Source organism: Sphingomonas sp. LY54 (genome assembly GCF_035594035.1).
Taxonomy (GTDB): domain Bacteria; phylum Pseudomonadota; class Alphaproteobacteria; order Sphingomonadales; family Sphingomonadaceae; genus Allosphingosinicella.
Window position 1 is genome coordinate 1,229,194 of sequence record NZ_CP141588.1, and the last position, 111,683, is coordinate 1,340,876.

General features: G+C 66.5%; 109 protein-coding genes and 1 tRNA gene (2 of these 110 only partly in view). 68 read left to right on the plus strand and 42 right to left on the minus strand.

Features of this window, described 5'->3' with window-relative positions:
* Window positions 1–61 carry the 5' portion of an ATP-binding protein gene (locus tag SH591_RS06225; protein ID WP_324750984.1) on the minus strand. The gene continues 1,457 nt to the left of window position 1, outside the view, so 61 of the gene's 1,518 nt are visible here — the first part of the coding sequence; it begins with the start codon at window positions 59–61; its stop codon lies off the left edge, out of view.
* A 102-nt stretch (window positions 62–163) separates the two neighbouring features.
* A complete protein-coding gene (locus SH591_RS06230; protein ID WP_324750985.1) occupies window positions 164–1,129 on the minus strand; it encodes a helix-turn-helix transcriptional regulator in 966 nt (321 codons plus the stop codon).
* A gap of 501 nt (window positions 1,130–1,630) precedes the next feature.
* On the opposite strand from SH591_RS06230, the gene SH591_RS06235 reads away from it, so the two are divergent.
* The 4 genes from SH591_RS06235 to SH591_RS06250 all read left to right on the plus strand — a co-directional run bounded on the left by SH591_RS06235 (window position 1,631) and on the right by SH591_RS06250 (window position 5,350).
* Window positions 1,631–3,007 (plus strand): site-specific DNA-methyltransferase, encoded by a 1,377-nt coding sequence (locus SH591_RS06235; protein ID WP_324750986.1) that lies wholly within the window; start codon window positions 1,631–1,633, stop codon window positions 3,005–3,007.
* Entirely contained in the window at window positions 3,007–3,492 is a 486-nt protein-coding gene (locus tag SH591_RS06240) for a DUF5681 domain-containing protein (protein ID WP_324750987.1), read from the plus strand. Before SH591_RS06235 ends, SH591_RS06240 begins: the two co-directional genes overlap by 1 nt.
* A 150-nt stretch (window positions 3,493–3,642) precedes the next feature.
* A complete protein-coding gene (gene dcm, locus SH591_RS06245) occupies window positions 3,643–4,878 on the plus strand; it encodes a DNA (cytosine-5-)-methyltransferase (protein WP_324750988.1) in 1,236 nt (411 codons plus the stop codon).
* 67 nt (window positions 4,879–4,945) lie between these two features.
* A complete protein-coding gene (locus tag SH591_RS06250) occupies window positions 4,946–5,350 on the plus strand; it encodes a very short patch repair endonuclease (RefSeq protein ID WP_324751336.1) in 405 nt (134 codons plus the stop codon).
* Here the strand turns inward: SH591_RS06250 and SH591_RS06255 are convergent.
* Complete coding sequence (locus SH591_RS06255; RefSeq protein WP_324750989.1) at window positions 5,320–6,663, minus strand: MvaI/BcnI family restriction endonuclease; 1,344 nt, start codon at window positions 6,661–6,663, stop codon at window positions 5,320–5,322. The two genes, SH591_RS06250 and SH591_RS06255, sit on opposite strands and share 31 nt — an antisense overlap.
* Before the next feature lie 128 nt (window positions 6,664–6,791).
* Between SH591_RS06255 and SH591_RS06260 the strand changes: the two genes are divergently transcribed.
* The 8 genes from SH591_RS06260 (at window position 6,792) to SH591_RS06295 (ending at window position 17,314) form a co-directional block, all read left to right on the plus strand.
* Window positions 6,792–7,112, plus strand: a complete 321-nt coding sequence (locus SH591_RS06260) for a hypothetical protein (protein ID WP_324750990.1) — start codon at window positions 6,792–6,794, stop codon at window positions 7,110–7,112.
* Window positions 7,113–7,700: 588 nt separating this feature from the next.
* Entirely contained in the window at window positions 7,701–7,937 is a 237-nt protein-coding gene (locus SH591_RS06265) for a hypothetical protein (protein ID WP_324750991.1), read from the plus strand.
* 385 nt (window positions 7,938–8,322) lie between these two features.
* On the plus strand, window positions 8,323–11,550 hold the full coding sequence (locus SH591_RS06270) for an ATP-binding protein (protein WP_324750992.1): 3,228 nt from the start codon (window positions 8,323–8,325) through the stop codon (window positions 11,548–11,550).
* A 1,092-nt stretch (window positions 11,551–12,642) separates the two neighbouring features.
* Window positions 12,643–13,440, plus strand: coding sequence for an RNA polymerase sigma factor (locus tag SH591_RS06275; RefSeq protein WP_324750993.1), 798 nt, complete (start codon window positions 12,643–12,645; stop codon window positions 13,438–13,440).
* A 48-nt stretch (window positions 13,441–13,488) separates the two neighbouring features.
* The gene (locus tag SH591_RS06280) at window positions 13,489–14,763 is read left to right on the plus strand and encodes a hypothetical protein (protein ID WP_324750994.1); all 1,275 of its coding nucleotides are present in this window, start codon (window positions 13,489–13,491) and stop codon (window positions 14,761–14,763) included.
* On the plus strand, window positions 14,760–16,514 hold the full coding sequence (locus SH591_RS06285) for a DEAD/DEAH box helicase (protein ID WP_324750995.1): 1,755 nt from the start codon (window positions 14,760–14,762) through the stop codon (window positions 16,512–16,514). Before SH591_RS06280 ends, SH591_RS06285 begins: the two co-directional genes overlap by 4 nt.
* A 63-nt stretch (window positions 16,515–16,577) precedes the next feature.
* The gene (locus tag SH591_RS06290; protein ID WP_324750996.1) at window positions 16,578–16,943 is read left to right on the plus strand and encodes a type II toxin-antitoxin system RelE/ParE family toxin; all 366 of its coding nucleotides are present in this window, start codon (window positions 16,578–16,580) and stop codon (window positions 16,941–16,943) included.
* 26 nt (window positions 16,944–16,969) lie between these two features.
* Window positions 16,970–17,314 carry a helix-turn-helix domain-containing protein gene (locus SH591_RS06295; protein WP_324750997.1) on the plus strand — a complete coding sequence of 115 codons (345 nt, stop codon included), beginning with the start codon at window positions 16,970–16,972 and terminating at the stop codon, window positions 17,312–17,314.
* Between the two features lie 94 nt (window positions 17,315–17,408).
* Here SH591_RS06295 and SH591_RS06300 read toward each other — a convergent pair whose 3' ends face one another.
* From SH591_RS06300 to SH591_RS06310, 3 genes are all read right to left on the minus strand, one after another.
* Window positions 17,409–18,818 carry a DNA cytosine methyltransferase gene (locus tag SH591_RS06300; protein WP_324750998.1) on the minus strand — a complete coding sequence of 470 codons (1,410 nt, stop codon included), beginning with the start codon at window positions 18,816–18,818 and terminating at the stop codon, window positions 17,409–17,411.
* Window positions 18,815–19,012 (minus strand): hypothetical protein, encoded by a 198-nt coding sequence (locus SH591_RS06305; RefSeq protein WP_324750999.1) that lies wholly within the window; start codon window positions 19,010–19,012, stop codon window positions 18,815–18,817. Before SH591_RS06305 ends, SH591_RS06300 begins: the two co-directional genes overlap by 4 nt.
* Window positions 19,013–19,254: 242 nt before the next feature.
* Window positions 19,255–20,202, minus strand: coding sequence for a hypothetical protein (locus SH591_RS06310; protein WP_324751000.1), 948 nt, complete (start codon window positions 20,200–20,202; stop codon window positions 19,255–19,257).
* A 425-nt stretch (window positions 20,203–20,627) separates the two neighbouring features.
* Between SH591_RS06310 and SH591_RS06315 the strand changes: the two genes are divergently transcribed.
* Genes SH591_RS06315 through SH591_RS06325 form a run of 3 tightly spaced genes read left to right on the plus strand, consistent with a single transcriptional unit; the run spans window position 20,628 to window position 22,914 of the window.
* Window positions 20,628–20,939 carry a DUF3489 domain-containing protein gene (locus tag SH591_RS06315; RefSeq protein ID WP_324751001.1) on the plus strand — a complete coding sequence of 104 codons (312 nt, stop codon included), beginning with the start codon at window positions 20,628–20,630 and terminating at the stop codon, window positions 20,937–20,939.
* The gene (locus tag SH591_RS06320; protein ID WP_324751002.1) at window positions 20,936–21,328 is read left to right on the plus strand and encodes a DUF2924 domain-containing protein; all 393 of its coding nucleotides are present in this window, start codon (window positions 20,936–20,938) and stop codon (window positions 21,326–21,328) included. The genes SH591_RS06315 and SH591_RS06320 overlap by 4 nt, the downstream gene beginning before the upstream one ends.
* On the plus strand, window positions 21,325–22,914 hold the full coding sequence (locus tag SH591_RS06325; RefSeq protein WP_324751003.1) for a recombinase family protein: 1,590 nt from the start codon (window positions 21,325–21,327) through the stop codon (window positions 22,912–22,914). Before SH591_RS06320 ends, SH591_RS06325 begins: the two co-directional genes overlap by 4 nt.
* A gap of 384 nt (window positions 22,915–23,298) precedes the next feature.
* Here SH591_RS06325 and SH591_RS06330 read toward each other — a convergent pair.
* Window positions 23,299–23,388: transfer RNA gene (locus tag SH591_RS06330), tRNA-Ser, on the minus strand.
* 127 nt (window positions 23,389–23,515) lie between these two features.
* Between SH591_RS06330 and hspQ the strand changes: the two genes are divergently transcribed.
* The 4 genes from hspQ to SH591_RS06350 all read left to right on the plus strand — a co-directional run bounded on the left by hspQ (window position 23,516) and on the right by SH591_RS06350 (window position 25,596).
* Entirely contained in the window at window positions 23,516–23,896 is a 381-nt protein-coding gene (hspQ, locus tag SH591_RS06335; RefSeq protein WP_322832054.1) for a heat shock protein HspQ, read from the plus strand.
* 132 nt (window positions 23,897–24,028) lie between these two features.
* Window positions 24,029–24,499, plus strand: coding sequence for a 50S ribosomal protein L21 (gene rplU / locus SH591_RS06340; RefSeq protein WP_322832055.1), 471 nt, complete (start codon window positions 24,029–24,031; stop codon window positions 24,497–24,499).
* Between the two features lie 49 nt (window positions 24,500–24,548).
* Window positions 24,549–24,821 carry a 50S ribosomal protein L27 gene (rpmA, locus tag SH591_RS06345; RefSeq protein ID WP_322832056.1) on the plus strand — a complete coding sequence of 91 codons (273 nt, stop codon included), beginning with the start codon at window positions 24,549–24,551 and terminating at the stop codon, window positions 24,819–24,821.
* A 178-nt stretch (window positions 24,822–24,999) separates the two neighbouring features.
* Window positions 25,000–25,596 carry a GNAT family N-acetyltransferase gene (locus tag SH591_RS06350; RefSeq protein ID WP_322832057.1) on the plus strand — a complete coding sequence of 199 codons (597 nt, stop codon included), beginning with the start codon at window positions 25,000–25,002 and terminating at the stop codon, window positions 25,594–25,596.
* 39 nt (window positions 25,597–25,635) lie between these two features.
* On the opposite strand, the gene SH591_RS06355 is transcribed toward SH591_RS06350, so the two are convergent.
* A complete protein-coding gene (locus SH591_RS06355; protein WP_324751004.1) occupies window positions 25,636–26,484 on the minus strand; it encodes a metal-dependent hydrolase in 849 nt (282 codons plus the stop codon).
* A 44-nt stretch (window positions 26,485–26,528) separates the two neighbouring features.
* On the opposite strand from SH591_RS06355, the gene SH591_RS06360 reads away from it, so the two are divergent.
* From SH591_RS06360 to SH591_RS06370, 3 genes are all read left to right on the plus strand, one after another.
* Window positions 26,529–27,113 (plus strand): TetR/AcrR family transcriptional regulator, encoded by a 585-nt coding sequence (locus tag SH591_RS06360; protein WP_324751005.1) that lies wholly within the window; start codon window positions 26,529–26,531, stop codon window positions 27,111–27,113.
* 213 nt (window positions 27,114–27,326) lie between these two features.
* Entirely contained in the window at window positions 27,327–28,358 is a 1,032-nt protein-coding gene (obgE, locus tag SH591_RS06365) for a GTPase ObgE (protein ID WP_324751006.1), read from the plus strand.
* Entirely contained in the window at window positions 28,355–29,284 is a 930-nt protein-coding gene (locus SH591_RS06370; protein ID WP_324751007.1) for an NAD-dependent epimerase/dehydratase family protein, read from the plus strand. Before obgE ends, SH591_RS06370 begins: the two co-directional genes overlap by 4 nt.
* Here SH591_RS06370 and SH591_RS06375 read toward each other — a convergent pair.
* Window positions 29,281–29,811: a Pycsar system effector family protein gene (locus SH591_RS06375; protein ID WP_324751008.1), complete on the minus strand. Its 531-nt coding sequence runs from the start codon at window positions 29,809–29,811 to the stop codon at window positions 29,281–29,283. The two genes, SH591_RS06370 and SH591_RS06375, sit on opposite strands and share 4 nt — an antisense overlap.
* A gap of 117 nt (window positions 29,812–29,928) precedes the next feature.
* Between SH591_RS06375 and SH591_RS06380 the strand changes: the two genes are divergently transcribed.
* The 3 genes from SH591_RS06380 to SH591_RS06390 all read left to right on the plus strand — a co-directional run bounded on the left by SH591_RS06380 (window position 29,929) and on the right by SH591_RS06390 (window position 33,610).
* On the plus strand, window positions 29,929–30,177 hold the full coding sequence (locus tag SH591_RS06380) for an acyl carrier protein (RefSeq protein ID WP_322832063.1): 249 nt from the start codon (window positions 29,929–29,931) through the stop codon (window positions 30,175–30,177).
* 20 nt (window positions 30,178–30,197) lie between these two features.
* Window positions 30,198–31,439 carry a serine palmitoyltransferase gene (gene spt, locus SH591_RS06385; RefSeq protein WP_324751337.1) on the plus strand — a complete coding sequence of 414 codons (1,242 nt, stop codon included), beginning with the start codon at window positions 30,198–30,200 and terminating at the stop codon, window positions 31,437–31,439.
* 179 nt (window positions 31,440–31,618) lie between these two features.
* Complete coding sequence (locus SH591_RS06390; protein WP_324751009.1) at window positions 31,619–33,610, plus strand: ATP-binding protein; 1,992 nt, start codon at window positions 31,619–31,621, stop codon at window positions 33,608–33,610.
* Here the strand turns inward: SH591_RS06390 and SH591_RS06395 are convergent.
* From SH591_RS06395 to SH591_RS06405, 3 genes are read right to left on the minus strand one after another with little or no spacing between them, the layout of a single operon-like run.
* Window positions 33,567–34,463 (minus strand): hypothetical protein, encoded by an 897-nt coding sequence (locus SH591_RS06395; RefSeq protein ID WP_324751010.1) that lies wholly within the window; start codon window positions 34,461–34,463, stop codon window positions 33,567–33,569. The two genes, SH591_RS06390 and SH591_RS06395, sit on opposite strands and share 44 nt — an antisense overlap.
* Window positions 34,464–34,502: 39 nt before the next feature.
* Complete coding sequence (locus SH591_RS06400; RefSeq protein WP_324751011.1) at window positions 34,503–35,477, minus strand: diacylglycerol/lipid kinase family protein; 975 nt, start codon at window positions 35,475–35,477, stop codon at window positions 34,503–34,505.
* A gap of 7 nt (window positions 35,478–35,484) precedes the next feature.
* A complete protein-coding gene (locus tag SH591_RS06405; RefSeq protein ID WP_324751012.1) occupies window positions 35,485–35,976 on the minus strand; it encodes a DUF2141 domain-containing protein in 492 nt (163 codons plus the stop codon).
* 142 nt (window positions 35,977–36,118) lie between these two features.
* Between SH591_RS06405 and lptF the strand changes: the two genes are divergently transcribed.
* From lptF to SH591_RS06420, 3 genes are read left to right on the plus strand one after another with little or no spacing between them, the layout of a single operon-like run.
* Window positions 36,119–37,327 carry an LPS export ABC transporter permease LptF gene (lptF, locus tag SH591_RS06410; protein WP_322832321.1) on the plus strand — a complete coding sequence of 403 codons (1,209 nt, stop codon included), beginning with the start codon at window positions 36,119–36,121 and terminating at the stop codon, window positions 37,325–37,327.
* Window positions 37,324–38,421 carry an LPS export ABC transporter permease LptG gene (gene lptG, locus SH591_RS06415; protein WP_324751013.1) on the plus strand — a complete coding sequence of 366 codons (1,098 nt, stop codon included), beginning with the start codon at window positions 37,324–37,326 and terminating at the stop codon, window positions 38,419–38,421. The genes lptF and lptG overlap by 4 nt, the downstream gene beginning before the upstream one ends.
* Window positions 38,422–38,449: 28 nt before the next feature.
* Window positions 38,450–39,958: a lipopolysaccharide biosynthesis protein gene (locus SH591_RS06420; RefSeq protein ID WP_324751014.1), complete on the plus strand. Its 1,509-nt coding sequence runs from the start codon at window positions 38,450–38,452 to the stop codon at window positions 39,956–39,958.
* Between the two features lie 98 nt (window positions 39,959–40,056).
* Here the strand turns inward: SH591_RS06420 and SH591_RS06425 are convergent, their stop codons facing one another.
* The gene (locus SH591_RS06425; protein WP_324751015.1) at window positions 40,057–41,163 is read right to left on the minus strand and encodes an alpha/beta hydrolase; all 1,107 of its coding nucleotides are present in this window, start codon (window positions 41,161–41,163) and stop codon (window positions 40,057–40,059) included.
* Between the two features lie 130 nt (window positions 41,164–41,293).
* The gene (gene yczE / locus SH591_RS06430) at window positions 41,294–42,166 is read right to left on the minus strand and encodes a membrane protein YczE (protein WP_324751016.1); all 873 of its coding nucleotides are present in this window, start codon (window positions 42,164–42,166) and stop codon (window positions 41,294–41,296) included.
* Between the two features lie 80 nt (window positions 42,167–42,246).
* On the opposite strand from yczE, the gene SH591_RS06435 reads away from it, so the two are divergent.
* From SH591_RS06435 to SH591_RS06455, 5 genes are all read left to right on the plus strand, one after another.
* Window positions 42,247–42,456, plus strand: coding sequence for a hypothetical protein (locus tag SH591_RS06435; protein ID WP_322832072.1), 210 nt, complete (start codon window positions 42,247–42,249; stop codon window positions 42,454–42,456).
* 5 nt (window positions 42,457–42,461) lie between these two features.
* On the plus strand, window positions 42,462–43,850 hold the full coding sequence (locus SH591_RS06440) for a class I SAM-dependent methyltransferase (RefSeq protein WP_324751017.1): 1,389 nt from the start codon (window positions 42,462–42,464) through the stop codon (window positions 43,848–43,850).
* Window positions 43,851–43,854: 4 nt separating this feature from the next.
* The gene (locus tag SH591_RS06445) at window positions 43,855–45,408 is read left to right on the plus strand and encodes a sulfatase-like hydrolase/transferase (RefSeq protein ID WP_324751018.1); all 1,554 of its coding nucleotides are present in this window, start codon (window positions 43,855–43,857) and stop codon (window positions 45,406–45,408) included.
* 108 nt (window positions 45,409–45,516) lie between these two features.
* Window positions 45,517–45,834, plus strand: coding sequence for a hypothetical protein (locus SH591_RS06450; protein WP_324751019.1), 318 nt, complete (start codon window positions 45,517–45,519; stop codon window positions 45,832–45,834).
* Between the two features lie 186 nt (window positions 45,835–46,020).
* A complete protein-coding gene (locus SH591_RS06455; RefSeq protein ID WP_324751338.1) occupies window positions 46,021–46,734 on the plus strand; it encodes a sterol desaturase family protein in 714 nt (237 codons plus the stop codon).
* A gap of 75 nt (window positions 46,735–46,809) precedes the next feature.
* On the opposite strand, the gene SH591_RS06460 is transcribed toward SH591_RS06455, so the two are convergent.
* Window positions 46,810–47,115 (minus strand): UrcA family protein, encoded by a 306-nt coding sequence (locus tag SH591_RS06460; protein WP_324751020.1) that lies wholly within the window; start codon window positions 47,113–47,115, stop codon window positions 46,810–46,812.
* Between the two features lie 121 nt (window positions 47,116–47,236).
* Between SH591_RS06460 and SH591_RS06465 the strand changes: the two genes are divergently transcribed.
* Complete coding sequence (locus SH591_RS06465) at window positions 47,237–48,130, plus strand: LysR family transcriptional regulator (protein ID WP_324751021.1); 894 nt, start codon at window positions 47,237–47,239, stop codon at window positions 48,128–48,130.
* Here the strand turns inward: SH591_RS06465 and SH591_RS06470 are convergent.
* Complete coding sequence (locus tag SH591_RS06470; protein ID WP_324751022.1) at window positions 48,119–48,997, minus strand: LysR family transcriptional regulator; 879 nt, start codon at window positions 48,995–48,997, stop codon at window positions 48,119–48,121. The genes SH591_RS06465 and SH591_RS06470 overlap by 12 nt on opposite strands.
* Window positions 48,998–49,124: 127 nt before the next feature.
* Here SH591_RS06470 and bla point away from each other — a divergent pair, with 127 nt between their 5' ends.
* From bla to SH591_RS06505, 7 genes are all read left to right on the plus strand, one after another.
* The gene (bla, locus tag SH591_RS06475; protein WP_324751023.1) at window positions 49,125–49,976 is read left to right on the plus strand and encodes a subclass B3 metallo-beta-lactamase; all 852 of its coding nucleotides are present in this window, start codon (window positions 49,125–49,127) and stop codon (window positions 49,974–49,976) included.
* Between the two features lie 33 nt (window positions 49,977–50,009).
* Window positions 50,010–51,152 carry an N-acetyltransferase gene (locus SH591_RS06480; protein WP_324751024.1) on the plus strand — a complete coding sequence of 381 codons (1,143 nt, stop codon included), beginning with the start codon at window positions 50,010–50,012 and terminating at the stop codon, window positions 51,150–51,152.
* 110 nt (window positions 51,153–51,262) lie between these two features.
* Entirely contained in the window at window positions 51,263–51,454 is a 192-nt protein-coding gene (locus SH591_RS06485) for a hypothetical protein (protein WP_324751026.1), read from the plus strand.
* Between the two features lie 58 nt (window positions 51,455–51,512).
* The gene (locus SH591_RS06490) at window positions 51,513–51,932 is read left to right on the plus strand and encodes a secondary thiamine-phosphate synthase enzyme YjbQ (RefSeq protein ID WP_324751027.1); all 420 of its coding nucleotides are present in this window, start codon (window positions 51,513–51,515) and stop codon (window positions 51,930–51,932) included.
* 1 nt (window position 51,933) lies between these two features.
* Window positions 51,934–52,401: a YbaK/EbsC family protein gene (locus tag SH591_RS06495; protein WP_324751028.1), complete on the plus strand. Its 468-nt coding sequence runs from the start codon at window positions 51,934–51,936 to the stop codon at window positions 52,399–52,401.
* A 56-nt stretch (window positions 52,402–52,457) separates the two neighbouring features.
* Window positions 52,458–52,733, plus strand: coding sequence for a hypothetical protein (locus tag SH591_RS06500; protein WP_324751029.1), 276 nt, complete (start codon window positions 52,458–52,460; stop codon window positions 52,731–52,733).
* A gap of 119 nt (window positions 52,734–52,852) precedes the next feature.
* Window positions 52,853–53,047 (plus strand): hypothetical protein, encoded by a 195-nt coding sequence (locus SH591_RS06505; RefSeq protein ID WP_322832087.1) that lies wholly within the window; start codon window positions 52,853–52,855, stop codon window positions 53,045–53,047.
* Here SH591_RS06505 and xth read toward each other — a convergent pair.
* Window positions 53,031–53,810, minus strand: coding sequence for an exodeoxyribonuclease III (xth, locus tag SH591_RS06510; RefSeq protein ID WP_324751030.1), 780 nt, complete (start codon window positions 53,808–53,810; stop codon window positions 53,031–53,033). The two genes, SH591_RS06505 and xth, sit on opposite strands and share 17 nt — an antisense overlap.
* Before the next feature lie 23 nt (window positions 53,811–53,833).
* Entirely contained in the window at window positions 53,834–54,169 is a 336-nt protein-coding gene (erpA, locus tag SH591_RS06515; RefSeq protein WP_324751031.1) for an iron-sulfur cluster insertion protein ErpA, read from the minus strand.
* Between the two features lie 123 nt (window positions 54,170–54,292).
* On the opposite strand from erpA, the gene purS reads away from it, so the two are divergent.
* From purS to clpS, 5 genes are all read left to right on the plus strand, one after another.
* Window positions 54,293–54,529 carry a phosphoribosylformylglycinamidine synthase subunit PurS gene (gene purS, locus SH591_RS06520; protein ID WP_322832090.1) on the plus strand — a complete coding sequence of 79 codons (237 nt, stop codon included), beginning with the start codon at window positions 54,293–54,295 and terminating at the stop codon, window positions 54,527–54,529.
* Window positions 54,530–54,548: 19 nt separating this feature from the next.
* A complete protein-coding gene (purQ, locus tag SH591_RS06525) occupies window positions 54,549–55,214 on the plus strand; it encodes a phosphoribosylformylglycinamidine synthase subunit PurQ (protein ID WP_322832091.1) in 666 nt (221 codons plus the stop codon).
* A gap of 155 nt (window positions 55,215–55,369) precedes the next feature.
* A complete protein-coding gene (locus SH591_RS06530) occupies window positions 55,370–56,191 on the plus strand; it encodes a TrmH family RNA methyltransferase (protein ID WP_324751032.1) in 822 nt (273 codons plus the stop codon).
* Window positions 56,192–56,287: 96 nt separating this feature from the next.
* The gene (locus SH591_RS06535; RefSeq protein ID WP_324751033.1) at window positions 56,288–56,902 is read left to right on the plus strand and encodes a phasin family protein; all 615 of its coding nucleotides are present in this window, start codon (window positions 56,288–56,290) and stop codon (window positions 56,900–56,902) included.
* A 169-nt stretch (window positions 56,903–57,071) separates the two neighbouring features.
* Window positions 57,072–57,425 carry an ATP-dependent Clp protease adapter ClpS gene (gene clpS / locus SH591_RS06540; protein WP_324751034.1) on the plus strand — a complete coding sequence of 118 codons (354 nt, stop codon included), beginning with the start codon at window positions 57,072–57,074 and terminating at the stop codon, window positions 57,423–57,425.
* 4 nt (window positions 57,426–57,429) lie between these two features.
* Here clpS and SH591_RS06545 read toward each other — a convergent pair whose 3' ends face one another.
* The gene (locus tag SH591_RS06545) at window positions 57,430–58,149 is read right to left on the minus strand and encodes a Crp/Fnr family transcriptional regulator (protein ID WP_324751035.1); all 720 of its coding nucleotides are present in this window, start codon (window positions 58,147–58,149) and stop codon (window positions 57,430–57,432) included.
* A gap of 175 nt (window positions 58,150–58,324) precedes the next feature.
* On the opposite strand from SH591_RS06545, the gene murA reads away from it, so the two are divergent.
* A complete protein-coding gene (murA, locus tag SH591_RS06550; RefSeq protein ID WP_324751036.1) occupies window positions 58,325–59,608 on the plus strand; it encodes a UDP-N-acetylglucosamine 1-carboxyvinyltransferase in 1,284 nt (427 codons plus the stop codon).
* Here murA and SH591_RS06555 read toward each other — a convergent pair.
* From SH591_RS06555 to SH591_RS06570, 4 genes are all read right to left on the minus strand, one after another.
* On the minus strand, window positions 59,605–60,111 hold the full coding sequence (locus SH591_RS06555) for a GNAT family N-acetyltransferase (protein WP_324751339.1): 507 nt from the start codon (window positions 60,109–60,111) through the stop codon (window positions 59,605–59,607). The two genes, murA and SH591_RS06555, sit on opposite strands and share 4 nt — an antisense overlap.
* Window positions 60,111–61,376 carry a DUF445 domain-containing protein gene (locus tag SH591_RS06560; protein WP_324751037.1) on the minus strand — a complete coding sequence of 422 codons (1,266 nt, stop codon included), beginning with the start codon at window positions 61,374–61,376 and terminating at the stop codon, window positions 60,111–60,113. The genes SH591_RS06555 and SH591_RS06560 overlap by 1 nt, the downstream gene beginning before the upstream one ends.
* A gap of 32 nt (window positions 61,377–61,408) precedes the next feature.
* Window positions 61,409–64,495 carry an efflux RND transporter permease subunit gene (locus SH591_RS06565; protein WP_324751038.1) on the minus strand — a complete coding sequence of 1,029 codons (3,087 nt, stop codon included), beginning with the start codon at window positions 64,493–64,495 and terminating at the stop codon, window positions 61,409–61,411.
* Window positions 64,496–64,566: 71 nt separating this feature from the next.
* Window positions 64,567–65,760, minus strand: coding sequence for an efflux RND transporter periplasmic adaptor subunit (locus SH591_RS06570; RefSeq protein ID WP_324751039.1), 1,194 nt, complete (start codon window positions 65,758–65,760; stop codon window positions 64,567–64,569).
* Between the two features lie 252 nt (window positions 65,761–66,012).
* Between SH591_RS06570 and SH591_RS06575 the strand changes: the two genes are divergently transcribed.
* Complete coding sequence (locus SH591_RS06575) at window positions 66,013–66,726, plus strand: SIMPL domain-containing protein (protein WP_324751040.1); 714 nt, start codon at window positions 66,013–66,015, stop codon at window positions 66,724–66,726.
* A gap of 55 nt (window positions 66,727–66,781) precedes the next feature.
* Here the strand turns inward: SH591_RS06575 and SH591_RS06580 are convergent, their stop codons facing one another.
* The 5 genes from SH591_RS06580 to SH591_RS06600 all read right to left on the minus strand — a co-directional run bounded on the left by SH591_RS06580 (window position 66,782) and on the right by SH591_RS06600 (window position 74,530).
* Entirely contained in the window at window positions 66,782–68,857 is a 2,076-nt protein-coding gene (locus tag SH591_RS06580) for a TonB-dependent receptor (RefSeq protein WP_324751041.1), read from the minus strand.
* A gap of 186 nt (window positions 68,858–69,043) precedes the next feature.
* Window positions 69,044–72,481 carry a chromosome segregation protein SMC gene (gene smc, locus SH591_RS06585; RefSeq protein WP_324751042.1) on the minus strand — a complete coding sequence of 1,146 codons (3,438 nt, stop codon included), beginning with the start codon at window positions 72,479–72,481 and terminating at the stop codon, window positions 69,044–69,046.
* 21 nt (window positions 72,482–72,502) lie between these two features.
* Entirely contained in the window at window positions 72,503–73,213 is a 711-nt protein-coding gene (locus SH591_RS06590) for a thioredoxin domain-containing protein (protein WP_324751043.1), read from the minus strand.
* On the minus strand, window positions 73,213–73,962 hold the full coding sequence (locus SH591_RS06595; protein WP_324751044.1) for a DsbA family protein: 750 nt from the start codon (window positions 73,960–73,962) through the stop codon (window positions 73,213–73,215). Before SH591_RS06595 ends, SH591_RS06590 begins: the two co-directional genes overlap by 1 nt.
* Before the next feature lies 1 nt (window position 73,963).
* Window positions 73,964–74,530 carry a DUF721 domain-containing protein gene (locus SH591_RS06600; protein WP_322832105.1) on the minus strand — a complete coding sequence of 189 codons (567 nt, stop codon included), beginning with the start codon at window positions 74,528–74,530 and terminating at the stop codon, window positions 73,964–73,966.
* 26 nt (window positions 74,531–74,556) lie between these two features.
* Here SH591_RS06600 and mutY point away from each other — a divergent pair, with 26 nt between their 5' ends.
* The 3 genes from mutY (at window position 74,557) to SH591_RS06615 (ending at window position 77,265) form a co-directional block, all read left to right on the plus strand.
* Window positions 74,557–75,591, plus strand: coding sequence for an A/G-specific adenine glycosylase (gene mutY / locus SH591_RS06605; RefSeq protein WP_324751045.1), 1,035 nt, complete (start codon window positions 74,557–74,559; stop codon window positions 75,589–75,591).
* Window positions 75,588–76,460, plus strand: coding sequence for an NAD(+) diphosphatase (nudC, locus tag SH591_RS06610; protein ID WP_324751046.1), 873 nt, complete (start codon window positions 75,588–75,590; stop codon window positions 76,458–76,460). The genes mutY and nudC overlap by 4 nt, the downstream gene beginning before the upstream one ends.
* A 103-nt stretch (window positions 76,461–76,563) precedes the next feature.
* A complete protein-coding gene (locus SH591_RS06615; protein ID WP_324751047.1) occupies window positions 76,564–77,265 on the plus strand; it encodes a c-type cytochrome in 702 nt (233 codons plus the stop codon).
* 57 nt (window positions 77,266–77,322) lie between these two features.
* Here SH591_RS06615 and SH591_RS06620 read toward each other — a convergent pair whose 3' ends face one another.
* Window positions 77,323–78,204: an LOG family protein gene (locus SH591_RS06620; RefSeq protein ID WP_322832109.1), complete on the minus strand. Its 882-nt coding sequence runs from the start codon at window positions 78,202–78,204 to the stop codon at window positions 77,323–77,325.
* 24 nt (window positions 78,205–78,228) lie between these two features.
* On the minus strand, window positions 78,229–78,873 hold the full coding sequence (locus SH591_RS06625) for an extensin family protein (RefSeq protein ID WP_324751048.1): 645 nt from the start codon (window positions 78,871–78,873) through the stop codon (window positions 78,229–78,231).
* 211 nt (window positions 78,874–79,084) lie between these two features.
* On the opposite strand from SH591_RS06625, the gene SH591_RS06630 reads away from it, so the two are divergent.
* The 4 genes from SH591_RS06630 (at window position 79,085) to SH591_RS06645 (ending at window position 84,106) form a co-directional block, all read left to right on the plus strand.
* Window positions 79,085–80,239 carry a phosphoserine transaminase gene (locus SH591_RS06630; RefSeq protein ID WP_324751049.1) on the plus strand — a complete coding sequence of 385 codons (1,155 nt, stop codon included), beginning with the start codon at window positions 79,085–79,087 and terminating at the stop codon, window positions 80,237–80,239.
* A 114-nt stretch (window positions 80,240–80,353) separates the two neighbouring features.
* Window positions 80,354–81,931 (plus strand): phosphoglycerate dehydrogenase, encoded by a 1,578-nt coding sequence (gene serA, locus SH591_RS06635; RefSeq protein ID WP_324751050.1) that lies wholly within the window; start codon window positions 80,354–80,356, stop codon window positions 81,929–81,931.
* 111 nt (window positions 81,932–82,042) lie between these two features.
* Complete coding sequence (locus SH591_RS06640) at window positions 82,043–83,332, plus strand: adenylosuccinate synthase (RefSeq protein WP_322832113.1); 1,290 nt, start codon at window positions 82,043–82,045, stop codon at window positions 83,330–83,332.
* Window positions 83,333–83,359: 27 nt separating this feature from the next.
* Window positions 83,360–84,106 (plus strand): class I SAM-dependent methyltransferase, encoded by a 747-nt coding sequence (locus tag SH591_RS06645; RefSeq protein ID WP_324751051.1) that lies wholly within the window; start codon window positions 83,360–83,362, stop codon window positions 84,104–84,106.
* Here the strand turns inward: SH591_RS06645 and SH591_RS06650 are convergent.
* The 6 genes from SH591_RS06650 to SH591_RS06675 all read right to left on the minus strand — a co-directional run bounded on the left by SH591_RS06650 (window position 84,103) and on the right by SH591_RS06675 (window position 90,120).
* Window positions 84,103–84,378: an acylphosphatase gene (locus SH591_RS06650; RefSeq protein WP_324751052.1), complete on the minus strand. Its 276-nt coding sequence runs from the start codon at window positions 84,376–84,378 to the stop codon at window positions 84,103–84,105. The genes SH591_RS06645 and SH591_RS06650 overlap by 4 nt on opposite strands.
* Window positions 84,379–84,415: 37 nt before the next feature.
* Entirely contained in the window at window positions 84,416–84,775 is a 360-nt protein-coding gene (locus SH591_RS06655; protein ID WP_324751053.1) for a 5-carboxymethyl-2-hydroxymuconate Delta-isomerase, read from the minus strand.
* A gap of 3 nt (window positions 84,776–84,778) precedes the next feature.
* Complete coding sequence (fabI, locus tag SH591_RS06660; RefSeq protein ID WP_324751054.1) at window positions 84,779–85,582, minus strand: enoyl-ACP reductase FabI; 804 nt, start codon at window positions 85,580–85,582, stop codon at window positions 84,779–84,781.
* A complete protein-coding gene (locus SH591_RS06665; protein ID WP_322832118.1) occupies window positions 85,579–86,538 on the minus strand; it encodes a YihY/virulence factor BrkB family protein in 960 nt (319 codons plus the stop codon). The genes fabI and SH591_RS06665 overlap by 4 nt, the downstream gene beginning before the upstream one ends.
* Before the next feature lie 6 nt (window positions 86,539–86,544).
* Window positions 86,545–87,492 (minus strand): DnaJ C-terminal domain-containing protein, encoded by a 948-nt coding sequence (locus SH591_RS06670; RefSeq protein WP_322832119.1) that lies wholly within the window; start codon window positions 87,490–87,492, stop codon window positions 86,545–86,547.
* A gap of 69 nt (window positions 87,493–87,561) precedes the next feature.
* On the minus strand, window positions 87,562–90,120 hold the full coding sequence (locus SH591_RS06675; protein WP_324751055.1) for a DUF3857 domain-containing transglutaminase family protein: 2,559 nt from the start codon (window positions 90,118–90,120) through the stop codon (window positions 87,562–87,564).
* 102 nt (window positions 90,121–90,222) lie between these two features.
* On the opposite strand from SH591_RS06675, the gene pdxH reads away from it, so the two are divergent.
* From pdxH to SH591_RS06690, 3 genes are read left to right on the plus strand one after another with little or no spacing between them, the layout of a single operon-like run.
* On the plus strand, window positions 90,223–90,801 hold the full coding sequence (gene pdxH, locus SH591_RS06680; protein ID WP_324751340.1) for a pyridoxamine 5'-phosphate oxidase: 579 nt from the start codon (window positions 90,223–90,225) through the stop codon (window positions 90,799–90,801).
* Window positions 90,798–91,742 (plus strand): cation diffusion facilitator family transporter, encoded by a 945-nt coding sequence (locus SH591_RS06685; protein ID WP_416385214.1) that lies wholly within the window; start codon window positions 90,798–90,800, stop codon window positions 91,740–91,742. The genes pdxH and SH591_RS06685 overlap by 4 nt, the downstream gene beginning before the upstream one ends.
* The gene (locus SH591_RS06690) at window positions 91,739–92,524 is read left to right on the plus strand and encodes a PhzF family phenazine biosynthesis protein (RefSeq protein WP_324751056.1); all 786 of its coding nucleotides are present in this window, start codon (window positions 91,739–91,741) and stop codon (window positions 92,522–92,524) included. The genes SH591_RS06685 and SH591_RS06690 overlap by 4 nt, the downstream gene beginning before the upstream one ends.
* Here the strand turns inward: SH591_RS06690 and ypfJ are convergent.
* A complete protein-coding gene (gene ypfJ / locus SH591_RS06695) occupies window positions 92,521–93,417 on the minus strand; it encodes a KPN_02809 family neutral zinc metallopeptidase (RefSeq protein WP_324751057.1) in 897 nt (298 codons plus the stop codon). The genes SH591_RS06690 and ypfJ overlap by 4 nt on opposite strands.
* A gap of 110 nt (window positions 93,418–93,527) precedes the next feature.
* On the opposite strand from ypfJ, the gene SH591_RS06700 reads away from it, so the two are divergent.
* The 5 genes from SH591_RS06700 (at window position 93,528) to SH591_RS06720 (ending at window position 99,055) form a co-directional block, all read left to right on the plus strand.
* Window positions 93,528–94,307 (plus strand): 3-hydroxybutyrate dehydrogenase, encoded by a 780-nt coding sequence (locus SH591_RS06700; protein WP_324751058.1) that lies wholly within the window; start codon window positions 93,528–93,530, stop codon window positions 94,305–94,307.
* Between the two features lie 50 nt (window positions 94,308–94,357).
* A complete protein-coding gene (locus SH591_RS06705) occupies window positions 94,358–95,002 on the plus strand; it encodes a DUF4893 domain-containing protein (RefSeq protein WP_324751059.1) in 645 nt (214 codons plus the stop codon).
* A gap of 11 nt (window positions 95,003–95,013) precedes the next feature.
* Window positions 95,014–96,330: an amidohydrolase gene (locus SH591_RS06710; protein WP_324751060.1), complete on the plus strand. Its 1,317-nt coding sequence runs from the start codon at window positions 95,014–95,016 to the stop codon at window positions 96,328–96,330.
* A 12-nt stretch (window positions 96,331–96,342) separates the two neighbouring features.
* On the plus strand, window positions 96,343–97,323 hold the full coding sequence (locus SH591_RS06715) for an alpha/beta hydrolase (protein ID WP_324751061.1): 981 nt from the start codon (window positions 96,343–96,345) through the stop codon (window positions 97,321–97,323).
* A 157-nt stretch (window positions 97,324–97,480) separates the two neighbouring features.
* On the plus strand, window positions 97,481–99,055 hold the full coding sequence (locus tag SH591_RS06720; protein WP_324751062.1) for an MFS transporter: 1,575 nt from the start codon (window positions 97,481–97,483) through the stop codon (window positions 99,053–99,055).
* On the opposite strand, the gene msrA is transcribed toward SH591_RS06720, so the two are convergent.
* Together msrA and SH591_RS06730 are read right to left on the minus strand one after the other, a co-directional pair.
* Window positions 99,056–99,676, minus strand: a complete 621-nt coding sequence (gene msrA, locus SH591_RS06725; RefSeq protein ID WP_324751063.1) for a peptide-methionine (S)-S-oxide reductase MsrA — start codon at window positions 99,674–99,676, stop codon at window positions 99,056–99,058. It abuts the gene before it with no gap.
* On the minus strand, window positions 99,677–100,618 hold the full coding sequence (locus SH591_RS06730; protein ID WP_324751064.1) for an aldo/keto reductase: 942 nt from the start codon (window positions 100,616–100,618) through the stop codon (window positions 99,677–99,679). It lies immediately after the preceding gene.
* 158 nt (window positions 100,619–100,776) lie between these two features.
* On the opposite strand from SH591_RS06730, the gene SH591_RS06735 reads away from it, so the two are divergent.
* From SH591_RS06735 to SH591_RS06750, 4 genes are read left to right on the plus strand one after another with little or no spacing between them, the layout of a single operon-like run.
* Entirely contained in the window at window positions 100,777–102,165 is a 1,389-nt protein-coding gene (locus SH591_RS06735; protein WP_324751065.1) for a TIGR03013 family XrtA/PEP-CTERM system glycosyltransferase, read from the plus strand.
* The gene (gene prsK, locus SH591_RS06740; protein ID WP_324751066.1) at window positions 102,165–104,243 is read left to right on the plus strand and encodes an XrtA/PEP-CTERM system histidine kinase PrsK; all 2,079 of its coding nucleotides are present in this window, start codon (window positions 102,165–102,167) and stop codon (window positions 104,241–104,243) included. Before SH591_RS06735 ends, prsK begins: the two co-directional genes overlap by 1 nt.
* The gene (prsR, locus tag SH591_RS06745; protein WP_324751067.1) at window positions 104,240–105,601 is read left to right on the plus strand and encodes a PEP-CTERM-box response regulator transcription factor; all 1,362 of its coding nucleotides are present in this window, start codon (window positions 104,240–104,242) and stop codon (window positions 105,599–105,601) included. The genes prsK and prsR overlap by 4 nt, the downstream gene beginning before the upstream one ends.
* Entirely contained in the window at window positions 105,598–107,505 is a 1,908-nt protein-coding gene (locus SH591_RS06750) for a tetratricopeptide repeat protein (protein ID WP_324751068.1), read from the plus strand. Before prsR ends, SH591_RS06750 begins: the two co-directional genes overlap by 4 nt.
* Window positions 107,506–107,526: 21 nt before the next feature.
* Here the strand turns inward: SH591_RS06750 and SH591_RS06755 are convergent, their stop codons facing one another.
* From SH591_RS06755 to hflK, 3 genes are all read right to left on the minus strand, one after another.
* Window positions 107,527–109,077 carry a Do family serine endopeptidase gene (locus SH591_RS06755; RefSeq protein WP_324751069.1) on the minus strand — a complete coding sequence of 517 codons (1,551 nt, stop codon included), beginning with the start codon at window positions 109,075–109,077 and terminating at the stop codon, window positions 107,527–107,529.
* A gap of 119 nt (window positions 109,078–109,196) precedes the next feature.
* The gene (gene hflC, locus SH591_RS06760; protein ID WP_324751070.1) at window positions 109,197–110,060 is read right to left on the minus strand and encodes a protease modulator HflC; all 864 of its coding nucleotides are present in this window, start codon (window positions 110,058–110,060) and stop codon (window positions 109,197–109,199) included.
* Window positions 110,057–111,169, minus strand: coding sequence for an FtsH protease activity modulator HflK (gene hflK / locus SH591_RS06765; RefSeq protein WP_324751071.1), 1,113 nt, complete (start codon window positions 111,167–111,169; stop codon window positions 110,057–110,059). Before hflK ends, hflC begins: the two co-directional genes overlap by 4 nt.
* A 293-nt stretch (window positions 111,170–111,462) precedes the next feature.
* Between hflK and SH591_RS06770 the strand changes: the two genes are divergently transcribed.
* A protein-coding gene (locus SH591_RS06770) for an Mrp/NBP35 family ATP-binding protein (RefSeq protein WP_324751342.1) crosses the window boundary here: on the plus strand, window positions 111,463–111,683 show its beginning. It continues 544 nt past the right edge of the window; the window shows 221 of its 765 coding nt (coding positions 1–221); the start codon lies at window positions 111,463–111,465; its stop codon lies off the right edge, out of view.

Genomic DNA, 111,683 nt, shown 5'->3' on the forward strand with positions numbered 1-111,683 from the left:
GCGTCGCATCGGCGGTTCTCGTCCTGATTGTCGTCTCCCGCGATTGTACGTCAGCCTTCAATGTACGAGACCTTCTTCATGTGTTGCACCGGAACCCCGGTTGCGGCGATTCGGTGGACAAGCTCAGCTTCAGCTGCAGCAACGACAATTCCGGTCGCGTTCATCAGACCGACCCCAGCGCCAGCAAGACGCGTTCACGCATGACGGCGCGCAGCTCTTCGGGCGCTTCGATGCGGATGTCGCCGCCCCAGATGAAGAGGTGCTCCGATATCTCCCGCAATCCGCCGGCGCGAAAGCGGACCAGAAGTTCATCCCGATCTTCCTCGATTGTCTGGCCGGGGTGGAACCGCCACTGTCGTGCCCGGGCAGCGGCGCTCGGGCTCACACGCAGAACAACGTCATGGTGCTCCTCGCGCCAGATCCCGAAGCTCCTGCCGAGCCATGCATCAAGGTCCCAGTCGGTCGGTGCGCTGCCGGTCCGATCTGAAATGTGGACCCTGCTCATACGGTCGAGCCGGAAAAATACCGGTTCCTGATCTCGCTCGGGTATCTTGCCGATCAGATAGGTCGTCGGCCCGTGGATGAGACCGTAGGGTATAACGCGTCGCCATTTCGGCTCAGCGACACTGTCGGCGACGTATTCGAACTCGACGCAGTTCCCACCAAGGATAGCGCCCTGAATTTCTCCGAGCGCCTCGGGCGAAGCGTCGAGCAACGGCCCTGCCACGATCCGGCTCCGCTGCAGACGCACCAACGCCTCAAGATCCGGTGCAAGTCGGCGCTTCTCGCGATCATCAAGGGCCGATTTCACCTTCCATAGGAGCTTTTCGAGATGCCCTGTGTGAGTTGCACCCTCCGCGCGCCGCGCGGCCACCTCAACTTCAAGCGCAGCAACCTCTTCCGCGGTGGGTCGCGTATAGGCGCGTCCGAGCCGGTCCCGAATGAAAAAGCGCTTCGTGCGCTCGTCAACACGCTCCTCGATATCGAACTCCGCACGGAGGGCATCCCGCAGCCTTTCGGCCGTCCTGCGGTTAACCCCGAGCGCCTCCGCCATTTCATCGAGCGTGAGGCCCTCACTGGACTCCGCCAGCAAATGCACCAGCGTCAAAGCACGGCGCAGCTTCCCCATTCTCGAAGTCGTGTTTATTTCCGCCATCATCCCCCCGGCATGACCGAATTTGTCGTGGATCGTACGGTAAAATCAACCGCTAAATTCTATTGTCGATATCTCAGGGAGGGGCTCGAAGGACTGAATCGAACGATATTCATATTTGATCTACGAGATCACGATAATCTGGTGCGTCAGAATGGCTGATCGTACTTAAGGAAGCAGCCGCAAGCCTATCTATGGCAGCCTGAGGATGAATAGCGCGTACCCTGCATCCTGCTGCGTGGATCAGAAGCCAAGAAGCGGTTCCAAACATGGTCTTGACCACGTTTTCTCCGGCGCCTGTTGAGATGTTTAATTTGAGAAAGTAAGGGTTGCACGTCCGAAAAATCTGTGCATTTACGAAGGAAGCGCCCGGATTCCGGGCGCACTGCGTCCTCTGAACTTCGCTTTTCAATGGCGAAGTGTCTCCCGAGAAGATGGGTCGTCCATCTTCAGGAGAAAATGAAGAGGACCTAAGAAATGCGCGACATTGCGAACGACAACCCCCGCTGCAGCGAATGGTCGCTGCATGTGGTCGAGCAGCCACCGGGTGCTCTGAAGCCGGCGAAGCGAAATGCCCGCACCCACAGCGAAAAGCAGATCGAGCAGCTCAAGAGCTCCATCGCCCAGTTCGGGTTTACCAATCCCGTTCTGGTGGATGCCAGGAACAGGATCGTGGCAGGTCACGGCCGGGTAGAGGCTGCGAAGCGGCTGGGTCTTGCGGCAGTACCGACCGTCTCTCTCTCCCACCTCTCGGAGGAAGAGGTCCGCGCCTACGCGCTTGCTGACAACAAGCTCGCCCTCAACGCCGGGTGGGACGAGGAGCTGCTGCGCCTGGAGCTTGGTGAGCTCTCCGCCCTCGACCTCACCTTCGATCTGGAGATCACTGGTTTCTCCACCCCTGAGATGGACGTTATCATCGATGCGAGGGGCGACACGGATGTCGCCGACAATGGCGCGGGTCGCGAGCCGGTGCGATGGCCCGTGACGAAGGAAGGCGATCTCTGGCAGTTGGGCTCGCACAGGCTTTTCTGTGGGGATTCGCGAGAGCCCCTGAGTTTTGCGGCATTGATGGGTGAGGAAAAGGCACGGATGGTGCTTTCAGACCCGCCCTTCAACGTACCCGTGGACGGACATGTCTGCGGTGCGGGCGGCGTCCACCACCGGGAATTCGCCATGGCTTCGGGCGAGATGAGCCGCGCGGAATTCACCGAATTTCTGCGGCAGGTCTTCTCCAACGAGGTCGCGTACAGCGTCGAAGGCGCCCTCCACTTCCAGTTCATGGACTGGCGGCACCAGGGCGAGATGATCGAGGCCGGTGAGGCGGTTTACACCGAACTCAAGAACCTCTGCGTCTGGGTCAAGGACAACGGAGGGATGGGATCCCTCTATCGTTCGCAGCACGAACTCGTGTTCGTCTGGAAGGCGGGTTCTGAGCCGCATATCAACAACGTCGAACTCGGCAGAAACGGCCGTTACCGCACCAACGTCTGGACTTACCGCGGAGCAACCAGGACGGGCGCGGATGCAGAGCTCGCGCTCCATCCCACGGTGAAGCCGGTGGCAATGCTTATGGATGCGATCAAGGACGTCACGAAGCGGGGTGATATCATCCTGGACGCGTTCGGAGGCAGCGGCTCGACGCTGCTTGCCGCCGAGAAGACCCGGCGTAAGGCGCGGGTCATCGAATACGAGCCGGGCTATTGCGACGTGACCGTTGAGCGCTGGCAGAAGCTCACCGGCAAGGCGGCTGTCCTTGCAGAGACCGGCGAGACCTTCGAGCAGGTGAAGACGAGGCGTGCGGCCGAGATGGAGCGCCTCTGCGACATTGCGCTCGGCGCTAGCGAGGCCGCGTGATGAGCAGGCCGAAGCGCAACCCGGACGGCACCTTTCCCAAAGGGGTCAGTGGCAACCCGGACGGACGTCCGAAGAAGGAAAAGCCGAGGCACCGGATGCCGGCGCACAACCGCGCTGTCGTCTTCGAAGTCGCAGAATCGCCGGTTCAGGCGAAGATCGGAGATGAGAGCGTCGAAGTCAGCGCTTACCGTGGGGTGATGATGGCATTGGCCAAGAAGGCGATGTCGGGTCACACCCCGTCAGCCCGTCTCTTTCTCCAGGAGCTCCGCACCGCCGCGGCCGTCAACGGCGAGCAGAATTCTCTCACTGCATGGCTGTTCGAGGAGCAGGAACGGATGCAGGCGGAGCTCGATCGCCTCCACGCCATATTGCCGAAATTCAATGGCGGGGTCATGCACCAGTATCCGGACGGGCGCCTCCAGCCCGCTGCCTGGGAGACGGAGACGAAGACCTTGCCGACGCCCGCCGACAGCGTGGAGAAATAGTGTCAATGGTGCGGCGGCTCAGGCTGCCGCACCGTTTTCCACAGATTTCAGTGAAACATTTGTAGAACAGACTTGCCGGCTGGGAGTCTGGCCGCCATTGTGTCGGAAATTGACCCAGCGGCAATTGCTGGCAATGACGAAGGGCGGCAGATGAAGGTTATCGACGGTGGTTTCGCAGCCGACTTCCGCAGGTCGGGTCTCACCGTCGCAGAAGCAGAAAACGAGCTCGGCCTCTCCGAACGCCAGATCGGCCGTTACCTGTCAGGCGAATGTGAGGCGCCGAAACTTGTGACGGAGCGGGTACGGCAGATCGCAGCCCAGCGCCTTGCTGATCGGCCGGAACCGGCATTCCGCTTTATTGATCTCTTCGCCGGGATCGGAGGCCTGAGGCTTGGCTTTGAGGCAATCGGTGGACGCTGCGTTTTCACAAGCGAGTGGGACCGCTGGTCGCAGAAGACCTATGAGCGAAACTTCATAGATGGTGAGGACCACCTTATGGTCGGAGATATCCGGCCCTATGGAAAGCAACCCGGTCTGATCCCGGAGTTTGATGTCCTGCTTGCAGGTTTCCCGTGCCAGCCCTTTTCGCTGGCTGGCGTGTCAAAGAAGAATTCGCTCGGCCGCAAGCACGGGTTCGAGGACGAGCATCAGGGCAACCTTTTCTTCGACATCGAGCGCATCCTCCGGCACCACCGGCCTCCTGCCTTCCTTCTCGAGAATGTGAAGCACCTGAAGCGGCATGATCGCGGCCGCACTTTCGAGGTGATACGCAGAACCCTTCAGGAAGATCTCGGCTACAGGATCGACTGCCGCGTAATCAGCTCCGAACCCTGGGTGCCACAGAAGCGGGAGCGCATTTTCATCGCGGGCTTCCGTGAGGATGTCGGTTTCAGTTTTGATGCCTTCGACAGTGTCATCCCGCCGGAGACCGAGTGGCCAAAGCTTGGGTCGATCCTTCAGTCGCACAATGAGATTGATTCAAAATACACGCTGACGCCCAAGCTCTGGAAATATCTCCAGGATTATCGCGCGAAACATGAGAAGGCGGGGAACGGCTTCGGGTTCAGCCTTTTCGGTCCCGATGACGTGGCCCGCACTCTGTCGGCACGCTATCACAAGGATGGCTCCGAGATTCTGATCAGGCAGAAAGGCACCCGTCCGCGGCGCCTCACACCGATCGAGTGCGCCCGTCTGATGGGGTTTGAGCGCGGCGAGCGCAGCTGGGAAATCCCGGTTTCTGATACGCAGGGCTACAGGCAGTTTGGCAATGCCGTTGCTGTGCCGGTCGTGGAAGCAATTGCGCACTTCATGGAGCCGTCGCTGAAGCGGATGCTCGCACGTGACAGAAAGGTCCTCAAGCCGGCGAGGCAGCGAAAGGTTGCCTGAGCCGGAAGTCTCAGAGGCCCGCCGCCGCAATATGGCAGCGATACGTGGGAAGAACACTCGCCCCGAGATGCTTTTGAGGAAGGGCCTGACGGCTCTTGGTTGGCGTTATCGGCTGCAGCGCGCTGATATACCCGGAAAGCCGGACATGGTCTTCGGTCCCCGCCGCGCGCTCATTTTCGCGAACGGCTGCTTCTGGCATGGGCATGACTGTCATCTGTTCCGGTGGCCAAAGACCCGCGAGGACTTCTGGCGCACGAAGATCGCGTCAAACATCGCCCGCGATAGACGCGTCCGCGATCAGCTGCTGCAGGACGGATGGCGCATTGCCGAAGTCTGGGAATGCACGCTGAAAGGTCGCGACCGGCTGCCGCTGGAAGATGTCCTTGCCGCCTGCGACGCGTTCCTGCGCAGTGATATGCAGACATGCTGCCTTGGCGGCAATCACAGGGTCACCATTTCGGAACCCGCGTAGAGAACGCTCATCGCTGCGGGCAGGTCACGGGCGTTAATGCGCCATTGCGACCTGACCTTCGCCTGGCCAATCGCATAGATGGTATCTGCAGGATCATAGAAGATGAGGCCGCTGTCGATAGCGCGGAGCAGCCGCCACACGTCCGTGCCGCGTCCGATCAGCGCCGTAGGTCCGTAACGATACTCATCGGTGCCGTTCTCGCCGGCTTGCTTCACGAAGCCGATATAGAGCGCGCTCGCATGCTTGAGGTTCCAGCAGTTAGCCAGCTTGTCCAGCGACCAAGATGCGGCGATCTCTCCGGTGTCATTGTGCACCAGCTCAACTGCCACATCCGCCACATCGCCGAACTGATCCGATGCGCGATCGTACCCCGCTACGCGCATGCAGAGCCGCGTCTTCTCGTTCACAGATCCGCACTTGTGAAGACCCGTGAATCTGCGCGAGCCATCGCCTTTCTGGCCGGCATAGCCCCAGCGCTCCATGAATTCCCGGAAGCTGTGCTGACCCTGGTACCCGCCGTCAGGCGTGGGCGTCATGAGGCTGATGCGACTCCCACTGAAGCCTTTGATCTCAAATCCATGCCGATCGGGCGCCTTATTCCCATTGGCAGCGACGCCCAAAAGCGCCTCAAGCGTGTATCCGCCCCCCTGTGAACCCGTGAACGGCGCGATGATGCCCCCGCGGTTGATCCTTGAGCTGTGCCAGCCGCCGCGGATGATCGCGGAGATCTCGTCGCGCAGCTGATCCTCCGGAGAGCGGCTTACGTCGCCATCGATCGTGAGGACACGGAGCACTCCGCCGGCCTGCGCAAACGGCAGATCGGGGAAGTCCAGGGTCAGTGGATCTTCGAGTTCAGTGAGAACGATTCCCAGGACTTTCCCATCGGAAGCTGTCCCCATCACGAGGATACGCTTGCCGAACCTGCCCTGGTCGTCACGCACCAGCGATCGGGGGCCATCCGGAACGCCTTTGAGGAACCCGGACAGGCGCACTTCGGGATACTGGAAATAGTCGATGATACGCGTGTTCGGAGCATCCTGCCGGTGGCCATTCGCGCTGACCCACGCGAAGTCGAGACGCCCCTCCAGCTTCGGCTGACCCACCGCTGATTTGCGCTTTGCGCTGCTCTCGCTCGCGGAGCGGGAGCTCATTTGGGCAGGAAAGAGGTTGGTTACGCCGTCGAGCCCCGTTCCAAGATAAATCTGGTTTTTGCTGTTGTCCTGCTTCGCAGAGAGGTGTTTCACATAGGCTGTGCGAACGCCCTGCCCACGCAAGGTGGTTCTCAGCTGGTCGAGAGTAGATATGCCCGTCATATGGGCGCCCTTAATGACGAGGCTCTACATTGAATAGCCCTGCGATCAGCCTCCCCATTCATATTCGGTGTATTGCCAACGGGTTCCTGCTCTACAATGATTGTAGGCGGGACGGGGTAGAACAAGATATGGGTATTCTGAAATACGGCGTAGCCGCCGCCTTGGTGTTCACTGCGTCGCTAGCATTTGCCGACAAATTCTTTGCCATCACACCTTCCGGCAGCACGGAGATGCTGTTTCCGGACAGGCCGGAGGCAACAATCGGCAAACTGTCGAGCAAGTGCATTGATGCCCAGTGGCGGATGATCACTTCGTCACCTCGAGAGCTGGCATGCGAGGCGCCTCTGAACTTCGGGCAGGCTGTTCTGGGTCAGATGCTGATGACAACAGCTACTCCACCCCTCCCCGCCGCTTCTTCCAATGTCGCCGAGGTAAGGCGCTCGGCCTGAAGGTCGATCGCGCGAAGATCCCGGGGCGTTACGCGCAGACTTGGTTCGAGGAGGCGACCAAGCAGGACGAGGCTGAAATCCATCAGTTGTTCGCCCGCCTGCGCGCGCGGCAGCCGGCGACGAGGATGCCGCCGACCGAAGGCAACTGGAGGTGCTGAATGTCGATCGAAACCTCCTGGCGCTTGGCGTACTGGAGCGGCGGTTCGATGTCGTCGCCGAGAAGGGGGATTCATTGGTAAGGACGAGTGGACGGCCTCGGCCGACCTGACCCCAACCGAGCGCGGCATGTCGCTGTATCGGTCTGCAGGCCCGCCGCCGCCGAGGAAGCCCCGCGCCGAGTCGCCCATATAGATAAACCCTGCACCCCGCGCTCTCGTATGCGCGCGAGAATAGTACGCTGATTATCCGGCGCATCGCGTGTGGCGAACGATCGCGAAGGGCGCCCACCCCGGCGAATGCTTGCAACGTGCGAAGACGCCGGCGCTTCCCCAATTCGCGGAATCGAGAACTGTAAATGCGATGCGCCGGAGAGAAAGGCAGCGACCCGCGCTGTCGGTTCTCCTCGGTTTTCGAAGTAGGAGTACGAAAATGAATGACCTTGAAAAGATGATCGATCGTTGTTTCGGCGCAAAAGATCGGCCGTTCGCCGAGCACCCCTCCGATCTTAATGATGCCTTCGAAATGCTGATCGAGCTACGCGAGCGAAGGATCGTGTGGTTCGAGTTCGAACCCATCTTGCGGCGGCGGCTCGCGCGCATGCCCAAGCTCGACATTGATCAGCAGGTGCGCCGCGCGCGGGCTTTCATCGAGCCATGGCTCTACTGATCGAGAAACGAAAAGCCTGAAGCGCTCAATGGGTATGGCCGCGGCGGGAACCCGCCGCGGCTATGTCTTGGGTTTGCCGTCGAGATGCTATCGGTCGCACCGCCGACAGCGGCGACCGCTTTCGGGATGCACTGTCGTCAAGTTGAATGCCCGATTGTGGCGCGATGCCGACCAACCGCTGTTCGACTCGAACTGGCCGGCTTCACACTGACGGCATTCGTCCGCGGCAGCTTAAGCGGACACGAACGAATTTGAGGCCAAACTCCTTCAACTGGGCCCGCGTGCGGCTGGTGGAGGCCCGAGGTCCGTTCCATGCATCTGGACCGTTCACGTGTGCCCGACTAGCGATAGGCTGGAGCGGCGAAAAGTTCTTGGGGGAGTGTGCGTGTCGAAGGGTGTACAAGCGGAAGGCGCCGGGGAACCTGAGCATCAGGATCTGATCGACGGGATCGAGCGCGCGATCGCGGGCGGCGATGTCGCAGCTGCGCGTCGGGCCCTCCGCGTCTACCTCTTCGCGACCTTAGGGAGGGGTTGCGAGGGTTCCGTAGCGGATGCGCTTGCCGCGCTTTCCGCGCACCCGGTCGGTCACGAGTGGGCCGCGGCCGTCGTGCTTCGGGCGTCCTGGGTGCCCGAGCTCCTGCAGACGAACGCAGCAAATCGATTGGTCGCCAGCGCGGTCGCGCTTGTCGAAGGCGCTATCAGGGGCGTTCATGCGCAAGCCGGTTTCGCCCCCAAGGATCAGAACTACATCAAGTACGAGCGGCTCTCGGGGCTGAAGGGCGCGCTCCTCGATCGCCTCGAGCCGCTCCACAGGTCCTACACCACAATCGACTCGCTGCATGGGGCGAGGGCCGACGTGATGGGGGCTCTCCGGCATCCCTTGGTCAAGCTGTGCTGTCGGCCCTACAGACTCAGCGAGGTGACGGACGCGGTACAGGCGATCCTGGCCAAGATCGACCGCGTCCAGCGGATGGAGACGACGCTGGACGATGACGTGGTTGCATGCGGGCGAGAGATCGACAGGGTTCGCGAGATGGTCCGCGAACGGCCGTCGATCCTGACCCAAATGGCCCTCGAGCCCTTCCTTGACCACGTGACCAGCGCGCTGTCGGCTACCATGGCGGGTGTCCGTGGCCGCTTCCGCTGCGTGCTGGCGCGTTCCGGAGGCGGCGAGCTGACCAAGCGCTATCCGCTTCACGAGGAGGAAAGGCGGCTGCGGATCGTCATCCCGATGCGCAATCCCGGCCCGGGCACCGCCCAGTCCGTGGTCGCAAGGATCTCCAGCGCGAGCGAACATGTCATGCTTGAGCAGACCGAAGTGGGGCTAGGCCGCGTCGGACCGGGCCCGTTCACGATCCCGTTTGAGATCACAGTCGTCGATGCGTGCGATGCCTTCTCTGCGGACGTCCACCTGACGTGGAATGAGCTTGGAAGCGGAACGGTCTCCGAGGACCTTTTCGAAGTGCGAGTCTTGGCGCAGCGTGCGGACATCGACTGGACTAAGTACAAGTACCGGAATCCGTACGCCGAGTCCCCGGCGAGCGGCTCGCGCTTCATCGGTCGCCGCGAGCAGGTCCAGACCTTGGTCTCGCGCCTGCTCCAGTCCCCGATGGAGTCCACCTACATCGACGGCCAGAAGCGTGTCGGCAAGACGTCGCTGGCGCAAGCGGCCGCCGACGAGGCGGTGAGCCTCTCCATGGAGGAGGGAGACGGTCGTCTGCAGAAGCTCTACATCCTGTGGGGCGACATCGCTGCGGAAGACTCCCGCACAACGCTGCGGAACCTGGGGGAGAAGCTCGATGACTTCGTGCGGGGAGCGCTGCCGCCGGGCGCGCATTACCCGACCGGAGACTACTCGGGCACGCTCGCCCCGCTCGTGAGCCTATGCCAGCGAATGTCCGAGATGGAACCGGAACGTCGCTTTGTGGTCATCCTCGACGAATTCGATGAGATCGCCCAGGATCTCTACCTGCAGGGCCCACTCGCCGAGGTGTTCTTCTCGAACCTGCGGGCACTGACCGGGCTTCCGAACTTCTGCCTACTGCTCGTCGGCGGCGAGAACATGCCGTACGTGATGGATCGGCAGGGGCACAAGCTCAACCGCTTCTCCCGAATTAACCTGACCTACTTCTCGCGCTCGGACGAGTGGGAGGACTTCGAGCAGCTGATCCGCAGGCCGGCCCAGGATGTGCTTGAGTGGCATCTCGACGCGATCTCGGAGGTATTCGCCTTCAGCAGCGGAAATCCCTACTTCGCGAAGGCCATCTGCAAGGAGGTGATGAAGCGGGCCGTCGCCGAGCGCGATGCCGACGTCAGCGCCGAGGAGGTGCGCCTGGCGGTTCAGGCGCGGGTTCCCGATTTCGAGAGCAACCAGTTCGTCCATCTGTGGCAGGATGGCATCTACAGTCCGGTCGAGGAGCGTGAGACCGTGGCGCTCAAGCGCCGCCGTACGCTCGCCGCAATCGCCCGCTGCATCAGGGAGGATCGAGAGCCCACCCTGGACAACATCCGGGCCGAGAGGGCCGTCTCCCAGCTCTCGCCGCAGGAGCTTGGTTCGATTCTGTCGAACTTCGTCGCCCGGCAGGTATTGGAGGAGAATGGCGGCGTCTACGATCTTCGCCTGCCCCTATTCCGCATGTGGCTGAGCGGTGTCGGTCTGGCGCGTCTCTCGAACGACCGACTGGCGGAGGAACTCGCCGCAATCGACGAGGAGATCGAGGCCGCGGCTCGGGTGCAGCCGGACGAAATCGTTTCGCTGACGGCGGACTGGCCGCCGTATCGCGGGACGGGCATCGGGCCGGAGGCGGTGCGCGCCTGGCTCGATCAGCGGCCGGGCGCCCGCGACCAGCGGCTCCTGTTCACCCTGCTAAAGGCGACGCGGGTGGTCAGCCATGAGGAGAACCAGCACCGGCTACGCCAGGCGGCCAGCTCCATCCGAGACACGCTGGGGGTTCCGACTAGGAAGAAGCTCGCGGACCGTCGCTCGGACGTGGCGGTGACGTATGTAGACGGGGAGGGGAAGAGCGGCCAGCGCTACGCGTCGGACTTCGCGGAGGTGAACCTAATTCACCGCACCCGCATCCTCGCTCCCTCAAGCTTCGGCGAGAAATTTCGCAAGGCGAACGCGACTGCCGAGGTCAAGGCCATAGTAATCATCGACGATGTTGTCTCGACCGGGAACTCTCTGTCACGCAATCTCATCAGGTTCGTGAATGATCACGCCGATCTGCTGAACGAGTTCAAGCCGGTCATATTCGCACATGCGCTCTTCGCGACCGAGCAAGGGACGGATAGGGTGCGGACGGCGATCTCGGCTCTCGACTACGACCTGATCGACTTCCGCGCCGGAGAGGTGCTCACTGAGGATGACTTCGCCTTCGCCGGCGAGACTGGGGTATTCGGATCGGTCAATGAGAAGGAACGCGCCAAGGCGTTAGCCGAGGACATCGGAGTGACGATCTATCCCGACAACCCGCTCGGCTTCGGCGGACAGGGTCTGCTGCTGGTGCTGCCGACCACCGTCCCGAACAACACGCTGCCGATCCTACACTCGCGATCCCGACCCGGCAGCCCCGATTGGCGCCCGCTCTTCGAGCGAGTAACCAACGGCTGACGCCGGCAATCGTTGGTGCCGCCGGCAGCATCGATGACTCACACGGTTTCTCCCATTGTAAGCCCGGGGTTGATCTCCGGCCGGCCGCGTGGCACCTCTCGCCACCGGCTCGGGAGCCTGCCATGGCCGCTCCTTTTCCTGCTATCGTGGCCGGCGGAGCTCCTTGAACCGCGGTTTCGTTTCTAATCAGGCATAACTGATCAACAGCCAGATAGCGCGGCAGATAACTTCGGTCGCAGTGTTCTCCCATGGAGGCCGGCTGCAAACACGCCAACTCCGGTCATTCATATAGGGCGGGACCGGCCGAAAACGGCGCATGTCGGCCAAGCCTCTGCCGTTTGCATACGTCTGCTTCTGGGTTGGTCGCCTAAACGTGGCGCACTCCCGCCTGCCGCTTTTCGGCTGGAGGTGACCGAAAGCGGAACGGCCCGAATTGGCCGAAAGCGGTCCGCCGACATTCAGGGGGCAATCGCGAGGAGCGGCCATCGGCTTCCGACCCTGCGGGACGGCGCTCCATCGACAACATAGGATTGGCTATTTCCTGCATACTAGGAACGCGGCTATGTCCTGTCCTGTTGATGCGGCGTTGTCATGTACCGCTGGCCATGATGCCTTGTCCGCTGATCGTGAGTTTTGACCAATTGCACGCGCTCTAAGCGCCTGGTCGTGGGTGGGTTTCACCCTGATCATCGGACCTCGCGTCAGCCAGTCTCCTGCCCTTGCCAACCTCGTGAGCGCGTTGCCGCCGTCGCGCAGACGAACAACATCGGCCTCGGATAGGTGTTGCCGACCTTGGTCATGCCGCCGAGCCGTCCCCATACCCGGATGCACGAGCCCGAGCCATGATGAGAGGATTCGCCCAGACTTGAGGGCGGGGATGGTCACCAGCGCGCTCGACACCAGTGGCTCGACACCGGAGATCTCCTGCAACCGCCGGCCGAGCTCACTTGTACGGCTATTGGCGCGGCGCGCCCGATCGGTCTCGCGAAGATGCGCGAGAATCCGTCGGTGCTGTTCGACGGGCATGGCGAGACATGGTGTAACGCATGTCATCAAGGTGCGCGGACACATGATTCCGGGAGCAGGCGGCAGTTGACCAAGGACGACGACGAGGAAGCGCAGCTGCCGGTCATCGATGCCGATGCCGATGCCGGTGGCGTGTCGTCGGCGTTCCGCGAGATCTGGTCCGATGCCCCGGAGAGCGAGATCTACAAGTTCCTCTCGGTTCGGGTCGCGCCGCGGATCAGCACTCATCTCGCTGCCGTTCTCGAGCTTCAGGAGGCCGACCGGGACGACTGTGTGTCCCAAGCGTTCGAGCGGTTTCGGCCTGCGATCGAGAACCGCGCTAGCGTTAGCAATCCGTATGCCTACGTCTTCACCATTGCGGTCAACGAGGCGCGTCAACTCCTGCGGGCGCGACGCGCCGAGGCAATCGACGACGACTTCGACGTCGATCGTGTTGCGGATTTAGATGTCGACGCATTCCAGCTCGTTGATGCTGGCGAGGCCGGCGAGCCCGATGGGCCGCTTGCGCTTGATCTGATCGAAGACGCGGTGCCCGAGCTGGAGGTCGAGGGGTTCTGGGCGGTCGAGGTCGTGCGCGACGCGGTCGCTGGTCTGCCAATCGGATCGCGTCGGATTCTTGAGCTGCTGATGTTCAAGGATCTGGCGTTCGACCCGGAAAAGCCGGCGGATTTCGCCTACGCCTCCACTGACGCGCCCGTCGATCTCGGAATGAAGGAGGGGGCGTTCCGCACTGCGAAGCATCGCGCCTACGCGAGGCTGCGCGAGGCGATCCCAAGGACAATCGTCGCAATGGGCTTGCAGCCGCCCGAACGCGCCGAAGCCGCCATCTTCCCCAACGGCCGATGGCGCGAGGCCGAGGAGTGATCACGGCTGTAACGCCCTGCATCAAGGAAACGAATGATGGAGAATCCTATGTCCACTCCCGCAAACCTGAACCCTTGGCCGCCGATCCTAGACAGGTATGTGCGCGAGGTCGCCGCGGACGATCGCGACCAGCACCCGCGACGTGTCGTGCGCAAATATCACGGCAACGAGGTGTCGATGTGGCACGGGAAGGTCCATGTCGACGATGTCGATGGCTGGGTCGAGAACGTACGATTGAAACACTATCTGCGCAGCTGGCAATCACGGCGCGGCGACTTCATGGCACGGCCGACGACCGAGGACATCTACGACATCATGATCGATGCGGATCGGCTCGAGACGAAGGACTCATTGAGGCCATTCCAGATCGACCGTCTCGCTCGATCCATCGCTGCCAACGGCATGCAGGAGCCAGTGGTTCTCTTCGTCGGCGACGGCGGCGCGGGCAAGCTGTGGGACGGCAACCGCCGGTTCTACGCGACCAAGCACATCATGCGCGTCGACGGTCTCGCCGACGCCCGCACGGTGGCGAAGTGGATGCCAGCGTTCGTCTATCAGCCTTCGGGCGATCCCGAGCGAGACGCCCGCATTCATAAGGCGATCCTCACGGAGCTGAATTTCAAGGAGAAAGATCACATCCCCTGGCCGTCCTACGTGAAGGCCGGCGAAATCCATGACGTCTACCAACAGCTCGTCCATGAGGATCCGTCTGATCCAAGTTTGCGGCGGCTGGCGCGCCAGCAGATCGCTACGGAATACGGCCTAAAGGGGTGGAGGCAGGCCGATCGCTGGATCAAGATGTACGGCCTCGCAATGGACTTTAAGGAGTATTACGAGACCGAGCACGGCATCGAGGAGACGGAGGTAGAGCTAAAGATTCAAGAGAAGTTTGAGTACTTCGACGAACTCACCAAGCCGGCGGTCTGGGGGAGCCTCAGTCACGATCCAGACGCGCGCGACGAGGTGTTCCGCTGGCTGTGGGACGGCAAGTTCAAGTCGTTCGCCGACGTGCGCTCGGTCCCCAAGATACTGAACGACCCCGTCGCGCGAATACAGGCGAACCAAGACGATGGCGAGGCGGTGAAACGCGCGATCGAGACGGTCATCGTCAACGATCCCGTGCGGGCCAAGGACAAGACCGCCGCGGACGCCAAGATGCGCCAGTTCGCCGAGTGGCTCGCCAGCTTCCGGCCGGACGAGTTCAAGACCCTCGAGGCTGGAACGCTGGAGCAGCTCCAGTCCATGCTCGAGACCGTCACGGCCATGCTGGAAGGACTGCAGGCCCGACGTGCGGCTGCATCAGCGGCGCCCGCCGCCGAGTGAGGGAAGAACTCGTCTCGATCACGCAGGGCCGCGACGGCCGGCTGGCGTTGCGACCGGCCGGCGCCTTGACTATGCGTCGGCTCTCGGCGGCGCTTCGGAACGCCGGCGTCACCTACGAAGCCGAGCCGGGTTCGCCATTCGCCATCGTGAGGGCGGATGCGATCGACGCGGTGCTCCATGGGCTGAAGGGCTGGTCAGTCAAGCTCGCACCCGGCGTCAAGGACTTGGTCGGCGCGGCCGCCGATCGCGAGCAGCGTCACATACGCGCCCTAGCCGTCTGCCGAAGGCTGGCGGAGGATCCCGCCGCCGCACGCGCCGAGCTGGAGGGCTACGCCGGCCTCGACGTGCTGGATCCGCACCAGGTCATAGCGGTCGCGGCGGCCTCTCATCCTGCGGTGGACGGCATCTGCATCTTCGACGAGCAGGGGTTGGGAAAGACTGTCGAGGCGCTGTTCGCGTTCGACCGCCTGCATGAAACCGGGATCGCCGAGAAGGCGGTGATCTTTGCGCCGAAGAACATGGTGCTCGAGTGGATCAGCGACCTCGAAAGATTCTTTCCGGGTCGGTATCGTGCGAGCGCCATCGTTGGCACCGACGCGGAAAAGCGGACGGCGCTCGATGGCCGCGCCGACATCTACGTGACCAACTTCGAGACCGCGAACCGACTCGGTCCCCGTCTGGTCGATGTTCTGGGGTCCGCGGGTCTCCTGATTGTCGACGAGAGTTTCTTCGTGAAGAACGCGAACTCCTTGCGGACTACGTCCGTGAAGCGGATCCGCAGCCAGGCGGCCAGATGCATAGTGTTATGCGGCACGCCGGCACCGAACAGCGCGGCCGATCTCGTCGAGCAGTTCAACATCGCCGACGGCGGTGCGGCTTTCATGGGCATCGAACTCCCAACCGATCCGGCCGAGCTCCGCGAAGTCGTGGGGGAGATCGTCGCCAAGCGCGGGGTGTACCTACGGCGGCTGAAGGCTCAGGTTTTCGAACTCCCCAGCCGCAGCTTCAATCGCATCGAGGTGCCGCTGGAGCCGCGACAGCGTTCGCTGTACGATTCATACAGCGACCACCTGGCGTCCGAGGTCCGAGAAGTATCGAACGAGGAGTTCGCGCGGCGGCGCGCGACCTTCGCGGCGCGCCGCATGGCCCTGCTGCAGATCTGCTCTAACCCCGCCGCCGTCGATCCCGCATACGACGCAGTGCCGGGCAAGCTAGAGGCGCTGGACGAGCTCCTGTTAGAGCTTATCGACCGACGAGGTGAGAAGGTGCTGGTCTGGTCTTTTTTCACCCGGTCGCTAGACGCGATCGTCGCGCGCTATGGCCGCTATCGGCCGGTTCGCATTGATGGCACGGTCACCCGGGCCGAGGATCGGCGCGAAGCGGTGCGCCGGTTCCAGCAGGAGGACGACACGATGCTATTCATCGGCAACCCGGCGGCCGCCGGCGCCGGTCTCACATTGCATAGCGCGCGGCATGCGATCTACGAGTCTATGTCGAACCAAGCGGCCCACTACCTGCAGAGCCTCGATCGCATCCACCGCCGAGGCCAGCAGCGCGAGGTCGAGTATCATGTGCTCCTCGCGTCGCGGACGATCGAGGAAAGCGAGTACGGCAGACTGCTCGCGAAGGAGCTCGCCGCGCAGGATCTCCTGCGTGACGAGGTCGTCGCGCCGGTGACTCGCGAAGGGTTCCTCAGCGATCTGCTCGCCGCGACGAGTATGTCGAAAGCACCGCAGGCCAATCCTGTGTAACGGCCTGCATCAAGGGAACGGACAGAGCGATCCTTGACAGAAATAGCTTAGGGGCTATATTTCATGCGTTGGCCGGTAATCTTCGCCGACGAGTTCGAGGCCGATTTCGCGGCACTGGAAATCGTCGTGCAGGACGAGCTTCTAGCTCGCGCCAAGCTCCTGCAGGAGTTCGGCCCGACCCTAGGACGGCCGTTCGCGGACACCTTGGAGGGTTCCAAGTTCGCGAACATGAAGGAGTTGCGCTTTGATGCTGCGGGTCGCGTATGGCGAGCAGCTTTCGCATTCGACCCGCAGCGCAAGGCGGTGCTACTCGTTGCCGGTGACAAGTCCGGCATCGCGCAGCGGCTGTTCTATCGCTCGCTGGTGAGGAGGGCGGACAAGCGGTTCCAGACCCATCTGAAGCGGTGGGAGGCTGGCAAGGGCGAGTAGGGACGATGGCGCGTGATCTAGACGATGTGATCGGATCGTTGCCGGCCAAGAGACAGGCGGCGATCGCTTCGCGTTATGCCGAACTCCGCGACGAAGCGGGGCTCGCCGCGATCCGCAAAGCGGTCGGAATGGGCCAAGCGGAAGTCGCCGACGCGCTGGGCATCAAGCAGCCGTCCGTTTCGAAGATTGAGCGGCAAGCGGACATGAACCTTTCGACACTGCGGGAATACATAGCGGCGATCGGTGGCGAGCTGGATCTGGTGGTGCGCCTGCCATCGGGCAAGACGGTGACGTTGCAGATGTCGGACGCCTCCAACCGCACCGAGGACGATGAACTCGTCACATCGACCGCGCGCGAAAGACCCGCGTAGCGACTTCGCGGGAGGGGCGCGTGGGCCTTGCGAGGCGGTGGGCCGGCGAGCGCCGTGCGGATAGGCGTCCGGGAGCCAACGACGACCTGATCGTTCACTCCGCTGCGGCGAGCAGCTCCGCCTCTTCGGGCGTAGCGGCGTCCAAGGGCGCGTCGTTCCCGGACGTGGTGTCAGCTTGAGACCGGCCTAAGGCCGCTTGGAAGAGGTCGCGCAGCTCGAGCGGCACGTATTCGAGCGCGTCGCGACGCATGCGTCCTCCCTTCTTGTACCAGTCGGTGATCGTCTCCCGCTCGGTATCTTGCCGCATCCGGGGCGGGTTCACGATGGTGCGGGGGCGGCGCGTGAGTTTGCCCAGCAGGTCGAGGTTCCAACATTCGACTGCGCCCAGCCTGCCGCCCGTCGAAGGCTCGGCAATCGCCTTCATCAACGCGCGGCCGGCAGCACTGCCTAGACTGAGCGGTACGGCATTGCCGACCTGCTCGTATTTCTTGCGAATCATGCCGGCGACCTCCCAGTCGTCGGGGAATTCCTGGACGCGCGCATATTCGCGCACGCTCAGCGGCCGAAGTTCCGTCGGATGGCAGAGGCTGGTTGCCTTGCTGTCCGGGCGTGTTGTCAGCGCCGGCGACGGCTTGCTCCAAGACAGGCGGCGGAAGAATCCCGACCGGCCGCCCCACGAGTGGAAGGCCCTTCCCATGGCCAGCGCCTGTACGTCGCTCGGCAGGTCGCGCCAGTTTCCTCCTTCGGGAACCTGGACGAGATACTTCTCCTTAGCGGGGCAGAAACGATAGAATTCCGGATCCGCTTCGTTCAGGTCGCCGATGGCGTCGCGCAGCGTCCGCCACTTCGCGCGCCCATGGCGCCCGTCGCGGTCGTGGGTGGGCTCGGGAATCCTGATGCCTTCGGCGTCGCGGCTACCGAGCATCAGGAGCCGCTGCCGCGCCTGCGGGGTGCCGTAGTCGGCCGCGTTCAGGACATCGAATACAGTGTAGTAGTTCAGCTCTCGCAGCTGGTCCGAGATGACCCGGAAGGCCGAGCCAAGCTCCTCGTCGTCACCGAGAGGCGGATTGCCCGGTCCTCGTCGATTGAGCGGACGGTGCTTCGCAGCAGCGGAGATGAGGCCGCGCACGTTCTCCATCACGAAGAAGCGCGGCTGGGATTCTCGGACGACCCGCGCGAATTGTTCGAACAGCGTGCCGCGAGGATCGTCGAACGACTGGCGAGTTCCGGCCGTGCTGAACACTTGGCACGATGGCCCACCCGCAACGACAATCGGCTCGCCTCGCTTCAAACCGGCCGCCGCAAGTATCTCGTCGGTGGTCACACTCTCGATCGGCTTGTCAATCAGTGGCAGGCTCGGTCGGTTCTGCCGGATCGTCTTGATGGCGTAAGGGTTACACTCGAGCGCAACCGCGATCCTGAACCCGGCCCGTTCCAAGCCCAGATCCAGACCCATTGCGCCCGAGAACAGCGAGATCACGGGGAGGTCGCGCTTATCTGTCATCTTTTTCTTCGATTTGAATTGAAACCAAGCTCCAGCTGACCTTGCTGCAGCTCTTCGAACAGCCGGGTAAGGGCTAGTTCCACGACATATCGCTTTGTCAGCCGGGGTTTCCGGCGCGTCGTGGAGTCCAGAAGACTTTCGTAGATCTCACGATCCAGTGTGATCGTCAGGCGTGGCTCTTCGTCCGCCATCATGTCCTCCTCCGCGTGTTTCTACACCAAAGCGCACCAAAGGCCACCAAATTTTGGGCTGAGGTGGATGTCTAGCGATGCCTAAAATGAGACTTGGATTGTCGTAAGAGGCGGCGGAGATCGCGCCCGGGGAGCTGCCTTGGCAGGTACGGAATGTCGGCTACCGGGGCGTCGATCGACTCGGAATAGCTTCTATGGGCGCTTGGCGGCCGTTTTAGCTGTAGTCGTCGTCCTCTGAGCTCGCCTCACAGGAAGGGGCTGGAGGCCGCGCATGTGCTCTGCTTCAGCGCGGTGCGGAGCTGGAAAACCAGCCGATCAAGAAGCTTCTTCATTTCTGGGTCGGGCTCGTAGGGGCTGCTGAAGCGCCAGCGCCGGTGCTGAAGGAACAGCGTTACCCAGAGCTCAATTGTGCCCCCACCCCAGGTACCGGTCTCAAGCGCGGCTTCGAGTTGCTGCCCCTCAAATTCCATTGGGTCACCGAAGCCGGCTTGCTTCGCGAGTCCGTAGCCGTCGACCAGCATCGCCAATGGCAATGAAGTTTCCCAAGTCAGACTATCCGGCACCGCGCTGAAATTGCCGCACCCTACTTCGCGCACCCAGCAAGGCTGTTCGCTACCGGGTTCAATGGAAATGTTCTGGAGAAGCAGGTTCCGCTCCGGTCCGAACAACAGCTCAACCAGATCAGTTATACTGCCCACGGGCCTAAAACGCGGCGACGTGACAACCCTATGCTGCGGCCGCTCCGCCTTTAGTCCCTTCGCATTCGCCCGGCTGTGCTTCGCAACACGATCCCCAAGCGCTGGAAGTCTTCGTCCAGGGACGGAGCCGAACCACTTGAACGACACCAAGGAAAAATCAGTCGGATTATAGATCATCCAGATTAGGCATCCCGAGGGCTTTGCAGCAAGGCGCGTATTGACCGTCACATCAAATCGCCTGCCTCCCATTTTCATTGCTTTGAGTTGCATGTGCCGCAGGATGCCTGAGGCCTCGACTACCACGTCATAGCCATCGCGATCACAGTCGCTGCGCAGGATCTCGAAGGCTTCGTCACGTCGCAGCAGCTCGCTGCCGAGCTCTGCTAGGAACCTATATTCCAGCACCTTTTCAACGAGCGAGGAACTGTGCGTCTCAATAGATGGGGAAGGTCCTTGGCCCTCGCCCGGCGCGTGTGAGTTTTGTGGCCTGTCCATCGGTCGCTCATCCAGTGGAGCACCGCTCTGGCCTCGGCCTCATTCGTCGCTCCTATGTCCTCTCGGGGCGACGGCCGAAGCCGGATGTTGGAAACCTGCACACAGTCAGGCGCATGCGCCTTTACCGTTGTCGGCTGGACATACGCGCATGCCACCCGGCCGATGATCGTCGACCGAGCCTGTGTGAAGGGGTTTCCACGCCCCGCTCCTGGTTCTCTCAGGAGCAGGAGCACTTTGCTCGACATGGCCCAAAGGGCAAGTCGAAAGAGTTCCGGCCCCTGCTTCGAAAGGACTGGACTTCAGCTGCGAACGGAGCGTCAGTGGGACTGCCGGCGCACCCTCGGCGAGTGCGCCCATGCCCCGCCGATGGCTGATCCGCGGGGCTTCCGTCAGTGCGGCAAATCCTGCCGCTGACGGAGAATGACATGACTGAAGCAATCCAGATCAGCGAACCGCCGAAGCCGAAGCGGACAAGGAAGTCGGCAGCCGGGAGTGCACCAGTAACGGCGTGTTCAAAGGGCCCCAACAAATCCACCAAGGCTGACACCGTAGTGGCGCTGCTCTCCAGGGCGAAGGGCGCGACGCTCGACGACATCATGACGGCTACCGGTTGGCAGAGCCACTCGGTACGCGGTTTCATCTCCGGCACGCTGAAAAAGAAGCTGGGACGGACCATCACCTCGGAGAAGACGGCCAGAGGTCGGATTTACCGCCTTCTCGCAGGAGGCGCAGGATGATGGACGAGCGGTTGCTCGCGCAGCTTGCCCAGGCGGATCTGGAGAAGCTGCGTAAGGAATGGGAGCGGCGCTACGGCGCCGCCCCCCGCCTTCGCTCCCCAGCGCTCCTGCGGCGGATCCTTATCTGGCGCATACAGGCGGCGACGGAAGGCGGGCTGGATTGGGTCACGCGGCGGCTTCTCGTGAGCGATGCCAGCCCCGAAAACCTGATGGCGGAAGGAAGCGTCATCACCCGCGAGTGGAAAGGCATGCAGCACCAGGTTGAGGTCGCGGATGGCGGCTATTTCTACAACGGCAGGCGCTGGAAGAGCCTATCCGAAGTTGCCCGGAAAATCACCGGGACGAGATGGAATGGTCCCCGCTTCTTTGGGCTCCGGGACGCGGAATGACGAAGAAACGGTGTGCCATCTACACCCGCAAGAGCTCCGAGGAAGGGCTTAATCAGGACTTCAACAGCCTCGATGCACAGCGGGAGGCATGCGAAGCCTACATCACTTCGCAGAAGAGCGAGGGATGGTCTCCCGTCGGGGCCCACTATGACGATGGGGGCTGGTCCGGCGGCAATATAGATCGGCCGGCTCTGAAGGCGCTGCTGGCTGACATAGACGCCGGGCGGGTTGATGTCGTGGTAGTCTACAAGGTGGATCGGCTCACCAGAAGCCTGGCTGACTTCGCGCGCATCGTGGATCTGTTCGACCGGCACGGCGTCTCATTCGTGTCGGTGACGCAGGCGTTCAATACGACATCATCCATGGGCCGGCTGACGCTCAACGTGCTCCTGTCATTCGCGCAGTTCGAGCGTGAGGTCACAGGCGAGCGCATCCGCGACAAGATCGCTGCCTCGAAAGCAAAGGGCATGTGGATGGGCGGCTATCCGCCCCTCGGATATGACCAGGAAGGTCGCACTCTCAAAATCAATGAGGTGGAGGCGGAGGCAGTCCGCCACATCTTCCGACGATATGTAAAACTGGGATCAGTGTACGCTCTCTGCAATGAGCTGGAGGCTGATGGCATCCGGACGAAAATGTCCACTTCACAGGCGGGCATTACCCGGGGCGGCGTTCGGTTCAGTCGCGGCAGTCTCTACAATCTTCTCGGGAATCCGATCTACGTCGGTGAAATCAGACATAAAGATAAGACATACCCGGGGCAGCATCCGCCGATCGTCGAGCGGGAGCTGTTCGGTGCGGCCCAGGAGCAGCGGCGACGGCGGGGGATCGTCAAGCGCGAGCGGGCAGCGAGCCGCGCTCCACTGTCCGGTATTCTTCATGATGCGCTGGGTCACAGGATGTCTGCAACGCACGCTCGTGGGAGATCAGGGCAGCGCTATCCCTACTACATCTCGCGCATACCGGCTTCGCATCCCGGGGCTGCACGTGTGCTCCGGCGCGTGCCCGGTGCGAGCGTCGAGGATGTGCTCATCTCGTCGCTGAGGCGCTGGAGCGGCCGGCAGACCTCGAGCTGGATCGACCTGCTGCCGTTCCTGAAGCGGGTGGAGCTTCATCGTGACTGCATTGTCGTCGAGCTAGCGCCGCCAATGCATGAGAATTGGACCGGCGCTATGGACGCAGCGGAGGAGTGGGCGATTACGTCAGCTGGCCGGCTTCAGATCATTCATCCGGTGAGGATCGTCACCCGCGGCGCATGTACATCACGAGTAGAAGCGGCTTCTCCCAAGGGCCGGGCTCGTCCGGATAAGTCGCTCATCGCCGGCCTCAGGCGCTCACACGCCGAGTTGAACTCACGCGGCATCGACATGACTGATCTGAGGTCGCAGCAGGAACATGCCAGAGGGATGGGCGATCCCTATCTCCGCAAGCTGTCAAAGCTTGCCCTCCTCGCACCGGATATTCAGCGTTCGATCCTTGAGGGCCTTCAGCCTTCCGGCCTCACCTTGGGCAGACTGTTAGACGTTGATCTTCCACTTCGTTGGGACGAGCAGCGGCAGCTCCTGGGCTTTCCTGCAGGTGCCTGATCATTCCGTGGACGAAACCTGAACGGGCCCTGCTCGTGCCCTGAAACAACCCTGTTCCCCGCCTGATAAATTCCACGCCCTTCGGCAGAACTTTCACATCTGCGCATAATGAAGCGGCAGATATCTGCCGTTTCTAGGCGCGGGCGGTTCAATTCAGCACGTTGTGAATGTCGATTAAAATTCAAGTTGCAGGGAAATCAGGCTCTCCGCCGAAAGGGTGTATGGCCGGAGCCTGTCAGAGACGGTGCCCCAGAGTGCCGCCACCTGGCGGCCGGAGGAGTAAATTGATCGTCGCGGCGACACCCTTTCACCCGCTGAAAGCGCGGACTTTTGCGCCCTCACCCGAGCGGCTTACGCCGTAGAGAGAAAGACTGGTCAGGAAGGTGGCGGAGAGGGTGGGATTCGAACCCACGGTACCCTTACGGGCACAACGGTTTTCGAGACCGTCCCAATCGACCACTCTGGCACCTCTCCGCGGAGACGAGGGACACCCCGCTCAAGTCAGGGCCGGTCGATAGCGGGGGCGCTCTAGCCGATGGATTCGCGCTTGCCAAGCGCCCTTCCTTGCCGGTCGCGCGTTATTGCCTACATTGGAGGTGACATGCCTACGCACGACGCTTTCTTCCACGACCATGACGCCGCGATGCTGGCGCCGCCGGTCGCCCATGCCCGCTTCGCGATCGGCGACATCGTGCGCCACAAAGTGTTCGAGTTCCGCGGCGTGATCTTCGACGTCGACCCGGTCTTTGCCAATAGCGAGGAATGGTATCAGGCGATTCCCGCGGACCTGCGCCCGGCCAAGGACCAGCCCTTCTACCACCTGCTCGCCGAAAATGCGGATTCGAGCTACGTCGCCTATGTCAGCCAGCAGAACCTGATCGCCGACGACAGCGACGAGCCGATCGACCATCCCGCCATTGCCGGGATCTTCGATGCTTATGCGGGCGGACGCTATCGCCTGCGGCGCGAACATCGCCATTAGAAAAAAGGCCGAGCGCGCCGCCGCGTTCGGTTGACATTGCCTGCCCTCGCTTGTAGCAGACCGCTTCCCGCGGGGCCTATGGCCACGGCCGTTAAGCCTGCGAAAAAGCTTTGAAGGTAATTGGAAACAGCCATGTTCGCAGTCGTGCGCACGGGCGGCAAGCAGTATCGCGTTGCCGCAGGAGACAAGATCGTCGTCGAGAAACTCGCCGGCGAAGCGGGTGAAACCATCACGCTGGACGACGTCCTGCTGGCAGGCGAAGGCTCGGACCTGAAGTCGACCGACGGCCTCACCGTCTCGGCCGAGATCATCGCGCAGGCGAAGGGCGAGAAGGTCATCGTCTTCAAGAAGCGCCGCCGCCACAATTACCGCCGCAAGAACGGCCACCGCCAGCAGCATACGATCCTGCGCATCACCGCGATCGGCGATGCCAAGGCCGAGAAGCCGAAGAAGGCCGCCGCCAAGAAGGACGCCGCTCCGGCTCCCGAGGCTGGCGCTCCGGCCGTCGAGACCGCTTCGGAAGCGACCGCCAAGGCACCGGCCAAGACCGCCGGCACCAAGAAGGCCGCGACCAAGAAGCCGGTTGCCGACAAGAACGCATAATCATATATCGCCTGGAAAGGCGCGATAGAGACACGAAGGCAGATTCGACATGGCACATAAAAAAGCAGGCGGTTCGTCGCGCAACGGTCGTGATTCGGCCGGCCGTCGTCTTGGCGTGAAGAAGTTCGGTGGCGAGGCCGTCGTCGGCGGCAACATCATCGTGCGTCAGCGCGGCACCAAATATTATCCGGGCACCAACGTCGGCATGGGCAAAGACCACACCCTCTTTGCGCTTACCGACGGCCGCGTCGCGTTCCGCGACGGCAAGCTCGGCCGCAAATTCGTCTGCGTAGAGATGATTAGCGCGCAAGCGGCGGAATAAAGGACGATCGATAACGGGTCGTCCTTCCAGGGGCGGCCCAAGGTTCTCAAGCGAGAACCGTTTCGAGGGAGAGGGGCAGCCCCTTCTCCCTTTTTTCGTGTCTCCCTCGAAAGCAGTGTCGCCGGACCGTAACCCTGATGGGGCAAGGGCCGGCGAACAGGACCAGAGAGGAAGAGACATGTTCGCGAGAACCGAGAGATTATTGTTGCGGCCCGGCTGGGCGGAGGACGCCCCGGCCCTGTTCGAGGCCATCGCCGAAGAAGCGATCGTCCGTAACCTCGCCAGCGCGCCCTGGCCCTACACGCTTGCCGATGCCGAGGCCTTCCTCGCCACCGAGCGCCGGCCGGACGAAGCGAGCTTCCTCGTCTTCCGCCGCACCGGCGGGGCGCCGCGCCTGGTCGGCTGCGCCGGCTTCGGCCGCCGGCCCGACGGCGAGACCGAGCTCGGCTACTGGATCTCGCGCGAGCATTGGGGCCTGGGCTACGCGACCGAAGCGGCGGAGGCGGTCGTGGGGATCGCCCGCGACGCGCTTCGCCTGCCCAAGCTCCACGCCGGCCATTTCCTCGACAATCCGGCCTCCGGGCGGGTCCTCGTCAAGCTCGGCTTCCGACCGACCGGCCTGATCGCGCCGCACTACAGCGCCGGCCGCGGCGAGGCGGCCGCCTGCCGGTCGTACGAGCTCGATTTGCGCAAGAAATCCGGGACCTCGCGCGAGGCGCTGCAGGCGCACGAGGCGCTGGAGTCCGCGCGCCCGAGGACGGCGATGGCCGCGTGACCGACCCCCTCTCCCGCTCCGGCGGGAGGGGGCTTTGCGTCAGGCGTAAGCCGGCGCCTCGACTGCCAGCTTCTTCTCTTCGCGCGCGATCAGCGCGCGGTCGTCGTGGTTCCACGGATGGAAGCCTGGCAGGAAGAAGCTCGCCCAGGCCCCCAGCACCTTGCGCATCATGCCCGGCCGCACGAGCGCGAACCAGAAGAAGCGCGCCCACGCCGTGGGCCCGGTAATCCCGTCCTGGCGGAGCAGCTCGAGCGTTCCCACCGTGCGGTCGACGACGAAGTTGCGCGTGACGAGCAGCATCACCTTGGCCTTCACCCGCCAGCGCTTGAAGCGCGGCCAATCGCGCGTGGCGTGCAGCCAGGTGTCGTAGGCGACGCCCTTATGCTCGATCTCCTCGATCGCATGCCAGCGCCACAAAGCCGCCGTTTCGGCGTCGGCTGCGGCCAGGTGGCGCGGGTCGCGGAGCAGTTCGTGGGCAAGGATCGCGGTGAAATGCTCGAGCGCCATGGTCGCGGCAAGCGACGCGATCGGCGCGCGGGCACGGACCATGTCGAGCCGCCAGTCGACGCGCTTTTCGAGACTGGAGAGGTCGTAGCCGGCCTCGTGCGCGCGCTTGTTGAACGCGACATGCTCGCGGCTGTGCATCACTTCCTGGCTGACGAACGCACGGATCTCCTCGGCCAGCTTGGGCGGCGTGCCGTCGCGGAACTTGCGGACGCTCTCGACGAAAAAGGCCTCGCCCTTCGGGAAGGTCGCCGACAGGGCATTGTAGAGCGCGGTGGCGACCGGATCGCCGCCCATCCACCAGCGGTCGGTGCGCATGCCGCGCCCGAATCGGCGGTCGCGCGGCGTGATCGTCAAATCGGAGGGTGTCGTTTCGCGCACCATCAGCTATCTCCCTTGACGATGCCGAATGTCTTATACTTACACTTATGTCAATAGCGCGCGCACGCCTTTCCTCCGCCGAGAGCCGCCTCGCCGCGCTCGAAGCGGCGCGTGAACTGCTCACCGAGGAAGGGCCGCAGTCGGTGACGCTGAAGGCGGTCGCGGCGCGGATCGGCAAGACCCACGCCAACCTGCTCCACCATTTCGGCTCGGCGGCCGGGCTGCAGTCGGAGCTGGCGCGTCACATCGGCGACCGCGTGACCGCGGGGATCGCCGAGGCGGTCGCGCGCACCCGCCAGGGCGAAGCCGATCCGATCGAGATCGTCGACCGCACCTTCGACGCGTTCGACCGCGAGGGCGCGGGCGCGCTCGCCGCCTGGATGATCCTGTCGGGCAATCGCGACGCGCTCGATCCGATCCTCGAATCGATCCATACTTTGGTCGACCAGCTCGGTCAGGGCCACGAGAACAAGCCGGTCCACGAGATCACCTTGTCGCTGGTCCTCGCGGCGCTGGGCGATTCGCTGCTCGGCGAGGCGATGGCGAAGGCGCTCGGCCTGCCGCGCGGCAAGGCGCGCGAACTGGCCCGTCGGCAGTTGCTGGGCCAGGCCGGATTGTCCGAGCCCGGCTAATCTCCATCGCCGGGCGCGCCTCGGGGAGTGTTGAACGAAGGCCGCGAGATCACCCAGGCCCTGACGCTTTCGACTTCGGCCACTTGCACCAAAGATGCAGGGCCCGCGCACCGGCCGATCCCATGCGGCCCGCGGTGCGGCCATCCGGGCAGAATTCCGCGCAAAGGCGATCTGCCTGTTCTCGTTCCGCTCCTTATATCCTATGTCCCCCCCATGCATTTCCTCGACCAAGCAAAGATCTTCATCCGTTCCGGCACCGGCGGCCCCGGCGCCGTCTCCTTCCGCCGCGAAAAGTATATCGAATATGGCGGCCCCGACGGCGGCAATGGCGGCAAGGGCGGCGACATCGTCTTCGAGGCCGTCGAGGGGCTGAACACGCTGATCGACTTCCGCTACACCCAGCATTTCAAGGCGCCGCGCGGCAAGGGCGGCGCCGGGCAGAACATGACCGGCGCCGGCGGCAACGACCTCGTCATCAAGGTTCCGGTCGGCACGCAATTGCTGTCGGAGGACAAGGAGCATGTCCTCGCCGATTTCACCAAGGCCGGCGAGCAGGTCGTGTTCCTGCGCGGCGGTGACGGCGGCCGCGGCAATGCCAGCTACAAGACCTCCACAAACCGCGCGCCGCGCCAGCACGGCACCGGCTGGCCGGGCGAGGAAATGTGGGTCTGGCTGCGGCTGAAGCTGCTCGCCGACGCCGGCCTCGTCGGCCTGCCCAATGCCGGCAAATCGACCTTCATCAACCAGGTGACCAACACCAAGGCCAAGGTCGGCGCCTATCCGTTCACCACGCTTCATCCGCAGCTCGGCGTCGTCCAGCATCGCGGGCGCGAGTTTGTGATGGCCGACATTCCGGGGTTGATCGAGGGCGCCGCGGACGGCGCCGGGATCGGCGACCGCTTCCTCGGCCATGTCGAACGCTGCCGCGTCCTGCTCCATCTCGTCGACGTCAACAATGACGACGTCGCCGAAGCCTACCGGATCGTCCGCGACGAGCTCGACGCTTATGGCGCGGGCCTCGAGGAAAAGGCCGAGATCGTCGCGCTCAACAAGTCCGACACGGTCGACGACGAGCTGCTCGACGCGTTATCGGACGAGCTCGAAGCCGAATGCGGCCAGAAGCCGCTGCGCCTGTCCGGCGCGACCGGCGCCGGCAAGGAAGCCGTGCTCGACGCGATTCTCGCCCAGCTCAAGGCGAAGGCGGAAGCCGAGCAGCAAATCGGGGGCGACTGGTCTCCGCTATGAGCCGTCGCGCCGCGAGGATCCGCACCCTCGCCGTCACCGGCGGCACGGGGTTCGTGGGACACCATCTGCTCCGCATGGCGCTCGCCGAGGGCTATGACGTGCGTGCCCTGACGCGCGGCTGGAAACCGCCCGAGGACGAGATCGTCTGGGTCGACGGCGCGCTCGACCGGCCCGAGAGCCTCGCCAAGCTCGTGCAAGGCGCGGACGCGGTCATCCACATCGCCGGCCTGATCACCGGCGACGCCGCGGCATTCGAAGCGGTCAACGTCACCGGCACCGCGGCGATGATCGACGCCGCCCGCTCGGCCGGGGTCCGCCGCTTCATCCATATCTCCTCGCTGGCGGCGCGCGAGCCGTCGCTCTCCGCCTACGGCCGCTCGAAGGAGCGGTCCGAACGGCTGGTCGCGGCGTCGGGCCTCGAATGGACGACCATCCGTCCGCCGGCCGTCTATGGGCCGGGCGACCGCGAGACGCTGGAATTGTTCAAGATGGCGCAGCGCGGGCTGGTCGCGCTGCCGCCGGGCGGGCGCTTCTCGCTGATCCATGTCGAGGATCTGTGCCGCCTGATCCTGCGCGTGATCGACGAGCCGGACACATTGCTCGAGACCTACGAACCCGACGACGACCGACCGGACGGCTGGGACCATCGCGAATTCGCCGCCACCTTGTGCCAGGTATTCGATCGCAAGCCGCGCACCGTGTCGGTGCCGAGGCTGGTGCTGAGCGCCGCCGCGCAGATCGACCGGCTGGTGCGGCGCAAGAAGGCGAAGCTGACCCCGGACCGGGTCGGCTATTTCTGCCATCCCGACTGGGTCGTGCATGCCGAGCGCCGTCCGCCGGCGAGCCTGTGGCGGCCGCAGGTCGAGACGATCGGCGGGCTTGGGGACACCGCCGGCTGGTACCGCGCCCAGGGCTGGCTGCGCTAGGCGGTCAGCCAGGCGACATATTGGATGACGAAGGCGATGAAGCTGGCGGTCAGACCCGCCAGGAAGATGCGGTAGGCATAGCCGAGCAGCCGGTATTTCTTGGTCTGGAGTACGGTGCCGTTCTGGTAGATGTCGCGCGCCATGGTGAGATAGATGCCGTCGTCGGTCCGCAGCCGCTCGCGAATCCTGTCGAGGAACTCTTCCTCCTCGAGCTGGGTGAAGGAACCGAAGAAGAGCAGGTTGAGGGCGCCTTTATGCTTGTAGCGAGTCGCCGGAAGGATCGCGAGCACCGCGAACACCGCCGAGAAGAAGGCGGAAGCGCCGAGGATCAGCAGCGGCAGCGGCGACTCCACGCGTTGCGCCTGGCCGATCGTGATCGTGAAGATGACGAAGGTGGCGCCCATCAATATGCTCGCTTTATGGTCCGCCATCGCGGAAAGCTGCATATGGATCTGCTGGGTGGTGCGGACCATGTGGATGGCGTTGGCCGGATAGACCGGCACCTCAGGCGCTTGATTTTTCTCCATTCATTCCCTCCGCCGGGCGATTGGGGAGCTTGGCACGCCACCGCCGCCCTGCCAAGCTTCGCCCCGTTCTCGCCCTAATCGCTTGGCACAGGCGCGGCTGAGACATAAAGGGCGACCATGACAGACAGAGACGAAACCCTCGCCAAGGTGAGCGAGCTGATCGAGCCGTTCAACAAGAAGGGCGCCAAGCTCACCGAAGCGACCACCTTCGCCGGCGACCTGGAGTGGGACAGCCTGATCGTCATGGACTTCGTCGCCTCGGTCGAGGACGAGTTCGACATCCTCATCACGATGAACCAGCAGGCCGAGATCGAAACGGTCGGCCAGCTCGTCGACGCCGTCGAAGAGCTCAGGAACGACGGATGACCGAAGCCCTGAGCAACCCGATGGACCCGGCCGACGAGATCCCGCCCGCGCCGACCACCGGCACCGACCTCTTCTCCAAGTTCGACCCGCTCATCGCCGAGCGCCAGGCGCTGCTCGACACCGGCGTGCGCGATCCGTTCGCGATCGTGATGGACAAGGTCCTCTCCCCCACCCTGGCCGTCATCCAGGGCAAGGAGACGATCCTGCTCGGCACCTACAACTATATGGGCATGACCTTCGACCCGGACGTGATCGCCGCGGGCAAGAAGGCGCTCGACGAATTCGGCTCGGGCACGACCGGCAGCCGCGTCCTCAACGGCACCTATCAGGGCCACAAGGAATGCGAGGACGCGCTCAAGGAGTTTTACGGCACCGAGCATGCGATGGTCTTCTCGACCGGCTACCAGGCCAATCTCGGCCTGATGTCGACCATCGCCGGCAAGGACGATTACATCATCCTCGATGCCGACAGCCACGCTTCGATCTATGACGGCTGTGCGCTCGGCAACGCCCAGATCGTGCGCTTTCGCCACAACAGCGTCGAGGATCTCGACAAGCGCCTCGGCCGCCTGCCCGCCACCGGCGGCCGCCTTGTCGTCCTCGAAGGCGTCTATTCGATGCTCGGCGACATCGCGCCATTGAAGGAAATGGTCCAGGTCGCCAAGAAGCATGGCGCCATGGTCGTCGTCGACGAGGCGCACGGCATGGGCTTCTTCGGCGCCAACGGCCGCGGCGTCTTCGAGGAAGCCGGCGTTGAGGCGGATGTCGACTTCGTCGTCGGCACCTTCTCCAAGTCGGTCGGCACGGTCGGCGGCTTCATCGTTTCGAACCATCCCAAGTTCGACGTGCTCCGCCTGGTCTGCCGCCCCTATGTCTTCACCGCCTCGCTGCCGCCTTCGGTGGTCGCGACCGCCGCGACCTCGATCCGCAAGCTCATGCATGCCGGCGACAAGCGCGCCCATCTCTGGGAAAACAGCAAGCGCCTGCACAAGGGGCTGCGCGATCTGGGCTTCGACATCGCTACGAAGGAAGCGGAGAGCGCGATCATCGCCGTATTGCTTCCCGACCAGGAGCGCGCCGTCGCGATGTGGCAGGCGCTGATCGAGCAGGGCGTCTACGTGAACATGGCCCGCCCGCCGGCGACGCCGGCCGGCATGTACCTGCTGCGCTGCTCGCTCTGCGCCGAGCACAGTGCCGAGCAGGTCGGCCAGATCCTCGAAAAGTTCGCCGCCGCCGGCCGCGCCACCGGCGCGATCAGCTAAGCCTCTCCTCCCCCGTCATTGCGAGGAGCGAAGCGACGCGGCAATCCATAGGAGGGCGCAGCGCCCGACGGGATTGCTTCGCTGCGCTCGCAATGACGAATAGCGTGCCGCCTCAGGGTAAATACGGCTGTAACCAACGCCTTCCAAGCCGGGCCGGCTTCCATTAGGGTGAACCGGCTATGGCGAGTGAAGAGACAGACGCCGCGCCGGGTGGGGGCTCGTGGCGGCGGGGTTGGGCCAGCGCCGGCGCCATCGTCGCGACCATCCTCCTCATCGGCCTGATCGTGATGGTCACGCTGACCAACCGCGCGCGCGACGACGCGCTCGCCTGGGAACGCCACACCCAGCAGGTCGTGCTGCTCGCCCGCACCGTCGACGCCACCATTGCCCGATCGGAATCGACGCTCGGCCGTTACGTGCTCGACGAGGACCCGAAGACCGGAAACCTCTATTACAGCGAATGGCGCCGCGCGGGCCGCCAGATCGGCGAGCTGCAGAAGCTGCTCCGCTTCGACCCCGACCAACGCCAGCGCATCGAGATGCTGAAGCAGCTCTACCAGACGCGCGGCATGGAGCTGGCTGCCGCCGCCCGCGGCGCCGCGATCAAGAAGGCCAGCGGCGGCGTCCCGCTTTTCTATCAGGCCGGTCTCTCGCCGACCGGGCCGGCGCTGCGCAGCACGCTCGATTCGATCGCCGCCAGCGAGCGCGAGCACCTCCAGCAGCGGATGGAGCGCACCCGCATGTTCGACGAGGAGGCCGACAAGCTGACCGAGGCGCTCGGCTGGTTCGGCATCCTGATCGGGCTCGCCGCGATCGGGCTCGGCCTCGCCGCCTACCATGCCATTTCCGAGCGCCTGCTCGCCCGCCAGGAGGCGGAGAGCGAATCCTACCGCGCAATGTCGCTGGAGCGCGCGGTCCAGGAACGCACCCGCGAGCTGCGCGACGCCAACGACCGGCTCCGCGCCGAGGCGACCGAGCGCGAGGCGGCCGAAGCCCGCCTCCGCCAGGTCCAGAAGATGGAGGCGGTGGGCCAGCTCACCGGCGGCCTCGCCCACGATTTCAACAATATGCTGGCGGTGATCGTCGGCGGCCTCGACCTCGCCAAGCGCAAGCTGCTGGGCCCGCGCCGCGAGGTCGAGCTTCATCTCGACAATGCGATGGAGGGGGCGATCCGCGCCGCCGCCCTCACCCGCCGCCTGCTCGCTTTCTCGCGCTCCGATCCGCTGACGCCCAAGGGGATCGCGCCGGCTGAGCTGGTGGAATCGATGCTCGACCTGGTCGACCGGTCGATCGGCGAGCGGATCGCGGTGACGACCCGCTTCGCGCCCGATCCGTGGCGGGTCTGGGCCGACACCAACCAGCTCGAGAACGCGATCCTCAACCTGTGCGTCAACGCGCGCGACGCCATGCACGGCGAAGGGCGGCTGGGAATCTCGGTCGAGAATGTCTCGATCGATGCCGGCGAGATCGGCTCGTTGGCGGCGGGCGATTACGTCCGGATCAGCGTGTCGGACACGGGCGGCGGCATCGCGCCCGAAAATCTGGAGCGCGTCTTCGAGCCGTTCTTCACGACCAAGCCGGTCGGCAAGGGCACCGGCCTTGGGCTCAGCCAGATTTTCGGTTTCGCGCGCCAGTCCGGCGGCGACGTCGCCATCGACTCCGAGCTCGGCCGCGGCACCACCGTCTCGATCTATCTGCCGCGGTCGATGCGGGCGGCCGAGGCAGAGGCCGAAGCCGTGACCGCCGTGCGCACCGAACCGGCCCCCGCCGGCACCCCGATCCTCGTCGTCGAGGACGACCCGCGCGTCAGTCGTTCGACGGTCAGCGCGCTGGAGGAACTGGGCTACCATCCCACCGCCTGCGGCGGCGGCGCCGAGGCGCTTGAAATCCTGGCGAGGGACGCGACGATCGCCCTCGTCATCACCGACGTGATGATGCCCGAAATGACCGGGCCCGAGCTCGTGCGGATTGTCACCGAACGCTACCCGCACATCGCCGTCCTGTTCGTCACCGGCTATGTCGGCGAGGCGGGCGAAGCCGAGGAGCTGGCCGACGCCGACATCCTGCGCAAGCCGTTCACCGTCTCGGCCTTGTCCGACGCGGTCGCCGCCGCGCTCGACCGGCGGCCTAGCGAATCGCCTTCTGGCGCAACAAGCGCGGCAGCAGAGTAAGCGCCCCGACCAAAGGCCAGCGCCGCTGCCACGGCTTGATCGCGATGTCGGTGCCGGCGTGGCGGTTAATCTTCCAGGCGATGTAATCGATTCCGCCGGCGAAGGTGCCGCTCGCTTTGGCGAGGCGGATCACCGACAGCGCCTTGCCTGCCCGCCGCCGTCGGCTCCACAGCCGTTCGGCGTGCCGCTTCGCGCGCGGATCGACCGGAGAGGACAGGTCCAGGCCCGCGGCGGCAAGCGCCGGATCGGTGAAGCGAAGATAGCGGTCGGGATCGGCGTCGACCACCGAGGAAGCCCGGGTCTTGCGCTCGGCGCGGAGCTCGGCCGCATAGGTCAGCGCAAAGGCCTGCCGCCACAGATCGAGCGGATCGCCGCCGGCGACAAGGGGCCGCGCCGCCGCCAGCAAAGTGGGCGCGGCGCCTGCGATCGCGGCTGCCGAAGCGTCCGCCGCCGCCTCGTCCCTGCTCCAGACCAGCCGCGCCGGCTGGGCGAAGCGCGCCCAGACTGAGACCGACAACGTGTCGCTCGTGTTGAGGCGCAGAAAATCCGCCTCGCTCAGCACGGCATATTTGGCGGCGAGGCCGTCATGTTCGAACGGGAACACATTGGGCGGGATGAGCTTGTTGGCGCGCACCATCCAGCTCCGGCCATAGGCCTCCTCATAGCTCGACACGATCACGTAGAAATCGAGCATCTGCCCGTCGAGGTCGGAGGTGCGCAGGCAGGAGCCGTAGAAAAGCACGGTGCGCGCCGCCTGCGGATAGCGCCCGGCGAGCGCGGCCGCCATCGCGCTGACGCGGGCGTCAACCGGTTCGGCCAGCTCGGCCCGGACGAGTTCGACGAGATTGGTCATCACCCACTCATATCCTTCCCGCGGCGCGCCGGGAAAGGATCAGGCGACCAGCTTCAGGAACGGGACCGGCGCGGTCGGGCGGAGCACGATCGGCCGGTCGAGATTGGCCTCGAACAATTCGCCGTCGAGGATCACGCTCGAGCGGTCGCCCTCGATCCTGATCTCGTCGCCCCGTTCCAGATGGACTCCGGAAACGCAGGTGCGGCCGAGTCGGCCACCGATCGCTGCGATCAGCACGTGAAACAGGGTCGAGCGTCGGCCGTCGATCGCCATCAGCTGCATCGAGCCTACGGGCCCCGATCCGCTGGACAAGGTGTTCTTGAGCAGCAGCCGCTGCAGCGTCGTCACCATCAGCAGGGCAAAATGGCCGTGCAGCTCGCCGTGCTTCAGCACCGACACCTTCACCGGCGAGGGCCGCGGCGGCAGGAACCGTCCACTCAAGCCGAACAGGATCGATACCGCCACGGCCAGGAAGGTCAGGAAGTGGCTGATGCCGTTGGGCAGGCCGAGCGGGTAAATCTTGTGGCGGCAGTAGAGCATGATGTCGGCGAGGCCAGCGCCGCCGAGGAACATGCCGAGCACCGGTCGTGCGCCCGCCGTGCCGTCGCTCAGCTGGATCAGCTCGCGCTGGACGATGTGCGGCGCCATATCGGTCTGCGCCAGCTCCAGCACGCGCTCGAGCGCGACAATCGGGTCGCCCGCGGCGCCGAGGTCGAGCGCGATCAGGTTGGTCTTGCCGTTGGGCAGGACCGCGACCGGCGGCGGCGCGTCGCCGAAATGGCCGCCATGGTAGAGCTCGGTGAGCGCGGCCTGCACGGTGCCGTCGCCGCCGTTGATGACCAGCACCTTGGGATCGACCCGCGCGATCTGGCGCAAAGCGAGGCCGATCTGCTCCACATGCTCCACCTCGTAGTGGAAGATGTCCTTATGCTCTGCGCAAAAGCTCCTCACCCGCGGAAGCAGCGACCTGTTTCCGGTGGAACGCGGATTGGAGAGGAGCGCGACGCGGGCCATCCGTGCCTTACGCGACCGGCTTGACGGTGAGACCTTGCTTGTAGTTCAGCACGACGTCGATCGCCTTGACGCCGTTGCCGACGGGGATCGCGACGTTCTGGTACTTCGGCTTGAGGTTCAGCAGCGACAGCTTCGGATTGCGCGAGAAGCCGCCGCCGTCGCCCCAGTCGGAGCCGTCGCCGCGGACATCGTGGCGCACCGCGATCGCATATTCGCCCGCCTTGGGCACGGCGACGCAGACCCGCATCGGGCCGGTGCCGGTAACCGGCAGGTCGATCCGGCGCAGCTTCTTGCCCTTGGCGAGGAAGTCTGCCGGATTGCTGCCATAAAGCTGAACGCGGACTCGGCCCGCGCGCTGCTTGAATCCCGTGACGTTGACCAGCACCGCGGGCTCGCCCGCGCCGGTCCGGCACGATGCCGCATCGGGGCCGAGCGCAGCTTCGGCCGCCGTGGCGGGCGCCACGAAGGTCAGCGCGGCAGCGACTGCGATGGAAGACATCAGTTTCAACATGACCGTAGCGCTCCTGGAAGCTATAGCCGGCGCTCAGATGAGCCCGGCTGTTTGTATTAACCCCCGGTATCTCGCTAGATCGTATGTGCATGCGGCCAAATTATGGTCATGGAGCGTCTAAAAGTTGGGCATCGTCACGCTGACTGATCGCTATATCGCGCGACTGGTAGCGGTGCCGCTGGTCGCGACGCTGGTGCTGTCCGCCATGCTGCTCATCCTCGAGAAGATGCTGCGGCTGTTCGATTTCGTGGTGAGCGAGGGCGGCCCGGTCGGGGTCGTCTGGAAGATGCTCGCCAACCTGATTCCCGAATATCTCTCGCTCGGCATTCCGATCGGGCTGATGCTCGGCATCCTGCTCGCCTTCCGCCGCCTCGCCTTGTCGTCGGAGCTCGACACGTTGCGCGGCGTCGGCCTCGGCTACGGCCGGCTGCTGCGCGTGCCCTATATGTTCGCGATCGCCTTGATGGCGCTGAACCTCGCCATCGTCGGCTTTCTGCAGCCCTACGCGCGCTACAAATATGAGGAATTGCGCTTCGAGCTGCGCTCGGGCGCGCTCGGCGCCTCGATCAAGGTGGGCGAGTTCAACAATCTCGGCAAGCGCATGACGCTCCGCGTCGAGCGCAGCGACGACGAGGGCCGGCACCTGCACGGCGTGTTCGTCCGCGCCGAGACCAGCGACGGCAAGACCCTGGCGGTCACCGCCGACCGCGGCGCCTTCCTCGCCACCGACGACCCCGACAAGATCATCCTGCGCCTCAGCAACGGCCGCCTGTCGCACGACGCGCCCAGCTATGTCGCGCCGCGCGTGCTGAGCTTCGAGAGCCACGATCTGCCGATCGACCTCCCCGCCATCGAGAATTTCCGGCGGCGCGGCGACGGCACCAACGAATTCACCATTCCGGAACTGGCCCGGCTGGGCCGCGACGCGAATATCCCCGAGCAGCTGCGCGACAGCACGCGCGCCAATTTCCACTTCCGCATGGTCGAGGTGGTGATGATGCTGATGCTGCCGCTGCTCGCCGTGTCGCTGGCCGTGCCGCCCAAGCGCAGCACCTCCGGCCTCGGCATCTTCATCTCGATCGTGATCGTCGTGACCTATCACAAGATCAACCAATATGCCGAGCAGATGGGCGCCCAGGGCCGGGTCGACCCGATCATCGCTTTGTGGACGCCGTTCGCCATCTTTGCCGGATTGATCTTCTGGATGTACTGGACGCTCGCGCACAAGCCGGGCGGGCAGCCGATCGGCGCGCTCGAGCGTGTCGCGGCCAAGGTCGGCAAGGGGATCAAGAGAGTGTTCGGTGTGGGCCGTCGGCGCAGGGCAGTTCCCGCCGAATGATCAACGTCCAGTTTTTCCCGTCCAAGCGGATCGCCTGGTACATGGCGCGCACCTTCGTGCTGCGCAGCGTGGCCGTGCTGATCGCGCTCGTCGTCATATTGCAGACGCTCGACCTGCTCGGCGAATCGGGCAAGATCCTGCGCGTCGCCGGCAACACCGATTCCGATCTCTGGTATTATGTGTCGCTGCGCTTCCCGCAGCTTGTGGCGCGGTTCCTGCCCTTCTCGGTGCTGCTCGGCACACTGATCACGCTGGCAACGCTCAACCAGAATAGCGAGATCGTCAGCATGAAAGCGGCGGGCATCTCCGCCCACCAGATCATCGCGCCGCTCGTCCTCGCCAGCCTGTTCATCGCCGCCGGGACGTTCATTTTCCAGGAGAGGATCGTCACTCGCGCCACCGCGACGCTGAGCGACTGGCAGTCGGTCGATTATGCCCGGATCCAGAGCAAGGGGGACGTCACCACCAACGCCTGGGTTCGCAACGGCGACGATCTGATCCTGGCTCGCCAGGTGAGCGGCCAAGGCGCGGAGACGCGGCTCCACGACATCAGCGTCTACGAGCGCAACGGCGGCACGCTGCACTCGATCGTGACGGCGAAGAACGGCCGCCCGGCCGAGGGCGGATGGCTGCTCGAAGAGGTCGAGCGCTTCGACCTCGCCCGCACGGTGACGACGCGCCAGCCGACCATGGTCGCCGGCGCCGGCGTCGAGCCAAACCAGTTCACCCTTGCCGACGTCAAGGCGGACGAGCAGGACTTCATGACCCTCGCCCGCTCGATCGAGGACCTGAAGGCTGCGGGCATGTCGACCGGCGCGCTCGAGGCCGGCCTGTGGCACAAGATTTCCGGCCCGCTCTCGGTCGTGCTGATGCCGCTGCTCGCCGCCGTCGCTGCCTTCGGCCTTGCCCGCGCCGGCCAGCTGTTCGTGCGCGCGGTGATCGGGATGGCGTTGGGGTTCGCTTATTTCGTGGTCGATAATTTCGCGCTCGCGATGGGCAATCTCGGCGCCTACCCGCCGGTTCTCGCCGCCTGGGCGCCATTCGCTCTGTTCTTCCTGATCGGCGAGGCCGTGCTCATCCGGACCGAGGAATGAGCGGGCACTTCAAGGCTGGGCCGGCACGGTGAGCGAGACCGCCGCCGTCACCCGCGGCGATGTCGCGCGCGGGGCCAAGCTGGCCGGCCTGGCGCGGGGCGGCGCGCTGATCGAGGCACTCGCCCAGCCGCTCTTCACCTGGCTGTTCGGCCTCGCCACCTACGGCATCTATGTCGTGCTGTGGGGCGCGATCAACCTGGTCGAGAATATCGTCGACCTGTCGATGACGACCGCGCTCAGCCGGGTCATCCCCGGCGCCGACGACGAGGAACAGGCGCACGGCGCGCTCAAATTCGCCTTCCTGATCACGATCCTGCCCGCCACCCTGATCGCCGGCCTGGCCGCGCTCAATGCCGACGCGCTCGCCGGCATGCTCTCGGCCGCGCCCGAGGACCGCGCCACCCTGCCGACCGCGATCGCCTTGTTCGCCTGGGCCTTGCCCTTGTGGACCTTCATCGAGGTCGCGACCTCGGCCGCGCGCGCACGCCGCGCCTTCGGCCCGGAGATCCGGCTGCGCGTATTCTGGGAGCAGATCGCGCGGATCGTCTTCGCAGTCGGCTTCTTCCTGATCGGCTTCCAGAGCCTCGGCCTGGTGCTCGCCCATCTCTGCTCGCTGGTGCTGACCGCGGCTTTGTGCGTGCCCCTGCTCGCCCGTTATTTCGACATGAAGCTGCTGGTCCGCGCGCCGATCCCGCCGAAGCTCGCCGGCCACGTCCTCCTCACCGGCCTCGCTCTGCTGCCCTCGGGCCTGTCGCGCCGGCTGCTGATCGACGCGCCGCCGGTGGTGCTCAACCTGATGATCCCGGGCGCGCGCGGCGCCACCGCCGCCGGCCTCTACGAGATCGCGCGCAAGATCTCGACCGTCACCTTCTTCGTCCGCCAGGCCTTCCAATATGTGATGGGGCCGCTCTCGGCGGCGCAGGCGCGCGTCGACCGCGTCGCGATCGCCCCGCTTTACCGGTTCGCCAGCCGCGTCTCGACGGCGATGGTGGTGCCCCTCGCCGGCCTCCTCATCTTCGCCGGCGCCGACATCCTAAGCCTCTACCGGCCCGAGGCGATGGCCGCTTTGCCCCTGCTCTACGTGCTGGTCGCGGCGCGCGCGCTGGAGGCTGTCGTCGGCCCGGCTACAGCGATCGTCGAGATGACCGGCCACCGCATCTACCCGCTCGTCAACAGCCTGATCGGCACGATCATCTGGGCGGGGCTCGCCTGGTGGCTGGTGCCGGAGATGGGTGCGATGGGCATGGCGATCGCCGCCGGCGTTGCGGTCGTCGCGATCGCTTATGCCGCCACCGTCGAGCTCCACATCAGCGACGGCCTCTCTCCGTTCGACCACAAGCTCATCTACGGCCTCGGCGTCAGCCTGGTCGGCCTCGCTTTGATGGCGCTGGCCGAACATATGACCCACGGGCCGGTCCGCTTCGTCTCGGTCTTCGCTTTGTGGATGCTGACGAGCTGGTGTGCCCTCCGCCTCGGCCTGGTCCGCAGCGACCGCCGGGCGCTCGGCGGCCTGGGCCGGCGACTACGGCTGGCGTAGCCTCTGCCCAGCGTGGACGCATTCAGGCAGACGGAGGAGCGCTTTCACTCGGGTGCCGCCGCCATGTCGGCCCAACGAACTCCGATTGGGTGCCGACGTCACTGGCGGCGTCCAAAATCCCCCGGCTTGAGATTGCCGGCAGTGATTTCCGGGCCGGGCTTCATCAGCAGGCACATGCCGTAAAGCTCGTTCGCCCGACGATTTTTCTCCTTGAACGAGACCGGTTCGGCGATCGCGCGGGTGCAGGGACCGGCGTCGAGATTCTTTCGGGCCTCGGGCGTGTATGCCGGTTTCCGAAAACCGTCATAGAGCAGCGTGAGCGGGCTGCCGGAACGCGCAGGGGTCAGGTAGAGCGTGCGCATTGCGTCGAGCCACCCGGTCAGCGCCATCGTACGATGCTCTTCGCTTCCGGAGCGGTCGACGAAAGCCCATTTGAGGCCTTCGGGCGCGTTGGTCTCGAATGCCTTGACCAGAGCAGCCAGCCACGAAGCAGTGCGATTGCCCACGCCCTCATCCCCCATGGTGAAGTAGATGCGGCGATCGGACGGGCCGTGGCGCGCCAGCGCCCGCGGCGCTTCAGCGACAATGCGGCCGTCGTCCCACCATAAGCTGGGTGTCAGCGCGATATAGTCGTCGAACATTTCGGGGCGTTCGAGAAATGTGTCGAGCACGAACAGGCCGCCGAGAGAGGCGGCGGTCAGGATCTTGCGATCGGTCCGATAGCGTCCGGTCGCCCACGGCACGACATCGCGCGTCAGATAGTCGCGGAACCTGTCCGCCCCGCCGGGCTTGATGCGATCTCCAAAATTCTCCTTGAGCCGATCCGGCGGCAGACGCTTCATCGCCGGGGTGAGCTGGCTATACCGGTCGTCGGTCTTCACGCCGATCAGGATGAAGGGCTCGAAACTCGTCGAGAATTCGGCTTCCGCCGCGATCCCAGCCAGCAGTTCGAAATCCTGCTCGGGCCCGCCGTCGACGGAAAACAGCACCGGGTAGCTTTTGTCGGGATGATCGGCGTAGCCGCGCGGCAGACGGACGGTGAGGATCTGCTCGTTACCATAGACGCTCGATCGGATGCGATGGATGGAGCCGACGACGATCGGCAGCCCGTCCGTATCGGCAAGCTGCGCATGTTCGGGGGTCTTCTGTGCGGAGACCGGCTGGACCGCGATCAGGGCGAAAGCAAAGACGACATGGCGCAACATGATGACTGCCCTTCGTTCGGACCATCGGAAGATCGCGGAAGTTCTGGCACGGCAAATAAGAAGCCCCGAATTGTAGAGCTTAGCCGATGCCGTGCAATGACGGAGATTCCAGGTGCGTCGGGCGCCGGGATCAGGCTTTTGCCGTTTCGTCCGGGCTGACGGAGCGGGTCGCGAAATAGGGGAGCAGCATGTGCACGATCGGCCCGATCGTCACGGCGAACAGGATCGTGCCCAATCCTACCGTGCCGCCGAGCGCCCAGCCCACGCCGAGCACGGTCAGTTCGATCGCCGTGCGCACGGCCCGGATCGACCAACGCGTGCGGGCCGCCAACCCCGTCATCAGCCCGTCGCGCGGCCCGGGGCCGAAACCCGCGCCGATATAGGCGCTCGTGGCGACGCCGTTGAGGAAGATGCCGCCGGCGAGCAGCGCGGCACGGACGGGAAGCGATTCGATATCCGGCAGCAACCACAGTCCGAAATCCGCAGCGAGGCCGATCACGATCATGTTGCTGATCGTCCCCAGGCCCGGCCGCTGCCGCAGCGGGATCCAGAGCAGGAGGACGATCGCGCCCGTGACGATGACGACCGTGCCGAAGCTCAGCGGCGTGCGGTCGCCCACGCCCTGGTGAAACACGTCCCACGGATTGAGCCCGAAGTCGGACCGCACCATCATGGCCGTGGAGATGCCGAAGACGAACAGCCCGGCGTAGAGTTGAACGAGGCGCCGGATCATCATGGCGGGTGCCTTACAGCAACCGGCCGCCAGTAACAGGCCCGCCGACGCGCGGCGGCCTGGGCCGGCGGCGGCGATCGGCGCGGCGCGGACGGCATTCCCGCAGTCGATTGTTGGGGAGTCCGAGTCCGGCCTGACAAATCCGAACAGGTTGGCGAAGATTCCATAGCTGAGCGCTGACGCGGTGGAATACCAGAGACTGCGTTCGCGACCGAGATGCTCTCCGGTCAACCACCACAGACCTTCGCAGGGCATCGACTGGCCGGACAAGCTACTCGATATCGCTCCCCATTAACGCGATATTGACAATGTTTCACCACCAATGCCCCAGTAAATATGGGGACGCCTTCATGAAATTTCTCACCAACAATCTGCTTGCCCTCGCGCTGTTCGCGGTCTTGGCGCCGGCACCCGCTCATGCCTATCTCGACGGCGGAACCGTGAGCATCGCCCTGCAGGCCTTGGCCGGCCTGGTCGCGAGCGCGCTGATGTTTGGAAAGCTGTACTGGACGCGGCTCAAGAGCTTCCTCACCCGGTCGAAGAACAGCGGTCAGGACTGATCCCGGTGACGTTCGAAGGCGGCTCGTTCCGCGACCCTTCCGGACGCGTGCTGCGCCACGAGCAGCGCGTCCTGCGCGCCGTCTATGCGAGCGGTGCGGCGAACCTGCGGGCTGCGCGGGAAAGCGGCGTCTTTGATGCGCTGATCGAGCGCGGCTGGCTGCAGCCGGCCGAGCCGCTGCGGGCTAGCAAGAGCCTCGACGATCTGGCGCCGGGCGCCGTGGAGTGGCTGGAGCACCCCGCCCTCGATTTCGTCTCCTATCCCTATGAATGGTGCTTCTCGGCCCTGAAGGCGGCGGCGTTGCATCACCTGAGCTTCCATCTGGAGCTGCTCGGCAACGGGTTCACGCTTTCGGACGCGACCGCCTACAATATTCAGTTCCATGGCACGAAGCCCGTGTTCATCGACCATCTCTCGATCGTGCCGTACGAAGAGGGATCGGCTTGGACGGGCCAGCGCCAGTTCGGCATGCAGTTCCTCAACCCGCTCTATCTCTGGGCGAAGAAGGGATTGGCGCCGCATGCTTGGTATCGCGGCGCCCTGGAGGGCATCGCGCCGGAGGATCTGGCCAGGCTGCTCGGTTGGCGGGACCGGCTCTCCTTCACCGTCCTCGCCCATATCGTCGGTCCGGCCCGCTTCGAGCGCAGCCGCGTCAAACAGGGGACGCGCGCGGTGTCGCGCCGCGAATTGCGGCTGCCCCGGCACCGCCTCGTGGCGATCCTGCAGAGCCTGCGCGATTACATCGCCGGCCTCGCCCTGCCGAACCAGAAGACGGTCTGGGACGATTATGCCGAGAATAACAGCTACGACGAGGCGCGCCGCGAGGCCAAGCTCGGCTTCGTGGCCGAGGCCGTGCATACGGCCAGGCCGCGACAGCTCTTCGACATGGGTTGCAACAGCGGCGATTTCAGCCAGGCGGCGATCGATGCCGGCGCTGCCAGCGTAGTCGGCTTCGACTTCGACCTCGGCGCGCTCGAACGCGCTTTTGCCCGGTTCGATGCGGTGAAGGCCCCGGTTCTCCCGCTTTGGCTCGACGCGACCAATCCCAGCCCCGCGCAGGGCTGGGCCGGTGCCGAACGCAAGAGCCTGCAGGAGCGGTCGGCGGCAGACATGGTGCTGGCGCTCGCCCTGATCCATCATCTGGCGATCGCGCGCAACGTACCGCTCGATATGGCCGTAGACTGGCTGATCGGCCTGGCGCCGTGCGGCGTCATCGAGTTCCCGTCGAAGACCGACCCGATGGTCCAGCAGCTTCTCCGCAATCGGCAGGATATCTTCGCCGATTATACCGAAGAGGCCTTTCTCAGCCACGTGGCGGCTCGGGCTCGTGTGGTGGGCAGCGCGAAGCTCGGGGAAGAAGGGCGCCTTATCCTCGCCTACGATCGCCGCGCCTGACCCCGTGGATCGGATCGCCAGCCTTGTCGGCCGCGTTCCGCTCGGCGGCCTCGTCATCACGCTCGTCGCGCTCATGGGTTACTGGAGCTCCAATCGGCTCCGGCTCGGCTTCGAGAATGTCTGGCCGACCGCGACAGTGGCGGCGCTGTGCGCCGCCGCGCTGACCATTCTCCTGCGCCTGGCAACCGCAAACTGGGCCCGTGCCGGCCTGCTCGCAGCGATGGTCGCCGTCTACCTGTTCTACGTGCCGGCGCTGCTGTCCCCGCTCGGTCTCCCCTTTGCCGCGGCGGCCGCGCTTCACCTTGCCGCCATTGCCGGGCTCGCTTTGCTTTACCGTGCACTGCCGGCCGACGAAGCGGCCTTCCTGCGCGTCGCGGGCCGCATCAACATCGCCGTCCTGATCGTCTTCCTCGTGACTTTGCTGCCGCTGGCGATTCAGCAGGTCGGGCTGGAAGGGCACCGTGCCAGGGCGACGGGCAGCCTGGGGCAGCTGGAAGGCCGGGCATCGGACGCCAGCCCCGACGTGTGGCATATCCTGCTCGATCGCTATGCCGCCGCGGACACGCTGCGCGAGCGCTACCAGTTCGACAATCGGCCCTTCATAGCGGCGCTGCGCGAGCGCGGCTTCACTGTGCAGGACCGCGCTTATTCCAATTACCAGCGTACCAGCCATTCCGTCGCCTCGACTTTGAACGGCAGCCTCCTCGATCCCATGGGAGCAGAACTCGCAGCGTCCCCGTCCGATTGGCTGCCGATCTACCGCGCCATCCGGAGCAATGCGGCGATGCAGGTCTTCAACGGCAACGGCTACCGCACCGTCTTCGCCGGCAGCTGGTGGGAGCCGACGCGCTTTAGCGACACCGCGCGGGAGTCGATCGCGATACGGGCGATCCCGCAACTTGCACGCCTGATGCTCGATAGCTCCGCGATCGGCTTTTGGACCAAGAGCCTGCGAGCCCCCTATCTGGACAGCCGTGCAGACCAGTGCTTCCGGGCGAACGAGAAGTTTCGCCGCCTGCGCGACCTCGCGACAGACCCGGCGCGCAAGCATGTCTTCGCGCATTTTCTCGTGCCCCACCCTCCCTTCGTGCTGAATCCCGATGGCAGCTGCAAGAGCCTGGACGCGGCGCGCCAGGCATCGCGGACGGCAAATTATCTCGATCAGGTCCGCTTCGCCAATCGCGAAACCGTGCGCCTGATCGACGCGATCCTGGCCGGACCGAGGCCGGCGGTTATCGTGCTCCACAGCGACGAGGGCCCTTGGCCGGAGCCCTATGTCGGCGACGAGCACGGGCTGGGGACCGATCCGGTCGCCGTGCCGTGGGCGAAGCTTACCGGCGAACAGCTGCAGGAAAAGATGGGCATCCTGCTCGCGGTCCGCGATCCTTCGGGGCGGCCGCCCGCTACCATGCCCACCTCGCCGGTGCAGATCTACCCGGCCATCCTGAAGGACCATTTTCGATCGGCTCGCCCGCTTCCGCGATCGCGTCACTACGTCTTCGAGGGCGATGCCGCCCTCTACCAGTTCCACGACATCAGCGAGCAGCTTACGAGGTAGTTACGGCCGATTGGGATCGCCGGCAAAGCATCACATCGCGGTCAGCCGCGCCAGGAGCGACGGTCGCGAGTGCTTGATGCCCCTCGTCCGCCCCTGTTAGAATGTGGCATGGCCGGAGCAGAGCGCACCCTCGAACGCATGACCAATTGCCTGATCTGGGCCGGCATCTCGCTCGCCGCTTTGGCGCCGCTCGTGCTCGCCATCGAGCTGGTCGAGTGGTTCGTCACCGGCCAGTGGCCGGGCTGGTCGGTCGAGGACGGCCTGCTGTTCGTAGGCCTCGAACAGCCGCTCGCGCATTTCAGCATCGTCCAGTTCCTGCTCGACCTCGCCACCGATCTGCCACTGGCCGTCGGCCTCTATCTGCTCGGCCTCGGCATCTTTCTCGGCGCCTTCAATCTCGAGCCCGAACCGGACGCAGCGCGGTAGGAGACAGGCCCGGGCGCGTTCTCGCCGAATCCTCGCCCTAAACCTGCCTTATTGCGCATTCATGACTCGGACACATATTGGCGGGCAAAGCGCCCGCCGCATATAAAGCCATTCGAGGTACATGAAGTGAAGATCGCCCACGCCCTTCGCCCGGCATTCTGGAAGCGCGAGCATCATCTCGACAAGATGACGCTGAAGGAACTGATCGTCGCTTACGTCCAGTATCCGGCGATCATCGGCTATGTCCTGCTCTCCGTGGCCGCAATCGCCGTCTATGCCTGGCAGCCCGCGCCGCTGGTACCGACGCTGGCCGCGGTCGGCATCGCCGTCTTCATCTATCCGGTGGTCTGGTACGCGCTGCACCGCTGGGTGCTGCACAGCCGCTGGATGTTCAAGGTGCCGGTCCTCGCCTCGACCTGGAAGCGCATCCATTACGACCACCACCAGGATCCGAACCACCTCGAAGTGCTGTTCGGCGCGCTCCACACGACCGTGCCGACGATCGGCATCGCCACGCTGCCGATCGGCTATGCGCTGGGCGGCGTCGGCGGCGCGGCGGCGGCGTTCGCGACCGGCCTGCTCACCACCTGCTTCTACGAATTCTGCCACTGCATCCAGCACCTCGCCTACAAGCCGAAATCGAAATGGCTGCAGGAAATGAAGAAGCGCCACATGGAGCATCATTTCCACGACGAGGACGGCAATTACGGGATCACCACCTTCGCGTGGGACAAATTGTTCCGCACTTATTACCACCGCTCCGAGCGGCCGGCGAAGAGCCCGACGGTGTTCAACCTCGGTTACACGCCGGAAGCGGCCGAGAAATGGCCGCGTGTCGCCCAGCTTTCGGGCGGCGTGGCGACCGGCCACCCGCGCCGCCGGGGCAAGGAAGCAGCCTGAGGGCCGCAGCGAAGTCACGAACGATCAGGGGCTCCTTCGGGAGCCCCTTTTCGTTTCGGCGAGGACGGCACCGGCTCAGCGGGCGGCGAAGCTGCGCCGGGCGGTGGCGATGGCGGCGTCGCGCTGGGGTAGAGCGGCGGCGTGGGTCGCCGCCTGGCAACGGCGCAGCGCCTTGCGGCCCTTGAGGTCGTAGGCGGCAGGGTCGCCGCACGCGGTGCGGACGGCGATGGCGATGCGCCGGTCGAGCCGGGCGACGTCGGATGCGCGGGCAAGATCGAGATCGGCGAAGCTGACCGCACTGGCGGCAGGCGTCTGGGCTCGGGCCTGGCTGGGCGCGACGAACAGGGTGGCGGCAAAAGCCGCGACGAGAATCGGGTTCATGACGGTCTCCGTGGTCCGGATGTGAGCGTCGGCGCCGACGTGGGTTGGTTATACGCCCGCCCGGCGGGGGCCCCTAACAACGATGTTGCGCGACTGTTCTGCAAAAGTGCAGAATAAAGCGATGCTCGACTGGAACGACATTCGCTATTTCCTCGCCGTCGCCGAGAGCGGCAGCACGCTCGCCGCCGGCCGCGCGCTCCGCGTCAGCCAGACCACGGCGGCGCGCCGGGTGGCTGCGCTCGAGGCGGCGCTCGGCGTCACTTTGTTCGAGCGGCGCCAGGCCGGCTATGCGCTCACGCCAGAAGGCGAGGCCTTGCTGGCGCGGGCGCGCGACGTGAAAGCGGCGGCCGACGGGTTCGCCGATGCCGCGGCGGCGCAGGGACGCGCGATCAGCGGCACCGTCAGGCTTACGACCCACGAAATCTTCGCCGTCACGCTGCTCATGCCGATCCTGCGCGATCTCCACGCCGCCTTCCCCGCAATCCGGGTCGAGCTCGACACCGCCGAGGAATTGCGCGACCTCGCCGGCGGCGCAGCCGACATCGCCTTGCGCAGCACCCATCAGCCGGACGGCGGCGGACTGTTTGGCCGTCGCCTCTGCGCCGACGACTGGACGCTGTATTGCAGTCGCGCCTACGCCGAGGAGCATGGCGTGCCTGCCAACCGCCATCAACTCCACCAGCACAGCCTGATCGGCGGCGGCGGCGAGCAGGTGTGGCGGCCCTATCGCGAATGGCTGAAGCGCAACGATCTGGAGGATGCGGTCGCGATGCACCACAGCTCGGCGATCGGGCTGCTGACGGCAGTGCGCGGCGGCTTGGGGCTCGCCGTGCTGCCCCGCTTCGCCGCTTTTCATGACCGCGACCTGATCCAGTGCCTGCCGCCTGCTCCGAACAACCCGCGCTCGATGTGGCTGCTGACCCACGAACGCGTGCGCCACACGCCGCGGGTGCGCGCGGTAATCGACTTCCTCGCCGAGCGGCTATTGCCGCTGGCCCGCGCGCTAGACGATTGAGGCGCCCGCCTCTGCTTCCAGCCACGTGCCGAAAGCCTCCAGCGCGGCGCTCGGCCGGCGCGACTTCAGCCAGGTCAGCCAGTAGCCGCCGAGGCTGAGCTCGGCCGCGAACGGCCGGACCAGAGTGCACGCCTCGAGCGCGCGGGCGAACATCGCGGGGGGCGCGAGCGCGACGCCGAGCCCCTGCGCTGCAGCGTCGGCCATTGCCAGCGAGGAATCGAACACCGGCCCGCGCAGCGGCGGCGCGGAAATGCCGACCGCGGCAAACCAGCGTGTCCATTCGTCACTGCGGTAGGAGCGCAGCAAGGTCTCGCGCAGCAGGTCGGCGGGTCGCTCGAGCCGGCCGGCAAGCGCGGGCGTGCACAAGGGTGCGAGCGGGGCCGCCATCAGCCAGCGCGCCTCAGTGCCGTGCCACGCGCCGTCGCCGAAGCGGATCGCGCAATCGAGCCCTTCGGCGGCGATGTCGACGCGGTTGTTGTTGGTGAACAGGCGCAGGTCGACCCGCGGGCAGGCCGCCGCCAGCGTCGGCACTCGCGGGATTAGCCAGCCCGACGCGAAGGTGTTGACCGCGCCGACGTTCAGCACCTCTCCGGTACGCCCTTCGCCGACGCGCTCGACAAGATCGGCAATGCGGTCGAAGCTCTCGACCAGAGCGGGCAGCAGAGCGAGCCCCTCGTCGGTGAGCGCGAGGCCGCGCGGCAGGCGCCGGAACAGCTTGCGCCCGAGCTTTGCCTCGAGCGCCTTCACCTGGTGGCTGACCGCCGCTTGGGTCACGCACAATTCGATCGCCGCCTGGGTGAAAGACAGGTGCCGTGCCGCCGCCTCGAAGGCGCGCAGGGCGTTGAGCGGGAGATGCGGGCGGACCATGAACCATAAGTTATTCTCATGGCTCGCGCGACGGAAGATCCTTTGTCGATGCGCCCGATATTGCGCCATCAAGGACACGATTAGGCCGTACGCGCATCGCGGCCGCGCAAGAACGGGAGCGAGCAGGATGAATAAGGGATATCTGGCCTTGGCCTTGGCGATCGCCACGCTGGCTTCGGCGGCGCCGGCGCAGGACGCGCAGCAGCGCATCGAATGGAACCGTCCGGCCGAGCCGTTCCGCATCGTCGACAACGTCTATTATGTCGGCACCGCCGGCCTCGGCGCCTATCTGATCGCCGATCCCAAGGGCCATGTGCTGGTCGACGGCGGCCTGCCCGAGAGCGCACCTTTGATCGCGGCCAGTATCCGCGCGCTCGGCTTTCGACCCGAGGATGTGCGCTACCTGCTGATCAACCACGCCCATTTCGACCACTCCGGCGGGCTTGCCGAGCTGAAGGCGCTGACCGGGGCGCAACTGGTCGCCAGTGCCGCCGACAAGGGCGATCTCGAATCCGGGCGCGTCGCCGGCCGGCCCGAGCTTGGCGAGACTCCGCCGGTCAAGGTCGGCCGCATCGTCGGCGATGGCGCCGCGCTCAAGATCGGCGGAACCAGGCTCACCGCCCATCTGACGCCCGGCCACACGCGCGGCTGCACGAGCTGGTCGCTGCGCAGCGCGACGAAGACCGTGCTGTTCGCGTGCAGCCTCAGCGTCGCCGGGCAGAAGCTGGCGGGGGATCCGACCTATCCGCACGCCGCCGCCGATTTCCGCCGCAGCTTCGCGAAATTGCGGGCGATGAAGGCGGACGTTTTCCTGAACTTCCACCCCGAATTCTTCGACCTCGCCGGCAAGCGCGCGCGCCAGCAGGCGGGCGAAGCTGACGCCTTCGTCGATGCCGCAGAGCTGCGGCGCCAGGTCACGCGAGCCGAACGCGCGTTCGAGGCCGAATGGGACAGGCAGCGAGGCGCGCCGGTGCGGTGACAGGGGCCATGGGAGCCGCTACCAAGCGGACCCATGAGCTCTTCTCCCGTTACGATCCGCTCCGTCGAGGAGGCCGCCGACGTCAGGACGTTCGTCAACGTGCAGTGGACGTTGAACCGCGACGATCCGCACTGGGTGCCGCCGCTTAAGACGGAAGTGCACGGCCTGCTCGATCCGCGCACCAACCCTTGGTTCGAACATGCCGAAGCCGCCTTTTTCCTGGCCGAGCGCGACGGCGAGCCGGTCGGGCGTATCTCCGCCCAGATCGACCAACTGGTGCTCGAGCATATCGGCGCCGGCACCGGCCAATGGGGGATGTTCGAGGCGGCCGATGCCGAGGTCGCGGCGGCCCTGATCGCCCGCGCCGAAGCCTGGCTGAAGGGCCATGGCATGACGCGCTCGATGGGGCCGTTCAGCCTGTCGATCTGGGACGAGCCCGGGTTGCTGGTCAAAGGCCACGACCATGCCCCGACCGTGATGATGGGGCATAACAGCCCCGCTTACCAGGCGTGGGTGGAGGCGGCCGGCTATACGGGCGTCAAGGACCTCTTTACCTACGAGCTCGACATCACCCAGACGATGCCGCCGCTCGTCCAGCGCATCATCGCCGCCGGCGAGAGGAACAAGCGCATCCGCGTGCGCCCGGTCGACAAGAAGCGGTTCGACGAGGAAGCGGCGCTGATCCTCGGCATCCTCAACGACGCCTGGTCGGACAATTGGGGCTTCGTCCCGCTGACCGACGCGGAGATCGCCTATGCCGGCAGGAAATTGAAGCCGATCGTGCGCGAGGATCTGGTGCGCGTCGCCGAGCTCGATGGCGAGCCCGTCGCATTCATGATCACGCTTCCCGACCTCAACGAACTCACGCGCGACCTCAACGGGCGGCTGTTTCCGTTCGGCTGGGCGAAGCTGCTGTGGCGGCTGCGCAGGCCCCGGGTGCGGACCATGAGGGTGCCGCTGATGGGCGTCGTGAAAAGGCTCCAATCGAGCCGTATGGCGAGCCAGCTCGCCTTCATGATGATCGAATATATCCGCAGCGCCTCGGTCGTCGAATATGACGCTAAGCGCGGCGAGATCGGCTGGATCCTCGAGGACAATCAGGGGATGCGATCGATGGCCGAGACGATCGAAAGCCACGTCAACCGCGTCTACCGCATCTACGAAAAGGCGCTCTGAAGCCGGGACGGGCCGTGGAGACGGGGGGAACCGCGGCGGCGGCCGCCTCGTTGGCGACCCATATCCCCCTCATTCGGAGAAGCTCTTTGTCCAGTATCCCCACTTCCGCAATGCCCCGCGCCTTTGCCCATGACGACGCGGACGGCAGCACGACCCGCGTCTCGCGCCGCCAGCGCATGATGGACGCCGCCCGCGCCCGCCCCAAGACGGCGATCGCCGCCGGCGCAGCCCTGGTCGCGAGTCTCGCCGCCGCGGCCGCCGTTCCGCTGGTCCGTTCGCGCCGCCGCGCCGAGACGGCCTGAACCTAACGCCTGACCCATTCCCTGGCGCCCGGCGTCGCGAGACGCTAGGTGCCGGGGCATGCGGCAGGCGGCAGGCACGATCGATTTCGAAACCAGGCGGCAGGGCCTGCTCGACATCACTGACACGGTCCGCAGCTGGACCGCGCAGCAAGGCATGGATCAGGGCCTGCTCACCCTCTTCTGCCGCCACACCTCGGCCTCTTTGCTGATCCAGGAAAATGCGGCCCCGGCCGCCCGCGCCGATCTCGAAGCCTATTTCGCCCGCATCGCGCCCGAGGATCCACGCCTCTACGACCATGACGAGGAAGGCCCGGACGACATGCCGGCCCACCTCCGCGCCGCCCTCACCCAGGTCCAGCTCTCGATCCCGCTGATCGGCGGGGATCTTGCGCTCGGCACCTGGCAGGGCATCTACCTGTTCGAACATCGCCGCCGGCCGCACCGCCGCACGCTGGCGCTTCACCTGCTGGGAGAGTGAATTGAGCCTCGAATCGGTCCGTGCCTATCTGGCCGAACACGCCCCCGACCTGCCGATCATCGACCAGGAGCGCAGCACGGCGACCGTGAACGAGGCGGCCGAGACTCTGGGCGTCGAGCCAGGCCGGATCGCCAAGACGCTGGCGATCCGCGTCGGCGGCCAGGTCGTCCTGCTGGTCGCGCGCGGCGATGCGCGGCTCGACAACGTCAAGACCAAGGCGGCGTTCGGGGCGCGGCCGCGAATGCTGGGCGCGGAAGAGACGCTGGCGCTGACCGGCCATCCGGTCGGCGGCGTCTGCCCGTTCGGGTTGGCGACTCCGCTGCCGGTCTATTGCGACGTCTCGCTGAAGGCCTTCGACTCGGTCTTCCCCGCCGCCGGCTCGCTGACCAGCTCGGTGCAGGTGACGCCCGAGCGACTGGGCGAACTGGTCGCGACCGACTGGGTCGACGTCTGCCGCACGCCGGAGTGAGCAACCGCCGGTCTTTCGCATCGTTGTTCCAGGGCAGCAGCCCGAAGGATCCTTCCATGCGCCACAGCTTCTTCCTCGCCCCCACTCTGATCGCGCTCGCGGCCTGCGGCGGGTCGGGCGACCCGGTCGACAACACCGCCGACCAGCTCGAGGCGGCAGCCGACCAGAGCGACCCGGCGGCGGCGCAGGTGCTCGACAATGCCGCTGACCAGGTGCGCGAGCAGGACGATCCCGCCCTCGCCAACGGGGCGCTGGAGGAGGCCGCCAACGCCCAGGCGGATACCGTCGGCAACAATATCGCCTCGGCGAGCGAGCCCGCCAACAGCCAGTAGACTGCGGCTGCGCCCCGCCGGCCAGGCCTCTATGGTTAAGCCGCCGTTGCCGACGTGTCTTCAGCGCCGGCTATGGTTTGCGCGCTACGCCTAGGGACGGAACGGAAGGGGGGAGCGACATGAGCGACATGTTTGCGGACGACCTGTCTTATTACCAGATGCGCGCCGAGGCCGAGGTCGAGCTCGCTGTCCACTCGAACGACACGCGCGTCGTCCAGGCCCATTACGATTTGAGCGCTGCCTATCTCGAGCTCGCTTACGGCTGCATCGACCAGGCGGCACGCGCCGGCACCGGGATCAGTCCTCGAGGCTGACCCAGGTGGGAGCGTGGTCCGAGGCTTTCTCGCGGCCGCGATAATCCTTGTCGACGCCAGCATCGAGCAGCCGGTCGGCGGCCATCGGCGACAGCAGGAGATGGTCGATGCGGAAGCCCGCGTCGCGCTGCCACGCGCCCGCCGTATAATCCCAGAAGGTATAGACGGCGCCCTCCGGGTAGCGGGTGCGGATCGCGTCGGTCCAGCCCTGGTGCACGAGGGTGCGGAACTCGGCCCGGCTTTCCGGCTGCATCAGCGCATCATGCGCCATCGCCCGCACCGAGAAGACGTCGTCATGGCTGTCGGTCGGGATGACGTTGTAATCGCCGGCGAGGACGACCGGCCGCTCCTCGGCGAGCAGGCCGCGGGCATGCTCCTGCAGCCGCTGCATCCAGGCGAGCTTGTAGGCGAACTTCTCGGTCCCGACCGGATTGCCGTTGGGCAGATAGATCGAGCCGACCACGACGCCGCCGACCTCGGCCTCGATATAGCGGCTGTGGGTGTCGTCCGGATCGCCGGGAAGCCCCATCCGGCGGAGCTGCGGCGCGGCGCCGCGGGCAAGGATGGCGACGCCGTTGAAGCCCTTCTGGCCATGCCACACCGCCTGGTAGCCGGCGGCCGCGACATCGTCCGCGGGGAAGGCGTCGTCGGCGCACTTCAGTTCCTGCAGGCAGACCACATCGGCCTGCTGCTCCTCGAGCCATTCGAGCAGCCGCGGCAGCCGCGCGCGGATGCCGTTCACATTGTAGGTCGCGATCTTCATGGAGCGGGCTTAGCCGCAGGCGATCAGATCGAAAAGCTGGTTCCGCAGCCGCAGCCGGAAGCGGCGTTGGGGTTGGTGACCTGGAACGCGGCGCCGCCAAGCGATTCGACATAGTCGACCGCGCTACCGCGGACGAGATCGAGGCTGATCTCGTCGACCACCAGGGTGACGCCGTCCTGGACCGCGGCGGTATCGTCGCTCTCGATCCTGTCGGCGAGGCCGAAGCGGTACTGGAAGCCGGCGCAGCCGCCGCCGTCCACCGCAAGCCGCAGGATCGCGGGCTTGCCCTGCTTGCTGGCGATCGCCGCGACGCGGGCCGCGGCGGCGGGGGTAAGGCCTATTTCCTGGGTCTCGCTCATGGCTCCAAGATAGGCGGGCGACCTCCGCGCCACAAGCCGGGCGGCTCTAAAGCCTTGCCCCGCCGCCGCCTTGCGGCCATAGGGGCGCCATCCCAGATTCCGGCCCTTGGAGCAGATTGCGAAATGAAGACCCGCGTCTATGTCACGCTGAAGAACGGCGTCCTCGACCCCCAGGGCAAGGCCATCCACCACGCGCTCGAGGGCCTCGGCTTCGCCGGCGTCAACGACGTCCGCGCGGGCAAGCTGATCGAGCTCGACCTTGCCGACAGCGTCTCCGATGCCGACATCGAGGACATGTGCCGCAAGCTGCTCGCCAACACGGTGATCGAGAATTTCCGCATTGAGCGCGCCGCCGCCTGACCCCGCCAAGGACTGATCCATGAAAAGCGCCGTCATCGTCTTCCCCGGCTCCAATTGCGACCGCGACCTCGCGGTGGCGATCCGCGACGTCAGCGGCCAGGCGCCGATCATGGTCTGGCACCGCGAGACCGAGCTGCCCAAGGATCTCGACCTGATCGCGGTCCCGGGCGGATTCTCCTATGGCGACTATCTCCGCTCCGGCGCGATGGCGGCCCAGTCGCCGGTGATGCAGGCGGTGAAGGAAGCGGCCGACCGGGGCGTTTCCGTCCTCGGCATCTGCAACGGCTTCCAGATCCTGACGGAGAGCGGCCTGCTGCCGGGCGCGCTGATGCGCAATGCCGGAATCAGCTTCGTCTGCCGCGACGTCGAATTGACGGTCGAGAACAGCCAGTCGGCCTTTACCAGCCGCTATGATGCGGGCGAGCAGATCGTGATCCCGGTCGCCCACCATGACGGCAATTACACCGCCGACGAAGCGACGCTCGACCGGCTCGAGGGCGAAGGCCGCGTCGCCTTCCGCTATGCCGGCGAATGCAACGGATCGGCGCGCGACATTGCCGGCATCATCAACGACAAGGGCAATGTGCTCGGCATGATGCCACACCCCGAGCGCATGATCGAGCCCGCCCACGGCCGCACCGACGGCCGCCGCCTGTTCGAGGGCCTGATCGAGTCGATTGCCTGAAGCCGACGGGCGCGACCGGGAGCGGGAGGCGCCTGTGGACGACGAAAAGCCGACCTTTGCCGAACGGCTCGGCCGCTTGTGGTGGCTGACCGGCGTGGCCGGGCTCGCCGCCTGGTTCGCGATGCTCTGGTATATGTTCGGCGACGTGCTCTGACGTGCCCGCTCCGCTGATCGTCCACGTCACCGATCCGGCCGATCCCCGGATCACGCATTATCGCGACATTCGCGAACGCGACCTGGTGGGGCGCGAGGGCCTGTTCGTGGCCGAGGGCAAGGTGGTGCTGGCGATGCTGCTCGCGTCCGAGGCGTACCGGCCGCTGTCGCTGCTGATCGCAGCGCACCGCATCCCGGCGCTAGGGGACCTGCTGGACCAGGTGCCCGAGAGCGTGCCGGTCTTCGCCGCCGAGCAGGACGTGCTCGACGGCATCGCCGGCTTTCCGCTCCATCGCGGCATCCTGGCGATCGGACGGCGGGTCGATTCCCCTGCCCCGGACGCCCTGCTGGCGCGGCTGCCGCAGCAAGCCACGATCCTGCTGCTCTCGGCGATCGCCAATCACGACAATATGGGCGGGATATTCCGCAACGCGGCGGGGCTCGGCGCCGACGCGATCCTGCTCGATTCTGATTGCTGCGATCCCCTCTACCGCAAGGCAATCCGCGTCTCGGTCGGCGCGGCTTTGTTGGTGCCGTTCGCCAAGCTCGAACGGGGCACGGACGCGCTCGCTTTGCTCAGCCGCCACGGCTTCGAGGCACTGGCGCTGAGCCCGTCGGGAGGTTTGCGTCTCTCTGACCTGCATCCCGCGCCACGCACGGCAGTCCTGCTCGGCGCGGAAGGCCCCGGCCTGCCGCCCGACCTGCTCGCGGCCGCGACCAGTGTACGCATCCCGATGGCCCCGGGCTTCGATTCGCTCAACGTGGCGACGACGAGCGGCATCGTCCTGCACCATATCGCCGCCGCGAGAACCGATCCGGTCTGACCGCGTTTCAGACCTCATGCTGCACTGCACAAAAATGTCTTGAAACCGACGCGCCGATCGGTTATTTGTGCACTGCAGCATAACGGAGGACCGTCCATGGCGCAACGTAAGGGCAGGCCGGCGAGAGCCGCGCAGCCGCAGAAAGTGCAGCCCGCCGCCGCAGTAAAGGCCGCGGCCGACACGGCGGTTCCGGCCGAAGCCGAAGCGATCGAAGCAAGCATTCAACAGATTGAAGAAGGGACCAGCATCATGACCAACAAGACCGAAACCACCATCGAAACCGGCAAGATCGCCGCCGAGCGCATCCAGGCCGCCTTCGGCGACGTCAACGAGCGCGCCAAGGTCGCCGTCGAGAAGAGCACCAAGATCTTCGAGGAAGCCAGCGAGCTGACCAAGGGCAATGTCGAGGCGCTCGTCGCTTCGTCCAAGGTCGTCGCCCGCGGCGTCGAGACGCTCGGCCAGGAAGTCGCCGATTACAGCCGCCGCAGCTTCGAGGAAGCCTCGACCGCGCTGAAGAGCCTCGCCGAAGCCAAGTCGGCCACCGACTTCTTCAAGCTGCAGGGCGACTTTGCCCGCGCCGCCTTCGACAGCCTCATGGCCGAGAGCTCGAAGGTCAGCGAGCACATGGTGAAGCTGGCCGGCGAAGTCGCCGAGCCGATCACCAGCCGCTACTCGGTTGCGGCCGAGCGCGTGAAGACGCTCGCGCTCTAAGCCGACGCCCACAAGGCAAATCGAAGGGCGGCCCTCCCTGTGGAGCGGCCGCCCTTTTTGCGTTAGCGAAACCGACAGCTTTTCCGGCGATATTCGGTGCAGCTTTATCGGTCGCGCGGGCCTTCAAAGCCTTGCCCGGCGGCGGCGGGATGCCATATTTAGGGACTGTATGGCGTTGAATGATTCAATAATCGTGGCCGCGAACGGGCAGGACAAGGACGACGAGGGCACAGGCCTCGGCGTCGCCACGCGCACGCGTACCCGCACCAAGACCCCGTCGCCCTACAAGGTGCTGATGCTCAACGACGATTACACGCCGATGGAATTCGTCGTCCTGTGCCTGCAGCGTTTCTTCCGGATGGACATCGAGGACGCGACCCGCGTCATGCTCCACGTTCACCAGCGCGGCGTCGGCGTGTGCGGCATCTTCAGCTACGAAGTGGCCGAGACCAAGGTCGCCCAGGTGATCGACTTCGCACGCGAGAACCAGCACCCGCTCCAGTGCACGCTCGAGAAGGCCTGAGCCCTCAGCGCGACGGCGGCAGCCAGCTCAAATCGAGGTCGTCGTAGCGGTTCTCGTAATTGGAGAGCCGCGCCAGCCCGTCCTCGTCGAGAATGCTGACCTCGCCATCGGTGCGCTGGATATAGCCACGTTCGGCGAGCAGCCGCAGCATGCGGTTGACGTGGACGCTGGTGAGGCCGGTCGCGTCGGCCATCACCTCCTGGGTGATGTTGAGCTTGAACGAGCTGCCGACCCGCGGGTCGATCATGCGCAGCCGGTTGAGCTTGTCGAGCAGCAGCGCGCCGACCCGGGCCTCGGCCGTGGTCCGGCCGATCGAGGTCAGCCGGTCGGTGATCGCGGCGCGCTCGACCTGGCCGATCACGAAGAACAAAGCGGCTAGGCGGGGATGCGCCTCGAACAGACCGCCGAGCATCATCTTGTCGAACGAGCTGACGACGACGTCGGTCAGCGCGGCGACGGTCTCCATCGATTTGTTGAACGAGAGGCTGGGCGCGGCGATCAAGTCGCCCGGATAATGGATACGGTGGATCTGGCGGCTGCCGTCGCGCAGGATGACGTAGCAGATCGCACTGCCCGCCCGGAGCACGAACATCTGGTCCGAAGCGCTGCGCTGGGCGCGGATCAGCCCGTGCCGCGGAATCTCGCGGCGGCGCAGAGCGAGCGCCTCAAGGGCCGCTCTCTCCCCCTCGGTCAGCGTCACGAGCCGCCCGAGCCTGTCGGCCAATCCGCATTCAGTCACGTAACGCCCCGCCCCTGCTTGTCCCAGCCGGATATGCGAAGCCGCCCGGCACACGCTATGATCTGGATTAAGCCTATGAAATCATGCGCGAGCGCGGGCGAGCGCACGCATAGCGAAGGCGCGGGCTTGCGCCGCCCGGTCGAGAAGTTAGAAGCCGACCATGGATCGCATCATCATCAAGGGCGGCAAGCGCCTCGAAGGCCGCATCGCCATCTCCGGCGCCAAGAACGCCGCACTCACTCTCCTCCCCTGCGCATTGCTCACCGACGAGCCGCTGACGCTCAGGAACCTGCCGCGCCTCGCCGACGTCGACAGCTTTGGCCACCTGCTCAACCAGATGGGCGTATCGACCACGGTCGAAGGTTCGCGACCCGAGGATTTCGGCCGGGTGATGACGATGCGCGCGGGCACGATCACCTCTACGGTCGCGCCCTATGACATCGTCCGCAAGATGCGCGCCTCGATCCTCGTGCTCGGGCCGATGCTCGCGCGCGCCGGCGAGGCGACCGTGTCGCTGCCCGGCGGCTGCGCGATCGGCAACCGCCCGATCGACCTCCATCTGAAGGCGCTGGAAGCGCTCGGCGCGGAGATCGAGCTTGCCGCAGGCTATGTGAAGGCGACCGCGCCCAAGGGCGGCCTCATCGGCGGCCGTATCCAGTTCCCGGTGGTCTCGGTCGGCGCGACCGAGAATGCGCTGATGGCGGCGGTGCTCGCCAACGGCGAGACCGTGATCGAGAATGCCGCGCGCGAGCCCGAAATCACCGACCTCGCCAAATGCCTGATCGCGATGGGCGCGAAGATCGAAGGTCTGCGCACCGACACGCTGACCATCCAGGGTGTGAGCGAGCTGCACGGGGCGACCTACGCCGTCATGCCGGACCGGATCGAGGCGGGCTCTTATGCCTGCGCGGCGGCGATCACCGGCGGTTCGCTCGAGCTGGTCGGCGCGCGCAAGGAGACGATGCCGTCGATCCTGTCGGGGCTGCAGGATGCCGGCATCACAGTCGAGGACACCAAGGACGGCGTCCGCGTCACCGCCAATGACGGGATCAAGCCGCTCACCATCTCGACCGCGCCCTATCCCGCCTTCCCGACCGACATGCAGGCGCAGTTCATGGCGATGCTGACGCTCGCCCAGGGCACCAGCCTGCTCACCGAGACGATCTTCGAGAATCGCTATATGCACGTGCCCGAGCTGCACCGCATGGGCGCGGACATTGAGGTGCGCGGCCGCTCGGCCGTCGTGCGCGGCGTCAAGACGCTGCACGGCGCGCCGGTGATGGCCACCGATCTGCGCGCCTCGATGAGCCTGATCCTCGCCGGCCTCGCTGCCGAGGGCGAAACCCAGGTCAGCCGCATCTACCATCTCGACCGCGGCTATGAGCGGCTCGAGGAGAAATTGCAGGGCGTCGGCGCCGACATCGAGCGCGTCTCCGACGGCTAGGCGTCGCGCGCATAGAGATTGACGGGGTCGCCTTTATGTTCGGCGGCGCGCATCAGGCGGTAGCCGAGCTTGTCGGCGATCCGCGCCGAGGCGGCATTGTCGGGGCTGATCATGCAGACCGTGCGGCAGCGCCCGTGCGTCCGCTCGAACCAGTCGATCGTCGCGCGCATCGCCTCGCTCGCATAGCCGCGGCCCCACCGCTCCGAACGGATGATCCAGCCGGCCTCGGGATGGCCGTCGAAATCCTCGCCCAGCCCGCGAACCTGGCGAAAGATTCCGCACGTGCCGACGAGGGCGCCGCCGTCACGCTCGAGCACCACGAAGCGGTCGAAGCCGAACACGGTCCAGCCGCCGATCGCCGCGAGCAGCCGCCGGTAAGCGTCCTCGATGCTGGACCTGCCGCCCAGGAACCGGTGCATCTCCTCGCCCGCCGTGAGTGCGTGCAGCTGCTCGAAATCGTCGATCTGCTGGGGCCGCAGGCGCAGCCGCTCGGTCTCGATCATCACGACACCACTTCCACCGTGTGGATCAGCAGGCCGACGAGGCCGCCGACCAAGGTGCCGTTGATCCGGATATATTGCAGGTCGCGGCCGACCGCGCTTTCGAGGCGGTCGGTGACGGTGCGCGCGTCCCAGCCGCGGATCGTGTCGGAGACCAAGGTGACGATGCCGGTGCCGTAGGCCGCGACCGCGCCGACCAGCGCCCGGCGCGCAAACTGGTTGATCGTCGCCTTCAGCCTTTCGTCCTGCTGCAGCGTCTCGCCCAAAGCGCGGATCGCCTCGCCGAATTTGCCGGCCATGGTCGCGTCGGGATCGCGCGCCGCCTTAAGGAGGCCCGCCCGCGTCTTCTCCCACAGCCCTTCGATCCAGTCGGTCACCGCCTTGTTGGCGACGATCTCGTTCTTGGCCTGCTCGACCTTGTCGCGCATCGCATCGTCATATTGAAGGTCCCAGGCGAGCATCGCCAGCGCCTCCTCCGCCTTCAGCCGGAGCGGGTGCTGGGTATCGGTCGCCATGGCGATCGTGAGCCGGCGCATGCCGTCGATAATGCCGTCGGCCAGCTTCTCGTCGAGCCCGGCGAAGCGCACCAGCCAGTTCGCGCGGTCGTGGACCATGCCGCGGATCATGTCCTCGTTGGCATCGAGCGTGCGGCCGGCCCAGGTGATGATGCCGTCGAGGATCGGCACGTGCCGGTCCTCGTTGATCGCCGAATCGAGCGTCTGGCCGAGCAGGGGCGAGACTTCGACCGAGCGGATCCGGTTGGCGACCGCGCTTTTCACCATCCCGCCCAGCCGTTCCTGGTCGAGCGCCTCGAGGATGTTGGCCATCAGGCCGGACGCGCCCTGGCGCAGGCGGCCCTCGCCGGGCGGATCGGTGAGGAAACGGCCGATCGCGCCGGCGACGTCGAGCCCGCGCATCCGCCGCGCGACCACCGAGGGGGTGAGGAAATTGTCGCGCAGGAACAAGGCGAGCGTGTCGCCGATCCGGTCCTTGTTGCGCGGGATGATCGCCGTGTGCGGGATCGGCAGGCCGAGCGGGTGGCGGAACAAGGCGGTAACCGCGAACCAGTCGGCGAGGCCACCGACCATCGCCGCCTCGGCGAACGCCTTGACGAAGCCCAGCCAGGGATAGGCTTCGTCGAACCGGTTCGAGATCAGGAAGACGGCAGCCATGGCCACCAGCATGCCGGTGGCCATGATGCGCATCCCGCGCACGCCGCCCTGCGCGGGGTTGAATCGGGTCAGGCCGGTTCGTTCGAGCAGGGTCATCCCTGCCTCAATAGCCGGAAACCCGAATTAGTTCACTCCGCCGGCTGCTCGGCCGGTTGCGGCCCATGGTCCTGCGGCCCGCGATAGGTGAGCAAGCGGCCGAATTTCGGGCCCAGCCACTTCTCGAAGCTGTCGGCGAGGCTGAAGCCGGCGGGCACGATCACCAGGGTGAGCAGGGTCGACAGGATGAGGCCGCCGATCACGGTGATGCCCATCGGCGCGCGCCACGCCCCGTCGCCGGTCAGCGAGATCGCGGTCGGCACCATGCCCGCCACCATCGCCACCGTCGTCATGACGATCGGCTGGGCGCGCTTGTGGCCGGCATCGATGATCGCCTCGATCTGGGGCACGCCCTTGTCCATCTCCTCCAGCGCGAAATCGATCAGCAGGATCGAGTTCTTTGCGACGATGCCGAGCAGCATCAGCAGGCCGATGAAGACCGGCATCGAGATCGGATTGCCGGTGAGGTGCAGCGCCAGCGCGCCGCCGAGCGGGGCGAGGAGCAGCGAGCCCATGTTCACGAAGGGCGGCATGATCCTCTTGTAGAGCAGCACCAGCACCGCGAACACGAGCAGCACGCCCGAGACGACGGCAACGGCGAAGTTGGTCAGCATTTCCGCCTGGAACTTGCTGTCGCCAATGTTGAGCTTGCGCACGCCCTGCGGCAGATTCGTCATCGTCGGGAGGGCGTTGATCTTGGCCATCGCGTCGCTGGTCACGAGCCCGGGTGCGAGATCGGCGCCGACGACGATGCGGCGGATCTGGTTGTAGCGGCGGATCTGGGTCGGCCCGGCGCCGAATTCGACGTCGGCGATCACCTTCAGCGGCACCGAACCGCCGTTCGCGGTCGGAACCGGCAGGTTCTGGATCGTCGCGAGGTTGCGGCGCGAAGCCTCGGTCAGCGACACCCGGATCGGGATCTGGCGATCGGACAGCGAGAATTTGGCGCTATTCTGGTCGATGTCGCCCATCGTCGCGATGCGGATCGTCTGGCTGAGCGCGGCGGTGGTGACCCCCAGGTCGGCCGCGAGGTTCATGTGCGGCTTGATGATGATTTCGGGCCGCTGCATGTCACCCACCACGCGCGGGGCGCGCAACTCGGGAAGGCCGGCCATCTCGGTGGTGAGCTGGTTGGCGGTCTTCTCGAGCAGGACGGGATCGTCGCTGCCGAACATGATGATGATGTCGCGGCCGAAGCCGCCGCCCGACTGCGACTGGAAGTTCACGCGCGCGTCGGCGATCTGCTCGAACTTGGGCGCGGTCGTGCGCTCCCACTCTACGCTCGAGACCGGACGATCCTTCTTGAGCGTCAGGTAAATGGTCGCCTCGGTCGGGTTGATGTCCGCGAAAGCGTCGTTCACGACCGCGGTGTCTTCCGACAGAATGCGGGCGACCTTCTCGGTCGTGTGACGCGTCTGCTCGACGGTCGTGCCCGGCACCATCTCGATCTTCACCTGGCTGTAATCGGTGTTCATCGTCGGCTGGAACGTCATCGGCAGCGTCGCGAATGCGAAGATGGTGGCGACGAAGGCGCCGCCGCCGCCGATCAGCACCGTCTTCCAGCGATGCTTAACCGACCAGACGAGGATGTTCATGTAGCGGTCCATCAGCCAGCCTTCGCCATGGCTGGCCTGGCCGCGGGCCTTCAGGAAATAAGCGGCGACTAGCGGGGTGATGAGGCGCGCGACGGCGAGGCTCAGCAGCACCGCGATCACGACGGTCATGCCGAACTGGATGAAGAACTGGCCGGAAATGCCCGGCATCAGCGCCACCGGCAGGAACACCGCCACGATCGACATGGTGGTTGCGAGCACGGCGAGGCCGATCTCGTCGGCTGCGTCGATCGACGCCTGATAGGCCGATTTGCCCATGCGCATGTGGCGGACGATATTCTCGATCTCCACGATCGCGTCGTCGACCAGCACGCCCGCGACGAGGCTGAGCGCGAGCAGGGAGATGCCGTTCAGCGTGAAGCCCAGCATGTCCATGAACCAGAAGGCCGGGATCGCCGACAGCGGAATGGCAAGCGCCGAGATGATCGTCGCGCGCCAGTCGCGCAGGAACAGGAAGACGACGAGGACGGCGAGCACCGCGCCCTCGATCATCGCGACCATCGCCGAGTGATACTGCTCCTTGGTATAATCGACGCTGGTGTAGAGCTGCTTGAACTTGACCTTGGGATTCTCCTTCTCGAGCGCCGCGATCTCCTTCATCGCGTCGTCATAGACGGTGACGTCGGATGCGCCCTTGGCCTTGGCCATCGAGAAGCTGGTCACCTGCCGTCCGTTCATCATCGAGAGATTGCGCTGTTCGGCATAGGTGTCGCGCACGTCGGCGATGTCCGCGAGCTTCACCGTCCGGCCGCCCGGCACCGCAATCTGCGTCTGGCCAAGCGCGAAAGCGTCCTGGGCGTTGCCGAGCACGCGCACCGACTGCTCGGAGCCTGCGATCTCGGCGCGGCCGCCGGCGGCGTTGAGGTTCACCTGTCGCAGCTGCTGATTGACCTGGACCGCCGTGAGGCCCTGCGACTGCAGCTTGGCCGGATCGAGCAGGATGCGAATCTCGCGGCTGACGCCGCCGCCGCGCTGCACCGCGGCCATGCCCTCGATGCCCAGCAGGCGCTTGGCGACCGTGTTGTCGACATACCAGCTCAGCTGCTCGAGCGTCATGTCGGTGGCTTCGGCGCTGAAATAGGCGATCGGGCCACCGTCAATGTCCATGCGCGTGACCTGCGGCTCCAGGATGCCCTCGGGCAGCGAGCTGCGCACCTGGTCCACCGCGTTGCGGACGTCGTTGACGGCGCGGTCCACGGGCGTGCCGATGTCGAACTGGACGATCGTAAAGCTCTGCCCTTCGCGCGCCACCGAGGTGATCTCGTCGACGCCGCTGATCGAGCGCACCGCCGCTTCCACCCGCTGCGTGACTTGCGTCTCGAGCTCGGCCGGCGCCGCGCCGGGCTGTGTCACCGAGACGGTGACCGCCGGGAAGCTCACGTCCGGATTGTTGTTCACATCCATCCGCATGAAGCTGATCAGCCCCGCCAGCGTCAGCGCGAAGAACAGGACGAGAGGGGCCACCGGGTTGCGGATCGCCCAGGCCGAGATGTTACGAAAGCTCATATTTCTGCCCTGTCAGTCCTGTCGTTCTCACGTCCGGCGGCGCGTCGAGGGCGACGACGCCGGCATCGATCTCAGCGGGCTGCCGCGCGTACCGGGCGCACCTTGTCGCCCGGGTTGAGGAAGGCGGCGGCCGACTGGACGATACGCTCGTTGCCGGCAAGTCCGGCGATGACGGGCACGCCGGCATCGGCCACCTGACCCACCTTCACGTCCCTGCGCACGACCTTGTTGTTGCCGTCGATCACGTAGACGAAATTGCCCTTGGAATCGCTCTGCACCGCCGATTCCGGAAGCATCGGCGCGTCGACCTGGCCAGCGACCAGATCGGCGCCGGCGAAGCCGCCGGGCCGCAGCAGCGGATCGTAAGCGAGCGCGATCCGCGCCTCGCCCTGGCGGTTGACCGGATCGATCACCGGCGAGACCTGCCACACCTTGCCAGTGAAGGTCCGGCTCGAGCCGACCGGGGTCACCGTCGCCGGCACGCCGATGCGGATGCGGGCGAGATCCTCCTGCGACAGGCGCGCCTTCAGCTCCATCTCGCCGCCCATCGCGATGCGGAACAGCGCGCCCGAACCGGCGCTCACCACCTGGCCGGGTTCGACCATGCGGTCGAGGACGAGACCGGCGGCCGGAGCGCGGACGTCGAGCCGTCCGATGCGGGCGCGGGTCTGGCCGAGCTGGGCCTGGGCGACGCGGACACGAGCATTGGCGGCATCGCGGGTCGCAACCCGCCGCTCGACGTCGGCCTTGGAGACGAAGCCGCGCGATACCAGCGCCTGGGCGCGGTCCAGTTCCTGCTGGGCGAGCCGGGCGTCGGCGCGGGCCACTTCGATGCTGGCGGCGAGTTGCTGCGCCTCCTGCGCCTGGACCGAGCGCTCGATGACGGCCAGCGTCTGCCCCGCGCCGACCCACTGGCCGGGCTCGACGAGCACGCGCGAGACCATGCCGCCCTCGCCGGAAACGCCGACCGGCATGTCGCGACGGGCGGCAAGCGTGCCGTTGGCCGAGATCGTGGTGGCGACCTGGTGGCGGCCGGGAACGATGACGCTGACTGCGGGCACCGATTCGGGCGCCTTGCCGGCGGCGGCCGGAGCGGCCTTGTCGCCGCCGCCCATCAGCATGACGATCGCCACGCCGGCGATCAGCACTGCCGCCAGCGCGGCCAGGATGATGTTGCGGCGCTTGCGGCGCGCGCGCAGGATCTCTTCGTCGACGACCTCGCCCTCGAGCGCCCCGCGTCCCCATTTGGCCGTTTCAAAATTCATTGTCTTCATTGTCCCCACACCGCTGGGCCGGCTGTTGCCGCTGCGACTGTATTAGCCGAATAAGGCACTCGCCTCAAGCTCTATATTCACTGGATCCACTGGTCCGGCCCCGTGGGGCGCAGCGCCCCTTATACCAATCCCTACCCGGACGCCATTACCTCAAGATGAATAGGCAAACGGCGCCGTAACGTTCAGCAACCGTCCAGCCAAGCCGGCGTTAGAACGGCATATATCTCAAATGGAGACCAAGAAATGATCCGATCAATCGCGCTGGCTTCGCTGCTGGCCCTCAGCCTTCCCGCCGCTGCGGCCGCACAGGGAGTAGTCCCGGTCCAGACGATCTCCGGCACGAGGCTCGACATCGTCGCGACCGGCGAAGTCTCGCGCGTCCCCGACATCGCCCGCATTAACGCCGGCGTGGTGACGCTGGCGCCGACCGCGACCGCGGCGATCGCCCAGAATGCCGAGCGGATGAGCCGGGTGGTCGCGGCGCTGCGCCGCGCGGGCGTGGCCGAGCGCGACATCCAGACGAGCTCGATCAACCTCAACCCGGAATATCGCTACCAGGAGAATCAACCGCCGATCCTCACCGGCTACCGCGCGAGCAACGAGGTGACGATCAAGTTCCGCGACATCAAGGAGACCGGCGCCATCCTCGACGCTTTGGTCGCGCAGGGCGCTAATCAGATCAACGGACCGATGCTCACCATCGACAAGCCCGAGCAGGCGCTCGACGAGGCGCGGCAGAAGGCGCTCACCAACGCCCGCGCCCGCGCCGAAACCTATGCGCAGGCGCTGGGCAAAAGGGTGAAAAGGATCCTCTCGGTCAGCGAGAGCGGATCGATGGCCCCGCCCTATCCCATGCCGGTGATGCGCATGGAGGCCGCCCAGGACGCCTCGACCAAGATCGTGCCCGGCGAGCAGGCGCTGTCCACCACCCTCTCGGTCAGCTTCGAGCTGGAGTAACCTCCTTATCTGTCATTGCGAGCGCAGCCGCTCGCAATGACAGTGGAGCGCGGTCCTAGAAGGTGAAGCGCAGTGTCGCCCTGGCGGTGGTGGGAGCCCCCGGGGCGATATTGTTGTCGCTGTGCGCGGTCGCGAAATAGTCGCGGCCGAACAGGTTCTCGACGTTGAGCTGGGCCTCGATGCCGTCGGCCAGCTGGTAGAAGAGCGCCGCGTCGACGCGGGTGTAGCCGGGCAGCGTTACCGCGTTGCTGATCGACGAATAGGATTTGGTGCGCGCGACGACGCCGAGGCCGAGGCCGAAGGCCGGGGTGAAGTCGTAGCGGTTCCACAGCGAGAATTGGTGGCGCGGGACGAGCGGCACTTCGCGGCCCTCCGGCGCGGCGGCAGTCGTGCGGGTGATCTCGGCCTTCTGGTGCGCGTAGCCGGCCGAGATCTGCCACTTGTTGGTGATGTTGCGCTCCACGCCGACCTCGATGCCGCGGCTGCGCTGGGCGCCGGTGAGGACGGTAAGCAGGGTCACTGGATCGACCGCGCGGGTGTTGGTGCGGTCGAGCTGGTAGAAGGCGATCGTCGCGAGCAGGCCGTCGATCGGCTCCCACTTGGCGCCGACCTCGTAATTATCGAACTTCTCGGGCTTCAATTCCGCGGTTTCGCTGGTGAGCGCGCTGAACTGGTCGCCCGACGAGGGCAGATAGGAGCGGCTGTAGCTGGCGTAGAGCGACAGATTGTCGCTCGGCTTGACGATCAGGCCGAGCCGCGGCGAGAGCAGATTGTCGACGCGCTCGAACCGGGTGCCTGCGCCGCGCAGATCGTGCACGTCGAGTTCGAAGCGGTCGTAACGCAGGCCGGCGACGATCTCGAACATCGGCGAGATCCGCAGCTGGTCCTGGGCATAGAAGGCGAGGACGTTGGCGCGCGTGCGGTTGTTGGCGTCGGAGGCTCCGGACGCGAAGACCGGCACGACGTCGGTGGTGGGATCGGCGAGCGGGACTTCGTTCGAGCCGGGGAAGCTGCCGGTCCGGCGCTGGTTGCGCGACTTCTGGCGGCCATATTCGAACCCGACCAGCAAAGTGTGGTCGAGGCCGCCGAGGCCTTCGACGACGAGGTCGGTCTGGCTGAACAGATTGTCGCGATCGCTGCGCTGGTTGTAGGCGCCGAGGCGGACGCGCTCGGTCGCTTCGATCAGGTCGCTCGGGAAGACGTTCTGATAGAATTTGTCGTAATGGCCATATTGGGTCCTGTTGCGCAGCGTCACGTTCTCGCCGAGGCGATGCTCGATCGCGAAGGTGGCGAGATGCACGTCGGCGTCCGAGAAGCTGAGGTCCGGATTGCCGAAGAAGACGCGGTCAAAGCCCTCCAGCGGCCGGCTGCCAAAAGCGGGCACGCCGCGATCGGCGGTGCGGCGGTCGTGCAGATATTCGTAGGAGAGGTCGATGCGCGTGTCGGAGCCCAGCTCAACGCCGACCGTCGGGTTGATCGCGTAGCGCTCGAGATCGACGTGGCGGCGGAAGCTCTCGCCATTCTCATAGACGCCGTTGACGCGCAGCCCGACATTGGAGCCGAGCGGCTGGTCGACGTCGCCGGTGAGGCGGTAGCCGCCCTCGCTGTCTCCGGAGATCGCGAACTCGCGATAAGGCTCGAGGCTGGCGCGCTTGGTGACGCGGTTGACGACGCCGCCGCCGCCACCGCGGCCGAAGATCATCGCGTTCGGGCCGCGCAACACCTCGATCCGGTCGGCATTGTAGAGGTCGCGGAAATATTGGGCGTCGTCGCGGATTCCGTCGACGAAGAAATCGGCGGTCGTATTGTTGCCGCGCAGGGTGATCTGGTCGCGATTGCTCTCGCCGGTGCCGGCCATCGCGCCCGGGACATAGGTCAGGATGTCGGCGATCGAACGCAGCGCCTGGTCCTCGATCTGGGCCTCGGTCACGACCGACAGCGACTGCGGGATGTCCTTGATGTCGGTGTCGGTCTTGGTCGCGGTCCGCGTCTGCTCGACGCCATATTGGAGGCGCTGGCCGGTGACGACGATCTGGTCGACCATCGCATAATCGTCGGGGCCCTCCGCACCGAAAGCGGGCGTGGCGAGGGCGCAGGCGAGCGCTGCGATGGAAACCGGACGAATGGACATGAAGACCCCTTGAGATTGTGCATTCTGCGTGGGGGGGGTCTAGAGCTATTGCGACTTATTCTCAATAGCAATCATTCCAGGATCGCAATTCTGTCGCATGTACTTGAACAGGCAAAGGAAAACGCAGCGCATCGCCGCCCACACTGGCGTGGGAACTATTCAGGACCGAATTAGAAGAGAGAATCGCTACTCGGCGGCGAGCAACCGCTCGGCGCTGCCGAGGTCGACGCTGACCAGCCGGCTGATGCCGTGCTCGACCATCGTCACCCCGAACAGGCGGTGCATGCGGCTCATCGTCACCGCATTGTGGGTGACGATCAAATAGCGCGTGTCGGTCTCGGCCGTCATGCGGTCGAGCAGGTCGCAGAAGCGCTCGATATTGGCGTCGTCGAGCGGCGCGTCGACCTCGTCGAGCACGCAGATCGGCGCCGGGTTGGTGAGGAACAGGGCGAAGATCAGCGCCACAGCGGTCAGCGCCTGCTCGCCGCCCGAAAGCAGGGTCAGCGCCGACAATTTCTTGCCCGGCGGCTGGGCCATGATCTCGAGGCCCGCCTCCAGCGGATCGTCCGATTCGATCAGTTCGAGATGGGCCTGGCCGCCGTTGAACAGGGTCGTGAACAGGCTGCGGAAATGGCGGTCGACCGCTTCGAACGCGGCCAGCAGCCGGGCGCGGCCCTCGCGGTTGAGGCTGCCGATCGAACCGCGCAGGCGGTTGATCGCGAGCCCGAGCTCCTCGCGCTCGGACTGCGAATGGGTGCGGCCCTCCTCGAGCTCCGACAGCTCCTTCTCGGCGACGAGGTTGACCGGTCCGATCCGCTCGCGGTCCTGCGTCAGCCGCTCGAGGTTCGCCGATTCCGCGCTGGCCTCGACGACACTCTCCTCGTCGAAGTCAAGGCGCTGCGGCAGCAACGGCGGCGGGCACTCGAAGCGTTCGCCCGAGATGCGTCCCATCTCGATCCGCCGGCTTTCCTGGTTCTCGTGGCGGGCGATGGCGCCGGCACGGGCTTCGCGGGCGATCGACAGGGCTTCGCCGGCATCGGCCAGCTTCTTCTCGGTCGCGCGCAAGGCCTCTTCGGCGGCGCGCTCATAAGCGGCGGCGGCAGCCGCGGCCTCGGCCGCTTCGGTCGACTCCCCTTCGAGCTTGCCCAATTGGGCGGCGATCGCGGCCGGCGCGTCGGCGAGCCGCGCGGCCTCCTCCTCCGCCTCTGCGATGCGACGGGACATGTCGGCCTGGCGCTTGGCGGCCTCGGCGGCGCGCACCCGCCAATCCTCCTGCTCGCGCTGCGCCGCGTCGGCGCGCTGGCGGTCAGCGCTGATCGTGCGGGCGTGAGTGGCAGCTTCGGCGCGGACTTCGGCGAGCGCCTGCTGCGCTGTCTCGGCCTGCGCGCGGAGCGCTGCGACCCGCGCCTCGGTGGCGGCGGCGTCGGGCAGAGCGGCGGCCATTTTCTCCGCGCTCGCGAATGCGTCGCGGGCATCGCCCAGATCGGCATCGGCCTGCGCCATCCGCTCGGCGAGGCCGGTGCGGCGGATGTCGAGGCGCTCGATCGCGACGTTTGCACCATCTTCCTCGCGTCCCGCCTCGCGGATCGCTTCACTGGCCTGCGCCTCGGCCTTGCGCCCGGCTTCTGCGGCGACGCGCGCGGCCTGCATCTCGCCCTGCGCCGCCTCGATCGCAGCCTGCGCCTGCTCGACCGCCGCCGCCGCCGCGGGCATCGCCTCGTCGAGCTCGGCGAGGCGGTTGACCCGGATCAGCCGTTCGGCCGCAGCCGCGCCGAGACCGGTGGCGACGAACCCGTCCCAGCGGCGGAGCCGGCCATCGCGGGTGACGAGCCGCTGGCCGACCGCGAGCGCCTGCCCCTCGTCCGCCTCGACCACCGCGACCTGGGCCAGGCGGCGGTGCAGCGCGGCCGGCGCGGCGACATGGTCGGCCAAGTGACTCGTGCCCCCGGGCAGCGCCGGATCGGAGCTAGCGGCCTCCGCGCCCGTCCAGCGGCGCGCGCCCTCGCCTTCGAGCGCGGCGTCGAGGTCGTCGCCGAGCGCCGCCGCGAGCGCGCGCTCGAAGCCGGGCTCGGCCTTGATATGATTGATCGCGCGGTCGCCGCTCTGGCTCTCGACCGCCTTGCGCAGCGCCTTCGCCTCGGATTCCAGCGCCGACAGGGTGGCGCGCGCCGCCGCGCCCCGGCTCTCGGCCGTATCCCGCGCCGCCGCCGCCGCTTCGCGTTTCGCTTCGGCCGCGCCGACGGCTTCGCCCGCCTCGGCCAGCGCCGCCTCGGCGCGCTCGCGCTTGTCCCGCGCCGCGCGCTTGGCCTCGACCAGCGGCGCTTCGTCGCCAAGCTCGGCCATCTGTTCCTGGAGCCGCGCCATTTCGGCCTCGGCCCGCGCCAGCTTGGTGCGCGCCGCTTCGAGCGCGGACTGGGCGACGCGCGCCTCGGCCTGCTCCCCCGCCTGCTCGGCCCGGGCCTTGCCGAGCGCCGCTTCCGCCGTCCGCGCGGCATCCTCGCGCTCGACCGTGCGGATATCGATCGTGCCGCGGCTCGCTTCCGCCTCGGCAATGCGGCGGGCGATGGCGGCGCCTTCCTCCTCCAGCCGCGCGAGCGCAGCCTTGGCGTCATCGGCGAGCGCAGCCTCGCGTGCGGTATCGGCGGCCAAGGTCGTGCGGCGCGTCTCCAGGTCGCGGATGCGGCGGTCGAGCGTGTCGCGCTCGGCGCGCATCGCCGCCAGCCGGTGGCCGAGCGACGTGGCATTGTCCCGCGCCGCCTGCGCCGAAGCGCGCTTGTCGGCGAGGTCCTTGACGGCGTCGGCCTGGTACGCGGCGGCGGCGCGCTGTGCCTCGGCCGCTCTCTCGACCGCGGCGACGGCCAGTTCGGCTTCTTTTTTGGCCGCATCGGCCGCGGTCGCCGCTTCGCGCCAACGCGCGAAGATCAGCCGCCCCTCGGCGACCCGGATCTGGTCGGTCAGCTTGCGGTAGCGCTCGGCGGCCTTGGCCTGCCTGCGCAGCGCCGCCGCCCGCTGCTCCATATCGCCGAGCATCTCGTCCAGGCGCGTGAGATTGGCTTCGGCGGCGCGCAATTTCTGCTCGGCATCCTTGCGGCGGACGTGGAGGCCGGCAATGCCCGCCGCTTCCTCCAGCATCATCCGCCGCTCGGTCGGCTTGGCCGAGATGATCGCGCTGATCCGGCCCTGGCTCACCAAGGCCGGCGAATGAGCGCCGGTGGCGGCGTCGGCGAAGAGCAAGGAAACGTCCTTGGCGCGGACATCGCGGCCGTTGACCCGATAGGCCGAGCCGGCGCCGCGCTCGATCCGGCGGGTGACCTCGACCTCGCCCTCTTTTGCGACCTGGGTGTCGCCGGGGACGTCCTCGACCGCGCGTTCGACGAGCAGGGAGACTTCGGCGAAGTCGCGCGCCGGGCGCGAGGCGGTGCCGGCGAAGATCACGTCCTCCATGCCCGCGCCGCGCATCGATTTGGGCGAGGATTCGCCCATCACCCAGCGGATCGCCTCGAGCACGTTGGACTTGCCGCAGCCATTGGGGCCGACGACGCCGGTGAGGCCAGGCTCGATGCGCAGTTCGGCGGGCTCGACGAAGCTCTTGAAGCCCGAAAGCTTGAGACGCTTTATCTGCACGGCCCGCCCCCGCGACGCATCTTAGCCTCCAGGCGATCCGAGCAAGGGTTCGAGCGCCGTCCAGTCATGGGCGTGCTCGGCGGTCTTGCCGTTGATGACGAAGGTCGGCGTGCCCTGGAGCTTGTGCTTCTCTACCGCGACCTTGCGCATCGCGACGAGCTGGTCGAGGCCGGCCTTGTCGGACAGGCATTGCTTGGCGCGCGCGGGCGTAATGCCCGCCTTGGCCGCCATCGCGTCCAGGCCGCCGATCGAAGCGAGCTGGGCGAATTGCTGCTCGGGCGGGAGGGCGTCGAGCGCCTTGGCCTGAGCCTCGGTCATCCCCTGGAAGCGCCCGACCCACGCTTTCTGGCCGGAGAAATAGCTGTCGGTCAGAGCGAAGAAATTGGCCGGCCCCGCGCAGCGGCTGAGCAGGGCGGCAGTCACGTCATACGGATCGCGCACGAAATTGCGGAATTCGAAGCTGACGCGACCGCTCTTCACATATTTGGAGAGCAATTGCGGGACGCCGACCTCGGCGAAGCGCGCGCAATGATCGCAGGTGAGCGAGCCATATTCGACGAGCTTGGTCGGCGCGGCCGGATTGCCGACGCGGAAGCCGCCCTCCGGCGTCGCCACCACGACGCGAGTCCAGTCCCTGGCGGCCGGCGCCTTGCTCGCCGGCGCCGCAATGGCCGGCAATCCCGCCGGGACGAGCGCGGCCGCTGCGAGGCCGAGGAGGAAGGCGCGCTTCATCAGTCGAGCGCCTCGCGGATCTTCGGCTCGAGCGTCGCCCAGTCTGCCGTGTTCTGGACCAGCTCGCCGTTGATCAGGAAGGCCGGCGTGCCGGGAATCTGGTAGGTCGAGGTCGCCTTCTGGTTCATGTCGACCAGCTTCTGCAGCGCTGCCTGGTCGGCAAGGCAGGCCTGCGCCTTCTCGGTCGGGATGCCGCGGAGGCGGACGAAATCGACCAGCCCGGCCTGCTCCGCCATCGCGCCGACGGCCTGCGCGGGGGTCGCCGACTGAAGCTGCTGCTGCTGCGCCGGCGTCATCTGCTGGAGCTTGCCGATCCACTCCTGCTGGGCCGCGAAGATCTGGTCCGTCAGCTTGAAGAAGGGGGTGGCGCCGCCGCAGCGTGCGAGCAGGGAGGCGGCAAGATCCGCCGGATCGCGGACGAAGTTGCGCAGCTCCAGGCTGACCTGGCCGGTCTTGATATATTTGTCGGTGAGCGCGGGAATGCCCTGTTCGGCGAAGGTCGCGCAGTGGCCGCAGGTCATCGACGCGAACTCGACGACCTTCACCGGTGCGTCCGGATTGCCCATCAGGAAGCCGCCGTCCGGCGTCTCGCTGACGACCTGGGCCCAGTCGCCGCCGTTCGGCGCCGGGATCGCCGCGATCGGCTCGTTGCCGGCGGCCGCCGTGGCATTGCCGTCGCTCGCGCCGTCGCCGCAGCCGGCCAGGAGCAAAGCCAGCGTCATCGTGCCGGCGGTCATCAAAGCCTTCATTCTACCCTCTCAATTTGCCGACGACCGGAATCGCCATCATGGTGCCTGCTAGCGGCGCGGCCTCCTTGGCCGCAACCCCGCGCGCAACCGATTCGAGCACGGCGCGCAGTTCCGGATCGGCGATCGCCCTCAGGCTGTCGCCAAGCTCGGCCGGAATCGGCCGCAGCGACGGCGGCGCGACGCGCGGCTTGGCCTTGGCCGCCTTGACCGCGCCCTGCTTGAACGCGACGCGGCTCACCGCCGGATAGCCGAAAAAGCGGTTCACCCGCTCTATGATCACCGGGGCGACATGCTGCATCATCGGCCCGTGCGCGCCCTCGATCAGGAGGTTGAGCACGCCTTCGGACTTGCGCCCGGCCGGGAACTTGATCGATTCGGGCGAGGAAATGCCGGCATAGCGCTCGCCGACGATCTCCGGCCAGCGGCTCACCACCGACGACTGGACGAAGCCGAAACGGCGGAAAGCCGCGCGCCCGACGTCCGGAACCATGTCGGAAACGGCACGGGCGCGCATTGCGCGCCGCGGCTCGTCCGCTTTCTTTTTGATCGTCCCGCCCGGTTTCTTCATCCCGGCCAGCATGGCATAGGCGGGCCGTGCCCGTCGATGCCCCGAATCTCCTTTTGCGCTGGTATGACTCGAACGCGAGGTCGCTTCCGTGGCGCGTCCGCAGCGGCCGGCCCGACCCCTATCGGGTGTGGCTGTCCGAGGTGATGCTGCAGCAGACGACGGTCGCCGCGGTCAAAGGCTATTACGAGACCTTCACGACGCGCTGGCCAAATGTGGCCGCGCTCGCCGCCGCCGATGAGGGCGACGTGATGGCCGCCTGGGCGGGGCTGGGTTATTATGCCCGGGCGCGCAACCTGATCGCCTGCGCCCGCCGCGTGGTGGCCGACCATAAGTGCCATTTTCCGGACAGCGAGGCGGCTTTGCTGACGCTTCCCGGCGTCGGCCGCTATACCGCCGCGGCGGTGGCCGCGATCGCCTTCGATCGGCGCGCCGTGGTGGTCGACGCCAATGTCGAGCGGGTCGTGTCGCGGCTGTTCGCCGTGCAGCAAGCGTTGCCCGCGGCGCGGCCGGCGCTGAACGCCCTCGCCGATTCGATCACCCCGGCGGCGCGCTGCGGCGACTTCGCGCAGGCGATGATGGACCTCGGCGCCACCATCTGCACGCCGCGCAAGCCCGCATGCACCGCCTGCCCCTTGTTCGACGGCTGCGCCGCCCGGCGCGAAGGCCGACCCGAAACCTATCCGATCAAGGCCGCCAAGCGGCCGCGCCCCAGCAAGCGCGGCAATGCCTATTGGCTGCAGCACGACGGCCACGTGCTGCTGGTACGCCGCCCGGGCGAGGGAATGCTCGGGGGGATGCTCGGCCTGCCGACCGGAGCCTGGGACGCGGAAACACTGCCCGGCGACGGCGCGCCGGCCAGCGCCCAATGGGACGAGGCGGGCGCGGTCGATCATGTCTTCACCCATTTCGCATTGAACCTGACGCTCTATTGCGCGGCGGCCGAGCGGCGCGAGCCGGCCGAAGGGACCTGGTGGCCGATCGCGCGCATCCATGAGGCCGGGCTGCCGACCCTGTTCGCCAAGCTGGCGGCGCGAGGGGCGGCGTGGCAAGGGGCGGCATGAGCTCTCCCCACCAGCCGGGCTTCACCGGCTCCGCGATCGACCGCGCCGACCATCTCCGCCTCGACACCGCCCGCATGGAGGCCCTGGCCGACGACCCGCGGGCGCGCCTGATGCTTCTCTCGATTCTCGATCCCGTGCTCGACGAGGAAGGCCGGCTCACCTGGTCCACGCTCGCCGAATATGGCGAGGGCGCCGACCTTATCTTCCTCGGCCTCGAAGATGGCGAGCCCCGCTTCGCGCCGCTGGTGCGCGCGGACGGCGTCTCGCGCTGGTCGGTCTATCCTTTGCTCGATCGGATGGCGGCCGGCGACGCGGCCTTGTGGGGCGCCGCGCGCAGCCTCAACGAGTGGCACAACCGCAACCGCTTCTGCAGCGCCTGCGGGGCTGGCACCGATCTGTTCCGCGCCGGCTGGGGCCGCAAATGCTCCGGCTGCACGGCCGAACATTATCCGCGCGTCGATCCGGTCGTGATCATGCTCGCCGAACATGAGGGCCGCGTGCTTCTGGGCCGCCAGCCGCAATATCCGCCGGGCCGCTATTCGGCGCTGGCCGGCTTTGTCGAGCCCGGCGAATCGATCGAGGAAGCGGTCGGCCGCGAGATCGCCGAAGAGGCCGGCGTGCGTGTGGGCGACGTTCGTTACGTTACAAGCCAACCCTGGCCGTTTCCCGGATCGTTGATGATCGCCTGCGTCGCCGCGGCGCAGGATGACGCGATCGCGCTCGATACCAACGAGCTCGAGGATGCGCGCTGGTTCGACCGGCCAGCGGTCGAAGCCGCCCTGCGCGGCGATGCCGACGCGCCGTTCAAGGCACCGCCGCGCTTCGCCATCGCCCATACTCTGCTGCGACGGTGGCTCGACGGCATTTGACCCGTCTTGCCCCAATGCATTTGCCCTTCTAAAGGGAGCGCCAAATCAGTTCTTACGCGCACGCAATTCACGCGGTCGCGCGGCTCAGGAGGTTTCAAGCGGCATGGACGATCGGTTCAACACCATTGCTGGCTGGGTGCTCGGCGCAGGCATTGTCGCGCTCGGCGCTTCGCTGGCGACCGGCGAGGTCTTCAAGTCACATCGCCCGCACGAAATGGGCTACCCGATCGAGGGCGTCGAGGTCGAAGGCGAAGGTGAAGGCGCTGCCGAAGCCCCGATCGCGACTTTCCTCGCCGCGGCCGATCCGGCCAAGGGCGCCGACGTGTTCAAGAAGTGCGCGGCCTGCCACACCGTCGATCAGGGCGGCGCCAACGGTCTCGGCCCGAACCTGTGGGCAACGATGGGCAAGCCCGTCGCTCACGTCGCGGGCTACGCTTATTCGGACGCGCTCAAGTCGCACGGCGGCACCTGGGACTGGGAAGCCATGAACCAGTGGCTGATCTCGCCGAAGAAGTTCGCTCCCGGCACCAAGATGACCTTCGCCGGCCTCTCCAAGCCGGAAGAGCGCGCCAATCTGATGGCCTATCTCAACGCGCAGGGCAGCAACCTGCCGCTTCCGGCTGCTCCGGCCGCTCCGGTCGAGGGCCAGGACGCCACCGCCGAGGCCGCCGACGCAAACGCCACCAAGGCCGAGGACGAGCCGGTCCTCACCGAGGGCCAGGCCGCGATCCAGCCCAAGGGCACCGTTGGTGGCGAAGGCGCTCCGGCAGTGACCGGCCGCGACGAGCAGACCAAGACCAAATAAGGCGCATCGGGGATGGCGGGCCGCAAGGCCGCCACCCCCGAAGCCTCTGTCGCCGCGCTATTTCGCGCAGGCCAGCACTTCGGCGTCGTGGGCGTAGAAGTCGCAGATATAGTCCCACGCTTCCTCGGCCGTCTCGACGAACTTGAATAGATCGAGGTCGGCCGGCGCGATCACGCCCTCCTCGACCAGGGCGTCGAAACTGATCACGCGCTTCCAGAAATCCTCGCCGAACAGCAGGATCGGGATCGGCGAGATCTTCTTGGTCTGGATCAAGGTCAGCAATTCGAAACATTCGTCGAACGTGCCGAACCCGCCCGGGAACACGGCCACCGCCCGCGCGCGGATCAGGAAGTGCATCTTGCGCAGCGAGAAATAGTGGAACTGGAAGCTGAGCGACGGGGTCACATAGGGATTGGGCAGCTGCTCGAACGGCAGCACGATGTTGAGGCCGATCGATTCCTTGCCCTCGTCGCAGGCGCCGCGATTGGCCGCTTCCATGATCGATGGACCGCCGCCCGAGCAGACCACGAACTGCTTCTTGCCGTCCACTTCGGCGACCCGGCTGGCGATGCGGGCGAGGCGGCGCGCCTCCTCATAATATTTGGACTTGGCCTTGAGCCGCTCGGCGATCAGGCGCTGCTCGTCGGTCGCCGCGCCCGCGATCAGGGCGTCGGCTTTTTCCGGCTCCGGAATGCGCGCCGACCCGTACATGACCAAAGTCGATTCGATATTGGCCTCGTTGAGCATCAGCTCGGGCTTCAGCAACTCGAGCTGGAAGCGCACCGCCCGCAGGTCCGGCCGGAGCAGGAAGTCCATGTCCTGGAAGGCAAGGCGGTAGGCGGGATCCTCGGTCTGCGGGCTGGAGGTCGGCTGGTTGGCGACTTCGGCTTCTTCGCGGGCGGGGTGGAATACGCTCTTCGGCGGAACAGGATCGGTCATGTCCCTGCCCTTAGCGGCTGACGGCTAACGACAATAGGGGCCGCGGCCCATGTCGAAGTGAAAATGGTTTCGGTGCAGCGCATTCGCCTCGGGCCCGAGCGTGATTCCAAAGCGCCGGCAGCCGGACTGGTGGACCGCGCGCAGGAAGCCGCGCACCTTCTCGTCCGACCCGTTCCAGCCGTCGAGCACAGTGATGCGCCGGCCGTCGGCGAGGGTGAAGGCGGAGATGTCGACCGCATTGGCACGGCCATGCTCGCTCAGCTTGCCGCCGGCCATGCCGTTGACCGGACGGCAGGCATAGGTGCCCATCGATTCGACCTTGGCGACCTGGACGCCGAGCCATTGCTGCGCCGCCGGCTGCACCGCTTCGCGCGACCAGCGCGCGAAGGTGCGGGCGAGCGGGCAGGTCATCGCGCCGAGATTGGTCACGGGCGTCCCGATCTCGAGCAACTGGACAGAGCCGAGCGCGGTGCAGCCGCCGCCGAAAGTGCGATCAGGCAAGGCTCGGAATTTCACGCCATCGCGCGATAGATCGGCAAGGCACTGGCGGATCACCGGGTCAGCGGCGACCGCGGTGGGCGGCGCGGGCTGCTGCGGCGCCGGGCGCTCCGGTTTGGGGACGCAGCCGGCCAGCAGCAAAGTCGCCAGAATGATCCCCCTACCCCACATGCGCCGAAAAATGCCGGACGCAGCGCCGACCGGCAAGATTCGGCAAACCCTCAACGAGTCAAAGCGTTGCGCGAACGAGTCAGGGCGTTTGCGCGGCGCCGGGCCGACACGGGATCCCGAACATTGTTGACAGGAACGAGCGCGGCTCTAAGGCCGTCGGCGGGCCACGCCGTCCCAACGCGGCGCGTGCTCTCTGCAAGGAGAGAATACAGTGACGAACGTAAAGCCGGGTGCGCGGCCAGCGCGCCCTTATTTTTCTTCCGGTCCCTGCGCCAAGCCGCCGGGCTGGGCCGCCGAACATCTCGCCACCGGATCGCTGGGACGCTCGCACCGTTCCAAGCTCGGCAAGGCGCGTCTCGAACATGCGCTCGAGCTCACCCGCAAAATCCTCCGCGTCCCCGCGACGCACCGCATCGGCATCGTCCCCGGCTCCGACACCGGCGCCGTCGAGATGGCCCTGTGGTCGATGCTGGGCGCCCGCCCGGTAACGATGCTCGCCTGGGAAAGCTTCGGTGAAGGTTGGGTCACCGATGTCGTCAAACAGCTCAAGCTCGACGCGACCGTCGTCAAGGCGCCCTATGGCGAGATTCCGGACCTCGGCGCTGTCGACCAGAGCCATGACGTCGTCTTCACCTGGAACGGCACGACCTCCGGCGCGCGGGTGCCGGACGGTGACTGGATCCGCGCCGACCGCGAAGGGCTGACCTTCGCCGACGCGACCTCCGCCGTGTTCGCCCAGGACCTCCCCTGGGACAAGATCGACGTCGCCACCTACAGCTGGCAGAAGGTGCTTGGCGGCGAAGGCGGCCACGGCGTCCTCATCCTCGGCCCGCGCGCGGTCGAGCGGCTGGAGAGCTACACGCCCGCCTGGCCGCTGCCGAAGATCTTCCGCATGACCAAAGGCGGCAAGCTGATCGAGGGCATCTTCAAGGGCGAGACGATCAACACGCCGTCGATGCTCGCGGTCGAGGATTATATCTACGCGCTCGAATGGGCGCAGGGCCTCGGCGGGCTTTCCGCCCTGATCGCACGCGCCGACGCCAACGCCGCCGCGCTCGACGCGTGGGTGCAGCAGACCCCCTGGGTCGATCATCTCGTCGCCGATCCCGCGATCCGATCGAACACCAGCGTCTGCCTGAAGTTTGCGGGCGATGCGGTGAAGGGCCTCGACACCGACGGCCAGCTCGCCTTGGTCAAGAAAATGGCCTCGTTGCTGGAAGCGGAAGGCGCCGCCTACGACGTTGCCGGCTATCGCGACGCGCCGCCGGGAATCCGCATCTGGTGCGGCGCCACCGTCGAAAGCGACGACATCGAGGCGCTCGGCCCCTGGCTCCACTGGGCCTTCCACGAAGCGCGTAGCGCCTGACCCTTTTCGGCGTCATCCCCGCGAAAGCGGGGATCCCGCTTCAACCCTGATATCGCTCCGGCGAAGCGGGATTCCCGCTTTCGCGGGAATGACGGAAACAAGGAAAACCGTCCCATGCCGAAAGTTCTGATCTCGGATCAAATGGATCCCAATGCCGCCGAAATCTTCCGTGCCAACGGCATCGAGGTCGACGAGAAGCCCGGCCTTACCAAGGAGGAATTGAAGGCGATCATCGGCCAGTATGACGGTCTTGCCATTCGCTCGGCGACCAAGGTCACCGCCGACCTGCTCGAGGCCGCCGCCAATCTGAAGGTCGTCGGCCGCGCCGGCATCGGCGTCGACAATGTCGACATCCCCGCCGCCTCGGCCAAGGGCGTGGTCGTGATGAACACTCCGTTCGGCAACTCCATCACCACCGCCGAGCACGCCATCGCGCTGATGTTCGCGCTCGCCCGCGAGCTGCCCGCCGCCGACGCCTCGACCCAGGCCGGTAAGTGGGAGAAGAACCGATTCATGGGCGTCGAGCTCACCAGCAAGACGCTCGGTCTGATCGGCGCCGGCAATATCGGCTCGATCGTCGCCGAGCGCGCGCTCGGGCTGCGCATGAAGGTCGTCGCCTACGATCCGTTCCTGACCGCCGAGCGCGCGGTCGATCTCGGCATCGAAAAGGTCGAACTTATCGAACTTCTCGCCCGCGCCGACTTCATCACCTTGCACACGCCGCTCACCGAGCAGACCCGCAACATCCTTTCGGCGGAGAATCTCGCCAAGACGAAGAAGGGCGTGCGGATCATCAACTGCGCCCGCGGCGGGCTGATCGACGAGGCCGCGCTGAAGGCCGGCCTCGACAGCGGCCATATCGCCGGCGCCGCGCTCGACGTGTTCGTCGAGGAGCCGGCCAAGGCCTCGCCTTTGTTCGGCACGCCCGGCTTCATCTCGACGCCACATCTCGGCGCGTCGACGACCGAGGCCCAGGTCAACGTCGCCATCCAGGTCGCCGAGCAGATGTCGGACTTCCTGATCCGCGGCGGCGTCACCAACGCGCTCAACATGCCGTCGCTCTCGGCCGAGGAAGCGCCCAAGCTGCGCCCCTATATGGCGCTGGCGGAAAAGCTCGGCAGCCTCGTCGGCCAGCTCGCCCATGGCGCGCTTTCCGGCATATCGATCGAGGTCGAAGGCGCCGCGGCCGAACTCAACCCGAAGCCGATCACCGGCGCGGTGCTGGCCGGCTTCATGCGCGTCCATTCGGACACGGTGAACATGGTCAACGCGCCGTTCCTGGCGAAGGAACGCGGCCTCGACGTCCGCGAGATCCGCCACGACCGCGAGGGCGACTATCATACGCTCGTGCGCGTCACCGTCGCCACCGCGGCCGGCGACCGCTCGGTTGCGGGCACCCTGTTCGGCAACGCCGCGCCGCGCCTCGTCGACATGTTCGGGATCAAGGTCGAGGCCGAGCTCGAGGGCGAGATGATCTACATCGTCAACGACGACACGCCCGGCTTCATCGGTCGTCTCGGCTCCACGCTCGGCGAGGCCGGCGTCAATATCGGCACCTTCCAACTCGGCCGCCGCGCCGCCGGCGGCGAAGCGGTGCTCCTGCTCTCGGTCGACGACCACGTCCCCGAGCCGGTGCTGCAGCGCGTTCAGGGGCTGCCCGGCGTTCGCGTCGTCAAGCCGCTCCGCTTCTGAGGCACCCTGCCCTCCATTGCCTTGCCAAGAGGCGATGGGGGGCACGCCATGCTGGACGCGACACGGGACTCGTCCTAGAGCCGGCCCGTCATTTTTCTGAGGGTAAGTGCTTTGGCGAACGTAACCGTGATCGGCGGTCAGTGGGGTGATGAGGGCAAGGGCAAGATCGTCGACTGGCTGGCCAGCCGCGCCGATGTGGTCGCGCGCTTCCAGGGCGGCCACAACGCCGGCCACACGCTCGTCGTCGGCGACGAGACCTACAAGCTCTCGCTGCTGCCCTCGGGCATCGTCCGCGGTACGCTTTCCGTCATCGGCAACGGCGTCGTGCTCGATCCCTGGGCATTCAAGGCCGAGGTCGAGAAGCTCATCGCGCAGGGCGTCTCGATCACGCGCGACAATCTGCAGATCGCCGAGACCTGCCCGCTGATTCTTCCGATCCACCGCGATCTCGACGCGATGCGCGAAGACGCCAGCGGCCAGGGCAAGATCGGCACCACCCGCCGCGGCATCGGCCCCGCCTATGAGGACAAGGTCGGCCGCCGCGCGATCCGCGTCTGCGACCTGCGCCATCTCGATGATCTCGGTCCCCAGCTCGACCGCGTCTGCGCACATCACGACGCGCTGCGCGCCGGCTTCAACGAGCAGCCGATCGATCGCGAGCGGCTGCTCGCCGACCTGCGCGAGATCGCCGACTTCGTCCTGCAGTTCGCCCACCCGGTCTGGCTGACGCTCAACAACGCCAAGGCCGACGGCAAGCGCATCCTGTTCGAGGGCGCGCAGGGCGTCCTGCTCGACGTCGACCACGGCACCTATCCGTTCGTCACCTCGTCCAACACGATCGCCGGATCGGCCGCCGGCGGCACCGGCCTCGGGCCGTCCGCCGCGGGCTTCGTGCTCGGCATCGTCAAGGCCTATACGACCCGGGTCGGCTCCGGCCCGTTCCCAACCGAACTCGAGGACGAGATCGGCCAGCGGCTCGGCGAGCGCGGCCACGAATTCGGCACCGTCACCGGCCGCAAGCGCCGCTGCGGCTGGTTCGACGCGGTGCTGGTCCGCCAGTCCTGCGCCGTTTCCGGCGTCACCGGCATCGCACTCACCAAGCTCGACGTGCTCGATGGTTTCGACGAGATCAAGATCTGCGTCGGCTACACGCTGCGCGGCGAGAAATACGACCATTTCCCCGCCCACGCCGCCGATCAGGCCGCGGTCGAGCCGATCTACGAGACGATCGAGGGCTGGTCGCAATCGACTGCCGGCGCGCGCAGCTGGGCGCAGCTTCCCGCTCAGGCGATCAAGTACATCCGCCGGATCGAGGAACTGATCCACTGTCCTGTCGCTTTGGTTTCGACCAGTCCGGAGCGCGAGGACACGATCCTGGTCCGCGATCCCTTCGCGGATTGAGGCGCGGCTATTGATAGAGGGCAGCTGATGACATCGCGTGAAACCACCGGCCTGCTGCCCCGTATCGGCGAGACGCCGATTGTCGGTTCCGGCGGACGGTCCATCGCCGATTGGGCCGCTTTGTTCGCCTTTGCGCCGATCACGTGGCCGTGGTTGCTGAAGAGCCTCGACGGAGGTTCGATCGAGGCCAAGCATGATCTGCTCGACCGCCTTGGCCTCCCCTATGATGCCCTGCCCAATCTCGGCAGCTGGAAGGCCGACACCGGGCTGCTGCGTCTCGTCGTGGAGCATATCCTCGAGCACCGGCCCAAGCTGGTCGTCGAATTCGGCACCGGCGCATCGACATTGATCATTGCCAAGGCGCTCGAGCAGTCCGGCGGCGGCAGCCTGATCAGCTTCGAGCAGCATGCCGATTTCGTCGAGGCGACGCGCAACTGGCTTGCCGATCACGGCCTCGAGGCGGATTTGCGCGCCGTGCCGCTGCGCCCCTCGCCCGACGGCTGGCCGGGCCTGTGGTACGACCATGGGCCGCTGCCGCACGGCATCGACCTGATGCTGGTCGACGGCCCGCCCTGGACCATCCATCCCTTCACGCGCGGCGCGGCGGCGACTTTGTTCGACCATATCGCGCCCGGCGGCACGATCCTGCTCGACGACGCCGCGCGTCCCGGCGAGCGGATGGTGGCGCGGCGCTGGAAAAAACAGCGGCCCGATTTCGACTTCCGGCTCTGGAAGGGCGGCACCAAAGGGACCCTGATCGGCACCCGGAGCTAGGCGGTCGGCCGCTGGCCGAAGCCGTCATGTGGCTCGACCGGCAGTTCCTCTATGGCGATATCATCGACGCGTGCGGCGGAAGGGCCTTGCCAGCAGCGCTCGATCAGCGCGTCCACGGCCTCGGCGGATCCAGTCGCGACGATTTCGACCTCTCCGGTGCGGCGATTGCGGACCCAGCCGCCGACTCCGAGCGCCCGCGCAATCTCCACTGTCCAGCCGCGATAGAAGACGCCCTGAACCCGTCCGGAGATGATGAGGCGGCGCGAGATCATTGCGGCTGAACGCTCGGCTCCGGCCCAGGTGCCGGCGCTAGAGCACGCGCTTATGATAATGGGCCCGGTCGAGTTCGCGCACCTCGACCGTGACCTGGAGCTGCAGATGGGGCGGCTTGTCGACCGCGGCCACAGCGGCGGCCAACACGGCCTCGCCCAGCCGCGTCTTCTGATCTTCCGTCCGGCCCGAGAGGATGCGCAGATCGACGTGGATCATGGCCTCGTTGGCGGAGCCGTCGGCGATGACGTGATCGTCCAGCGCGACCAGGCGCGTCTTGCAGCTTCCCAGATCGGCGCCGGCGATCTCGACGACGATGTCGTGCATGGCGCGGGCGAAGGCGCGCGCATCGAAGCCCTCGGCCAGGCCCGCGCTATATTCGACCTTGATCTGGGGCATGGCTCAGGTCGTCGCGATGTCCGGCGCGTCCTCGGCCTTCATCCCGACGACATTGTAGCCGGCATCGACATGGTGGATCTCGCCGGTGACGCCGGACGCCAGGTCGGAGAGCATGTAGAGCGCCGAGCCGCCGACATCCTCGATCGTGACGTTGCGACGCAGCGGGCTGTTATATTCGTTCCACTTCATGATGTAGCGGAAGTCGCCGATGCCGCTTGACGCCAGCGTCTTGATCGGGCCGGCCGAGATCGCGTTGACGCGGATATTCTCCGGGCCAAGATCCATGGCGAGATATTTGACGCTCGTCTCGAGCGCGGCCTTGGCGACGCCCATCACATTGTAATGCGGGATCACCTTCTCGGCGCCGTAATAGGACAAGGTGAGGATCGAGCCGCCATCGGGCATCATCGCCTTGGCGCGCTGGGCGACGGCGACGAAGCTGTAGACCGAGATGTTCATCGACAGCAGAAAATTGTCGAGGCTGGTATCGACGAACTTTCCGCGAAGCTCGTTCTTGTCGGAAAAGCCGATCGCGTGGACGACGAAGTCGATCGTGTCCCACTTGTTCTTCAGCTCGGCGAAGGCGCGGTCGAGCGCGTCCATGTCGGACACGTCGCAATCGAGCAGGAAGTCGGAGCCGAGCTGGGTCGCGAGCGGCTCGACGCGCTTCTTCAGCGCATCGCCCTGGTAGCTGAAGGCCAGCTCCGCGCCCTGGTCCGCCAAAGCCTTGGCGATCCCCCATGCCAAAGACCGGTCGTTGGCGAGGCCCATGATCAGACCCCGCTTGCCCTCCATCAACCCACTCATACGCTTTCCCTGTCGTAAAATGCTTCTTCGCCCTCCTTTAGGCTCTCTTCCGGCGTTTCGGCTAGTGCGGCGTTGAGCTCGGCGCCGATCACCACGCCCAGGCCGATGATGAAGAAGAAAATCAGCGCCACGATGACGCCGGCGAGGCTGCCATAAGTAAGGTCGTAGCCGCCGAGGCTGGTCAGCGCCATCGGCAGCAAAGAAGTGGTCGCCAGCCACCAGAGCGTGATGAAGGCCGGACCGGGCCATTTCCTGCACCCGCTCTGACGATAGCGCTTGGGCGTCAGCGAGTAGAAAAGCAGGTAGAGCGAGCCGAACAACATGACCGCGGGCGCCAGCCTAAAAAGGTTGAGGAACAGGGTGTTCGCGGTCGGCACGTAGCGCACGACGAACTCCTGTATGGTCGACAGGAAGACCGAAATGGCGAAGGCGAACAGGGCGATCACGACCGAGGCGACGATGATCCCCGCCGAGCTCAGCCGATATTCCCAAAACGGCCTCGAATAGGTCACGCCATAGGCTCGGCGGATGATGTCGCGGATCGTCTCGATGAAGCTGCCGGTCGTCCAGAGGCCGACCAAGGCGCCAAGCCACAACAGATTGCCGGACCGCGCCTGCAGCACGTCGGCGATGGGCTTGCGCAGAAGCTCGGCGACGTCGGGCGGCATCGTCTGGAGGAGACCCACCACCGCCTCCATCCCGCCCTCGCTCTGCCCGAACAGGCGCGCCACCGCCGCAGCGACGATCACGAACGGGAACAGGGTGAGCAAAGCGAGATAAGCGAGGTTGCCGGCGTGGATGAAGCCGTCATTGTAGACGCCGACCGCGACCCGCTTGATCACTTCGAACGGATACGCGCCCGGCCTCATCCGCTCCATGTGCTTCCCGACCCTTGCCCGAGCCTTGGCGAAACGCTTCCGCCGTTCTTCGGGAGATTCGGGAGAGATGTTGGTCACAGGGTGCTAGACGCCCAAGGCCGCCCGAGGGTTTCCCTTCCCCTTTTGCGGCCAGGTGCGGGCGAACTCTTCCAGCGCCGCATCGTCCTTGGGGATATCGATCATCAGGGTGACCAATTGGTCGCCGCGCTGGCCGTTCTTGCCGGTGAAGCCCTTGCCCTTGAGGCGCAGCGTCTTTCCCGAGGTCGTGCCCTTGGGAACGCTCAGCATGACCGGTCCGTCGACGGTCGGCACCTTGGCCTTGGCGCCGAGCACGGCCTCATCGAGCGTCACCGGCAGATCGAGACGGATGTCGTCGCCGTCGCGGCGGAAGAAGCGGTGCGGCTGGATCGAAATGGTGATGATCGCGTCGCCATTGCCGCCCTCGCCGGGCTGGCCCTGGCCGGCGAGGCGGATCTTTGTGCCTTCCTCGACGCCCTTGGGCAGCTTGATGTTGACGGTCTTGCCGCCGGACAGGGTCACGCGCTGGTCGGCGAGCGTCGCCGCGTCAGCGAAAGAGACGGGCAGCCGGTAGGACACGTCGGCCCCTTTCACTGCTGCGCGCCGGCCGTTGCCGAAGCCGCCGAACCCTCCGAAGCCGCCGCCGGGACCGCCGCGGCGAGCGCCGCCGCCGCCGAACAGGCCCTCGAAAATGTCGGAGATATCGACGGTCTCGCCCGCGAAATCGGGGCCGGCGCCGGCGCGGTAGCCGCCGCCGGGCTGGCCGCGGCCATAGCCGAACGGCGCCTTGGGATTGCCCTCGTCGTCGATCTCGCCGCGATCATATTGCGCGCGCTTATCCTTGTCGGTGAGGATGTCGTAGGCGTGCGTGACCTTGGCGAACCGCTCGGTCGCCTTGGGATTGTCCTTGTTGCGGTCCGGGTGCAGCTCCTTGGCAAGCTTGCGATAGGCCTTCTTGATCTCAGCCTCGTCCGCGCCCCGCGCCACCCCCAACGTCGAATATAGATCGGCCATGCCTGTGTCTGTCCCTGATGCCACGTACGACACAAGATAATTCGTCCGCGCTTGGTTGCGAGGCTCGCCCTAGCCGACGAACGGCAGGAGGATCGTGAATCCAGAGCCTGCAACCGCCGCAGCGACGGCGAGCCATGACCATTGGCCGTTGCGTACCGTATCGGGCGCGTTGCAGCGATTTACCGCGACGAGCGTCGGCAGAACGAAAATCGCCGCAAGGCACGCTAATGCGGTCGGAACGAACGAATCCGTATAGATCTGCTCGGCGACGCTCGTCCCGACGATCCACGTCAGATAGCCGGCTGCGGCGACCCCGCCCAGCCACTGCGGAAGAGGATTGGCGCACCGGGCATTCGCTGCGTTGAACAGCGGATAAAGCCAGATGATACCGAAGAAGGCGCGCCAGAAGGGCAGGATGCCTGGGCTCGAGTGCCGCCGCTCCCACCGCCAATTCCTCCAGAACCAATATACCGCGTAAAGACCCCAAGTTGTGATGCTCAGCGTCAGAAATTTGGCACGCGGCACCGGATAGAGAATTTCGCCGTCCCGCTCCGTATCTTTGTGCGCCCTGGCATGCGCAAATCCGAACGCGATCACTATCGCGCCGACGATGGACAACAGCAGGAGGGCTGCGCCGATCCCTTCTCCAAGTGCCGCGCCTTCCCCGATCGTGAGCTGCCAACTGACGTTGCTCTTCAGCGCGTCGGCGTCCTTGCGATAGGCGACGAAGTCATCCGCTGCGAGCAACGACCCCTTGGACACGAGCGAGAACAAAAGCGTGAGCGTGTCCCCTTCCCGCTTCTGGGCCAGCGAGAACGTAAACGCCTTGCCGTCTATCCGGGTCTCGTCCAGCGGAGAGACCGACATGCCCGGCGTGACGAGGACGATTTTGTGCGTCCTGTTGACCGGATGAGACAGGATCATCGGGTGTCTACGCCGGCCACCGTCCTGATAAGTGAACGTATCACTGAAGGCCGCTACGTAGATCGGGAAGGCTTTCAGCAAGGCACCATCGGCATAGGTAGAAGCCGGAAGAAAATAAGATTCGTGAACGATCAGGCGTCCCGCCTCGCGATCATCTTCTATGCGGAGGGGTTCTTGCGTCCGTAGGCCCGGATAATCGCTCGCGTAAAATTGCAGATACTCGGCTTCCTTTGTCGCCACGGCGCCGCCGGCTACGCTTGCGCGAATATTATCGGCCTCTCCGCCCCGATAGGTAGTCACGGCCTCGAGCCGAATCCCGTCCGGCCGTAGATTGTAGGTCTCAACCGCCTCGATTGTCGGGCCTGAAGGAAGCGTCTGCTGGATCCGCATAAGGTTTCGCTGGCCCGTGCGGATCGGCAACGCATAATCGTAGGCAAGCGGCGCTAGCGTATCGAGGGTGCCGCCCTGATGGGCAAGCGTAGGATCCAGCCAGTGATCCTTTCCGTTGACACGAGCGAGGACCACCACATGGTCGAAAGCACCGGGAGACGGGGCTTCACGCGGAAGAGCGGCGCCTTCATCCACGTCGGTGAGCGCCGGCCACGCCTCGATGCCCAGTCGACGGAGCAAGGTCACCAGCAGTTGCGCCTTGTCTTTGCAATCGCCCCACCCTTGGCGAACCACGTCCGCCGGCCGCCGCGGGCGATAGGAACCAGTTCCGATCGACATGCTCGTGTAGCGGATATTATCCTGCACCAGTCGCAGCGCCTTGATTGCCTTTACGGCGTCCGTCCCTCCTTGGCGTTCAATGCGCGCGGCCTCGTCGGCTAGGGCCGGGGGGAACTCGGACGTTCCGACGTAAAGCGGGAGCGCCCATTGCACGACCTCGCCCCAATCTGCCATCGTCGATACGGAAACCCGTTGCCACGGCCGATGCCACTGTGGCGTAGCCCGGTCCTGGCGTACCGGATCGGCATCAATTGCCGTCCATTCCCTGATATCCCGGCCGCCGACCCGCTGCAGCCGCGCGGCGGGGGCGCCGCGGTAGCGATAAGCGTCCAACCGCTGCCCAGCCGGAACGTCTACACGGTAGCGGGTTAGGCCGACAGGGACGCCCCAGGCGAGTTGGTGGCCTGCAAAATAATGGCCGGGCCAGAGGGGTGGCCGCGCAGCCCAGCTCCAGCCGACATCGATGACATCGCCGACACGGACATCAGGGAGACGGAAAACTGCAGTGTGGACGCCCGTCAGGATGCCCTTGCCCAGTTCGCTCTCCTGACGAATTACGTCGATATCGGTGCGGTTGATCACGTTTATCGGGCGGCCGTCCCGAACGATCGATACATGATGGAGCGTCAGGCCTTCGTATGAGGGATCGAAGCCGACCTCTATCTGAGCCGCTTTTTCGAGCCCCGAACGATCGACAATCTTGTACGCGCGCCTGCGATAGGTCGTCTCGAGCGGTCCATCGACCCGCACCAGCGTGTCGTAGAGCAAATCGTAGAACCCGCCCTCCACCTGGCGAAGCCTTGCCGGGACAGGCTCGGGTATGGCTATTGGTATGACGAAGGCGGGCGGCGGCCCTTTGCGCACCACAATCTGACCCGCCGCGCCGGCCTCGCTCGCCACAAGCAGCAGGATGCAAACTAGCGCGCACGCGAACAAGCGCCCGGCTAAGGCCGCGCCTCCCTGGAGCTTTGCCACTGACTGATCCCCCCTGATTTGTCCAAAGGGTTTGCACGGCCGAATAAGACGGTCAATCGCTCGGGAGTCGACACGTCGCGCAAAAAATCGCAATTGGCTGCCATGCTTCACGATCCCGATGCCCTCTTCGAGCAGTGGCTGGCCGAGGCGGAGAAATCCGAGCCGAACGACCCGAATGCGATGGCGCTCGCCACCGCCGACGCGCAGGGCCGGCCTTCGGTGCGGATGGTGCTGCTGAAGGGCCATGACGCGCGCGGCTTCGTCTTCTACACCAATCAGGACAGCCGCAAGGGCAACGACCTGGAGGCGAACGCCCAAGCCGCCTTGCTCTTCCATTGGAAGTCGCAGCGCCGCCAGGTGCGGATCGAAGGCGCGGTCGAGCCGGTGAGCGCGGCCGAAGCCGACCTCTATTTCGCGACGCGCAGTCGGGATTCGCAGCTCGGCGCCTGGGCGTCGGAGCAGTCGCGGCCGCTGGACCGGCGCGAGACGTTCGAGGCGCGCTACGAGGAAGTCCGCGCCCGCTTCGACGGCGGCGACGTGCCGCGGCCGCCGCGCTGGTCCGGCTATCGGGTCGTGCCCGAGCGGATCGAATTCTGGAGCGACCGCGCCCACCGCCTCCACGAGCGCCGCCTGTTCACGCGGTCGGGCGACGGGTGGAGCGAAGGATTGCTCTACCCGTGACCGACGCCGAGAAGGAACGCGGCAGGCTGACCGCGCGCGCGGCGCTGGCGAGCGTCGCAATGGCGCTCTTCCTGCTTCTGCTGAAGGCGTTCGCGGCCTGGCACACCGGCTCGGTCGCGATGCTCGGCTCCCTCGCCGATACCGGGCTCGATTTGCTTGCATCCTTGGTGACACTGTACGGCGTCCGCGTCGCGGCCGAGCCCGCCGACCACGACCACCGCTTCGGCCACGGCAAGGCCGAGGCGCTGGCGGCCCTGTTCCAGGTCGCACTGATCACCGCCTCGGCGGCGGGCATCGCCTGGCGCGCGATCGTTGCGCTGACCGAGGACCGGACCACCGCCGACGCCGAATTCGGCATCGGCGTCTCGATCGTCGCCATTGCCGCCACCTTCGGCCTGCTTGCCTATCAGCGCCGCATCATCGCCCGGACCGGGTCGCTCGCGATCCAGGCCGACAACGTCCATTATCAGAGCGACCTTTTGCTCAACCTGTCGGTGATCGCGGCTCTGGTGCTCGACCAGTATCTCGGCCTCACCGGCGCCGATCCGGTGTTCGGCATCGCGATCGCATTGTGGCTCGCCTGGGGCGCGTTCAAGGCGTCGAGCCACGCGATCGACCAGTTGATGGACAAGGAATGGCCCGAGGAGAAACGCCAGCGTTTCCTTGCCGCCGCTGCCGGCCATGGAGAGCTTCGCGGCATTCACGATTTCCGCACGCGCCGCGCCGGATCGCGCGATTTCGCCCAGTTCCACATGTATGTCGATCCCGACATGAGCGTGCGCGACGCGCATCGCGTGATGGACGAGGTCGAGGCGCTGATCGCCCGCGACTTCCCCGATGTCGAAGTGCTCATCCATCTCGACCCCGAGGGCCATATCGACCATCCCGGCAACAAGCTCGTCGAGACCGACGTCACCCCCTGGTTCGGGAAACGCCCATGAGACTCCGCTTCGTCCAGGTCGACGCCTTCGCCGACCGCCCGTTCGCCGGCAATCCCGCGGCGGTCATGCCGCTCGACGCCTGGCTCCCCGACGATGTGATGCAGGCGATCGCGGAAGAAAATAACCTCAGCGAGACGGCGTTCACCGTTCCTGCCACTGGCGACGCGGACTACGAGCTGCGCTGGTTCACGCCGACGACCGAAGTGGCCTTGTGCGGCCACGCTACTCTCGCGAGCGGCCATGTCCTGATCGAGGGCGATCAGGTGCGGTTCCGTACGCGGAAGGCAGGCGTGCTGACCGTGGGCCGCGACGGCGACGCGCTGACGCTCGATCTGCCGCAAACCCTGGTCCGTCCCGACCGGCACGAGAGCCTGCTCGACGCGCTCGGCACGCCCGCCGGCGGAGTCCACCTGTCCTATGCCGGCGCCGAGGCGACCGCGATCATCCTGCTCGACAGCGCCGACGCGGTCCGCGCCTGCGCGCCCGACATGAAGGCTTTGGCCGGGATCGACCTGATGGCGATCGTCACCGCACCGGGCGACGGCGGCTATGACGTCGTCAGCCGCGTCTTCGTCCCGGCATGGGGCGTGGACGAGGATCCGGTGACAGGCTCGGCCCATGCCGCGCTGACGCCCTTCTGGTGCGACCGGATGGGCGGCGACAGCTTCACCGCCTTCCAAGCGAGCCGCCGCGGCGGCGTCGTGCGCTGCCGCCGCAAAGGGGAGCGCGTCGTCCTAGGCGGCGAATGCGTCACGGTGATCGAGGGCGAATATCTTCCCTAGACATTAGCCGCACTGAACGTGTCGCACTGCGCGGGATCGCCGCTCTCCAGGCCGCGCCGCAGCCATTGCATGCGCTGGGCGCTCGATCCGTGGGTGAAGCTCTCCGGCACCACCCGGCCCTGGGCCGCACGCTGCAACGTGTCGTCGCCGATCGCCTCGGCGGCGCGCATGCCCTCCTCGACGTCGCCCGGCTCCATCCGCTCGCGGTTGCGGGCCGCCCACACGCCGGCATAGCAATCGGCCTGCAGTTCGACGCGCACCTGCACGGCATTGGCCTGGGCTGCGGGCAGGCGCTGCTGTTGCTGGCTCGCCTGCTCGAGGACGCCGGTGAGGAATTGGATGTGGTGGCCGACCTCGTGCGCGATCACATAGGCCTGGGCGAAATCGCCGGCCGCGCCGAAGCGGTTCTGAAGCTCGGAATAGAAGCTGGTATCTAGATAGATGCTGTTATCGGTCGGGCAGTAGAAGGGGCCCATCGCCGCCTGCGCTGCGCCGCAGCCCGATTGGCCGCGGCCGTCGTAGAAGATGAACTGCGCCGGCCGGTAGGTCTGCTGGCTTTCGGTGAAAATCCGGCCCCACGTATCCTCGGTCGAGGCCAGAACCTGGCAGGAGAAGCGGCTGGCCGCATCGACCGCGCAGGCCTGCGCCGCGCTGTTGGCACCCTGCGTCGCCTGGTGCGGGGCGACCTGGCTGCCGCCGCCGAGCATGCCGAGCGGATTGCCGCCGAGCAGCATCGCCCCCACCGCCAGGACGATGATGCCGAGGATGCCGAACCGGCTCGCGACCAGGCCGAACAGCAGCCCGAACATGCCGCCGCCTCCGCCCCCGCCGCCGAATTTCATGCCGCGCTGATCGCCGACATTGTCGCTAGTCCGATAGTCGTCGAGGCGCATCGCCGGTCCTTTTCGTTGCTGGGCCGAAGCGAGAATGCGCGGACAGGGCGGCTAGTTGCATTCCCGCGGGGACGGACCGAAAAGGCGGCACGTCCCAGCGGAGAAAATACGTGTTCCTCAAAGGCAAGACCGCCCTCATCACCGGATCCACCTCCGGCATCGGCCTCGCGATCGCCCGTGCCTTCGCTGCCGAGGGCGCCGACATCATGCTCAACGGCTTCGGCGACGCGACCGAGATCGAGACGATCCGCCGGGACCTCGAGAGCGGCGTGCGGGCGCGCTACAGCGACGCGGACCTCACCAAGGCCGAGGCGATCGAGGCGTTGATGCGGCAGGCCAAAGAAGAACTCGGCGGCGTCGACATCCTCGTCAACAATGCCGGCATGCAGCATGTCGCGCCGATCGACGAATTCCCCGTCGACAAATGGGACCTGATCATCGCGCTCAACCTCTCCGCCGCCTTCCACACGACGCGGCTCGCGCTGCCGGGCATGAAAGCCAAGGGCTGGGGCCGGATCATCAACACCGCATCGGCCCACTCGCTCGTCGCCTCGCCCAACAAGGCGCCCTATGTCGCGGCCAAGCACGGCATTGCCGGCATGACCAAGGCGGTCGCGCTCGAGGCCGCGCAGAGCGGCGTCACCGTCAACTGCATCAGCCCGGGCTATGTCTGGACGCCGCTCGTCGAGAACCAGATCCCCGACACGATGAAGGCGCGCGGCCTCACCCGCGAGCAGGTGATGAACGACGTCCTGCTCGCGGCCCAGCCGACCAAGCAGTTCGTCACCGTCGAGCAGGTCGCCGCGCTCGCCGCCTTCCTGTGCCGCGACGAAGCCTCGGCCATCACCGGCGCCAACCTGTCGATGGACGGAGGCTGGACGGCGCAGTAGAAGTACGGCTGGCAACCGGCGGAAGATCGGTGCCGTCACAGGGGAATGCAATGAAGCTGGCCTACCTCCCGCCACTCGCGGCTCTTGCGCTCGGCGCGTGCGCGTCCGACGGGAACCGCGCCACGGCGACCCCTCCCGGCGCATCGGCGTCGCCCGACTGGCGCTCGATCGCGACGGACAGCGACCGCGAGCGGTTGCGCCAGTGGCGCACTGCGTTGGTCCGCGGCCTCGATAAAGCGCAGAAGGCCGGCCACGCCGCCTCCCTTTCGGAGGAAGGCAAGTTGCTGCAGCCCGATTCGGCGATCGCTTGGCGCGATCCGCGGGCCGGCGACTATCGCTGCCGCGTGATCAAGGTCGGCGGCAAGACCGAGGGCATGCTCGATTATGTCGCCTATCCCGCCTTCGCCTGCCGGATCCGCGTCGAGAACGGGCTGATGAGCTTCGCCAAGCTCTCCGGGTCGCAGCGGCCGATCGGCCTGTTCCTGCCCCATACCAGCGAGCGCATGGTCTTCCTCGGCACGCTCCAGCTGGGCGACGAGCATCGCGCGCTGCAATATGGTCGCGACCGCGAGCGCGACATGGCCGCCCTTGTCGAGCGGATCGGCGAGCAGCGCTGGCGCCTCGTCTTCCCCTACCCCCATTTCGAATCCACGGTCGACATATTGGAGCTCGTCCCGGCCGGCTCCGACTCCTGAAGGAAGACATCATGCGAAGCTATTTGATCGGTGCCGCGTTGGCACTGGTGATGACGACCGCGCCCGCCGCCGCAGCCGACCCGATCCGCGACGCCGTCGCGGCCGATCTGCCGTCTTTGCTGACGATCTACCGCGATCTCCATGCCCATCCCGAGCTCAGCATGCAGGAGACGAAGAGCGCGGCGAAGCTCGCCGCCGAGGCCAAGAAGCTCGGCTTCGAAGTCACCACCGGCGTCGGCAAGACCGGCGTGGTCGCGGTGATGAAGAACGGGCCCGGCCCGGTGCTGCTGATCCGCGCGGACATGGACGCGTTGCCCGTCGACGAGCAGACCGGCCTCCCCTTCGCCAGCAAGGTGCGCGGCACCAGCACGGCCGGCGTCGAGAGCGGCATCATGCACGCCTGCGGCCACGACACGCACATGACGACCTGGATCGGCACCGCCCGCCGCCTCGCCGCGATGAAGAATCAATGGTCGGGCACGGTGGTGATGATCGCCCAGCCCGGCGAGGAAACCGGCGAGGGCGCCAAGGCGATGCTCGCCGACGGTCTGTTCACCCGCTTCCCGCACCCGACCCACGCGATCGCCTTCCACGACGCCGCAGTGCTCCCCGCCGGCGTGGTCGGCGTCTCGCCCGGCTACGCCACCGCCAATGTCGACAATGTCGACCTGATCGTGCGCGGCGTCGGCGGCCACGGCGCCGCCCCGCACGCGACACGCGACCCGATCGTGCTCGCCTCGCGCATCGTCGGCGCGCTGCAGACCTTGGTCAGCCGCGAGCTCGACCCGACCGAGCCGGCAGTGGTGACGGTCGGCAGCTTCCATTCGGGCGCCAAGCACAACATCATCTCCGACGAGGCGACATTGCTGATGACGGTGCGCAGCTATGGCGCCGGCGCGCGCCAGACCCTGCTCGACGGTATCGCCCGCATCGCCCGCGGCGAAGCGATCGCCGCCGGCCTGCCCGAGGACCGCATGCCGATCGTCAAGATCGAGCGCGACAACACGCCGGCGGCGCGCAACACCGATCCGTTCACCGAGCGGATGGCCACCGTCTTCACCGAGCGTTTCGGCGAAGCGCGCGTCGAGCGCACCAAGCCTTCGATGGTCGGCGAGGATTTCGGCCGCTACCACCTCGCCGATCCCAAGATCCAAAGTCTGCTCTTCTGGGTCGGCGGCACGCCCAAGGCCAAGTGGGACGCGGCCGGCGGCGACATTTCCAAGCTGCCCAGCCTGCACAGCCCGTTTTGGGCGCCGGACGCGGAAGCCGTGATCGCAACCGCGACCGAAGCGATGACCGCCGCCGCGCTCGATGTTCTGAAGAAATAAGGCCGGTCGCGCGTGCGAATCGCGCCTGGCCTGATGCTGTGCGCCAGCCTGCTTGCCACGGGCTGCGCGACCGTTCCGCCTTATGCGGCTTCGGCCCCGTCGGTCGCGCGCGAGGTGTGGATGGGCGAGGGCGACGCGGCGCTGGCCGGGACCTTGCTGACGCCAAAGCCGGCGCGGCACGAGCCCGTGCTGATTCTGCCAGGATCGGGCCCGACCGACCGCGACGGCAATAATCCGCTCGGCGTCACCGCTCGGCCGCTCGGGCTGCTGGCGGAGGGGCTGGCGGCCCGTGGGATCGCCAGCCTGCGCGTCGACAAGCGCGGGATCGCCGCCAGCGCCGCGGCCGCCCCGTCCGAAGAGAGTCTGCGCATCGACGCCTTCGCCGCCGACGCCCGCGCCTGGGCGGCGGAGCTGCGCCGCCTGACCGGCGCGCGCTGCGCCTGGCTGCTCGGCCACAGCGAAGGCGCCCTCCACGCCTTGCTGGCCGCGCAGGACAACAAGGATGTGTGCGGTCTCGTGCTGGTCGCTGCGCCCGGACGCAACCTCGCCGACATATTGCGCGAGCAATTGCGCTCCAACCCGGCCAATGCGCCGATCCTGGAGCAGGCGCTGGCGATCGTCGCCGAGCTGGAAGCGGGCCGTCTCTACACGGGCGACATGCATCCCGGCCTGATCCCGCTTTTCCGCCCCAGCGTGCAGCCGTTCGTCATATCGATGATGAAGGTCGACCCCGCCACGCTCGTGCGCAGCTACAAGGGGCCGATCCTGGTGGTGCAGGGCACGACCGATTTCCAGACCGCGGTGGCGGACGCCCGGCGGCTTTCTGCAGCCCGCCCAGGCGTCAAGATCGCGATCATCGAGGGCATGAACCATGTCCTGAAGAGCGCCGCCACCGATCGCGCTGCCAATGCGACCACCTACGCCGCGCCCGAGCTGCCGCTGGCGCCGGGCCTCGTCGAGCGGGTCGTGGCCTTCATCGGCAGCGGGCGGTGAACGCGCCGGCGGGGAACCGAAGCCGTCCCCGCCCTTTCAAGCCTCGACGCGGCACGCGACGCCGCGCCCTTGCGAAAGGCGGCCTTTGACTTCCCCATCGACCGCGCCGCTCGCGCCGCTGGCCCACCCCGTTTTCCGGGCGGTCTGGATCGCTAGCATGGCGTCCAATTTCGGCGGCATGATCCAGGCGGTCGGCGCCTCGTGGATGATGACGTCGATCGCGCCCTCGGCCGAGATGGTGGCTCTCGTCCAGGCCTCGACGACGCTGCCGATCATGCTGCTGTCGCTCGCATCGGGCGCGATCGCCGACAATTACGACCGGCGTCGGGTGATGCTGGCCGCACAGATCTTCATGCTGACGGTCTCGGTGGCGCTCGCGGCCTGCGCCTGGCTCGACCTGATCACGCCTTGGCTGCTCCTGCTCTTCACCTTCCTGGTCGGCGTTGGCGCCGCGTTCCACGGTCCCGCCTGGCAGGCCTCGGTCGGCGACATGGTGCCGCGGCAGGACCTGCCCGGCGCGATCGCCCTCAACAGCCTCAATTTCAACATCGCCCGCAGCCTGGGCCCTGCAGTGGGCGGCGCGATCGTCGCCGCGGCGGGGGCGGCGGTGGCCTTCGCCGTCAATGCGCCGAGCTATATCGCCCTGATCACGGTGCTCGCCCGCTGGCGTCCGGTCCGGCCGGAACGCAAGCTGCCGCGCGAACGGCTCGGCGTCGCGATGGGCGCGGGCGTCCGCTACGCGGCCATGTCGCCCTCGATCGGCGCGGTGCTGGTGCGCAGCCTGATATTCGGCTTCGGCGCCAGCGCGGTCAGCGCGCTGATGCCGCTGGTCGCGCGCGACCTCATCGGCGGCGAGGCCCTGACCTTCGGAATCCTGCTCGGCGCATTCGGCGTCGGCGCGGTGGCAGGCGCCTTTTCCAGCTCCAAATTGCGCGCCATCTTTTCGTCCGAGAGCCTGGTGCGCATGTCGTGCCTCGCCTTCGCCGCGGCGGCCGCGATCGTCGGCTCCAGCTCCACCCTGCTGGTCACGACGCCGGCCCTGCTGGTGGCCGGCGCCGCCTGGGTGCTGGCGCTGTCGACGTTCAACGTGACGGTCCAGCTCAATTCGCCGCGCTGGGTCGTCGCCCGCGCCCTGTCGCTCTACCAGATGGCCGCGTTCGGCGGCATGGCGGTCGGCAGCTGGATCTGGGGCATGGTCGCCGAGGATTACGACATCCAGGCCGCCCTCCTGGGCGCCGGAGCGGTGTTGGTGCTCTGCACCGTCGCGGGGCTGAAGCTGCCTTTGCCGTCGACCGCCGAGCTCAACCTCGATCCCTTGCGCGAATGGCGGCCGCCCGATCCGGCGATCGACATCCAGCCGCGCAGCGGGCCGCTGGTGGTGACGATCGAGTTCCGCATCCGCCCCGAGGACGTCCCCCAATTCCTGTCGGTCATGGCCGAGCGGCGCCGCGTCCGCCGCCGCGACGGGGCGCGCCGCTGGACCTTGCTGCGCGACGTCGCCGACCCGCACTTGTGGATCGAGCGTTTCCACCTCGCCAACTGGATCGAATATATCCGCCACAACAACCGGATGACCCATGCCGATGCGTGGGCCACCGGCGCCGCGCGGGAGCTGCACCAGGGGCCGGAGCCGCCCGTGGTCCGGCGGCTGATCGAACGCGAACCCGATTATCAGGAGCAGGGCATCGCCGATTTGACCGAGCCGCTCACCGACCCGCGCCGCTTCGGCTGACTATCCGCCCCAGACCTCTTCGAGCCGCGCGTCGCGGCCGCAGCGATAACGGTAGAAGCGGTATTTGAGCTTGTTCTTCTTGTAATAATCCTGGTGGTACCCCTCCGCCGGCCAGAAGCGGGCAGCGGCCAGGACCGGCGTCACCACGCGGCCGCCCAATTGGCGGTTGGCCTCGGCCTTCGCCGCTTCGGCAGCCTGGCGCTGGGCGGGATTGGCGACGAAAATGGCGGTGCGATAGCTTTCGCCGCGGTCGCAGAACTGGCCGCCGGCGTCGGTCGGGTCGACGGTGCGAAAGAAATGGCTGGCGAGCCGGCCGTAGCTCACCTTGGCTGGGTCCCAGGTGACCCGCACCGCTTCATAGTGACCGGTGCCGCCGACCGAGACCTGCTCGTAGGTCGGATTGGCGACGCGTCCGCCAATATAACCGGACACCGCCGAGAGCACGCCCGGCACCTTCTCGAAATCGGCCTCGGTGCACCAGAAGCAGCCGCCGGCGAAGACCGCGCTCTCGGTGCGCGCGGACGGCGCCGCCGCCGTCGCTTCGCCGCCGCCGGGCAAATCGGAGCCCGAGCCGCAGGACGCCAACATGATCGCCGCGATGGCGAAGGATTTCCGGCCCATCTAATCCTCCCGCGAGGCCGCGTTCAGCAAATCCCGATGGCCCGGGCTGAGCTGCAGTTCGACCGCGCCGAGCAAATCGTCGAGCTGGTCCAGGCTGGTGGCGCTGGCGATCGGCGCGGTGACGGCCGGCTGGGCGGCAAGCCAGGCCAAGGCGACTTGCGCCGGGGTGGCGCTTAAGTCGCCGGCGACTTCGTCCAGCGCCGCGAGGACGCGCAAGCCGCGCGCATCCAGATATTTCTCCATGCCGCCGCCGCGCGGGCTTTTGCCGAGATCGGCGGCGCCGCGATATTTGCCGGTGAGGAAGCCCGACGCGAGGCCGTAGAACGCGACCATCCCCAGCCCGCGTTCGGCGACGAGATCCGCCAGCGCCCCTTCGTAGCGGCTGCGCTCGACCAGATTGTACCAGGTCTGGAGGACGCTGTAGGCCGCGAGCCCTTCGCGCGCGCTGATGTCGAGCGCTTCGCCCAGCCGGTCCGCCTCGATCTGCGAGGCCCCGAGCACCCGCACCTTGCCCGCCTTCACCAGCCGGTCGAACGCGCCCAGCGTCTCCTCCAGCGGGACGGCGGTATCGTCCTTATGCGAATAATAGAGATCGATATAATCGGTGCCGAGCCGCGCCAGCGAGCGATCCACCGCCTGCGCTATCCAGTCGGCGGAGAGGCCCTTGTCGTGCCCGACCTTGGTCGCGATCAGCACGTCGTCGCGCCGTCCGCGCCGCTTCAGCCACTCACCGATGATCGTCTCGGTTTCGCCGCCCTGATTGCCCGGCACCCACGAGGAATAGACGTCGGCGGTGTCGATCATCGTCCCGCCGCGCGCGACGAAGCGGTCGAGAATCTCGAAGCTGCGCTCGCGATCGGCGGTCCAGCCGAACACGTTGCCGCCGAGCACGAGCGGAGGCGTCATCAGGCCGCTGTCGCCGAGTTGCCGCATCGCCACCATCGCTCGCTCTCCTCGCTGCTCCGGATTTAGATGGGCGCGGCATGGCTCCGCGTCCACCCTTGGCCGCCGTTCAGGGAATCTTTGTCAATTTCGGCGACACTCCTGGCCGTGTCGGAAAAGCTTACACTCTTCTCCGAGGCCGAGGCGGCGGGCCGGACGTGATCAGGATCTTCAAACATTACGTCCCGCACACCGTCCTCTTGCTGTGCCTCGTCGATTTCGCCGTGCTGATGCTTGCGGCCGAAGCCGGCTGGTTGCTGCGGCTCTGGCAGATCAAGAGCGCCGCGGCTCCGGAAATCCACCGCCTTCCCAACATGCTGACCTTCGCGCTGACGCTGCAGCTCACCATGGCCGGCGTCGGCGTCTACGCGGTCGAGGCGCTGACCTCGCTCCGCTATGCCGGGACACGGCTGCTGGTCGCCCTCAGCCTCGGCTTCCTGCTGCTCGTCTTGATCTTCTTCCTGGCACCCTGGCTCAGCTTCTGGCGCTCCAATCTGCTCTACGCGATGGGGATCGCCACCGCCGGCCTGGTCGCGGTGCGCCTTGCGATCGGCGGTTCGCTCGGCAGCGAGATGTTCAAGCGGCGCGTGCTCGTCCTCGGCGCGGGTCCGCGCGCGGCGCGGCTTGCCGCTTTGGCCCGCCAGCCCGGCGCCAGCTTCGCCGTGGTCGGCCATGTCTGCATGGCGGACGGCCCGCCTGCACTCCCCAATTCGATCAACCGTGCCGACATCGACAACCTCTCCCACCACGTGCTGGCGCTCGGCGCGACCGAGGTCGTGCTTGCGCTCGAGGAACGCCGCAACGCTTTGCCGCTGTCCGACCTGCTCCGCGTCAAGACGACCGGCGTCTACGTCAACGATCTGTCCTCCTTCCTCGAGCGCGAGACGGGCCGGGTCGATCTCGACAGCCTCAACCCGTCCTGGCTGATCTTCTCCGACGGCTTCTCCGCCGGCCGCCGCCTGTCGAGCGCAGGCAAAAGGCTGTTCGACGTGCTGGTCAGCGCCGCGATCCTGGTGCTGACGGCGCCTCTCATCGTGGTGACGGCCCTGATCGTGAAGCTGGAGAGCCCCGGTTCGCCCTTCTTCCGCCAGCGCCGTGTCGGCCTTTACGGCCAGCCGTTCGAGATCGTGAAGCTGCGCTCGATGCGGCTCGATGCCGAAGTGGGCGGAGTCGCCGTCTGGGCGCAGAAGGACGATCCCCGCGTCACGCGGGTCGGCCACATCATCCGCAAGCTCCGGATCGACGAATTGCCGCAATGCTGGAGTGTGCTGAAGGGCGAGATGAGCTTCGTCGGCCCGCGCCCCGAGCGGCCCCAGTTCGTCGCCGATCTCGAGGCACGGCTTCCTTATTATGCCGAGCGCCACATGGTGAAGCCGGGCATCACCGGCTGGGCGCAGGTCAATTATCCCTATGGCGCGTCGGTCGACGACGCTCGCCAGAAGCTCGAGTTCGATCTCTATTATGCCAAGAACTACACGCCCTTCCTCGACGTGCTGATCCTGCTCCAGACGATCCGCGTCATCCTCTGGCCAGAGGGCGCGCGCTGATGCTCGGCCTGGTCGGCTTCTGGAGCCACGCGCTCGCCGCCTTGCTCTACGGCGCGCTCGCCATCTGGCAACTGCGCCACTGGAACGGCGACCACCGCAACCGGCCGCTCGTGGCGGCGTTCGCGGTCACTTCGGTCTGGGCGATCTTCGCATCGATGCTCGGCCAGCACCAGTTCCTCACCGGCGTGGCCGAGGGCGCACGCAACTTCGCCTTCCTCGCCTTCATGTACGGCATCGTCCGCAGCGCCGAGCCCGACGAGCGCCAGCGCGCCGTCCGCATCGTCTATTTCACGGTCGCCGCCGTGATCGGCCTCCAGATCATCGTCGCCGGCGTCGTGGCGCGATTTACGGGGAACGCGGAGGCGCAGGCCGCGCTAATCGCGACCGCCAACATTCTCGGCCTGACAGTCGCTGCCGGCGGCCTCGTTCTGGTCCACAATCTCTACGGCCAGGCGAGTCCCGACAGCCGCTGGGGCATTCGCCTGCCGACGATCGCCCTCGCCGGCATGTGGCTCTACGACCTCCATCTCTACACCGTCGCCTATCTGACCCGCGATCCGGTGCACGATCTGCTGGCGATGCGCGGCGCGATCCTGGCCATGCTGGTGCCCCTGTTCACGCTGGCGAGCCGCCGCAACGCCCAGTGGAAGGTGCAGATCTCGCGCGCAGCGACCTTCCAGTCGCTCTCGGTGATCGCGATCCTCGCCTATCTGATCCTGATGATGTCGGCGACGCAGGCGCTGGAACTGATCGGCGGCCACTGGGTCCGAATAGGTCAAGTCAGCCTCGTCTTCGCGATGAGCGTGGCCGCGCTCCTGCTCCTGCCGTCGGGCCGACGCCGCGCCTGGGCGCGGGTCATGCTCACCAAGCATCTGTTCGAACATCGCTACGATTATCGCGAGGAGTGGCTGCGCTTCACCCGCACGATCGGACTCGGCGGCGAGGATGCGGCGCCCTTGAGTGAGCGCGTCATCAAGGCGATGGCCGACATTGCCGGATCGCCGGCCGGCCTGCTGCTCCTTTCCGACGACCAATATCGCCTCACCCCCGCCGCGCGCTGGAACTGGAAGCGCGAGATCGGCCACGGCAGCGCAGCCGACCAGGGGTTCGTCCGCCTGCTCGAGACGACCGGACACATTCTCGATTTCAGCCAGGCCGCGGTCGCCGACGACGACGGCGGGCGGGTCGCTTTGCCCGAATGGCTGTGCGCGGAGGGCGCGGCCTGGGCCGGCATCCCGCTGCTCCACAACGACCGTCTGGTCGGCCTCGTGGTGCTGGCGCATCCGACCATCCGCCGCCCGCTCGACTGGGAAGATTTCGACCTGTTCCGCACCGCTGGCATCCAGGCCGCGAGCTACCTTGCCGAGGCCCGCAGCCAGGATGCGCTCGCCCACGCCCAGCGCTTCGACGAGTTCAACCGCCGCTTCGCCTTCATCATGCATGACATCAAGAATCTGGTGAGCCAGCTCAGCCTGGTGACGCGCAATGCCGAGCGCCACGCCGACAATCCCGAATTTCGCGCCGACATGATCGCGACGCTGCAAAGCTCGGTGAAGAAGATGAACGACCTGCTCGCCCGCCTCGGCCGAGGCAGCCCGAGCGAGGGCGAGACTCTGCGCCCGATCGCCCTTGATCCTTTGCTGACCGCGGTCGCGGCGGCCAAGGCACGGGGTCATCCGGTCGCGCTGGGCGGGGATCACGACCTCATCGTCCGGGCCGATCCGACGCGACTCGAACAAGCGCTGGTCCACATCGTCCAGAACGCGATAGACGCCAGCCCGGCCGGGGAGCCCGTGGTGCTGCGCGCCGAACGCCGCGGCGCCGACGTCGCCATCGAGATTGCCGACCGCGGCTCCGGCATGTCGGCCGATTTCGTCAGCACGCGCCTCTTCCAGCCGTTCGCCTCCACCAAGGAGGGCGGCTTCGGCATCGGCGCGTTCGAGGCCCGCACCCTCCTCACCGCTATGGGCGGGCGGCTCGACGTCGAATCGCGGGAAGGCGAAGGGACGTGCTTCACCCTCTATTTACCGGCGGCGCAGATTGAAGCGCCCACCCAACTCGAACGGATGCGCGCATGAGCGAGGCCAAACCCAAGCTGCTGATCGTCGAGGACGACGAGGGGCTGCAGCGCCAGCTGCGCTGGGCCTATGACGATTATGAAGTGCTGGTCGCCTCCGACCGCGGCGCGGCCGTCGATATGATGCGCGCCGAGGAGCCGGCGGTGGTGACGCTCGATCTCGGACTTCCGCCGGATCCGGACGGGGTCAGCGAGGGCTTTGCCACACTGGAAACGATCCTGACATTGAAGCCCGAGACCAAGGTGATCGTCGCCTCGGGCCACGGCGCGCGCGAAAGCGCGCTGCGGGCGATCGCGTCCGGCGCCTATGATTTCTACCAGAAGCCGGTCGACATCGACCAGCTCGGCCTGATCGTGCGCCGCGCCTTCCAGCTCCACGGCATCGAGGGCGAGAACCGCCGGCTCGAGGAACGGGTCGGCGACGACCGCACCGTGCTCGGCACGATGATCACCGCGGCGCCCGAAATGACCAAGGTCGCCCGCACGATCGAGCGCGTCGCCAACGCCGCCGTATCGGTGATGCTGCTGGGCGCCAGCGGCACCGGCAAGGAGCTGCTCGCCAAGGGCCTCCACCAGGCGAGCGACCGCCGCAGCGGCACCTTCGTCGCGATCAACTGCGCCGCGATTCCGGAGAACCTCCTCGAGGCCGAACTTTTCGGCTATGAAAAGGGCGCCTTCACCGGCGCGATCAAGACCACCGAAGGCAAGATCGAGCTCGCCCATGGCGGCACGCTCTTCCTCGACGAGGTCGGCGACATCCCGCTGCCGCTCCAGGTGAAGTTGCTTCGCTTCCTGCAGGAGCGCGTGATCGAGCGGATCGGCGGGAGGAAGCCGATCGCGGTCGACACACGCATCGTCTGCGCGACTCATCAGGACCTTCCGGCGATGATCCAGGCCGGCAGCTTCCGCGAGGACCTTTACTACCGCCTCGCCGAGATCGTCGTGAAGATCCCCACGCTCGCCGAGCGCCACGGCGACGCGACTTTGCTCGCTAAGCATTTTCTCAACCGTTTCGCTAAGGAAATGAACCCGCAGGTGAAGGGCTTCACGCCGGGCGCGCTGGCGGCGATCAACGACTGGCCGTGGCCCGGCAACGTCCGAGAGCTCGAGAACCGGATGAAGCGCGCAGTGATCATGGCCGACGGCAAGCTGATCACGGCCGAGGATTTGGACCTCGGCATCGGCGAGGATCAGGCGCTACCGGTCAACCTCAAGGCGGCGCGCGAGGATGCCGACCGCAAGGCGATCCGCCAGGCATTGGCCCGCACCGAGAACAATATCTCGAACGCCGCCAAATTGCTCGGGATCAGCCGGCCGACCCTCTACGACCTCCTCAAGCAGCACGATCTGCAGCCATGAGGACGTCCCTCCTCGCCCTCGCGCTGCTGCTGGCCGGCTGCTCGAACGCCGCCCCCGAAGGCGACCCCTATGCAAAGGGCGTAGCGGCGCTGGCGGCCGATGACCCCCGCACGGCCCGGGTTCAGTTCCTCAACGCGATCCAGGCCGATCCGGCCAACGCGGCCGCGCGCGTGATGCAGGCGCGCACCTATCTCGCTTTGGGCGACGGCTCCGCCGCCGAGACCGAAATCGCCGAAGCCATCAAGCGCGGCGTTGCGGCCGAGGACGTGGCACACCTCCTCGCCCATGCCCGCTTGCTGCGCGGAGAGGCGCAGCAGGCGCTGGACGCGCTGCAGCGCGCGCGACCCGAACATGCCGCCGTCACCGCGCGCCTCCGCGCGGAGACACTGCACGCGCTCGGCGACGGCGGCGCCGGCGCGGCCTTCGACCAGGCCATTGCACTCGCGCCGGACGACGCCATCCTGTGGACCGCCGTCGGCCGCTTCCGCCGCGACAACGGCAATCTCGCAGGCGCGCTCGAGGCCGCCGACCGGGCGGTCGGGCTCAAGCCGCGACTGGTGGACGCGCTGCTGCTGCGCGGCGCGCTTACCCGCAGTCAATACGGCCTCGCCGCCGCTCTCCCCTGGTTCAGCCGCGCGGTGGAGGTCGACTCCGCCCATGTGCCGGCTTTGCTCGAGCGCGCTGCCACTTTGGGCGATCTCGGCCGGACGAACGCGATGCTGGCCGATACGCGCAAGGTCCTCAGCCTCTCGGAAGGCAATGAGCGGGCCTACTACCTCCAGTCGACGCTGGCGGCGCGCGCCGGCAAGTTCGAACTAGCCCGGTCGCTCTATGCGCGGACCAAAGGCCGGTTCGACGGCGAGCCGGCGGCGATGCTCCTCTCCAGCGCGATCGACTTCCAGACCGGCAGCATCGAGCAGGCGGCACAAAGACTCGCGCGGCTGATCGACCAGCAACCGGGCAACCGCAAGGCGCGGCGCCTGCTTGCCGCCTCTTATTGGCGGCTGGGCGATCCGGCCGCGACGGTCGCCGCGCTGCGCCCGATCGTCGACCTGCCCGACGCCGATTCCTATTCGCTCTCGCTGATCGGCATGGCGCTGGCCAAACAGGGCGACCGCGATGGCGCCGCCCGCTACCTCGCCCGCGCCGCCCAGCCGCAAAGCCGCAGCCCGACCGCGATCGGCGCGCCGGTGACCTCGGCCGAACTCGCCGAGATCCGGGCCTATGCGGCTTCGCATCCCGGCCATGCACCCGCCCAGCTCCGGCTGATCGGCGCGCTGCTTTCCAACGGCATCGGCGACGAGGCGCTGCAGAGGGCGCTGGCGCTGCAGGCCGCCAATCCCGGCGCGCCCGACGCGCATGTGCTGGTCGGCGACGCGCGCGGCATCGGGGGCGATTTTGCCGGCGCGGCCGAGGAATATCGCAAGGCCGCCAACCTCGCCTTCACCGAGCCGACGGCGATGCGCCTGATCGAAGCGCTGCAGCGCTCCGCCCAGCCGACCAAGGCGGCGCAGGTGCTGCAGCTCTTTCTCCAGCAGAACCCGCAGAGCGTGCCGGCGCGGCTGATGCTGGCCACGCGGATGATGGAGACGCGCGACTGGCCAGGCGCCATCCGCGTCTATGAAGGCCTGCGCCGCAGGCTGGGCGACCGCGACGCGGTGATGCTCAACAATCTCGCCTGGGCCTATTCGGAAGAGGGCGAGCTGGAGGCCGCGCTGCCGCTGGCGCGCAAGGCCTGGAGCCTGGACAAGGACAACCCGGCCACGGCCGACACTTATGGCTGGCTGCTGGTCAAGAGCGGCCGCGACAAGGCGCAGGGACTAGTTCTGCTGGAGCGCGCCGCCCGCGGCGCGCCCACCGACGCCCTCATCCGCCGCCACCTCGAAAAGGCGCGGCGGAGCTGAGGGACGGTCCGTGCGGGCTCCTTAGCGGGCCCGCACGAGATCGACGCCGACATAGGCCGGCGGCGTGTTGCCGCGACGGATGAGGAGCAGCACCGAGGTGCGGCCCGCCTTGCGAACCGCTTCGACGGCCTCGGCTGCCTCTTCCGGCGTCGCCACGGCGCGCTGGCTCACCGACAGGATGATGTCGCCGGCGCGGACGCCCTTCGAGGCGGCATCACTCGACGAATCGACCGACGCGACGACGACGCCGCGGACATTCGTGTCGCTGAGCCGCAGCGAGCGGGCGATTTCGGGCGTGAGCGTCTGGACGGTCACGCCGAGCGACGCACGCGCCGCTTTCTGGCCGGTGGACTGCTGCTCCGACGGCGTGTCGGTCACTTCCTCTTCCTGCTCGGCGCCGCCGAGCTTGGCGAGCTCCTGCTCGGTCGGCCGCTCGGCGACCGTGACGGTGACGCGCTGGCGATTGCCGTTGCGGATCAGGTCGACCGGAATGCGCGAGCCGACCGGCTGCTGGGCCACCAGCCACGACAAAGTCTGGTCCGGAGTGACCTCGCGGCCCGCGACCGCGACGATGACGTCGCCCTGCTGGATGCCGCCGCGCGCGGCCGGGCCGCCGGGCGTGACGCCGCGGATCAGTTCGCCGCGGTTGCGCGGGATGCCGAGCGACTTGGCGATTCCCTCGTCGAGCGGCTGCAGGCTGACGCCGAGATAGCCGCGCTGGAAGCGCACGCCCTTGCGCAGCGCCTCGATGACCGGGCGGGCCTGCTCCGCCGGAATGGCGAAGCCGATGCCGACATTGCCGCCGGTCGGCGAAATCAGGGCCGTGTTGATGCCGATCACGTTGCCGTTGACGTCGAACATCGGGCCGCCGCTGTTGCCGGTGTTGATCGACGCGTCGGTCTGAATGTAGCGGTCATAGGCGCCGGCGCCGATACTGCGGTGCAGGGCCGAGACGATGCCGGCGGTGACGGTGCCGCCGAGGCCGAACGGATTGCCGATCGCCACCACCCAGTCGCCGACGCGGGTGCGCGTGGAATCACCGAAGCGGACGAACGGCAGGTTGGTCGACTTGATCTTCAGCAAGGCAAGGTCGGAGGCCTCGTCGCGCCCGACCAGTTCGGCCTCGAACTCGCGGCGGTCGGAGAGCGTGACCGTGATCTCCTCGACGGTCGCGCCGGTCCGCGCCGGCGAGATGACGTGATTGTTGGTGACGACATAGCCGTCGGCCGAGATCAGGAAGCCCGATCCGAGCGAGCCGCCGCGCTGCGTGACGGGTTCGTCCTGGCCTTCCGGGACCGGCGCGCCGAAGCGGCGGAAAAATTCTTCGAAGCCGGGCGGCAGCGTGCGGCCGCGGCTGACCTGGATGCTCTGCTTGGTCGAGATGTTGACCACGGCCGGTGCCAGCTTGTCAGCCAGGTCGGCGAAGCTCATCGGCGCGCCGGGGCGCGGGGTGGCCGCAGCGATCGTGCCAGGCTCGTTCTGGGCGGTCTGGGCGCCGACCGGGCCGACCGCCAGGGTCGCGGCGGTGCCACCGAGAAGCAATGCGGCGGTGAAGCCATAGACGTAACGCACGATGTCGTTCTCCTCACACTTTTGCGCCCGGACGGGCGGACCCGAACGGGCCTTAATGTCGCGATTCCAAGGCTAGGTAGCGAGGCTGAACGGGGATTGAATGGCCCCGTTCCCTCGCCTCAGCGCCGGCCCTGAAACTCCTTCAGATACTGGTTGCTCGGCGACAGGATGATGCTCGAACGACCCTTCTGCTCGCCGCTGCCGTCCTCGATGAACGTCTGCTCATAGGACTGCATGGCGCGGTAGAATTCGTAGAAGTCCGGATCCTTGCCGAACGCCTCGGCATAGGTGTTGGCCGCTTCGGCGTCCGCCTCGGCGCGGATGATCTGCGCCTGCTTGAGGCCCTGGGCGCGGATCGAGCGCGCTTCCTGCTGACGCGCCGTCTGCATCCGCTGATAGGCGGATTCGAGCGGCGTGCCTTCGGGAAGGTCAGCGCGCTTGATGCGGACATCGACAATCTCGGCGCCATATTGGGCGGCGACGCGATTGAGCGCGCTCTGGATATTGTCCATCATCTGGCCGCGCTCGGGGCTGAGCAAGGCCGCGAACGGCCGCTTGCCGAGCTCGTTGCGGAGCGCCGAGCCGAGGATCGGGCGGAGCTGCTCGCTGACCCGCTCTTCGGTCTTCGCCGAGATGAACATCCGCAGCGGATCGACGATGCGATAGCGCGCGAAGGCGTCGACCTGCAGCCGCAGCTGGTCGGTCGAGAGCACCTGCTGGCGCTCCATGTCGACGCTGAGGATGCGCTTGTCGATGAAGTGGACTTCCTCGGCGAACGGCCAGCGCGCGATCAGGCCGGCGCCGGTCTGCCCGAAGGGAGCGCCGCCCCGGTAGGGGTTGATGATGCGGTCCGGCTCGCCGAAGCGGACGATGACCGCCTGCTTGGTTTCCGGGACGACGGCGAGGCTGCTGCCCGCGACGATCAGCAGGAGGAGGGCGATCACCGCGAGGGCGATCGGGTTGCGGCCGAGACGCTGGATCATCGCGCCGCTCCTTCCTGCGTTTGGGGCTGCTGCTGTTGCTGGCGCCGCGCCACTTCGGGCAGGGCCAGATAGGGCGTCACGCCCGGCGCCTCGATGATCGTCTTGTCCACCTTGGAGAGCACTTTTTCCATCGTCTCGTAATACATGCGCTTCCGTGTAACCTCAGGCGCGAGCTTATACTCGGCATAGACCTTGTCGAACGCCGTCGCCTCGCCCTGCGCCTTGGCGGTGAGCTGGAGCGCATAGGCACGGGCGTCGTTCATATAGGACTGGGCCTGCTGCTGGGCCGCCGACACTTCCTTGAAGGCGTCGTTGACCGCGGCCGGCGGATCGGACTGCTTGATCGCGACGCCCTGGACGCGGACGCCGGCGCCGTAATCGTTGAGCAATTGCTGCATCATCTGCTCGACGCGCTGCTCGACCTCGCTGCGGCCGGCGCCGATAGCGTCGTCGAGCGAAACACCGGCGACGACGGCGCGCATCGCGCTTTCGGCCACTTCGCGGATTGTTTCTTCGGGGTTGGCGATGCGGAACAGGTAGAGCTCGGGGTCGCTGATCGTCCAGCGCACCGAATAAGCCAGGTCGATGATGTTCTGGTCGCCGGTCAGGATCAAATTCTCGACGGCGCGGTCGGTCGAGCCGATATCGATCGTGCGGATCTGCTGGACGTCGACCTTCTGGACGCGATCGATCGGCGCGGGCAGCGAGAAGCCGATGCCGGGCATGAGCGTGCCGCTATAGCTGCCGAGGCGGGTGATCACCCCTTGCTCCTGCGGGCCGATACGGTGGACGCTGGTAAAGAGCACCCAGAGCAGCAGGAAGATGCCGAGGCCGTAGAGCCAATAGGGCTTGCCGTCCGTCGCGGGGAAACGGCCGCCGCCGCCACCGCCGAATTTCTCGCGGCTCTTCTTCAGGAACTCGTCGAGCGAGGTGACATTGCCGCCCGCGCCGGGCCGGCGCTTGCGCGGAGGCTGGCCCCACGGATTGCGCGGTCCGCCGCCGTCGCCGCCGGAGCCGCCGCTTCCGCCAGAGCCGCCGCCCCAGGGGCCACCGCGGTTCTCATTCAACATGGCGCCGAGCCGCGCGCCCCACCCGAAAATCCTGTTCATCACGTCTTTATAGGTATGCCCCTCCGGGAAAAACAGTGCCATCGGCCGACGAAGGTCCTATCCGCGGACGGATGAGCGAAAATAGTGATTCCATTCTCGCGGCGCTCGGACGCGTCCGCGACCCGCGCGGCGGGGATTTCCTCGCCCGCGTGTCGGCGCCGCGCCTCAAGGACAATATTGCCAGCCTGATCCTCGACGTGACCGGCTTCACCGCCGAGCAGCGCGCCGAAAGCGAGCGCTCCATCCGCTCCGCTTTGGTCGGCGTGCCCGGCGTCGCGGACGTCCGCGTCGCGATGACAGCCGACAAGGTCGAGCGCGTGCTGATCGCGATCGGCAGCGGCAAGGGCGGCGTCGGCAAGTCGACCTTGTCGGCCAACCTCGCCGTCGCGCTCGCCCGCATGGGCCACAAGGTGGGGCTGGTCGACGCCGACATTTACGGCCCGTCGCAGCCGCGCATCATGGGCAATCACGAACGGCCCGAGCTGGCCGACAAGCAGATCGTGCCGGTCGAGGC

What these genes read in the sequence shown, in the direction of transcription:
- lptG (WP_324751013.1), top strand. Translation starts at nt 37,324, where the DNA reads ATGATCAACGTCCAGTTTTTCCCGTCCAAGCGGATCGCCTGGTACATG.
- SH591_RS06500 (WP_324751029.1), top strand. Translation starts at nt 52,458, where the DNA reads ATGCGCCACAGCTTCTTCCTCGCCCCCACTCTGATCGCGCTCGCGGCC.
- SH591_RS06230 (WP_324750985.1), bottom strand. Translation starts at nt 1,129, where the DNA reads ATGGGGAAGCTGCGCCGTGCTTTGACGCTGGTGCATTTGCTGGCGGAG.
- SH591_RS06310 (WP_324751000.1), bottom strand. Translation starts at nt 20,202, where the DNA reads ATGGACAGGCCACAAAACTCACACGCGCCGGGCGAGGGCCAAGGACCT.
- SH591_RS06750 (WP_324751068.1), top strand. Translation starts at nt 105,598, where the DNA reads ATGAGGACGTCCCTCCTCGCCCTCGCGCTGCTGCTGGCCGGCTGCTCG.
- SH591_RS06615 (WP_324751047.1), top strand. Translation starts at nt 76,564, where the DNA reads ATGGACGATCGGTTCAACACCATTGCTGGCTGGGTGCTCGGCGCAGGC.
- SH591_RS06720 (WP_324751062.1), top strand. Translation starts at nt 97,481, where the DNA reads ATGGCGTCCAATTTCGGCGGCATGATCCAGGCGGTCGGCGCCTCGTGG.
- fabI (WP_324751054.1), bottom strand. Translation starts at nt 85,582, where the DNA reads ATGAGTGGGTTGATGGAGGGCAAGCGGGGTCTGATCATGGGCCTCGCC.
- hflK (WP_324751071.1), bottom strand. Translation starts at nt 111,169, where the DNA reads ATGAACAGGATTTTCGGGTGGGGCGCGCGGCTCGGCGCCATGTTGAAT.
- SH591_RS06250 (WP_324751336.1), top strand. Translation starts at nt 4,946, where the DNA reads ATGCTTTTGAGGAAGGGCCTGACGGCTCTTGGTTGGCGTTATCGGCTG.
- SH591_RS06505 (WP_322832087.1), top strand. Translation starts at nt 52,853, where the DNA reads ATGAGCGACATGTTTGCGGACGACCTGTCTTATTACCAGATGCGCGCC.
- purS (WP_322832090.1), top strand. Translation starts at nt 54,293, where the DNA reads ATGAAGACCCGCGTCTATGTCACGCTGAAGAACGGCGTCCTCGACCCC.
- SH591_RS06390 (WP_324751009.1), top strand. Translation starts at nt 31,619, where the DNA reads ATGGCGAGTGAAGAGACAGACGCCGCGCCGGGTGGGGGCTCGTGGCGG.
- SH591_RS06265 (WP_324750991.1), top strand. Translation starts at nt 7,701, where the DNA reads ATGAATGACCTTGAAAAGATGATCGATCGTTGTTTCGGCGCAAAAGAT.
- hspQ (WP_322832054.1), top strand. Translation starts at nt 23,516, where the DNA reads ATGCCTACGCACGACGCTTTCTTCCACGACCATGACGCCGCGATGCTG.
- SH591_RS06650 (WP_324751052.1), bottom strand. Translation starts at nt 84,378, where the DNA reads ATGATCTCGCGCCGCCTCATCATCTCCGGACGGGTTCAGGGCGTCTTC.
- hflC (WP_324751070.1), bottom strand. Translation starts at nt 110,060, where the DNA reads ATGATCCAGCGTCTCGGCCGCAACCCGATCGCCCTCGCGGTGATCGCC.
- SH591_RS06470 (WP_324751022.1), bottom strand. Translation starts at nt 48,997, where the DNA reads ATGGTCCGCCCGCATCTCCCGCTCAACGCCCTGCGCGCCTTCGAGGCG.
- SH591_RS06280 (WP_324750994.1), top strand. Translation starts at nt 13,489, where the DNA reads ATGTCCACTCCCGCAAACCTGAACCCTTGGCCGCCGATCCTAGACAGG.
- SH591_RS06435 (WP_322832072.1), top strand. Translation starts at nt 42,247, where the DNA reads ATGAAATTTCTCACCAACAATCTGCTTGCCCTCGCGCTGTTCGCGGTC.
- SH591_RS06255 (WP_324750989.1), bottom strand. Translation starts at nt 6,663, where the DNA reads ATGACGGGCATATCTACTCTCGACCAGCTGAGAACCACCTTGCGTGGG.
- obgE (WP_324751006.1), top strand. Translation starts at nt 27,327, where the DNA reads ATGCATTTCCTCGACCAAGCAAAGATCTTCATCCGTTCCGGCACCGGC.
- spt (WP_324751337.1), top strand. Translation starts at nt 30,198, where the DNA reads ATGGACCCGGCCGACGAGATCCCGCCCGCGCCGACCACCGGCACCGAC.
- SH591_RS06235 (WP_324750986.1), top strand. Translation starts at nt 1,631, where the DNA reads ATGCGCGACATTGCGAACGACAACCCCCGCTGCAGCGAATGGTCGCTG.
- SH591_RS06400 (WP_324751011.1), bottom strand. Translation starts at nt 35,477, where the DNA reads ATGGCCCGCGTCGCGCTCCTCTCCAATCCGCGTTCCACCGGAAACAGG.
- rplU (WP_322832055.1), top strand. Translation starts at nt 24,029, where the DNA reads ATGTTCGCAGTCGTGCGCACGGGCGGCAAGCAGTATCGCGTTGCCGCA.
- ypfJ (WP_324751057.1), bottom strand. Translation starts at nt 93,417, where the DNA reads ATGCGCCTCGACGACTATCGGACTAGCGACAATGTCGGCGATCAGCGC.
- SH591_RS06375 (WP_324751008.1), bottom strand. Translation starts at nt 29,811, where the DNA reads ATGGAGAAAAATCAAGCGCCTGAGGTGCCGGTCTATCCGGCCAACGCC.
- SH591_RS06535 (WP_324751033.1), top strand. Translation starts at nt 56,288, where the DNA reads ATGGCGCAACGTAAGGGCAGGCCGGCGAGAGCCGCGCAGCCGCAGAAA.
- SH591_RS06325 (WP_324751003.1), top strand. Translation starts at nt 21,325, where the DNA reads ATGACGAAGAAACGGTGTGCCATCTACACCCGCAAGAGCTCCGAGGAA.
- SH591_RS06480 (WP_324751024.1), top strand. Translation starts at nt 50,010, where the DNA reads ATGAGCTCTTCTCCCGTTACGATCCGCTCCGTCGAGGAGGCCGCCGAC.
- SH591_RS06645 (WP_324751051.1), top strand. Translation starts at nt 83,360, where the DNA reads ATGACATCGCGTGAAACCACCGGCCTGCTGCCCCGTATCGGCGAGACG.
- SH591_RS06595 (WP_324751044.1), bottom strand. Translation starts at nt 73,962, where the DNA reads ATGAAGGCTTTGATGACCGCCGGCACGATGACGCTGGCTTTGCTCCTG.
- SH591_RS06565 (WP_324751038.1), bottom strand. Translation starts at nt 64,495, where the DNA reads ATGAGCTTTCGTAACATCTCGGCCTGGGCGATCCGCAACCCGGTGGCC.
- pdxH (WP_324751340.1), top strand. Translation starts at nt 90,223, where the DNA reads ATGCTTCACGATCCCGATGCCCTCTTCGAGCAGTGGCTGGCCGAGGCG.
- SH591_RS06460 (WP_324751020.1), bottom strand. Translation starts at nt 47,115, where the DNA reads ATGAACCCGATTCTCGTCGCGGCTTTTGCCGCCACCCTGTTCGTCGCG.
- SH591_RS06690 (WP_324751056.1), top strand. Translation starts at nt 91,739, where the DNA reads ATGAGACTCCGCTTCGTCCAGGTCGACGCCTTCGCCGACCGCCCGTTC.
- SH591_RS06485 (WP_324751026.1), top strand. Translation starts at nt 51,263, where the DNA reads ATGCCCCGCGCCTTTGCCCATGACGACGCGGACGGCAGCACGACCCGC.
- SH591_RS06300 (WP_324750998.1), bottom strand. Translation starts at nt 18,818, where the DNA reads ATGACAGATAAGCGCGACCTCCCCGTGATCTCGCTGTTCTCGGGCGCA.
- rpmA (WP_322832056.1), top strand. Translation starts at nt 24,549, where the DNA reads ATGGCACATAAAAAAGCAGGCGGTTCGTCGCGCAACGGTCGTGATTCG.
- SH591_RS06600 (WP_322832105.1), bottom strand. Translation starts at nt 74,530, where the DNA reads ATGAAGAAACCGGGCGGGACGATCAAAAAGAAAGCGGACGAGCCGCGG.
- murA (WP_324751036.1), top strand. Translation starts at nt 58,325, where the DNA reads ATGGATCGCATCATCATCAAGGGCGGCAAGCGCCTCGAAGGCCGCATC.
- erpA (WP_324751031.1), bottom strand. Translation starts at nt 54,169, where the DNA reads ATGAGCGAGACCCAGGAAATAGGCCTTACCCCCGCCGCCGCGGCCCGC.
- clpS (WP_324751034.1), top strand. Translation starts at nt 57,072, where the DNA reads ATGGCGTTGAATGATTCAATAATCGTGGCCGCGAACGGGCAGGACAAG.
- SH591_RS06395 (WP_324751010.1), bottom strand. Translation starts at nt 34,463, where the DNA reads ATGACCAATCTCGTCGAACTCGTCCGGGCCGAGCTGGCCGAACCGGTT.
- SH591_RS06315 (WP_324751001.1), top strand. Translation starts at nt 20,628, where the DNA reads ATGACTGAAGCAATCCAGATCAGCGAACCGCCGAAGCCGAAGCGGACA.
- msrA (WP_324751063.1), bottom strand. Translation starts at nt 99,676, where the DNA reads ATGGGCCGGAAATCCTTCGCCATCGCGGCGATCATGTTGGCGTCCTGC.
- nudC (WP_324751046.1), top strand. Translation starts at nt 75,588, where the DNA reads ATGAGCTCTCCCCACCAGCCGGGCTTCACCGGCTCCGCGATCGACCGC.
- prsK (WP_324751066.1), top strand. Translation starts at nt 102,165, where the DNA reads ATGCTCGGCCTGGTCGGCTTCTGGAGCCACGCGCTCGCCGCCTTGCTC.
- SH591_RS06360 (WP_324751005.1), top strand. Translation starts at nt 26,529, where the DNA reads ATGTCAATAGCGCGCGCACGCCTTTCCTCCGCCGAGAGCCGCCTCGCC.
- bla (WP_324751023.1), top strand. Translation starts at nt 49,125, where the DNA reads ATGAATAAGGGATATCTGGCCTTGGCCTTGGCGATCGCCACGCTGGCT.
- SH591_RS06655 (WP_324751053.1), bottom strand. Translation starts at nt 84,775, where the DNA reads ATGCCCCAGATCAAGGTCGAATATAGCGCGGGCCTGGCCGAGGGCTTC.
- SH591_RS06455 (WP_324751338.1), top strand. Translation starts at nt 46,021, where the DNA reads ATGACGCTGAAGGAACTGATCGTCGCTTACGTCCAGTATCCGGCGATC.
- SH591_RS06380 (WP_322832063.1), top strand. Translation starts at nt 29,929, where the DNA reads ATGACAGACAGAGACGAAACCCTCGCCAAGGTGAGCGAGCTGATCGAG.
- SH591_RS06290 (WP_324750996.1), top strand. Translation starts at nt 16,578, where the DNA reads ATGCGTTGGCCGGTAATCTTCGCCGACGAGTTCGAGGCCGATTTCGCG.
- SH591_RS06730 (WP_324751064.1), bottom strand. Translation starts at nt 100,618, where the DNA reads ATGGTGGCGATGCGGCAACTCGGCGACAGCGGCCTGATGACGCCTCCG.
- SH591_RS06620 (WP_322832109.1), bottom strand. Translation starts at nt 78,204, where the DNA reads ATGACCGATCCTGTTCCGCCGAAGAGCGTATTCCACCCCGCCCGCGAA.
- SH591_RS06555 (WP_324751339.1), bottom strand. Translation starts at nt 60,111, where the DNA reads ATGATCGAGACCGAGCGGCTGCGCCTGCGGCCCCAGCAGATCGACGAT.
- xth (WP_324751030.1), bottom strand. Translation starts at nt 53,810, where the DNA reads ATGAAGATCGCGACCTACAATGTGAACGGCATCCGCGCGCGGCTGCCG.
- SH591_RS06670 (WP_322832119.1), bottom strand. Translation starts at nt 87,492, where the DNA reads ATGGCCGATCTATATTCGACGTTGGGGGTGGCGCGGGGCGCGGACGAG.
- SH591_RS06260 (WP_324750990.1), top strand. Translation starts at nt 6,792, where the DNA reads ATGGGTATTCTGAAATACGGCGTAGCCGCCGCCTTGGTGTTCACTGCG.
- SH591_RS06305 (WP_324750999.1), bottom strand. Translation starts at nt 19,012, where the DNA reads ATGATGGCGGACGAAGAGCCACGCCTGACGATCACACTGGATCGTGAG.
- SH591_RS06240 (WP_324750987.1), top strand. Translation starts at nt 3,007, where the DNA reads ATGAGCAGGCCGAAGCGCAACCCGGACGGCACCTTTCCCAAAGGGGTC.
- SH591_RS06705 (WP_324751059.1), top strand. Translation starts at nt 94,358, where the DNA reads ATGAAGCTGGCCTACCTCCCGCCACTCGCGGCTCTTGCGCTCGGCGCG.
- SH591_RS06320 (WP_324751002.1), top strand. Translation starts at nt 20,936, where the DNA reads ATGATGGACGAGCGGTTGCTCGCGCAGCTTGCCCAGGCGGATCTGGAG.
- SH591_RS06580 (WP_324751041.1), bottom strand. Translation starts at nt 68,857, where the DNA reads ATGTCCATTCGTCCGGTTTCCATCGCAGCGCTCGCCTGCGCCCTCGCC.
- SH591_RS06350 (WP_322832057.1), top strand. Translation starts at nt 25,000, where the DNA reads ATGTTCGCGAGAACCGAGAGATTATTGTTGCGGCCCGGCTGGGCGGAG.
- SH591_RS06570 (WP_324751039.1), bottom strand. Translation starts at nt 65,760, where the DNA reads ATGAATTTTGAAACGGCCAAATGGGGACGCGGGGCGCTCGAGGGCGAG.
- SH591_RS06710 (WP_324751060.1), top strand. Translation starts at nt 95,014, where the DNA reads ATGCGAAGCTATTTGATCGGTGCCGCGTTGGCACTGGTGATGACGACC.
- SH591_RS06370 (WP_324751007.1), top strand. Translation starts at nt 28,355, where the DNA reads ATGAGCCGTCGCGCCGCGAGGATCCGCACCCTCGCCGTCACCGGCGGC.
- serA (WP_324751050.1), top strand. Translation starts at nt 80,354, where the DNA reads ATGCCGAAAGTTCTGATCTCGGATCAAATGGATCCCAATGCCGCCGAA.
- purQ (WP_322832091.1), top strand. Translation starts at nt 54,549, where the DNA reads ATGAAAAGCGCCGTCATCGTCTTCCCCGGCTCCAATTGCGACCGCGAC.
- SH591_RS06590 (WP_324751043.1), bottom strand. Translation starts at nt 73,213, where the DNA reads ATGAAGCGCGCCTTCCTCCTCGGCCTCGCAGCGGCCGCGCTCGTCCCG.
- dcm (WP_324750988.1), top strand. Translation starts at nt 3,643, where the DNA reads ATGAAGGTTATCGACGGTGGTTTCGCAGCCGACTTCCGCAGGTCGGGT.
- SH591_RS06450 (WP_324751019.1), top strand. Translation starts at nt 45,517, where the DNA reads ATGGCCGGAGCAGAGCGCACCCTCGAACGCATGACCAATTGCCTGATC.
- SH591_RS06425 (WP_324751015.1), bottom strand. Translation starts at nt 41,163, where the DNA reads ATGTTGCGCCATGTCGTCTTTGCTTTCGCCCTGATCGCGGTCCAGCCG.
- SH591_RS06560 (WP_324751037.1), bottom strand. Translation starts at nt 61,376, where the DNA reads ATGACCCTGCTCGAACGAACCGGCCTGACCCGATTCAACCCCGCGCAG.
- prsR (WP_324751067.1), top strand. Translation starts at nt 104,240, where the DNA reads ATGAGCGAGGCCAAACCCAAGCTGCTGATCGTCGAGGACGACGAGGGG.
- SH591_RS06465 (WP_324751021.1), top strand. Translation starts at nt 47,237, where the DNA reads ATGCTCGACTGGAACGACATTCGCTATTTCCTCGCCGTCGCCGAGAGC.
- SH591_RS06405 (WP_324751012.1), bottom strand. Translation starts at nt 35,976, where the DNA reads ATGTCTTCCATCGCAGTCGCTGCCGCGCTGACCTTCGTGGCGCCCGCC.
- SH591_RS06575 (WP_324751040.1), top strand. Translation starts at nt 66,013, where the DNA reads ATGATCCGATCAATCGCGCTGGCTTCGCTGCTGGCCCTCAGCCTTCCC.
- SH591_RS06490 (WP_324751027.1), top strand. Translation starts at nt 51,513, where the DNA reads ATGCGGCAGGCGGCAGGCACGATCGATTTCGAAACCAGGCGGCAGGGC.
- SH591_RS06355 (WP_324751004.1), bottom strand. Translation starts at nt 26,484, where the DNA reads ATGGTGCGCGAAACGACACCCTCCGATTTGACGATCACGCCGCGCGAC.
- SH591_RS06625 (WP_324751048.1), bottom strand. Translation starts at nt 78,873, where the DNA reads ATGTGGGGTAGGGGGATCATTCTGGCGACTTTGCTGCTGGCCGGCTGC.